The sequence below is a fragment of the Hymenobacter perfusus genome (assembly GCF_003944765.1).
Lineage (GTDB): Bacteria > Bacteroidota > Bacteroidia > Cytophagales > Hymenobacteraceae > Hymenobacter > Hymenobacter perfusus.
Window position 1 is genome coordinate 626,648 of sequence record NZ_RWIU01000002.1, and the last position, 113,492, is coordinate 740,139.

General features: G+C 61.7%; 106 protein-coding genes and 2 tRNA genes (2 of these 108 running past the window's edge). 61 read left to right on the top strand and 47 right to left on the bottom strand.

Going from position 1 to position 113,492, the window contains the following annotated elements; genetic code table 11:
• The 8 genes from EI293_RS08825 to EI293_RS08860 all read left to right on the top strand — a co-directional run.
• On the top strand, positions 1–320 hold the final stretch of the coding sequence (locus tag EI293_RS08825; RefSeq protein WP_125436761.1) for a UDP-2,3-diacylglucosamine diphosphatase. The gene continues 556 nt to the left of window position 1, outside the view; only the last 320 of its 876 coding nucleotides appear in the window; its start codon lies off the left edge, out of view; it ends in the stop codon at positions 318–320.
• A gap of 64 nt (positions 321–384) precedes the next feature.
• Entirely contained in the window at positions 385–1,428 is a 1,044-nt protein-coding gene (locus tag EI293_RS08830; RefSeq protein ID WP_125436762.1) for a glycosyltransferase family protein, read from the top strand.
• A gap of 97 nt (positions 1,429–1,525) precedes the next feature.
• On the top strand, positions 1,526–2,929 hold the full coding sequence (locus EI293_RS08835; protein ID WP_125436763.1) for a GH1 family beta-glucosidase: 1,404 nt from the start codon (positions 1,526–1,528) through the stop codon (positions 2,927–2,929).
• Between the two features lie 109 nt (positions 2,930–3,038).
• The gene (locus tag EI293_RS08840) at positions 3,039–5,789 is read left to right on the top strand and encodes a choice-of-anchor I family protein (RefSeq protein ID WP_125436764.1); all 2,751 of its coding nucleotides are present in this window, start codon (positions 3,039–3,041) and stop codon (positions 5,787–5,789) included.
• A 272-nt stretch (positions 5,790–6,061) separates the two neighbouring features.
• Positions 6,062–7,543 carry a PhoX family protein gene (locus tag EI293_RS08845; RefSeq protein WP_125436765.1) on the top strand — a complete coding sequence of 494 codons (1,482 nt, stop codon included), beginning with the start codon at positions 6,062–6,064 and terminating at the stop codon, positions 7,541–7,543.
• 320 nt (positions 7,544–7,863) lie between these two features.
• A complete protein-coding gene (locus EI293_RS08850; protein ID WP_125436766.1) occupies positions 7,864–9,738 on the top strand; it encodes a cytochrome-c peroxidase in 1,875 nt (624 codons plus the stop codon).
• An 80-nt stretch (positions 9,739–9,818) separates the two neighbouring features.
• Positions 9,819–11,228 carry a 3' terminal RNA ribose 2'-O-methyltransferase Hen1 gene (locus EI293_RS08855; protein ID WP_125436767.1) on the top strand — a complete coding sequence of 470 codons (1,410 nt, stop codon included), beginning with the start codon at positions 9,819–9,821 and terminating at the stop codon, positions 11,226–11,228.
• Between the two features lie 194 nt (positions 11,229–11,422).
• Positions 11,423–13,441: an OmpA family protein gene (locus tag EI293_RS08860; protein WP_125436768.1), complete on the top strand. Its 2,019-nt coding sequence runs from the start codon at positions 11,423–11,425 to the stop codon at positions 13,439–13,441.
• Between the two features lie 54 nt (positions 13,442–13,495).
• Here the strand turns inward: EI293_RS08860 and EI293_RS08865 are convergent, their stop codons facing one another.
• Entirely contained in the window at positions 13,496–13,936 is a 441-nt protein-coding gene (locus EI293_RS08865; RefSeq protein WP_125436769.1) for an SMI1/KNR4 family protein, read from the bottom strand.
• 51 nt (positions 13,937–13,987) lie between these two features.
• On the bottom strand, positions 13,988–14,476 hold the full coding sequence (locus EI293_RS08870) for a hypothetical protein (protein WP_170170316.1): 489 nt from the start codon (positions 14,474–14,476) through the stop codon (positions 13,988–13,990).
• A gap of 90 nt (positions 14,477–14,566) precedes the next feature.
• On the opposite strand from EI293_RS08870, the gene EI293_RS08875 reads away from it, so the two are divergent.
• Positions 14,567–17,335, top strand: a complete 2,769-nt coding sequence (locus tag EI293_RS08875) for a polynucleotide kinase-phosphatase (protein ID WP_170170317.1) — start codon at positions 14,567–14,569, stop codon at positions 17,333–17,335.
• 200 nt (positions 17,336–17,535) lie between these two features.
• On the opposite strand, the gene EI293_RS08880 is transcribed toward EI293_RS08875, so the two are convergent.
• The 4 genes from EI293_RS08880 to EI293_RS08895 all read right to left on the bottom strand — a co-directional run bounded on the left by EI293_RS08880 (position 17,536) and on the right by EI293_RS08895 (position 22,226).
• A complete protein-coding gene (locus tag EI293_RS08880) occupies positions 17,536–18,576 on the bottom strand; it encodes a S41 family peptidase (protein WP_125436772.1) in 1,041 nt (346 codons plus the stop codon).
• A gap of 189 nt (positions 18,577–18,765) precedes the next feature.
• Positions 18,766–19,620, bottom strand: coding sequence for a hypothetical protein (locus EI293_RS08885; protein ID WP_125436773.1), 855 nt, complete (start codon positions 19,618–19,620; stop codon positions 18,766–18,768).
• A 27-nt stretch (positions 19,621–19,647) separates the two neighbouring features.
• Positions 19,648–21,342, bottom strand: a complete 1,695-nt coding sequence (locus tag EI293_RS08890) for a M28 family metallopeptidase (protein ID WP_125436774.1) — start codon at positions 21,340–21,342, stop codon at positions 19,648–19,650.
• A 119-nt stretch (positions 21,343–21,461) separates the two neighbouring features.
• On the bottom strand, positions 21,462–22,226 hold the full coding sequence (locus tag EI293_RS08895) for a hypothetical protein (RefSeq protein ID WP_125436775.1): 765 nt from the start codon (positions 22,224–22,226) through the stop codon (positions 21,462–21,464).
• Positions 22,227–22,510: 284 nt separating this feature from the next.
• On the opposite strand from EI293_RS08895, the gene EI293_RS08900 reads away from it, so the two are divergent.
• The 3 genes from EI293_RS08900 (at position 22,511) to EI293_RS08910 (ending at position 25,149) form a co-directional block, all read left to right on the top strand.
• On the top strand, positions 22,511–23,401 hold the full coding sequence (locus EI293_RS08900) for a helix-turn-helix domain-containing protein (RefSeq protein ID WP_125436776.1): 891 nt from the start codon (positions 22,511–22,513) through the stop codon (positions 23,399–23,401).
• 77 nt (positions 23,402–23,478) lie between these two features.
• Positions 23,479–24,216, top strand: a complete 738-nt coding sequence (locus tag EI293_RS08905) for an SDR family oxidoreductase (RefSeq protein WP_125436777.1) — start codon at positions 23,479–23,481, stop codon at positions 24,214–24,216.
• 177 nt (positions 24,217–24,393) lie between these two features.
• Positions 24,394–25,149, top strand: a complete 756-nt coding sequence (locus EI293_RS08910) for a nucleotidyltransferase domain-containing protein (protein ID WP_170170318.1) — start codon at positions 24,394–24,396, stop codon at positions 25,147–25,149.
• Positions 25,150–25,271: 122 nt separating this feature from the next.
• Here EI293_RS08910 and EI293_RS08915 read toward each other — a convergent pair whose 3' ends face one another.
• Positions 25,272–25,751 carry a GNAT family N-acetyltransferase gene (locus tag EI293_RS08915; protein ID WP_125436779.1) on the bottom strand — a complete coding sequence of 160 codons (480 nt, stop codon included), beginning with the start codon at positions 25,749–25,751 and terminating at the stop codon, positions 25,272–25,274.
• Between the two features lie 225 nt (positions 25,752–25,976).
• On the opposite strand from EI293_RS08915, the gene EI293_RS08920 reads away from it, so the two are divergent.
• Positions 25,977–27,053, top strand: a complete 1,077-nt coding sequence (locus tag EI293_RS08920) for a DNA polymerase beta superfamily protein (protein WP_125436780.1) — start codon at positions 25,977–25,979, stop codon at positions 27,051–27,053.
• Positions 27,054–27,167: 114 nt separating this feature from the next.
• On the opposite strand, the gene EI293_RS08925 is transcribed toward EI293_RS08920, so the two are convergent.
• Positions 27,168–27,407: a hypothetical protein gene (locus tag EI293_RS08925; protein WP_125436781.1), complete on the bottom strand. Its 240-nt coding sequence runs from the start codon at positions 27,405–27,407 to the stop codon at positions 27,168–27,170.
• A gap of 152 nt (positions 27,408–27,559) precedes the next feature.
• Positions 27,560–27,838, bottom strand: coding sequence for a hypothetical protein (locus tag EI293_RS08930; RefSeq protein ID WP_125436782.1), 279 nt, complete (start codon positions 27,836–27,838; stop codon positions 27,560–27,562).
• Between the two features lie 158 nt (positions 27,839–27,996).
• Here EI293_RS08930 and EI293_RS08935 point away from each other — a divergent pair, with 158 nt between their 5' ends.
• Positions 27,997–34,152 carry a carboxypeptidase-like regulatory domain-containing protein gene (locus tag EI293_RS08935; protein WP_125436783.1) on the top strand — a complete coding sequence of 2,052 codons (6,156 nt, stop codon included), beginning with the start codon at positions 27,997–27,999 and terminating at the stop codon, positions 34,150–34,152.
• A gap of 87 nt (positions 34,153–34,239) precedes the next feature.
• Positions 34,240–35,190, top strand: coding sequence for an ADP-ribosylglycohydrolase family protein (locus EI293_RS08940; RefSeq protein WP_125436784.1), 951 nt, complete (start codon positions 34,240–34,242; stop codon positions 35,188–35,190).
• 85 nt (positions 35,191–35,275) lie between these two features.
• Here the strand turns inward: EI293_RS08940 and EI293_RS08945 are convergent, their stop codons facing one another.
• The 3 genes from EI293_RS08945 to EI293_RS08955 all read right to left on the bottom strand — a co-directional run bounded on the left by EI293_RS08945 (position 35,276) and on the right by EI293_RS08955 (position 37,203).
• Positions 35,276–36,595, bottom strand: coding sequence for a DASH family cryptochrome (locus tag EI293_RS08945; RefSeq protein WP_125436785.1), 1,320 nt, complete (start codon positions 36,593–36,595; stop codon positions 35,276–35,278).
• 142 nt (positions 36,596–36,737) lie between these two features.
• A tRNA-Asp gene (locus tag EI293_RS08950) sits at positions 36,738–36,811 on the bottom strand.
• Between the two features lie 318 nt (positions 36,812–37,129).
• Positions 37,130–37,203 (bottom strand) — tRNA-Asp (locus EI293_RS08955).
• Between the two features lie 261 nt (positions 37,204–37,464).
• Between EI293_RS08955 and EI293_RS08960 the strand changes: the two genes are divergently transcribed.
• The 5 genes from EI293_RS08960 to EI293_RS08980 all read left to right on the top strand — a co-directional run bounded on the left by EI293_RS08960 (position 37,465) and on the right by EI293_RS08980 (position 41,613).
• Positions 37,465–38,412: an acetyl-CoA carboxylase carboxyltransferase subunit alpha gene (locus tag EI293_RS08960; RefSeq protein WP_125436786.1), complete on the top strand. Its 948-nt coding sequence runs from the start codon at positions 37,465–37,467 to the stop codon at positions 38,410–38,412.
• Between the two features lie 150 nt (positions 38,413–38,562).
• Positions 38,563–39,405, top strand: a complete 843-nt coding sequence (locus tag EI293_RS08965; protein WP_125436787.1) for an MBL fold metallo-hydrolase — start codon at positions 38,563–38,565, stop codon at positions 39,403–39,405.
• Between the two features lie 69 nt (positions 39,406–39,474).
• Entirely contained in the window at positions 39,475–40,314 is an 840-nt protein-coding gene (locus EI293_RS08970; protein ID WP_125437157.1) for a patatin-like phospholipase family protein, read from the top strand.
• An 88-nt stretch (positions 40,315–40,402) separates the two neighbouring features.
• Positions 40,403–40,972 carry a 1-acyl-sn-glycerol-3-phosphate acyltransferase gene (locus EI293_RS08975; RefSeq protein WP_125436788.1) on the top strand — a complete coding sequence of 190 codons (570 nt, stop codon included), beginning with the start codon at positions 40,403–40,405 and terminating at the stop codon, positions 40,970–40,972.
• A 110-nt stretch (positions 40,973–41,082) separates the two neighbouring features.
• A complete protein-coding gene (locus tag EI293_RS08980; RefSeq protein WP_125436789.1) occupies positions 41,083–41,613 on the top strand; it encodes a hypothetical protein in 531 nt (176 codons plus the stop codon).
• 79 nt (positions 41,614–41,692) lie between these two features.
• On the opposite strand, the gene EI293_RS08985 is transcribed toward EI293_RS08980, so the two are convergent.
• Positions 41,693–42,163: a hypothetical protein gene (locus EI293_RS08985; RefSeq protein ID WP_125436790.1), complete on the bottom strand. Its 471-nt coding sequence runs from the start codon at positions 42,161–42,163 to the stop codon at positions 41,693–41,695.
• A 7-nt stretch (positions 42,164–42,170) separates the two neighbouring features.
• Positions 42,171–42,794 (bottom strand): DUF4159 domain-containing protein, encoded by a 624-nt coding sequence (locus tag EI293_RS08990; RefSeq protein ID WP_246010600.1) that lies wholly within the window; start codon positions 42,792–42,794, stop codon positions 42,171–42,173.
• A gap of 204 nt (positions 42,795–42,998) precedes the next feature.
• On the opposite strand from EI293_RS08990, the gene EI293_RS08995 reads away from it, so the two are divergent.
• Entirely contained in the window at positions 42,999–44,429 is a 1,431-nt protein-coding gene (locus EI293_RS08995) for an RtcB family protein (protein WP_125436792.1), read from the top strand.
• An 8-nt stretch (positions 44,430–44,437) separates the two neighbouring features.
• On the opposite strand, the gene EI293_RS09000 is transcribed toward EI293_RS08995, so the two are convergent.
• Entirely contained in the window at positions 44,438–45,157 is a 720-nt protein-coding gene (locus EI293_RS09000) for a 16S rRNA (uracil(1498)-N(3))-methyltransferase (RefSeq protein ID WP_125436793.1), read from the bottom strand.
• A 114-nt stretch (positions 45,158–45,271) separates the two neighbouring features.
• Between EI293_RS09000 and EI293_RS09005 the strand changes: the two genes are divergently transcribed.
• The gene (locus tag EI293_RS09005; RefSeq protein ID WP_125436794.1) at positions 45,272–46,291 is read left to right on the top strand and encodes an SDR family oxidoreductase; all 1,020 of its coding nucleotides are present in this window, start codon (positions 45,272–45,274) and stop codon (positions 46,289–46,291) included.
• Between the two features lie 80 nt (positions 46,292–46,371).
• Here EI293_RS09005 and EI293_RS09010 read toward each other — a convergent pair whose 3' ends face one another.
• Together EI293_RS09010 and pckA are read right to left on the bottom strand one after the other, a co-directional pair.
• On the bottom strand, positions 46,372–47,157 hold the full coding sequence (locus EI293_RS09010; protein ID WP_125436795.1) for a S1/P1 nuclease: 786 nt from the start codon (positions 47,155–47,157) through the stop codon (positions 46,372–46,374).
• A gap of 144 nt (positions 47,158–47,301) precedes the next feature.
• Entirely contained in the window at positions 47,302–48,918 is a 1,617-nt protein-coding gene (gene pckA, locus EI293_RS09015; RefSeq protein ID WP_125436796.1) for a phosphoenolpyruvate carboxykinase (ATP), read from the bottom strand.
• Positions 48,919–49,188: 270 nt separating this feature from the next.
• Here pckA and EI293_RS09020 point away from each other — a divergent pair, with 270 nt between their 5' ends.
• Together EI293_RS09020 and EI293_RS09025 are read left to right on the top strand one after the other, a co-directional pair.
• Positions 49,189–50,610, top strand: coding sequence for a peptide MFS transporter (locus EI293_RS09020; protein WP_170170319.1), 1,422 nt, complete (start codon positions 49,189–49,191; stop codon positions 50,608–50,610).
• A gap of 98 nt (positions 50,611–50,708) precedes the next feature.
• The gene (locus EI293_RS09025) at positions 50,709–50,936 is read left to right on the top strand and encodes a hypothetical protein (protein WP_125436797.1); all 228 of its coding nucleotides are present in this window, start codon (positions 50,709–50,711) and stop codon (positions 50,934–50,936) included.
• A 30-nt stretch (positions 50,937–50,966) separates the two neighbouring features.
• Here the strand turns inward: EI293_RS09025 and groL are convergent, their stop codons facing one another.
• From groL to EI293_RS09090, 13 genes are all read right to left on the bottom strand, one after another.
• Complete coding sequence (gene groL / locus EI293_RS09030) at positions 50,967–52,607, bottom strand: chaperonin GroEL (protein WP_125436798.1); 1,641 nt, start codon at positions 52,605–52,607, stop codon at positions 50,967–50,969.
• A gap of 53 nt (positions 52,608–52,660) precedes the next feature.
• Positions 52,661–52,951 (bottom strand): co-chaperone GroES, encoded by a 291-nt coding sequence (groES, locus tag EI293_RS09035; RefSeq protein ID WP_044002289.1) that lies wholly within the window; start codon positions 52,949–52,951, stop codon positions 52,661–52,663.
• Between the two features lie 317 nt (positions 52,952–53,268).
• Complete coding sequence (gene secG, locus EI293_RS09040) at positions 53,269–53,667, bottom strand: preprotein translocase subunit SecG (protein WP_125436799.1); 399 nt, start codon at positions 53,665–53,667, stop codon at positions 53,269–53,271.
• Positions 53,668–55,131 (bottom strand): hypothetical protein, encoded by a 1,464-nt coding sequence (locus EI293_RS09045; RefSeq protein ID WP_125436800.1) that lies wholly within the window; start codon positions 55,129–55,131, stop codon positions 53,668–53,670. It lies immediately after the preceding gene.
• 165 nt (positions 55,132–55,296) lie between these two features.
• The gene (locus tag EI293_RS09050) at positions 55,297–55,794 is read right to left on the bottom strand and encodes an LptE family protein (RefSeq protein ID WP_246010586.1); all 498 of its coding nucleotides are present in this window, start codon (positions 55,792–55,794) and stop codon (positions 55,297–55,299) included.
• Positions 55,795–55,867: 73 nt separating this feature from the next.
• On the bottom strand, positions 55,868–57,196 hold the full coding sequence (locus tag EI293_RS09055) for a sigma-54 interaction domain-containing protein (protein ID WP_125436802.1): 1,329 nt from the start codon (positions 57,194–57,196) through the stop codon (positions 55,868–55,870).
• 67 nt (positions 57,197–57,263) lie between these two features.
• Positions 57,264–57,635 carry a hypothetical protein gene (locus tag EI293_RS09060; protein ID WP_125436803.1) on the bottom strand — a complete coding sequence of 124 codons (372 nt, stop codon included), beginning with the start codon at positions 57,633–57,635 and terminating at the stop codon, positions 57,264–57,266.
• A gap of 10 nt (positions 57,636–57,645) precedes the next feature.
• Positions 57,646–59,106, bottom strand: a complete 1,461-nt coding sequence (miaB, locus tag EI293_RS09065; protein ID WP_125436804.1) for a tRNA (N6-isopentenyl adenosine(37)-C2)-methylthiotransferase MiaB — start codon at positions 59,104–59,106, stop codon at positions 57,646–57,648.
• A 286-nt stretch (positions 59,107–59,392) separates the two neighbouring features.
• On the bottom strand, positions 59,393–60,676 hold the full coding sequence (gene pabB / locus EI293_RS09070; protein WP_246010587.1) for an aminodeoxychorismate synthase component I: 1,284 nt from the start codon (positions 60,674–60,676) through the stop codon (positions 59,393–59,395).
• Positions 60,677–60,732: 56 nt separating this feature from the next.
• Entirely contained in the window at positions 60,733–62,184 is a 1,452-nt protein-coding gene (locus EI293_RS09075) for a tetratricopeptide repeat protein (protein WP_125436805.1), read from the bottom strand.
• 99 nt (positions 62,185–62,283) lie between these two features.
• Entirely contained in the window at positions 62,284–63,036 is a 753-nt protein-coding gene (locus EI293_RS09080) for a zinc ribbon domain-containing protein (protein ID WP_125436806.1), read from the bottom strand.
• On the bottom strand, positions 63,026–64,126 hold the full coding sequence (locus tag EI293_RS09085) for a Nif3-like dinuclear metal center hexameric protein (RefSeq protein ID WP_170170320.1): 1,101 nt from the start codon (positions 64,124–64,126) through the stop codon (positions 63,026–63,028). The genes EI293_RS09080 and EI293_RS09085 overlap by 11 nt, the downstream gene beginning before the upstream one ends.
• 235 nt (positions 64,127–64,361) lie before the next feature.
• Positions 64,362–65,228: a protein phosphatase 2C domain-containing protein gene (locus EI293_RS09090; protein ID WP_125436807.1), complete on the bottom strand. Its 867-nt coding sequence runs from the start codon at positions 65,226–65,228 to the stop codon at positions 64,362–64,364.
• 75 nt (positions 65,229–65,303) lie between these two features.
• Here EI293_RS09090 and lpxK point away from each other — a divergent pair, with 75 nt between their 5' ends.
• The 4 genes from lpxK (at position 65,304) to EI293_RS09110 (ending at position 69,713) form a co-directional block, all read left to right on the top strand.
• Entirely contained in the window at positions 65,304–66,359 is a 1,056-nt protein-coding gene (gene lpxK / locus EI293_RS09095) for a tetraacyldisaccharide 4'-kinase (protein ID WP_246010588.1), read from the top strand.
• Positions 66,352–68,415, top strand: a complete 2,064-nt coding sequence (locus tag EI293_RS09100; protein ID WP_125436808.1) for a putative porin — start codon at positions 66,352–66,354, stop codon at positions 68,413–68,415. The genes lpxK and EI293_RS09100 overlap by 8 nt, the downstream gene beginning before the upstream one ends.
• Positions 68,416–68,530: 115 nt before the next feature.
• Complete coding sequence (gene miaE, locus EI293_RS09105; RefSeq protein WP_125436809.1) at positions 68,531–69,127, top strand: tRNA-(ms[2]io[6]A)-hydroxylase; 597 nt, start codon at positions 68,531–68,533, stop codon at positions 69,125–69,127.
• 103 nt (positions 69,128–69,230) lie between these two features.
• Entirely contained in the window at positions 69,231–69,713 is a 483-nt protein-coding gene (locus EI293_RS09110; RefSeq protein WP_125436810.1) for a hypothetical protein, read from the top strand.
• A 6-nt stretch (positions 69,714–69,719) separates the two neighbouring features.
• Here the strand turns inward: EI293_RS09110 and EI293_RS09115 are convergent, their stop codons facing one another.
• Both EI293_RS09115 and EI293_RS09120 read right to left on the bottom strand, forming a co-directional pair.
• The gene (locus EI293_RS09115) at positions 69,720–71,573 is read right to left on the bottom strand and encodes a glycoside hydrolase family 2 protein (RefSeq protein WP_125436811.1); all 1,854 of its coding nucleotides are present in this window, start codon (positions 71,571–71,573) and stop codon (positions 69,720–69,722) included.
• A 158-nt stretch (positions 71,574–71,731) separates the two neighbouring features.
• Positions 71,732–73,009 (bottom strand): asparagine synthetase B, encoded by a 1,278-nt coding sequence (locus EI293_RS09120; RefSeq protein ID WP_125436812.1) that lies wholly within the window; start codon positions 73,007–73,009, stop codon positions 71,732–71,734.
• Positions 73,010–73,252: 243 nt separating this feature from the next.
• Between EI293_RS09120 and EI293_RS09125 the strand changes: the two genes are divergently transcribed.
• The 3 genes from EI293_RS09125 to EI293_RS09135 all read left to right on the top strand — a co-directional run bounded on the left by EI293_RS09125 (position 73,253) and on the right by EI293_RS09135 (position 76,307).
• Entirely contained in the window at positions 73,253–74,494 is a 1,242-nt protein-coding gene (locus tag EI293_RS09125) for an ABC transporter permease (RefSeq protein WP_125436813.1), read from the top strand.
• A gap of 79 nt (positions 74,495–74,573) precedes the next feature.
• On the top strand, positions 74,574–75,017 hold the full coding sequence (locus EI293_RS09130) for a hypothetical protein (RefSeq protein WP_125436814.1): 444 nt from the start codon (positions 74,574–74,576) through the stop codon (positions 75,015–75,017).
• Between the two features lie 579 nt (positions 75,018–75,596).
• Complete coding sequence (locus tag EI293_RS09135) at positions 75,597–76,307, top strand: helix-turn-helix transcriptional regulator (protein ID WP_125436815.1); 711 nt, start codon at positions 75,597–75,599, stop codon at positions 76,305–76,307.
• A 102-nt stretch (positions 76,308–76,409) separates the two neighbouring features.
• Here the strand turns inward: EI293_RS09135 and mtaB are convergent, their stop codons facing one another.
• The 3 genes from mtaB to EI293_RS09150 form a co-directional block, all read right to left on the bottom strand.
• A complete protein-coding gene (gene mtaB, locus EI293_RS09140) occupies positions 76,410–77,756 on the bottom strand; it encodes a tRNA (N(6)-L-threonylcarbamoyladenosine(37)-C(2))-methylthiotransferase MtaB (protein ID WP_125436816.1) in 1,347 nt (448 codons plus the stop codon).
• Positions 77,757–77,811: 55 nt separating this feature from the next.
• A complete protein-coding gene (locus tag EI293_RS09145; RefSeq protein WP_125436817.1) occupies positions 77,812–78,210 on the bottom strand; it encodes a hypothetical protein in 399 nt (132 codons plus the stop codon).
• A 176-nt stretch (positions 78,211–78,386) separates the two neighbouring features.
• Complete coding sequence (locus EI293_RS09150) at positions 78,387–80,246, bottom strand: LTA synthase family protein (RefSeq protein WP_125436818.1); 1,860 nt, start codon at positions 80,244–80,246, stop codon at positions 78,387–78,389.
• A 276-nt stretch (positions 80,247–80,522) separates the two neighbouring features.
• Here EI293_RS09150 and EI293_RS09155 point away from each other — a divergent pair, with 276 nt between their 5' ends.
• Positions 80,523–82,712: a glutamine synthetase III family protein gene (locus EI293_RS09155; RefSeq protein WP_125436819.1), complete on the top strand. Its 2,190-nt coding sequence runs from the start codon at positions 80,523–80,525 to the stop codon at positions 82,710–82,712.
• 228 nt (positions 82,713–82,940) lie between these two features.
• Here the strand turns inward: EI293_RS09155 and EI293_RS09160 are convergent, their stop codons facing one another.
• Complete coding sequence (locus tag EI293_RS09160) at positions 82,941–84,290, bottom strand: phage integrase SAM-like domain-containing protein (RefSeq protein ID WP_125436820.1); 1,350 nt, start codon at positions 84,288–84,290, stop codon at positions 82,941–82,943.
• A 641-nt stretch (positions 84,291–84,931) separates the two neighbouring features.
• Between EI293_RS09160 and EI293_RS09165 the strand changes: the two genes are divergently transcribed.
• The 3 genes from EI293_RS09165 to EI293_RS09175 all read left to right on the top strand — a co-directional run bounded on the left by EI293_RS09165 (position 84,932) and on the right by EI293_RS09175 (position 86,437).
• Positions 84,932–85,471: a carboxypeptidase-like regulatory domain-containing protein gene (locus EI293_RS09165; protein WP_170170321.1), complete on the top strand. Its 540-nt coding sequence runs from the start codon at positions 84,932–84,934 to the stop codon at positions 85,469–85,471.
• Between the two features lie 143 nt (positions 85,472–85,614).
• Entirely contained in the window at positions 85,615–86,037 is a 423-nt protein-coding gene (locus tag EI293_RS09170; RefSeq protein ID WP_125436822.1) for a hypothetical protein, read from the top strand.
• Positions 86,038–86,068: 31 nt separating this feature from the next.
• The gene (locus tag EI293_RS09175; protein WP_125436823.1) at positions 86,069–86,437 is read left to right on the top strand and encodes a hypothetical protein; all 369 of its coding nucleotides are present in this window, start codon (positions 86,069–86,071) and stop codon (positions 86,435–86,437) included.
• Between the two features lie 116 nt (positions 86,438–86,553).
• On the opposite strand, the gene EI293_RS09180 is transcribed toward EI293_RS09175, so the two are convergent.
• The 9 genes from EI293_RS09180 to EI293_RS09220 all read right to left on the bottom strand — a co-directional run bounded on the left by EI293_RS09180 (position 86,554) and on the right by EI293_RS09220 (position 93,198).
• Complete coding sequence (locus EI293_RS09180; RefSeq protein WP_125436824.1) at positions 86,554–86,895, bottom strand: hypothetical protein; 342 nt, start codon at positions 86,893–86,895, stop codon at positions 86,554–86,556.
• A 199-nt stretch (positions 86,896–87,094) separates the two neighbouring features.
• Positions 87,095–87,508, bottom strand: coding sequence for a hypothetical protein (locus tag EI293_RS09185; RefSeq protein ID WP_125436825.1), 414 nt, complete (start codon positions 87,506–87,508; stop codon positions 87,095–87,097).
• A 111-nt stretch (positions 87,509–87,619) separates the two neighbouring features.
• The gene (locus EI293_RS09190) at positions 87,620–88,039 is read right to left on the bottom strand and encodes an STAS/SEC14 domain-containing protein (protein WP_125436826.1); all 420 of its coding nucleotides are present in this window, start codon (positions 88,037–88,039) and stop codon (positions 87,620–87,622) included.
• Between the two features lie 309 nt (positions 88,040–88,348).
• Complete coding sequence (locus EI293_RS09195) at positions 88,349–88,792, bottom strand: hypothetical protein (RefSeq protein ID WP_125436827.1); 444 nt, start codon at positions 88,790–88,792, stop codon at positions 88,349–88,351.
• Between the two features lie 246 nt (positions 88,793–89,038).
• The gene (locus EI293_RS09200) at positions 89,039–89,572 is read right to left on the bottom strand and encodes a hypothetical protein (protein WP_125436828.1); all 534 of its coding nucleotides are present in this window, start codon (positions 89,570–89,572) and stop codon (positions 89,039–89,041) included.
• Between the two features lie 18 nt (positions 89,573–89,590).
• A complete protein-coding gene (locus tag EI293_RS09205; protein ID WP_125436829.1) occupies positions 89,591–91,651 on the bottom strand; it encodes a hypothetical protein in 2,061 nt (686 codons plus the stop codon).
• A 331-nt stretch (positions 91,652–91,982) separates the two neighbouring features.
• The gene (locus EI293_RS09210; RefSeq protein WP_125436830.1) at positions 91,983–92,474 is read right to left on the bottom strand and encodes a hypothetical protein; all 492 of its coding nucleotides are present in this window, start codon (positions 92,472–92,474) and stop codon (positions 91,983–91,985) included.
• A 24-nt stretch (positions 92,475–92,498) separates the two neighbouring features.
• On the bottom strand, positions 92,499–92,822 hold the full coding sequence (locus tag EI293_RS09215) for a hypothetical protein (RefSeq protein WP_125436831.1): 324 nt from the start codon (positions 92,820–92,822) through the stop codon (positions 92,499–92,501).
• A 103-nt stretch (positions 92,823–92,925) separates the two neighbouring features.
• Positions 92,926–93,198 carry a hypothetical protein gene (locus EI293_RS09220; RefSeq protein ID WP_125436832.1) on the bottom strand — a complete coding sequence of 91 codons (273 nt, stop codon included), beginning with the start codon at positions 93,196–93,198 and terminating at the stop codon, positions 92,926–92,928.
• Between the two features lie 51 nt (positions 93,199–93,249).
• On the opposite strand from EI293_RS09220, the gene EI293_RS09225 reads away from it, so the two are divergent.
• From EI293_RS09225 to EI293_RS09235, 3 genes are read left to right on the top strand one after another with little or no spacing between them, the layout of a single operon-like run.
• Positions 93,250–93,507, top strand: a complete 258-nt coding sequence (locus EI293_RS09225; protein WP_125436833.1) for a hypothetical protein — start codon at positions 93,250–93,252, stop codon at positions 93,505–93,507.
• A gap of 31 nt (positions 93,508–93,538) precedes the next feature.
• Positions 93,539–93,826 carry a hypothetical protein gene (locus EI293_RS09230; protein ID WP_125436834.1) on the top strand — a complete coding sequence of 96 codons (288 nt, stop codon included), beginning with the start codon at positions 93,539–93,541 and terminating at the stop codon, positions 93,824–93,826.
• Between the two features lie 11 nt (positions 93,827–93,837).
• The gene (locus EI293_RS09235; protein WP_125436835.1) at positions 93,838–94,152 is read left to right on the top strand and encodes a hypothetical protein; all 315 of its coding nucleotides are present in this window, start codon (positions 93,838–93,840) and stop codon (positions 94,150–94,152) included.
• A gap of 38 nt (positions 94,153–94,190) precedes the next feature.
• On the opposite strand, the gene EI293_RS09240 is transcribed toward EI293_RS09235, so the two are convergent.
• Positions 94,191–94,469 (bottom strand): hypothetical protein, encoded by a 279-nt coding sequence (locus tag EI293_RS09240; RefSeq protein ID WP_125436836.1) that lies wholly within the window; start codon positions 94,467–94,469, stop codon positions 94,191–94,193.
• A 9-nt stretch (positions 94,470–94,478) separates the two neighbouring features.
• Positions 94,479–94,832 (bottom strand): hypothetical protein, encoded by a 354-nt coding sequence (locus tag EI293_RS09245; protein ID WP_125436837.1) that lies wholly within the window; start codon positions 94,830–94,832, stop codon positions 94,479–94,481.
• Positions 94,833–95,088: 256 nt separating this feature from the next.
• Here EI293_RS09245 and EI293_RS09250 point away from each other — a divergent pair, with 256 nt between their 5' ends.
• The 23 genes from EI293_RS09250 to EI293_RS09360 form a co-directional block, all read left to right on the top strand.
• Entirely contained in the window at positions 95,089–95,445 is a 357-nt protein-coding gene (locus EI293_RS09250; RefSeq protein WP_125436838.1) for a helix-turn-helix domain-containing protein, read from the top strand.
• A 66-nt stretch (positions 95,446–95,511) separates the two neighbouring features.
• Positions 95,512–95,847 carry a hypothetical protein gene (locus EI293_RS09255; protein WP_125436839.1) on the top strand — a complete coding sequence of 112 codons (336 nt, stop codon included), beginning with the start codon at positions 95,512–95,514 and terminating at the stop codon, positions 95,845–95,847.
• Positions 95,840–96,046, top strand: a complete 207-nt coding sequence (locus EI293_RS09260; RefSeq protein ID WP_125436840.1) for a hypothetical protein — start codon at positions 95,840–95,842, stop codon at positions 96,044–96,046. Before EI293_RS09255 ends, EI293_RS09260 begins: the two co-directional genes overlap by 8 nt.
• A gap of 242 nt (positions 96,047–96,288) precedes the next feature.
• Positions 96,289–97,641 (top strand): hypothetical protein, encoded by a 1,353-nt coding sequence (locus EI293_RS09265; protein ID WP_125436841.1) that lies wholly within the window; start codon positions 96,289–96,291, stop codon positions 97,639–97,641.
• A gap of 33 nt (positions 97,642–97,674) precedes the next feature.
• Positions 97,675–97,953, top strand: coding sequence for a hypothetical protein (locus EI293_RS09270; RefSeq protein WP_125436842.1), 279 nt, complete (start codon positions 97,675–97,677; stop codon positions 97,951–97,953).
• Positions 97,953–98,357, top strand: coding sequence for a hypothetical protein (locus tag EI293_RS09275; protein WP_125436843.1), 405 nt, complete (start codon positions 97,953–97,955; stop codon positions 98,355–98,357). The genes EI293_RS09270 and EI293_RS09275 overlap by 1 nt, the downstream gene beginning before the upstream one ends.
• A gap of 276 nt (positions 98,358–98,633) precedes the next feature.
• The gene (locus EI293_RS09280; RefSeq protein ID WP_125436844.1) at positions 98,634–99,281 is read left to right on the top strand and encodes a hypothetical protein; all 648 of its coding nucleotides are present in this window, start codon (positions 98,634–98,636) and stop codon (positions 99,279–99,281) included.
• Positions 99,262–100,554: a hypothetical protein gene (locus EI293_RS09285; protein ID WP_125436845.1), complete on the top strand. Its 1,293-nt coding sequence runs from the start codon at positions 99,262–99,264 to the stop codon at positions 100,552–100,554. Before EI293_RS09280 ends, EI293_RS09285 begins: the two co-directional genes overlap by 20 nt.
• Positions 100,555–100,556: 2 nt before the next feature.
• The gene (locus EI293_RS09290) at positions 100,557–101,837 is read left to right on the top strand and encodes a hypothetical protein (RefSeq protein WP_125436846.1); all 1,281 of its coding nucleotides are present in this window, start codon (positions 100,557–100,559) and stop codon (positions 101,835–101,837) included.
• Entirely contained in the window at positions 101,838–102,662 is an 825-nt protein-coding gene (locus tag EI293_RS09295; RefSeq protein WP_125436847.1) for a hypothetical protein, read from the top strand.
• Between the two features lie 3 nt (positions 102,663–102,665).
• Positions 102,666–104,033 carry a hypothetical protein gene (locus EI293_RS09300; protein WP_125436848.1) on the top strand — a complete coding sequence of 456 codons (1,368 nt, stop codon included), beginning with the start codon at positions 102,666–102,668 and terminating at the stop codon, positions 104,031–104,033.
• A gap of 2 nt (positions 104,034–104,035) precedes the next feature.
• Complete coding sequence (locus tag EI293_RS09305; RefSeq protein ID WP_125436849.1) at positions 104,036–104,593, top strand: hypothetical protein; 558 nt, start codon at positions 104,036–104,038, stop codon at positions 104,591–104,593.
• 3 nt (positions 104,594–104,596) lie between these two features.
• The gene (locus tag EI293_RS09310) at positions 104,597–104,809 is read left to right on the top strand and encodes a hypothetical protein (RefSeq protein ID WP_125436850.1); all 213 of its coding nucleotides are present in this window, start codon (positions 104,597–104,599) and stop codon (positions 104,807–104,809) included.
• Positions 104,810–104,903: 94 nt separating this feature from the next.
• Positions 104,904–106,289 carry a S49 family peptidase gene (locus EI293_RS09315; protein WP_125436851.1) on the top strand — a complete coding sequence of 462 codons (1,386 nt, stop codon included), beginning with the start codon at positions 104,904–104,906 and terminating at the stop codon, positions 106,287–106,289.
• 43 nt (positions 106,290–106,332) lie between these two features.
• The gene (locus tag EI293_RS09320) at positions 106,333–107,292 is read left to right on the top strand and encodes a hypothetical protein (RefSeq protein WP_125436852.1); all 960 of its coding nucleotides are present in this window, start codon (positions 106,333–106,335) and stop codon (positions 107,290–107,292) included.
• A gap of 88 nt (positions 107,293–107,380) precedes the next feature.
• A complete protein-coding gene (locus EI293_RS09325) occupies positions 107,381–107,704 on the top strand; it encodes a hypothetical protein (protein WP_125436853.1) in 324 nt (107 codons plus the stop codon).
• A gap of 45 nt (positions 107,705–107,749) precedes the next feature.
• Positions 107,750–108,328, top strand: a complete 579-nt coding sequence (locus EI293_RS09330) for a hypothetical protein (protein ID WP_125436854.1) — start codon at positions 107,750–107,752, stop codon at positions 108,326–108,328.
• 2 nt (positions 108,329–108,330) lie between these two features.
• A complete protein-coding gene (locus tag EI293_RS09335) occupies positions 108,331–108,558 on the top strand; it encodes a hypothetical protein (protein WP_125436855.1) in 228 nt (75 codons plus the stop codon).
• Positions 108,559–108,665: 107 nt separating this feature from the next.
• Positions 108,666–109,256, top strand: a complete 591-nt coding sequence (locus EI293_RS09340) for a hypothetical protein (RefSeq protein WP_125436856.1) — start codon at positions 108,666–108,668, stop codon at positions 109,254–109,256.
• Positions 109,257–109,267: 11 nt separating this feature from the next.
• Positions 109,268–109,957 carry a hypothetical protein gene (locus EI293_RS09345; RefSeq protein ID WP_125436857.1) on the top strand — a complete coding sequence of 230 codons (690 nt, stop codon included), beginning with the start codon at positions 109,268–109,270 and terminating at the stop codon, positions 109,955–109,957.
• Positions 109,944–111,602: a hypothetical protein gene (locus tag EI293_RS09350; protein ID WP_125436858.1), complete on the top strand. Its 1,659-nt coding sequence runs from the start codon at positions 109,944–109,946 to the stop codon at positions 111,600–111,602. The genes EI293_RS09345 and EI293_RS09350 overlap by 14 nt, the downstream gene beginning before the upstream one ends.
• Before the next feature lie 318 nt (positions 111,603–111,920).
• On the top strand, positions 111,921–112,256 hold the full coding sequence (locus EI293_RS09355; protein ID WP_125436859.1) for a hypothetical protein: 336 nt from the start codon (positions 111,921–111,923) through the stop codon (positions 112,254–112,256).
• A protein-coding gene (locus EI293_RS09360; protein ID WP_125436860.1) for a hypothetical protein crosses the window boundary here: on the top strand, positions 112,257–113,492 show its 5' portion. 159 nt of this gene lie beyond the right edge of the window; 1,236 of the gene's 1,395 nt are visible here — the first part of the coding sequence; it begins with the start codon at positions 112,257–112,259; its stop codon lies off the right edge, out of view. It begins immediately after the preceding gene.

Consider the following 113,492-nt stretch of genomic DNA (forward strand, 5'->3'; position numbering starts at 1 on the left):
AGCAGACGGCCGCTGCCATTGCGGCCGACCGGGGCTACCGCTACGTGGCCTGCGGCCACATTCACTGCCCCGAAATCAAGGAGCTGCACACACCGCAGGGCCCGGTGACCTACCTGAACTCCGGCGACTGGGTGGAAAACCTGACGGCCCTGGAGTACACGGCCGCGGCCGGCTGGCAGCTCTACCGCTACCACGACGACCCCCGCATGCAGCAGCCCCAGCCCCCGGAACCTACCGAACCCGACGCGGAGGATGCCGCCGCCGATGCCCCGGCCGCCGCGCTGCTGGCCGATTTGCTGCGCGAAATCGGGATGAGCTAAGCGCGCGGTTCAGACGGGCCGGTCGGGGCACTATCCAACAAGAACAACTGCCAATCTTCACTTCATGCGCATACTATATGCCATTCAGGGTACCGGCAACGGGCATCTGAGCCGGGCCCTGGATATTGTACCACTGCTGCAGCAGCGGGCCGAACGGGTAGATGTGCTGGTGAGCGGCCCGCCGGCCGATATTGAACTGCCCTTTTCCGTCCGCTACCGGTGCCACGGGCTGGGCTTTGTTTTTGGGAAGAAGGGGGGCATCAACTTCGTAAAAACTTTCTGGCAGCTCAACTCCAAGGCGTTTCTGTGCGAGTTGCGCGACTTGCCGGTGGAGATGTACGACTTGGTGATAAGTGACTTCGAGCCGGTTTCGGCGTGGGCGTGCCGGCGGCGCGGCGTGCCCTGCGTGGCCCTGAGCCATCAGGCCGCGGTGCTGAGCGAATATGCCCCCGAGCCCCGTGTGCCCGACCCGGTGGGCCGGGCCGTGCTGCGTCACTACGCGCCGGCTACCCGGCACTACGGCTTTCATTTTCAGCCCTACGAGCCGCACATCCACACGCCCGTTATCCGGCGGCAGGTGCGCGAGCTTACGGCCCGCCACGAAAGCCATTACACCGTGTATCTGCCCGCTTTTGATGAAGCTACCCTGGTCAGCCGGCTGCGCTACCTCAGCCGCACGGTGCGCTGGGAAGTGTTCAGCAAGCACAGCCGGCAGGAGTCGGAGCACGGCAACGTGCGGGTGCGCCCGGTCAGCGGAGCCGCCTTCACCGATAGCTTGGCCCGGAGCGCGGGCGTCCTGTGCGGAGCCGGCTTCGAAACCCCGGCGGAGGCATTGTACCTCGGGAAAAAGCTGCTGGTAGTGCCCATGAAACAGCAATACGAACAGGCCTGCAACGCGGCGGCCCTGGCCCACATGGGGGTGCCGGTAGTGCGTAATCTCAAAGACAAGTCGCTGGCCGTCCTCGACCACTGGCTGCAATACGGCCGCCCCGTTGCCGTGGAGTACCCCGATGAGACGGTCAGCATCCTGAACAAACTGCTGCTGGAGTCAGGCCGGGTAGCGGGAGGGGAAGTGGTGAAAGGGGCCGGGGCGGATTTCTGGGGGTGATGGGCCGGCCATCTGAACTGCCGGGGCTGCGTATGCCAGTAGCCGCCCGCCCCGGCCATGTGCTGCCGGCTATCTGTTCTCTACCTCACCAGTGCTCATGCTTCCTCCGGCTTTTTATCCTGCTTCCACACCAGTTGCTTTTTCTCGTTCCGACTTTGGGGCAGACTTCCGGTGGGGCGTATCGGCGGCGGCTTACCAGACGGAGGGCGCCTGGAACACTGACGGCAAAGGTCCCAGTATCTGGGATGCGTTTGTGCGCCGTCGGGGTAGGATTAAGCGAGGTGAAACGGCTGAAATTTCGGCCGACTTTTACCACCGCTGGCCGCAGGATCTAGACCTATTAAACCAAATGGGTATAAGCGATTTTCGCTTTTCAGTGGCCTGGACGCGGGTTTTGCCGGCTGGGAAAGGAGGGATTAACCAAAAGGGAATAGATTTTTATGACCGGTTGGTAGACGGCTGCCTCGGGCGCGGCATTACCCCCTGGCTCACGGCCTACCACTGGGACCTGCCCCTGGCACTGCAACAGCTGGGCGGGTGGACCAACCGCAGCATAGTGGGCTGGTTTACGGATTACGTGGAACTGCTGGCCGCTCGGCTCGGTGACCGGGTGCAGCACTGGATGGTCCTCAACGAGCCAATGGTGTTTACCGGGGCCGGCCACCTGCTGGGCGTGCACGCGCCGGGCCGGCGGAGTCTGGGCGGGTTTCTGGCGGCCACCCACCACGCCACGCTGGCCCAGGCGGAAGGGGGCCGGGCTCTGCGCGCGTCCCTGCCCGCCACGGCCCGCATCGGTACCACGTTTTCCTGTTCCTACCTCACACCCGCCCGGCCTGGGCTGGCCCGGGACGAGCGCGCCACCCGCCGCGCCGATGCCTTGTTGAACCGCCTCTTCGTGGAGCCGGCCCTGGGCCTGGGCTACCCCGTGGCCGATCTGCCCCTGCTCAGCTGGCTGGACCGCTACCACCAGCCCGGCGACGAAGACCGGCTGCCCTTCGCTTTCGACTTTCTAGGCGTGCAGAACTATACCCGCGAAGTAGTGCAGCATGCTCCCTACGTGCCGCTGCTGTGGGCGCGACTGGTGGGCGCCGCCGCCCGGGGCGTGCCGTTCACGGACATGGGCTGGGAGGTGTATCCCGAAAGCCTCTACCATATGCTGCGGCAGTTTGCCGCCTACCCCAACGCACCCCGCCTGCTGGTCACCGAAAACGGCGCGGCCTTCCCCGACCAGCCCAACCTGTCAGGCCAAGTGCCCGACGTGGCCCGGCAGGCCTACCTGCAGGCCTGCATCGGGCAGGTGCTGCGGGCCCGGCAGGAGGGAGTTCCCGTCGAGGGCTACTTCGCCTGGTCGTTCACCGATAATTTCGAGTGGGCCGAGGGCTACGCGCCCCGCTTTGGCCTGGTACATGTCGATTATGAAACCCAGCGGCGCACGATCAAGGACTCCGGCCACTGGTACGGGCGGTTTCTGACGGGGGAGCAGGTTCGGCTGCCGCGCTGAGAAGCCGAGGCGGAGCAAACCGGCCTTCACGATTCGGTAACTGTCTCGTAACCCCGGCCTAACAGTGTCCCGGTAGCTTTGGCGCATTCCTTCACTAACCTTTCTCTGGATGCGCCCACTATTACTTTCCGGCCCGAAAATCGGTCTGTTTCTGCTGACGGCCTGCACCGCGCCGGCGGCCGCGCAAAGTCTGCGGCAGGGCTTTGAAAGCTCCGCCACCGATACGTGGGGCTTTATTGCCACGCCGGCCACTTACAACTTCCCCAGCCTCACCGATATCTGGGCGCCGGTAGCCACTGTGGGCACCACCGGCAGCAGCAGCGTGCAGGCCGCGCCGTCCGCCGGGGCGCTGCTCTGGGGTATGCAGGATTTGCAGAACCCCGTCACCAACGACCTGGCCGTGTGGCACTACCTGGATTTCACGCCGGTGGCCATCCAGACCGGCGCTACGGCCGCCAATCAGGTGTCGTTTAAATTCTTCAGCAATGGCTTCGATGCTTCCGACTCCCTGGCCTACGCCGTGGCCTTCGACAACGGCACCAGCTGGCCCGCTCCCAAAACCTACACCCAGCTCAGCAAAGACACCCGTGCCTATCAGACGGTAACCGTGGCCATGCCCGCCACCGCCACCCACGTCCGGCTGCGCCTGGCCGCCAAGCAGAACGGCAACGACGACTGGGCTGCCTGGGACGAGGTGGAGCTGGGCCGCTCCACTGGCACGCCTCCCGTGGTGGTGCCCACGCTCAGCCTGGCCTCAGCTACGGTCGTGGTAAATGAAAACGCGGGTACCGTGAGCATTCCGGTGAGCATCACCAACCCTTCGGCTACCACGGCTACCACCGTGGAGCTGGCCCTGGTGCCCGGCCTGGGTACTGCCACCGCCGGCCAGGATTTCGCCTACGCCGCCACGCAGACCCTCACGTTCCCGGCCATTGCCAACGGGACGCAGACGCTGACTATCCCGATTACGGATGATGCCCTGACCGAAGGCGCGGAGTACTTCACGCTGCGCCTGCAGAACCCCACTAACGCTACGCTCACGGCCGGCGCGACGGAGGTGCTGGTGTATATCAAGGACAACGAAAGCGCCGCGCCTACCCAAACGCGTAACCTCACGCTCAACCGCCTGGGCTCGTACCAGAACGGCGCGGCCGGTACCAACTCGGCCGAAATTGTAGCCCATGACCCCAGCACCCAGCGCCTATACGTGGCCAACTCCATCGGGGGGAAGCTCGATATTCTGGGCCTGGGTGCGGCCGGTGGGCTGACGGCCGTGGCTTCCATTGACATCAAGCCTTATGGCGGCATCAACTCGGTGGCGGTGCGAGGCGGCGTGGTAGCCTGCGCCATCGAAAATACCGACCCCCAGCAGAACGGCTCGGTGGTGTTTTTTGATCAGAACGGAGCGTTTCTCAAGCAGGTGACGGTAGGGGCCCTGCCCGATATGATTACCTTCTCGCCTAACGGCCAGCTCATTCTCACCGCCAACGAGGGTGAGCCGAAGTCGGACTACTCCGTGGACCCCGAGGGCTCGGTGTCGGTGATTGACTACAGCGGCGGCGTGGCGGGCGTAACGCAGGCCAGCGTGACCACCGTGGGCTTTACGGGCTACAATGGGCAGGCCGCCGCGCTGCGCCAGCAGGGCATCCGCATTTATGGTGGCACGGCTGCCGCACCCAGCACCGTGGCCCAGGATTTCGAGCCCGAGTACGTGGCCGTGGCGGCCAACTCCCAGACGGCCTACATCACGCTGCAGGAAAACAACACCATTGCTACCCTGGACCTGACGACCAAACCATATACGTTCACGGCCCTGCGGCCGGTGGGCTACCAGGATCATGCGCAGGCAGGTTTCGCGCTGGATGCTTCCGACCAGACGTCGGACGTGCTGCTGGCTAACTGGCCCATTAAGGGCATGCGCCTGCCCGATGCCCTGGCCACGTTTGAAGTAGCCGGCCAGCGCTACCTGATTACGGCCAATGAGGGCGACGCCCGCGAGTACTCGGCCCTGACCGAAGCCGTGCGCCTCAGCGACGCCGGGTACGTGCTCGACGCCACGCGCTTCCCGCAGGCGGCGCTGCTCAAGAACGCCCAGGCCCTGGGCCGCCTCAACGTCACCAACAAGCTGGGCGACACCGACGGCGACGGGGACTTCGATGAAATCTACGCCTTCGGGGGCCGCTCGTTCAGCATTTTCAACGCTGCCTCCGGGGCCCTGGTCCACGACAGCGGCGACCTGCTGGAGCGCCTGACCAGCACCGATGCCACGTACGGGGCCATCTTCAACGCCAGCAACACCACCGGCACCCCCGCCCGCAAGAACCGCTCCGACGACAAAGGCCCCGAGCCTGAGGGCGTAACGACCGGCCTGATTCGGGACACGACGTACGCGTTTGTGTCGCTGGAGCGCATTGGGGGCGTGGCCGTGTTCAACGTGAACGACCCCGCCAGCCCCAAGCTGGTGCAGTACGTGAACAACCGCAGCCTCACGGCCGGCACCGGCGACCAGGGCCCCGAGGGCCTCGTGTTTATTTCGGCCCCGAACAGCCCCACCGGTCAGCCGCTGCTGCTGCTTGCCAACGAGGTAAGCAGCACGGTATCGGTGTACGGCATCCAGACGCGCGGCACCGTAACGGCCACGGCCGCCGCCCGCCACGCCGCGCCGCTGCAGCTGTACCCGAACCCCACGCAGGGCCGGGTGCAGCTGAGCCGCCCCGTATCGGGCACGCTGCACGATGCGCTGGGCCGACCGGTACGCACTTTGCGCCAGGCCACCCGGCTGGAAACCGCCGGTCTCGCGCCGGGCGTGTACGTGCTGCGCGCCGAGGATGGGGCCAGCTCCAAACTGGTAGTGCGGTAGGTGAAGGAGAGACGCTAATAGGCGTTTCTACAAATGGACAAACGCCCTGGCTGGTTGCAGTCGGGGCGTTTTTGATTGTGAAGTCGTTTGGAATGAGCTGCGGAATAGCTCCGACAGCCGAGCGGTTGGGCGAGGGGTAGCACGTTGCGTAAATATTATCAGAACCAGATGTTGCCAGCGGGAAAGTAGCAGTTCGATAACGACGGCGTAACGCTGGAATAACGCCCCGCCAAGTCCTTTGCGGCATCATTTCACCAACCTCTTTCCTGCCGATGTATCCTAACCGCTACGCCTTTGTGCCCAAGCTGCCAGCCCTGCTGCTACTGGCCCTGCTGGGGGCCTGCAACGACTCCGAAACCGAATCGAACCCTACTTCTGAGGTAGAGCTGAAGGCCCACTCCGTAAACCCGGCCCTGGTAAAGGCCCTGCCCGGTTTCGAGAGCCTGGAAATCCTGCCCCTCATCAGCTCCGACGATGTACTGCCGGAGTCGCCTAACTTCATCTTCGGGGCCCAGCCCGATGGCTCGGGGCTGCTAAAGAACCCGAACGGGGAGGGCTACATCCTCATCAACAACCACGAAATCATGTTCTCGGTGTCGCGGGTATACCTCGACAAAACCTTCAAACCCACGAAGGGCGAATATATTCTGGATGGCGACGGGGGCAACTTCCGGCTGTGCTCGGCCACGCTGGCCACGCCCGAGGAACACGGTTTCGGCCCGATGTTCCTGACCGCCGGCGAAACCGACGGCGAAAGCATGGTGCACGCCCTCGACCCGCTGGGGGCCGTGAACAAGAAGGACCGCACCCGCATGAAGCCGGCCCTGGGCAAGGGCTCGATGGAAAACGCGGTACCACTGCCCAAAGATGCCTTCCCCGGCAAAACCGTCATCCTCATTGGCGAGGACGAAAGCAGCCGGGTAGGGGCTGGCCAGCTGATTGCCTACGTGAGCAATACCGTGGGCGACCTGGACAACGGCAAGCTCTACGTGCTCAAGCGCACCAGCGCCGACCCAATTGAAACGAGCATGGTTGCCGGCCAGCAGTACGACGTGGAATTCGTGGAAATCGAAAACGCCAAAACCCTGACCGGGGCCCAGATTGCCGCGCAAACCGTAGCCAAGAGCGCCATTCAGTTTGCCCGCGTGGAGGACGTGGACTACCGCAAGGGCGGCAACGGCGCGGGCCGGGAGGTGTATTTCACCGCCACCGGCGTCAGCCAGTCGGACAAGGTGACGCCCGTGACCGGCTTCACTATGTGGGGCCGCGTGTACAAGCTGACCATGCAGGCGGATAACGTGCTGAAAGGCAAGCTGGAAATTGCCGTGGACGGTGCCACCGACCCCGGCAACAGCATCGTGAACCCCGACAACCTGTGCGTGACCCGGGACTTTGTGTACGTGCAGGAAGACGGCGACTCGTATTACACCAACAACAAGCACGATGGCCGGGTGTGGCAGTACGGGATGAGCAGCAAGCAGCTGAAACCCATGCTGGAAATGAACCACCGCCGCACCGATGCCACCTTCAACGCCAAGTACAACAAGAGCAACGACCAGCGCCTCAGTTCCTGGGAGTATGGCGCCATGCAGGACATTTCCGACCTGGTGGGCGTGCCCAATACGTTCCTGCTGAACCTGCACCCCCATACCTGGCAGGACGATAAATTCCTGAACGCCGACGGCTCTGCCGAAACCCGCAACAAGAACAAGGAAGGCGGCCAGGTGGTCATCGTGCGCGGCGTGCAGCGGTAAAATAAGTTCGGGAACGTCAGGCCGAGCACCAGAACGCCATTCCGGGCATGTGGCGCATCAAGCCAGGGTCCGGAGGTGAAGTCGGGGAACCGCGCGGCCTGACATTGCCCGGCTATACCAACGGCAGCCGCTCCGTAGCCCAGGGTTTAAACCCTGGGCCAATGAACAGGATAAAGCGGCCGTAAGGCTTCGGCCGGCAGTTTATCGGCTACTTATCTATTGCTACGCGTGTATTGCTTAGTCCGCACACAGCCCTTCGCCGGTTATCGGTGGAGGGTTATTGCTGTCCGAACCCTGGCCCTGATTTTCGCTTTTTACGCATGTTTCAACCGCTTCTCCTTGTTCTCCGTGCCTGCGCGCCGCTGCTGCTGGCGGCCCTGCTGGCATTGGCCGGGGCCTGTTCCCGCTCGGGTGCCCCGGCTTCCGGGGCCGCTGACCGCGCCGCGCCGCGTGTGCATCAGCACGTTGCGCGGGAGCTGGCGCGGCTGCAGCGGCACGTGCAGCATCAGCTGCTGCCCCTGGCCCGGCGCGGCACCGCCCCCGATTCGTTGCGACGCAGCTTTCGGACGGCCCGGCTGCTGTATAAGCGCGTAGAGCCGTTTGCCGAGTACTACATGCCCGGCACGGCCCGCCTGTTGAATGGTCCTCCTATCGGGGAAGTGGAAGTGGCCGAAAACAAGGACTTTGAGCCCGGCGGCTTTCAGGTGCTGGAAACGATGCTCTACCCCGCGTACGACCCCACCAACCATGCCGAGCTGGAGCGGGAAGTGCGGGCCGTGCAGCGCGAAATCAGCAATGCCCGCACCCGCTGGCAGGTGCAGGAACTCACCGATGCCCACGTATTCGACGTGCTGCGGCTCCAGGTTTTCCGGGTGGTGTCGTTGGGCATCACCGGGTTCGATACGCCTTTGAGCCCCGCCGCCACCCTGCCCGAAATAGGCGCCGCGCTGGCGGCCCTGCGCCCCGTCCTGAGCTATTACGCCCCTGGCCCCGCCGCCCCCGCTTCGACGGCTTACGAAAAGGCCCAGCAGCAACTGGCCCAGGCGGAGCACTACGTACGCCTGCACCCGGATTTCAATGAATTTGATCGGTTGGCTTTCATCACTGACCATGCCAACCCGCTGGGCCGGGCTTTGCTGACCTGCCAGCAGCAGCTGGGCATCCGGCCTTTCGAGGAAGTGCGGGCGTTGCGCTCCGATGCCGCCACGCTCTTCGACTCGGCCGCCTTCAACCCCGATTTCTACGCCCCCACGCCCCAGCACTACCGCACCGAAGCCCGGGTGGCCCTGGGCCGCCAGCTGTTTCAGGACCCGGTGCTGTCGGGTAGCCAGGGCCGCTCCTGCGCCAGCTGCCACCAACCTGATAAGGCCTTCACGGACGGCCTCGCTAAAAACGCCACCCTCACGCCGGGCGGCCTTATTCACCGCAACACGCCCACCATTCTCAATGCCGCGCTGCAGGCCGGACAGTTTTACGACCTGCGCTCCGCCACCCTCGAAAACCAGGCCGTGGATGTGGTCGGCAACCCCGACGAAATGCACGGCTCCCTGGAAACGGCCGCCCGTCAGCTGCAGCGTAGCCCCGCCTACGTGCGGCAGTTCCGGGCGGCGTTTCCGGGCAGTGAGGTAGGCGCGGAGCCGGCCATTACGCCCGTCCGGATTCAGACGGCTCTGGCGGCCTACGAGCGGAGTCTGGTTCGGCTGAACTCCCGCTTCGACCAGCACCTGCGGGGGCAGCGGGAAGTAATAAGCCGGGAGGAAATCCGGGGCTTCAACGTGTTTATGGGCGCCGGCAAGTGCGGCACCTGCCACTTCGCGCCCCTGTTCAACGGCACGGTGCCGCCCGGCTTCACCGAGGCCGAATCGGAAGTGCTGGGGGTGGAGGCCGCCCCCAAGGCCCGCCGCCTCGATGCCGACCAGGGCCGCTACGCCCAGGTGCCGCTGCCGCAGCTGCGCCGCTCCTTCAAGATTCCGACGGTGCGCAACGTGGCCCTTACCGCGCCCTACATGCACAACGGCGCCTACCGTACCCTGGAGCAGGTAATTGAGTTCTACAACGAAGGCGGTGGCCAGGGCCGAGGCCTGTCCGTGCCCAATCAAACCCTGCCCCCCGACAAGCTCCACCTCTCCGCCGCCGATCAGCGCGCCCTCAAAGCCTTCCTGCTGGCCCTCACCGATACGGCTGGTACCCGGTAGCGCGGCCGGCGCGGGCGGCGCTTGGTGCCGGCCGGTGGGTGCGTATCTTGCTGCCTCGCGTATTATATCTGTTAGCGGCCATGCTCCTTACCATCACTACCACCCACCAGCCCGCCACCGATTTAGGCTACCTGCTGCACAAGAACCCCGCCCGCCTCCAGACGCTGGAGCTCACCGCCGGGCAGGCCCACATCTTCTACCCCGAAGCCACGGCGGAGCGCTGCACAGTGGCCCTGCTGCTCGAAATCGACCCCGTAGGGCTGGTGCGCAGCCAGAAAGGCGCGGCCGAGAACTTCGCCCTGGCCCAGTACGTGAACGACCGGCCCTACGTGGCCTCCTCGTTTCTGAGCACGGCCCTGGCCAAAGCCTTCAACACGGCCATGAACGGCACCTGCCAGGACCGCCCCGGCCTGCCCGACGTGCTGCTGCCCCTGGAAGCCACCGTGGCCGTGGTGCCGGCTGCCAGCCCCGCGCAGCTGTACCGCCTGTTTGCGCCGCTAGGCTACGAAATCGAAACCGAAGCCCACCCGCTCGACCCGACCCGGCCGGAGTGGGGCGAGAGCCCCTACTACACGCTGCGTCTGCGCCACCCAGCCCTGCGCCTGCGCGATTTGCTGACGCACCTCTACGTGCTCGTGCCGGTGCTCGACAACAACAAGCACTACTACATCGGGCCGGCTGAGGCCGAAAAGCTGCTGCTGCGCGGCGGCGAGTGGCTGCCGCGTCACCCCGAGCGGGAGTTCATCACGCGCCGCTACCTGCGCTTTGCCGAGTACGTGAACCCCACGCTGGCGCGGCTGCTGGCCGTGGAGAAGGACGCCGAGGACGATGAGCCCGCTACTGCCACGGCGGAGCTACCCACCGCCAACGAAGTACCCGCAACCCCCAGCCAAAAACTCCACGACCAGCGCCTGGACCGGGTGGCCGAAGTAATCCGGGCATTAGGGGCGAAGCGGGTGATGGATCTGGGCTGCGGCGAGGGCAAGCTGGTGCGCCGGCTGCTGCAAAATCCGCAGGTGGAGCACGTATTGGCTCTGGACGTGAGCTGGCGGGAGCTGGAGCGCGCCGCCCAGCGCCTGCACCTCCCGGAAATGCCCCCGCGCCAGCGCGAGCGGCTGACGCTGGCTCAGGGCTCGGTGCTCTACCACGATGCCCGCCTAGCTGGCTACGACGCGGCGGCCGTGGTCGAAGTCATTGAGCACCTTGACGAAAACCGGCTGGCCGCCTTCGAGCAGGTGGTTTTCGCCCGGGCCCGGCCGGCCGCCGTGCTCGTTACCACCCCCAACGCCGACTATAACCAGCGCTACGAAACCCTGGCCGCCGGCGACTTCCGCCACCACGACCACCGCTTCGAGTGGACGCGGGCCGAGTTTGCGGCCTGGGCCGACGGCGTGGCCGTGCGCCACGGCTACCGGGTGCGCCTGGAACCGCTGGGGCCGGAAGCGGCCGAAGTGGGCGCGCCCTCGCAACTGGCCGTTTTTGAGCGGTAGCGGCGGGACGGGTGCGGCCGGCCTGCGAACCTGGTACTCCGCACTGCCTTCACGCGAGGGTACGGCGTATGGGTCGGGGGCGGAATAGCACTTTGGCTGGATACAGTAGGCGGCTATGGGGGAACCGCGTGGCATGAAAATGCGTCGCAGGTGGTGCCCGCTGAAGTTGCGGCCCGGCTCCGTATTTTTGCCGAATGGTATTGCGTGCCGAACGGCTGAAGTGGCTCTGTTTCCTGTGGTTGCTGCTGGCGGGGTGGGGCATGGCCGGCCCGGTCGGGGCGCAGGTGCCAGCCGAAGTGCCTGCCGACTGGCAGCGGTTCACCGATGCCGCTACCGGTTACCAGCTGGTCTATCCGCACGGCTGGCTGGTGCATGAGGAGAAGGAAGCCCCTAACGTCAGCTTCTACGTGGGTCCCGATTGGGCCGCCGCCCCGGCCGTCGTGCAGCTCAGCAGCCAGCCGCTGCCGGCGAGCCGCGTAAACCAGCCCCCGCTCGCCGCCGATCCGCTCGATTCGGTGTGGCAGGCGTTGCTGGCGCTGCCCCGGGCGCAGGTGCTTCAGCTCAGCCAGCACGACGCCGGGAGCTACCAGGAGCTGCGCTACGAGTACACCTACGCCGATTCGGCCGCGGCCCGGACCCGCGTGCTGGGCCGGCTGCTGTGGCGGGGCGGCTACGAGTTCCGGCTGGAATACCGGGCCGCAACCGCCCGGGATGCGCAGTATCTGGCCCCGGGCCGGCAGTTGCTCAACTCCTTCGCCTTTGTGGGGCCGGGCCGCCCCAGCCGCCGCTACGCCGAGCAGCTGTGCGACGATAAGCTCTACGGTATTGCCGCGCTGCGTGCACATGACGGCATCTGGGAAGATGATTGCCGGACCATTCACGAGTGGACCGGCAACGCTCTGACGGCCGCGCCCAAAATACACCGGCGGGTGCTGCCGTTTCAGTCGTACGCGCTGGCCAAGGGCTTTGATAACTGCCTGTATTCCGTCACCAAATCGCCCACCAACCAGCCCGAGCGGGTGTACCGCTACAACCCCGCCACGCGCCAGGGCGGCTACACCGGCTGGGAGCTGCCGGCCCAGGGCTCGGGCAACGTCTGGATTTCGGCCGCCACCGACCGGCGCGGCGACCTTCTTTTCATCACCAACGACGCCAACCTGCTGGTGCGCGTGAGCCCCGTAACCGATTCGGTGACGGTGGTTTGGACTCGCGACCCGCTCCGGGCTATGCCGTATTACCCGACCGTAGGCTTTGCCGGGGCCGGCACCCACGCCAACTTCTGCCTCGACGAAACCGACACGCTCTACGCGGTGTACAGCACCAACGGGACGCTGCTCAAAATTGACGTGCCCACCCGACAGCCGGCCCCGCTGCCGCTACCCCTGACCGGGCTGCCGGCCCAGGGCGGCTACAGCGACCTACTAATGCAGCAGGACACCAGCGGCCGGCGGCGGCTGTACGTGGCCGGCCCCAAATCAGTCTACGAAATAGATCTGGCCCGCCAGCAGGCTACCTACGTGCGCCGGGGCGTGTACACCGATCTGGCCGGCTGCAACCTGTTTCGCCGCAATCAGGCGGCCAGCCTCCCCGCCCCGCCGTCGCCGCCGACAGCCACCTGGCAGGGGCGGGTGCTGGATGCGGAAAGCCAGGCGCCGCTGCCGCAGGCGCGGCTGTCGGTGGCCGAGCCGGGAACTGCGGCGGCCGGGCGCACGCTCACGGCGGCGGGGGAGTTTCTGGTAGCCGGCGTGCCCGCCCAGCCCTACCAGGTGCGGGTGCAGCTCTCGGGCTATCTGCCCCTGGATACCGTGTATCAGCTGACGGCCGGTCCTTCCTTTCAGGATATCGTGCTGCGGCCGCTGCGCCCCGGCACCGTGCTGCGCCTCGATAACGTGGAGTTTGAGCAGGGCAAAGCCGTGCTGCTACCTTCATCGGCGCCCGACCTCAACCGCCTGCTGGACCTGCTGACCACCAGCCCGGAGCTGACCATCGAGCTGCGCGGCCACACCGATAACCAGGGCGACCCGCAGCTGAACGTGCAGCTCAGTGAGCAGCGCGTGGCCGTGGTGAAAGCCTACCTGGTCAGCCAGGGCATTGCCGCCGGGCGCATTACCGGCCTCGGCCTCGGCGGCACCGAGCCCCGGGCCAGTAACGCCCAGGAAGCTACCCGCCGCCTCAACCGCCGCGTGGAGTTTCGCATCACGGGCGGGCGGTAGGAGGCGGTGGGCGAGCAAGTGTTATTAGCTTGATGATCAGTCTCTAACCAGGGGTCAGTCGGTAAGCTCAGACGCCCAGTCAATCAACCTAAAAACGCCGCCCTGTAAGAATCGGTGGATAAATAAGGCCAGGGAATCGGTAAGAAAGACCATTTCTCCATCTGGACCTTGGCTCAGAATCCGGTAGCCACTGCTCTCCGGTAGTATGTCCACCATCCAAAAATCAACGCAAGCTCCATACTCGGCAAAGAGGAATTGATGAGGCCGGTAGTCTTTGAAATGGATAATCTCCTCAATTGGAGTAATATGGAACAGAAATTCAGCTGATTTGAACCCATTGCAAAAGGCATAAAATCCCCGAAAGTCAGCAGGAAGGGTTACCCCCAACGCTGCCTCTAATTGCTGCATCAGTTGTGCGCTGGCGGACGGGTACAGCGTTATATCCGTCTGCGACAGGTCTGCTTTGAGGGTTGCTATGAGTTGCTGAATAGTCATGGAGGACTGGAGCTAACGGCCTGTTTGAAGGGCTTCAATGACAAATACCAGTCAATCCAGGCGTTCTGTGACATTTCGGGCACCCTCTGGGTTGAGAATGACAACTTTGCAAAGCAGGTGCGTGCCATTCGGCTTCGGTATATCATAGAAGAAAAACAGGGCACGGCCCTCCACCAGCAGCAGGGGTTCCTTCTGCGAGCCGGAATACGCTGTAAAATGCCAGCCTACCCTTTCAAGGTTGCGCAACACCTTCTCGTAGGTTAGGTTGCTGTGGAGCCAGGTAACGTCGAAGAAGCGTTTTTTTGCTTTCGGCTTAATGCGCCACACCTGGATAATTAGTTGATAAAGCTCCTGATAAAAATCCTCCCTGAAGTGTAACTCAACGCCATTCAGGTCCAGGAAGGGATAATTGCCTTGGCGATGCTTCCGGATAAGTTGATGGGAATGGGGCAGCTTGTGGGCAATGTCTTCACCACTCATGCCCCATTTCAGCGGGCTGACGTCTCCCTCTTTGATAATTCGTTCTATAGAAATCTGCATCTGAATAAGTCGTCGGTTGAGAGAGTTTACGCATTTTTGCCGGGCGTTATTCCTATCGAAAGCAACTCAATATACGCTCCCACACCTCATATGCCCCAACCCACTACCTCCCTCAAACTACCCGAACTTTCCCTCGTCCTGCTCATCGGTACGTCCGGGGCGGGCAAATCCACGTTTGCGCGGCGGCTGTTTTCGGCCACCGAAATTGTGTCGTCGGACCAGTGCCGGGCGCTGGTGGCGGATGATGAAAACGACCAGTCGGCCACGCCCGAGGCGTTTGCGCTGCTGCACTATCTGGTGGGGCTGCGCCTCAAGCGCGGTCTGCTGACGGTGGTGGACGCTACCAACGTGCAGCCCGAAGCCCGCAAAACTCTCGTGCAGCTGGCCCGCGACTACCACGTGCTGCCCACGGCCGTCGTCCTCGACGTGCCCGACCGTCTGGCCGAGGACCGCAACCGCCAGCGCGCCGAGCGGCAGCACTTGGGCCGCCACGTCATCCCGAACCAGCGCCAGCAGCTGCGCCGCAGCCTCAAGTCGCTCAAGCAGGAGGGGTTTCGCCACGTCTACCATTTGCGCGGGCCCGAGGAGATTGATGTGGTGCAGGCCGTGCAGCGCGACCCGCTCTACAGCAACCGCAAGCAGGACACCGGCCCCTTCGATATCATCGGCGACGTGCACGGCTGCTACCTGGAGCTGGTGCAGCTGCTTGCGCAGCTGGGCTATGACGTGGAGGAAACTCCTGTGCTGGATGCGCGAGATTTGGGCGTGCGGGTGACGCGCCGTAGAGACGCAATATCTTGCGTCTCATCGTTGAACGATGCGAAAACGGACGGCATTTCAAACAACCTCAGCAACGACGAGACGCAAGATATTGCGCCTCTACAGCCACCGCGCCGCGTGCTGTTCCTCGGCGACCTGGTGGACCGCGGCCCGGCCTCCCCGCAGGTGCTGCGGCTGGTGATGAGCATGGTGCAAAGCGGGCTGGCGCTGTGCGTGCCCGGCAACCACGATATCAAGCTGCTGCGCTTCCTCAATGGCAAGCAGGTCAACGAAAAGCATGGTTTTGCCGAAACGGTGCAGCAGTTGGCCGCGGAATCCGACACGTTCAAGAGCCAGGTGCGACAGTTTCTGGATGGGCTGGTGAGCCACTACGTGCTCGATGGCGGCAAGCTGGTGGTGGCCCACGCGGGCATGCGCGAGGAAATGCAGGGCCGCGGCTCGGGCGCCGTGCGGGCCTTCGCGCTATTCGGCGAAACCACCGGCGAAATCGACGAGTTCGGGCTGCCGGTGCGCTATAACTGGGCCTCGGAGTACCGCGGCCGGGCCACGGTGGTGTACGGCCACACCCCCGTGCCCGACCCCGAGTGGCTCAACAACACCATCGATATTGACACCGGCTGCGTGTTCGGCGGCCGCCTCACCGCTTTGCGCTACCCCGAGCGGGAGCTGGTTTCGGTTCCCGCCCAGCAGGTGTATTGCGAGCCGGTGCGGCCATTGTCAGTTGTCAGAAATCAGTTGTCAGTTGCTGGTTGTCAGTTGTCAGGCAGTGAAAATGAACTAACAATTGACAACCAACAACTGACAACTCAACTCTCCGCCCAGCAAGTCCACGACGAGCTACTTGATATCCAGGATGTGCTGGGCAAGCAGATCATCAAGACGCGCCTGCTGCCATCCGTGACGGTGCGGGAGGAAAACGCGGCGGCGGCGCTGGAGGTGATGAGCCGGTTTGCCCTGAATCCGAAGTGGCTGCTGTACCTGCCGCCCACCATGAGCCCGTCGGAAACCTCGGCGCTGCCGGATCTGCTGGAGCACCCCGCCGAAGCCTTCGACTACTTCCGCCGGCAGGGGCTGGAGCGGGTGGTGTGCGAGGAAAAGCACATGGGCAGCCGCGTGGTGGTGGTTTTGGCCAAGGATGAGGACGCCGCGCGCCGCCGTTTCGGGGTGGTGGGCGAGGGGCCGGGCAAGGTGTACACCCGCACCGGCCGCAACTTCTTCACCGACTCCAATCTGGAAGCCGCTTTCCTGGCCCGCTTGCAGGACGCCCTCACGGCCAGCAGCTTCTGGGAGCGGTTCAGCACCGATTGGGTGTGCCTGGATGCCGAGCTGCTGCCGTGGTCGGCCAAGGCCCAGGAGCTGATCCGCAACCAGTACGCCGCCGTTGCGGCGGCTGCCACTGCGGCCTTACCCGAAGCCGCCGCCATCCTCACCCAGGCCGCCGCCCGGGGCCTCGATGGGGTGGAGGCGCTGCTGGCGCGCACCACCGCCCGCCAGCAAGCCGCCCGGCACTACGCCGAGGCCTACCGCCGCTACTGCTGGCCCGTGGAAAGCCTCGCCGATTTGCGCCTGGCCCCGTTCCACCTGCTCGCCACCGAGGGCCGCACCTACTTCGATAAGGACCACGCCTGGCACATGGAAACCCTGCGCGCCCTCTGCCTTGCCGATGAAGGCCTGCTCCGCGCCACGCCCTACCGCGTGGTGCATCTCCAGGATATTGCCGACGTGGAAGCCGCCACCCAGTGGTGGCTGGACCTCACCGCGGCCGGCGGCGAAGGTATGGTGGTGAAGCCCTACGACTTCATCCCCACGGGCCAGAAACAGCTGGTGCAGCCGGCCCTCAAGTGCCGGGGCCGCGAGTACCTGCGCATCATCTACGGCCCCGATTACCTGCTGCCCGGCAACCTGGAGCGCCTGCGCGAGCGAAACGTGAAGGCCAAGCGCAACCTCGCCCTGCGCGAATTCACCCTCGGCGTGGAAGGCCTGGAACGGTTCGTGGCCGGTGCCCCGCTGCGCGAGGTCCATCAGTGCGTGTTCGGCGTGCTGGCCCTGGAAAGCGAAGCCGTGGACCCGCGGCTGTAGGCGCGTTTTGGGTTTGGTAAAACCTTGTTCCCCGTCATGCTGAGCGCAGCGGAGCGGAGTCGAAGCATCTCTACCGCAGTACTAATCAATTGGCATTGCAATGAAGCGGTAGAGATGCTTCGACTCCGCTCCGCTGCGCTCAGCATGACAATACCTGAATAAGTAAAGCAGGCCTCTGGGCTATCTGCTCTACGGCCAGACTACCGGCTTTTCTGCTTCTTCAGCCACTTCAGCGCCGCGGCTACTTTGGCGTCTTTGCTCAGGTCCGCGAAGTTGTCGCCGCCGGGGATGAGGACGTCGGGGGTGAGGCTGGTTTTGTAGACTACTTTATTGCGGTCGGTTTCCTGCATGCCGGCGATGGTGAGGTAGCTGGTGCCGCTGATGCGGTAGCTTTCGTTGGCGGTGGTGGCCCCGTAGGTGGGCTCCCCGAACGAGCGGGTGGCGGGCCGGCCCCGCAGGCTGATGGCCACGATTTCGCCCGAGCTGGCGGTCAGGCCGCTGAGCAGCACGGCCACGGGCTTGTCGGTGCGGCGCACGGGACAGCGGTTGGGCAGCGTCGTGACCTGCATGGAATCCATGTAGAAATTGCCCTGGCGGAGGTACCACTGCTGGTCGGGTTTGCCATCCTTGTCTACGAAGCCGCCCAAGTGGCCGTCGCCGATGATAGGGGCGAGGCCGGCCAGCATGGGGGCCATGGCGCCGCCGTCGTTCAGGCGCAGGTCAATAATCCAGGCCCGGGCCTGGTCGGGGTGGTGGCGGCAAAGGGAATCCTGCACCACCAGGGCCGCCGCCTGCATGGCTTCGAGGCTGCCCCCGGCGTTGATGCCCGGCAGCTGCACGTAACCGATGCGGCCGGGCAACATCCGGATAACCAGGCCGGGCTTCTGGGCCAGGGCCTGTTTTACGGCGGCGTTGGCGTAGGCAGGGCGGGCGGGGTTGCGCCACTTGTAGGTTTTGCCCTTGTAGGTCAGCCAGCCGTGGTCGTCCTTCAGCTGCTCGAATACATAGGGGTACACCGGCAGCAACTCCCTCACCGACTGCGCGCCTTGGGCTTTCTGCTGCACCGTCTGGCGCAGCTGGGGCCAGTTCACGGCGTTTCGCTCCAAAGAGTGCGTTTCCAGCAGCGTCAGGCTCTTATCGAGGAAGGCCTGCACGGAATCGGGGAGCGGGGCCGGGGTAGTCTGGGCGCGGGCCCCAGAAGTAGCCGCCGCGCATAAGGTCACGAGCAATAGGTGTTTCATGCCGGGAAGATGCGGATTCGGCCGGTAGGGTTGGTTGGGAGATTATTGACTAGAGGAGCTTCGCTATGAGAGATGTTGCAATGCACGGTTGATATACTGACGCAGAAAGCGGTATCGTGGTGCTGCATGAATAGCCAGGTTAAAGGACGTATTTTCATTCGCAAGCTCCATAGCAGCTAAAAAATGAGTTTAATAAGCAGTTGGATTTCTGACGTATTTAGGAAGAGTCACAGGCGGCGACTCGGCAATTTGCTTGTCTAGATCTACATCTATGTACTGCCAGCATTTAACTCTATGACTATTCAGTATAGCAGGTTGCCAGCTACCCATGCTGCGTATGATTTTTGTTATTTCTTTTTTGAAGTAGGACAGGTGTTTCTGATTACTCTTTTTCAGATTAGAAGCTGTATCAAAAGAAACCAATGAAACAGCGCCAGTGCTGTCAATCAGTACGTCCAGCATAATGAACTGACGCCAGTTTGTCATTGGTTTATTATCCCAATTAGCGGGCAGATTTAGCTTGTTTATGATATATTGCTCAGGCTGCGTCGCGCAATAATCCGGAGCAATATCGACGTCGAAAGATCTATATGTCTTAGTAGCCCATCTGGAGAGATATAATTGATCGGCTTTTACTCGCATACTATCTATAAAACGACTTCCATGTCGCTGAATAATGATGCTATCCATATAATGCCCATAGTATAGGTTATAACCTGTACAATTCATTCCAATGGGCTCGTAGACGATGTTATGCTCGCCAAGAACTTCCTTTAGTTCATCATCGTAGCGCTTAAACCCTCCATCAAAAGCAGAAACATAGACTAACTTGTTTTTTAGAAAATCTTGCTGCGCCTTTTGCAACTCAGCAAGACAAGCAGTATCAGTACGGTCAGCCTTGAAGAATTTGTAAGGATTTGGTTTAGGTGGAGGTAAAAAAGCAGAGAGTTCTTCAGGCTCACGTTCTGCGGGACGAGTAGTGTCTGCTGGAGAGGAACAGGCGTGTACGCAAAACACAAAGAGGATAATTTGTAGATATTTCAAAGCTGGTGTGCTAAAGCAATTCATGAACTACTTCCCACCCATACTCTTATCCCGCGCCCCCTTGAACTCCGAGCCTTCACGCCACTGCGGGAACGTGGTTTCACCCGCCAGGCGCTGGCCGACGCGGAAGTAGAGCTGGGCGTCCTGGGCAATGCCGGTCAGGTCCCAGCTGGGGTCGAACTGGTCGGCGGGCTTGTGGTACATGGTGGCGGTGTAGTTCTGGCGCTGTTGGGCAATGCTGGCCTTGCCGCCGCTGCGGCTCTCGAAACCGCCGCTGGCGTAGAGCGAGGGCACGCCCACGTGAGCGAAGCTGAAGTGGTCGGAGCGGTAGAACATGCCGGTTTCGGGCGTCTGGTCGGGCAGCAGGTAGCGGTTTTGCTCCTTAGCCGCCGCGCGGGCGTAGTCCTCTAACTCCGACTGCCCGTAGCCGATGACGGTGAGGTCCTTCATTGGGCCGTAGGGCCAGAGCATGTCCATGTTCAGGTCGGCCACGGTTTTGTTGAGCGGGAAGGGCGGGTGCTGGGCGTAGTAGGCCGAGCCGAGCAAACCCTGCTCTTCGCCGGTCACGGCCAGAAACACGAGGCTGCGCTGGGGCTTCTGCTTGGCTTTCTGGAAGGCTTCGGCAATGCTGAGCAGGGCGGCCAGGCCGGTGCCGTCGTCCACGGCCCCGTTGTAGATGGAGTCGCCGGCAATGGTTTTGCCCACACCGAAATGGTCCCAGTGGGCCGAGTAGAGGATGTACTCCTGGGGGCGGGTGGTGCCGGGCAGCACGGCCAGCACGTTGCGCGAGGTCTGGCGACGCAGCTTGTTTTGGATGCCGGCCGTGAGCGTGAGGCCGCCCAGCGGCCGGGGCCGGAAGCCCTTGGTATTGGCGGCGGTGTACAGTTGGTCGTAATTGAGGCCGGCGGTCTGGAACAGTTTTTTGGCCGCGTCCAGGGTCAGCCAGCCTTCCAGGGCGCACTTGTCAGCGCCTTTGTTTTGAGTTTGGGCGCGTAGCTTGGGGCTGGTGGCCCCACTTAGCACCACACTCCAGGGGTAGGCGGCGGGCTGGGTGTCGTGGATGATGAGCAGGCCGGCGGCGCCGTGGCGGGCGGCTTCCTCGTATTTGTAGGTCCAGCGGCCGTAGTAGGTCATGGCCCGGCCCTTGAACAAAGTGGAATCCTGGCTCGCGTTGCCGGGGTCATTGACGAGCACCACCACGGTTTTGCCCTTCACGTCAAGGCCCGCGTAGTCGTCCCAACCGTATTCGGGGGCCACCACGCCGTAGCCGGCAAACACCAGCGGCGAGTTGGTCACCTTCACTTCGGCCTGCTCACGCTGGGTGAAGGCCACGAAATCGGTCTTGTACTGCAAGTTCAGCGGCTGGCCGTTGCCCTTGATTTGCAGGGTGGGGCTCGGCGTGCCGGTGATTTCCACCAGTGGTACCGGCTGAAAGTACGTGCCGTTGGGGCCCGGCTGCAACCCGAGGCGCTTGAACTCATCGGCCAGATACTGCGTGCTGCGCTGCTCGCCCAGGGTAAACGGCTTGCGCCCCAGCATCTCATCCGAGGAAACCGCCTGCAGATACTTGCTGATGCTGGCCGCGCTGATGGCGGCAGCTGTGTCCGGCGCGGCGGCCTGGGCAGCGGTAGCGGCCGTTTCGGTGGCGGCGGGCTTCGACTGGCAGCCGGCCAGGGACAGGGCCAGCAGGATGGAGGCGGGAAGCAGACGAGACAGTGCCATAAGATGCAGAGCGTTGATTCAGGGGAGTAAGGTAACGGAAGTTGTGTGGTGCATTCCTGTCGGGTGCCGGCTAATCTCGCGTAGGCAGTCGGGGAGGAGGTAACCTGAGTAATGGCCAATCAATCCACATCCTCGCACTCCGACTGCACCTTTACGAATAGCTGCTCGTACTGCCGGTACATTTGCTCGGTTGGTTCGGCGCTTCGGATGGTTGCATTGACGCAGTTCCACCAGCCGAAGCCAATCAGGGCTACTTGCGCGTATTCGTGCCAGTTGGACGCGGTGGCTTCCTGCTCAAACCGCTCCTGCAGACTTTCCGGAATACTGTTATTTTTCTGCTGCTCCCGCACCAGCTGCTGCCAGCTGGCAATAATCATACTGTCGTTGTTGGCCGCCAGCCCCCTGACGTAGGTTTTGCACGCGGCCGGGTAGGTGGAGTTTACCAATAGGCTGGGGTTGGCATAGCCCAGAATGGTCAGCCTGGTAGTGCGGTACTGGTCGTTGAGCTCCTGGAGCTTGCGGCGTTTCAACTCCCGCCACGGAGCTCCCGGCACGGGCTGCAACCCCTTGACGTGGGCCAGCACCTTGGTGTACTCCGCTTCCAGCGTATCCACGCTCAGCTTCGCAATATCCTCGGGCCGGAAAACGGTAGCCGAGGTGGAAAGAAGGCCGCCTCGGAGCAGGTCGTGGGTATCGGTGAGCTGCCGGGCGGTGTATTTGCGGGTGTCGTAGCGCCCGGTGTAGGTGCACATTTCCGATTCCCAGTGCAAAGTGGCCAGCGTATCGGCCGGGGTGGGGGTGGGAGCCTGCGCGGCAGATCTGGGAGCCGGAGCCTGGATGGGCTGTTCGGCGGTGGGCGTATCGGGAGTACAGGCGCTGAGCAAACCCGGCAGAAGCCAGAAAAGGCGGCGGTAGTTCACAGGAAGGAGGCGTTACGGCCAGCGAAGCGGTGCGCGGCGGCCAAATATACTGGACAGAATGGCGTAGCCACGCGCATCGAAACAGTGACCTGGGAGTTTACCGTGGACTTTTAAAACGTATACTTCGATTGGCTACGGATACGCTTGGCACAGGAAGTAATCAGGCCGCATCAGGAAAAAATCGTACAGGGTGGCTGGGCCGATAAAACCAGCTGCGGCGCTCCTTGCAAAAGCCGTAGGTTTGGGACATGAACATGCTTCAGAGCCAGCAACCGGTTCCCGTCCATGCGTTTAAGCCCGATAAAGCAACCGGGAGCAATGCCTTTACCATTGCCCGGTCGGAAGGAGGGTTGGTGTACGAGTCGGACGTGCTGCTGCCCCATCGCAAGGCGTATTACCTGCTGGTGTTTGTCAGACACAACCGGGGCCGGCATTGGGTAGACACGATGCCCTACGAGCATCACGACAACACATTCTACTTCTCGACTCCCACCCAGGTGATGGTCAAAGAGGAGCCCACGCCCTCGTGGGGGACTTTCCTGACGTTCACCAACGAGTTTCTGGCCCTGCAGCAGAACGCTGCCATTCGCGGCCTGCCGCTCATTCAAAATCCCCACAATGGGCACGAATTGCAGCTGGCGGCGGCGGATGTGGCCTTTGTAGAGGAGGTGCTGGCGAAACTGGAAGCCGAGTACCAGGCTCCCGGCCCGTGGCAGCACCAGATGCTGAGTGCCTACCTGACGGTGCTGCTTACCTACCTGAGCCGCTTATATACCGAGCAGTTTACCGGTGCCGAGCCGTCGGCCGAAAAGCAGCTGCTGAAAACCTACCAGGCCAAAATTGAGGAGTGCTTCCGCGAATTGCACGAGGTAGGCGCGTACGCAGAGCTGCTCCATCTGTCGGCAGGACACTTGAGCGAAGTGGTGAAAGCCCAGAGTGGTAAGCCCGCCATTAAGCACATTCATGAGCGGCTGGTGCTGGAAGCCCGGCGGCAGCTTTTCTATAGCTATCAGTCGCTCAAGGAAATTGCTTTCGACCTGGGATTTTCGGATGCGTCCTACTTTGCCCGCTTCTTTAAGCGCGAAACCGGCATGACGCCGGCCGAGTATCGGGCCTCCACCCGTGAAATGTACCAGTAGTACCGCAAAATGGATATTATCCGCCCCCAAGGTGCCCGGTACCTTTGTGTTGTTCATCAGGTAACTAACCACTAACCATGAAGAAAGCACTCATTACTGGGGCCAACAAAAGCATTGGCTTCGAAGCGGCCCGGCAGCTGCTCCAGCGCGGCTACTACGTGTACCTGGGCAGCCGCGACGCGCAAAAAGGCCAGCAGGCCGTTGAGCAACTGCACGCCACCGGATACCCGCAGGTGGAACTACTCCAGCTTGATGTTGCCGACAAAGCCTCCGTAGCTGCCGCCCGCGAGGCGCTGGGCCGGAAAACCGACGTCCTGGACGTCCTCATCAACAACGCCGGCATCAGCGGGGGCATGCCGCAGCCCGCGCTAACTACCAGCGTCAGCGTAATCAAGGAGGTGTATGAAACCAACGTGTTTGGCGTAATTGAGGTGACGCAGGCCTTCATCGACCTGCTGCAGAAGTCACCGGAACCCCGGATTGTCAACGTAACGTCGGGCCTGGGTTCCCTCACGCTGCATACGGATCCTTCCTGGAAGTATTATCCGGTGAAGGGCGCAGCATACGCACCGTCTAAGGCGGCCTTGAACGCCTACACAATTATGCTGGCCTACGAGCTGCGCGACACGGCTTTCAAAGTAAACGCCGTGGACCCCGGCTACACCGCCACCGATTTCAACCACCACAGCGGCCCTGGTAGCGTGTCCGATGCCGCCGCCCGTCTGGTACGCGCAGCCACATTGGGCCCGGATGGCCCCACCAGCCAGTTTTTCAGCGACGACAACGCGCCTGAAACGGGTATCAGCCCGTGGTAGAAAATGCAGGTCTTATCGGACCAGGCAGGGCCTGCGTGTTGTACGGAGGTAATACGCAAATTCTAACGGCCGGCCGGCCCTGTAGAAGCGGAAAGGCTTCAGCAGGTCTGGCCGGCCGTTCAGTTTAGAATACTAAGTACCTTTCGGGTCGTATTGGCACCATCATTCTGCTTTCCCGTGCACGTCCGCATCCAAACCGCCCTTACCCAGCTCGAAGCCACGCACCACATTCGCATCCTGTACGCCTGCGAGTCGGGGAGCCGGGCCTGGGGCTTCCCCTCGCCGGATTCCGACTACGACGTGCGCTTCCTCTACAGCCACCCGGCCGACTGGTACCTGACCCTCGACGACGGCCCCGACACGCTCAACTTCCCCGTGGACGACGAGCTGGACTTGGCTGGCTGGGAGCTGCGCAAGACGCTGAAGCTGCTGCGCGGCTCTAATGCAGCCCTGTTCGAGTGGCTCCAGTCGCCGGTGGTGTACCGGGAAGCGGCCGGGTTTCGGGCGGCGCTGCAGCCGCTGCTGCCGGCCTGCTGGAACCCGCGCGCCGGCCTGCACCACTACCTGGGCCAGCTGCGGCGCGGGGTAGCGGAGGACCTGACCGGCGAGCAGGTGCGCCTCAAGCGGCTGTTCTACGCCCTGCGCTCGGCCCTGGCTGCCCGCTGGATTCAGCATCATCCTGACCAGGTGCCGCCCATGGAGTTTGCCCAGTTGCGCGCGCTGCTGCCGCCGGACCTGAACGGCGCGGTAGAGGAGCTACTGGCCCGCAAAGGCACCGCCGACGAGAAAACCACCGTGTCGCGCCCGGCCGCGCTGGTGGCGTATCTGCAGCAGGAGTACGACGCTGGCCAGGCCGCCCGCGTTACCCTGCCCGTACCGCGCCACCTCGAGCCCACGCCGGCGCTGGACGCCGTGTTTCGGGCGTGGGTGTAGCGCGAAGCCTTTGCTTCGCGCAGCGCTGAACGGCAACTGTGAGTGGGCTCCGCATGACGTGTAATGGCGCGGGGACGCGAACTACCAAGTTGGCGCTACCGTGGAGCAACTCCGCAACGGGGCTAGGGGAGTTGATAGATAAATTCCTCTATCTCGGCCTGGCGGGCACTGGCAAAGCCGTTGTCGGTGCCCACTTTGCGAAAGCCGCAGTGGGTGAGGACTTTCTGCGAGCCGAAATTGTCGAAGGCCACCCGGCCAAAGAGCGGGCGGGCGGGCTCTAGCTCCAGAAAGTGGCGCAGCGCGGCAGTAGCCACGCCCCGGCCCCAGCAGCGTCTGTCCAGCCAATACGTAATTTCGGCCTCGCCCTCAATTTCGAACTTGGCGATGCTACCGGCCAGCTCGCCGTCTACCAGAATGGTCTGCATGTGGATGGTCGGGTCGCGCAAAAACCGGCGGTATTTTTCCCGATATGCTTCCTTATTCGTGTGGTCTTTGGGCATGAAGGCCGCCAGATACGCCGCCTCTTCATTTAGTTGAAACTGAAACAAAGCATCCAGATCAGCTTCCTTCGTCAGTCGTAGCGTTATCTGCAGGTTTGCCATGCTGGCGTTGGTTGTGGCTGTGGTCAGACATAAAAAAATACTGATTAAAAGTAGAAAACACGCCTGACATTGAGCTGCTTGTTACGGATGCTGCTTACTTGAACAATTGTGGAAACACGATACTTCGCGTCTCCCGCCAGAACAACCGAAGCCACACAATTCCAACAACTTCAGCAACGCCGAGACGCGAAGTGTCGCGTCTCTACAACCGTTATACCCAGTTCCATGACCATCGACGACCTGCGCCGGCGCGGCCTCATCCTGTTTGAGGCCCTGAGCGGCAGCCGCGCCTACGGCACCGACCTGCCCCACTCCGACACGGACCTGAAAGGCGTGTTCATCCTGCCCGAAACCGAGTTCTACGGCCTCGACTATGTACCTCAGGTAGCGAATGAGACGAACGACGAGGTGTACTATGAGCTGCGCCGCTTCGTGGAGCTGCTGCTCAAAAGCAACCCCACGGCCCTGGAGCTGCTGGCCTCACCCGAGGACTGCGTGCGGCTGCGGCATCCGCTGTTCGAGGCGTTTCGGGTTGAGGATTTCCTGTCGCAGCTGTGCCGCCAGAGCTTCGCCGAGTACGCCGTGGCCCAGATCCGTAAAGCCTGGGGCCTCAACAAGAAAATCAACCACCCCGAACCGCCCGCCCGCAAGTCGGTGCTGGATTTCTGCTACGTGACGGTGGGCGCGGGCGCGCAGCCGGTGGCTACCTGGCTGGACCGGCGCGGCTACGCGGCCACCCAGTGCGGCCTGGCCAACGTCAACCACCTGACGGACCTCTATGCCCTGTTCGTGGATGAAACGCCCGACCGTCGCCACAGCTACCGGGGCCTTTTGCGCGACGCGGATACCTCCCAGGACGTGCTGCTTTCGGCCGTGCCGAAGGGGGAGGTGCCGGTGGCCTACCTGAGCTTCAACCGCAACGGCTACAGTACCTATTGCCGGGTGTTTCGGGAGTACCAGGAGTGGGAGCAGAAGCGCAACCCCGAGCGGTATCAGAACACCGTGCAGCACGGCAAAAACTACGACGCCAAGAACATGCTCCACGTGTTCCGGCTGCTGGGCATGGCCGAGGAAATTGCCACCACCGGCCGCCTGCACGTGCGCCGCCCCAACCGGGACTTCCTGCTGCAAATCCGCCGCGGCGAGTTCGGCTACGAGCAGCTGGTAGCCGAGGCCGAGGCCCTGGTACAGCAGGTGGAAGCCGCTTTTGCCACGTCTGACTTGCCCGAAACGCCCGACCGGGAAGCCGCTGAGCAGTTGCTGGTGCAGGTGCGGCGGGCGTGGTACGCGGCGCAGGAATAGGCACCACGAAAAAAAGCCTGTCATGCCGGGCGGCGAAAGAAATCCGGATTACATCATTGAGCTAAATGCTGCACTCCGCTGGGCATGACAGGTTATGGCGTAGCCGCCCGCCGACTACCGCGTGGAATGGCGGCCTACCCGGTACGAGGACTGACTGCGGGCTTTTTTGCGGAAGACGCCCAGCCGCTTATTGCTGATTTTGCGGCCTTTATAGTGCTTGTAGGAAGGCCGGTGGGTGTAAGATTTACCGCGCATCTTGGCCCGGGCGTAGCGGGTGGGCCGGGCCGCTTCGGCGGGCAAAAGTGGGCTGCCGAGCAGCAGCACTACGAAAAGCAGGAGCAGGAAGCGAGTCATGGACTATGCTGGTTGGCGTTCCGCGGAATAACTCTGTTTCGGTGGTTAAAATTGTGCTGGTCAGACAGGTGTCCTTGTCAAGCCACAAAAAAAACGCTCTTCCCAACCCCGAAGGATTGAGAAGAGCGGTAACAAAGCGGCCGGAACGCAGGCTATTGGCTGTTGCCAATCGTCTGGTTGCGGGAGCGGCGGGGCGTGGTGGATTTGGCCTTCTTGCGGCGCCAGAACTGGAACCACTTCTGCCGGTAGCGCACCGTGCGCTTGCGGCGAATTTTGTTGCTGCGGCCTTTGTAGGTGCGGTAATTGGGGCGGTGGACGTATACTTTGCCGCGCATTTTAGCGCGGGCCGCCGGGCCGCCCTGGGCCAGGGCCGGGCCTACATCAGCCAGTGCCATCAGCACCAGCCACAGAACAAGAAGAAGTCTAGGCATAAAAAGAAGGTAAGCCGCAAAACGGGAGGCGAAGTTAGGGCTCCAAACGGCAAGTATTCGGCCAGAATACGGAGAGTACGCAAAAAAAGTCGACGGTGGATTGTGGAAAGTGCCGAATAGTAGCATCTGACGGGTAGAAATCATATTCTTTCCGGCCTATGTCTACATGCTTACGCCCGTTTTTTTTGTGCTTGATTCTGCTGGCCGGGGCCTTCTCCGCCCCGGCCCAGCGGCTGGCCGCCGCCCGTCAGCAGAGCTACCTGACCAAAATATTCCGTCTTACCGACCCGCAGACCCGCCACCTCTACGAGCGGGGGCTGTCGACGGCCCGCCCGGAGTTCTTCACCCAGCCCGTTGATTCGTTTCCAACGGCGGCGGCTGATAGCCTGGGCCGGGCGCAACTCAGCCGCCTGCCCGCGGGCTACTACCTGGTGGCCCACACCGAAGGCCCGCAGCTGGTGTTCTGGCTGCATGCTCGCACCGGCCGCCAGCTCACGGTGCTGGATAATCAGGTAGACCTCACGCTGCTGCTGCGCGATTCGCTGGGCCAGCTGCTGCCCGATGCCCGCCTGGTGCTGCCCCGGGGCCGGGTAGTGCCCTTTGATGCCGCCACCCAAACCTACCGTCTGCCTGGCCGCGCCGGTCGGCCCGGGTTGCTGGCCGTGGAGCAGGGTGGGCGCACCACCTACCACGCCCTGGCCCAGACGTTTCCGGGGCGGCGCGCGCGCGGGCAGCAGGTTCTGACCTGGCGGCGGGTGTACCAGCGGGTGGTGTTCGGGTTTCCGCTGGGCTACCTTACCCGGCCGGTCCGCACGCTGGCCGGGCAGCTGCGCTATGCTTCCAACGTGTACACCGGCCCCATCGGACTGCTGCGCTCCGCCTTCAGCGAGGACGTGCGCGAGCAGCGCCGGGACACCCGCGCCAGCCGACGCGGCGCGAAATGGCAGTCCTACCTGGTGCTGAGCAAGCCGCGCTACCGCCCCCAGAGCGACACCCTGCAACTGAAAGCCCGCGTGCTGCACCGCCACGGCCGGCCCTGCCGTCGCCCCCTGGAGCTGCGCCTCACCGCCGACCAGGACCGTAAATCCCGCCTCGTGGCGGTGCTGCGGTCCGGCCCGTCGGGGGCCTACGAATACACGCTGCCGTTGCTGGATACTATGGGCCTGCGCACCGATCAGACGGTGCGGGTGGCCCTCACGCCGCCGGGTCGCTCCGGCCGGCCGCTGGCTTCGGGCAGTTTTCGGCTGGAAGATTACGAGCTGAAGAACACCCGCTACACCCTGCGAACCGCCGAAACCACGCACCGCGCCGGTACCACGCAGGCCCTGTTTCTGCGCGGGCAGGATGCCAATGAGTTGAATCTGCTGGATGCGCGGGTGCGCCTGAGCGTGACGCCCGCCGGGGTGGGCCGCTTCCCCGGCCGCCAGGTGTTCGTGCCCGATACTCTCTGGACCCGGGCCCAGCCCCTGGACGCCACCGGGGAAACCCGCCTCAACCTGCCCGCCACGGCCTTGCCTGCCGCCAACCTCAATTACCAGGTGCAGGCCGTATTCCTGAACGGCGACAACGAGCGCCTCACCCAGGCGGCCACGGTGGCGTATGCCCTGGAAGAGGGCGAGCTGCAGCTGACCCTGCAGCAGGATTCCGTGGTGGCCCGCTACGTGGCCAGCGGCCAGTCGCGGCTCGCTTCGGCCACCATCGAAACCACCACCGTCACCCCCGAGAAAGGCGAAGTAACCACCCGCGAAACGGTGCAGCTGCCGTTGCGGCGGCTGGTGGATGCGGGCGTGACCCGCTACCGCCTTACTGATGGGCAGCGGCCCGCCGCCGAGCTGCTGCTCACCGCCGATAACGCCGGGCTGCTGCTGCGCTCCGACCGCACCCCGGACTCCATCCGGCTGCGGGTGGAAAACCCGCGCCGGCTCCGGTTCTGGTACTACCTCTACCGGGGCAATACGCTGGTGCAGCGGGGCTATGCTACTGATCTGGCCCTGCAGCTGCCCGCGCCCGGCCCCGATACCTGGTACGCCTCGGTACACTACTACTGGGCCGGGGAACTGCGCACGGCTGAGTACAACGTGCCGCTGCCTCAGCATCAGTTAGTCATTGAAGCCGACCAGCCCGAGGTGGTATATCCGGGCCAGAAAGTGCAGCTGCGCTACACCGTGCGCGACGGCGCAGGCCGCCCCGTCCCCCGCGCCGACCTCACGGCCTACGCCCATACCAGCAAATTTGAAACGCCAATGGCTCCGGCGCTGCCCGATTTCGAGCCGGCCGTGCTGGGGCGCGTTTCCGTGCGCCGGTTCGGGCTGGGCGCGGGGTTCGAGAACCAGGCCGACGAGCCCGCGCGGCAGCCTTTGCCCTGGGGCGCGTGGCGGCAAAGCCTGGGCCTCGACTCACTGCGGTTCTACCAGTTTCTGTACCCTGATTTCGGCGCGTTCTATGACTATCAGCCGGCTCCCGGCGGTATCACGCAGCTGGCACCTTTCGTGGTCGATTCGGGTCGGGTGCAGCCCACGGTGGCCGTGTACGTGGCGGGCCGGCCGGTGTACGTGGCGGCCGTCAACGGCGACGAGCCCTTTGCCTTGGTGGCCGACAGCGGCCGGCACACGGTGGCCATCCGCACGCCCGACCGCCTTATCACCCTGCGCGACGTGTACCTGCGGCACCTGCACAAGCTCACTCTCAGTATCGACCCAAACCGGCCCTGCCGGGAGCTGACGGTGGAAAAGCGCGGCCCCGTAACGCCCGCCGAGCAGGCTGAGCTGGCGCGCTTCCTGCTGCTGCTGGACCGCAGCAGCTACCAGGAGCGAGTGTTGCTGCGGCAGGGCAACCGACTCCAGGCCCTGGGCGCGGGGGTGCCGCAGCTGCCCAACCGTCCGGCCCGGCCGTACCGCCACACGTACGGTAAGGAAGGCCTCACGCTCATTGGCGGCCCCTTCCGACCCGATTCGGTGCTGCTGCGCCGCTCCGATGGCGTGCGGCAGAAGTTTCTGCGGGAGCCGGGCTACCGCTACACCTTTGCGGCTGGTCTGCTGAAAATGCGCTGCGTATCGGGTACGGATGAGTTCGGTGACCTGCGGGCTTCGGTGGTGTTTCCGGTACTACCGTTTGCTGACTTCGCCCTCACCGAAGCCGACCTGCAGCCCCGCCCCGCTACCAGCTACTACCAGCCGCCGCGTCGGGAGCCGCTGCTGCCCGTTCCCACCGGCACACCCATCGGGCAGGGGCGGGTGGAGGTGCGCCTGCCCGTGTCGGGTGCTACGGGCCGCGCTATCCTGCCACCGGTGGCCTACACGCTGCTCACCCAGCCTGGCAACCGGCAGTTCAGCCGCCTGCTGCGCTACCTGCCCACGCCGCTGCACGCGCTGCCGCCCGGTCGCTACCGCCTGGCCCTGCTGCTGGCCGATAGCTCCGTACTGGCCCCCGACGCCGACCTGCGGGTGCAGGCCAACGGCACCACCTACGTGCAGCTCGATTCGCTGGACTGGCTTACGCGCGGCCCGGTGCGGCAAGCGTACTACCGCCGTTTCCAGGCTGAAATCCGGGCGCGGCTGCTGGCTGAACGGCCGGCTACGGTAGAACAGCTGGAGGCCCGCCGTGAAATTCCGGTTGCCAATCCCGTCATTCCCCAGCCCGGCTGGCGGGTAGTGCGTGGCCAGGTAACGGACCGCGCCAGCGGGGAGGGGCTGCCCGGCGTGACGGTGTTGCTGAAAGGCACCGCCCACGGCGTAAGCACTAATTCGGATGGTAGCTTTTCCATCTCCGCGCCACCGGCCGGCGGAGTGCTGATTTTTTCTTCCATTGGTTATGTGAGTATGGAGCGGCTGGTAGGAAGCCAGGTGCTGGATGTGGCTTTAGCAGCTGATGCCAAACAGCTCAGTGAGGTAGTGGTAACCGGCTACGGCACCCAGAAGCGGCGGCAGGAGTTGGCGGCTTCGGTGGCTTCGGTTGGTATAGACCAGGGATTGGCCGGCAAAGTGGCAGGAGTTTCTATCGTGACTGCACCCGGTGGCGGGACTGCCATCCGGATACGTGGCACCAGTACGGCCAACGGGGCGGGGGAGGCCCTGCTGATTGTGGACGGGCTGCCTTACAGCGGCTCAATGACTGAATTAGACCCCGAAAATATTGCCAAAGTCGAGGTCCTGAAATCGGCCTCGGCGGTGGCTATGTACGGTTCCCGGGCTGTTAATGGCGTGCTGATTATCACCACTAAAAACGGTGTGGCCGGCCGCCCGGCTCCCGGCCTCAACGGCCGGCCCGAGGCCCTGGGTCCCGATGGATTGCCGCTGGCTGCCGGCCGCGACCCGCGCCTGGCGCTGCGCCGTCGCTTCTCCGACGTAGGCTGGTGGCGACCCACGCTCGTGACAGATCAGCGGGGTGAGGCGCGCACCGATGTTATCATTCCCGACGACATCACCGGCTGGGATACCTTTGTGCTGGCCTCCGACGACCATGCCCGCACCGGTACCTTCACCCAGAAGCTCCGTTCCTTTAAAGCCCTGATGGGAGAGCTGGCCGCCCCACGCTTCCTGATTCAGGGCGACCGGCCCCAGGTGATTGGCAAAACGCTGAATTACCTGCCCGATACCGCCCAGGTACTCACCAGCTTCCAGGTGGGTGCGGGCCCGGCCACCACGCGCCAGCACCGGGTAGTGACGGCCGTGCTCGATACGCTCACCTTCACGGCCCCCACCGATGCGGACTCGGTGGCGGTGAGCTTCAGCCTGACCCAGCCCAACGGCTACCAGGATGGGGAGCTGCGCCAGTTGCCGGTGCTGCCCGCCGGTACCCGCGAGCGGGTGGGCACCTTCGCCATCCTCACCGCCGCCGATACTACCCTGACGCTGCCCGTGCGCCCCGACCTGGGGCCCGTGACGGTGCGGCTGGAGAGCGACCCGCTGCCGGTGCTGCTCGATGAAATCCGTCACCTGCAGGGCTATGCGTACCTCTGCAACGAGCAGGCGGCCTCCAAACTCACGGGGCTACTGCTGGAGCAGCGCATCCGGGCCGGAATGCAGCAGCCTTTCAAAGGCGCCCGTGATATCGACCGGCTCATCCGGCACCTGCTGCGCGGCCGTCATCAGCCCGGGCAATTGTGGGGGACCTGGCCAACTTCGCCGGTGAGTGCCTGGGCAACGGTGCATGTGGTGGAGGCGCTGCTGCAGGCCGAAGCGCAGGGCTACAAGGTGGCCCTCGACAAGGCCCCGCTGCGCCTGTACCTGCTCGGGCAGCTGGACGAGGCCTTTGCCGATGCCGCCGTGCGCCAGGCTCTGGGCCGCGCTGCCACCGGGTATTTCCGCACCGAAGACGACCGGATCCGGCTGCTGCACCTGCTGCACCAGCTCGGGGCCAACCCCGATTTCCCGACCCTCGTGCGCCGTTTCGAACAGGAGCGGCGCGGCCGCCAGCCCCTCGACCGGTACCTGGCCCTCACCCAGCTCCGGCAGCAGCTGGGCCTGCCGTATCAGCTTGATACGCTGCGCCGCTACCGCTTGCGCACGGAGCTGGGTGGCGTGTTCTTCGCCGATACGCTGCGGCCCGGTACCTTCTTTCGGTACCTGTTGCCTGACCGCCTGGGTAGCACGCTGCTGGCCTACCAGCTCCTGCGCGCCCAGGGTGGGCAGGAGCTGGAACTGCTTCGTATCCGCACGTACCTGCTCCAGCAGCGCCGTTTTGGTGGCCACTGGGCCAGCACCTACGAAACCGCCCGGATTCTGGCCACCATCGGCCCCGACCTGGTGGTGCCGGCCAGTGGGGGCCTCGTAGCCCGGGTACAGTTCAGTGGCAGCCTGAGCCGGGAAGTCAGCCGGTTTCCGTTCGACACCACATTTGCCGCTGCCGGTTCGCTCACGCTCCGCAAACAGGGCGGGCTGCCGGTGTACGCTACGGCGTATCAATCATTCTGGAACCCCGCGCCGGCCGCCGTGGCCGCGCCGTTCGTGGTGCGTACCCGGCTGGCGGGGCAGGAGGGTGGCCGCGTCGAACTGAAAGCCGGTCAGCCCGCCGAGCTGGAAGTGACCGTAGACGTGAAAGCGGAGGCCCGCTACGTGCTGCTGGAAGTACCCATTCCGGCCGGCTGCTCCTACGGGGATAAAGTCAGCGGAAACTCCTTTGAGGTCCACCGGGAATACCTGCGCCACCAAGTGGGCATCTTTATGGATGTGCTGCCGGTGGGCCGCCACACGTTTCGGGTGACGCTGCAGCCTCGTTACCGGGGGCGCTACACCCTCAACCCTGCCAAAGCTGAGCTGATGTACTTCCCCACCCGTTTCGGCCGCTCGGCCAGCAAGCAGGCGGTAGTGAAGTAATCCGGAATGACGTTCTTTTCTTCGGTACCAATTCCCTTCCCCGCACGGCTCCGTATTATTGGCCCAGATTTCCTTTTCTATCCCGTTATGACCTTTTCTTCTCCCGAAGCCCAACTCCGCGCGGCCCTGCTGGGCCTGGCCGTGGGCGACGCTCTGGGCGTGCCTGTGGAGTTCCAGAGCCGCCCCGCCCGCCGCCTCGAACCCGTAGTACACATGCGTGAATATGGCACGCACCACCAGCCCGCCGGCACCTGGTCCGATGACGCTTCGCTCACGTTCTGCCTGGCCGAAGCCATTGCCGATGGCTTTAGCGTAGCCAAAGTGGCCGACTATAGCCGCCGCTGGTACTACGAAAACTTCTGGACGCCCCACGGCCGCGTGTTCGACATCGGTATTACCACCCGTGAAGCCCTGAGCCGCCTGCAGTCCAACCCCGACCTGATTCTGGCCGGCGGTACCGATGAGTACAGCAACGGCAACGGCGCCCTGATGCGGATTCTGCCGCTGGCTTTCTACCGGGAAGATGCCCCGCTGGTTGAGCGTTTTGAACTGGTCCGGCAGGTGTCGGCCATCACGCACGGCCACATTCGCTCGGCCGTGGCGTGCTTTCTGTATCTGGAAATGGCCCGGCATCTGCGCGCCGGTCTGGCTCCGGCCGCCGCCTACGTCGCCATGTGCCAACAGGCCCCGGCCCAGCTCCTGGAGATGAAGATTCCGGCCCACGAAGCCGACAAGTTTGAGCGTATCCTCAGTGGCCGTCTGCCAATTATATCAGACAAGGCAATTGACAGCGGCGGTTACGTAATGGCCACGCTGGAAGCCAGCCTCTGGTGCCTGCTCCGCCACGAAACCTTTGCCGAAACCGTGCTGGCCGCCGTCAACCTCGGCGACGATACCGACACCACCGGGGCCGTAACCGGCGGCCTGGCCGGCCTGTACTACGGCGAGGCCGCCATTCCGCCCGAGTGGCTGCAAGTGCTGGCCCGCCGCCCCGATATTGAGGATCTGGCGCATCGTATGGCCCGGCAGGGAAGCTAAAAAAAGGTCCATTCAGAGTACTGAAGGGACCTTTTGAATTTCATAGCCCGGCAGTGTACCCACACTAAAGTAACCGACGAATGGGCTACGGCTGCTGCCAGGTGCGCACGTAGCGGCCCTGGCGGTCGTAGCGCTGAGCCTGTTGGTCCACGTCGAAGGCGGTGTCGCGCACGTCGGTGCCGGTGCCGGCAATGTATTTCCAGTTGCCCCAGTTCGAGGCCGGGTCGTAGTCGATGAGTTGGTGCTCAAACCAGGCCGCTCCCCAGCGCCAGTCCTGGTGCAGATCATGAATGAGGTAGCTGGCTACGTTCTGGCGGCCGCGGTTACTCATGAAGCCGGTAGCAACCAGCTCGCGCATGTTGGCATCCACGAAGGCGTTGCCGGTGCGGCCCTGGGTCCAGCGCTCAAACACGGCGCGGTCGGGGCTGGTGGGTTTGGGCAACTGGTCGCGCAGGCCGCGCCAGCGGAAGAAGTCGGCTCCGGCGCGCAGGGCCAGCAGCCGGAAGTAGTCGCGCCACAGCAGCTCCAGGCGCAGCTGCATGGCCCCTTTGCTACGGGCGCCGTAGGTGGCGTCGTAGTCGTCGATGGCGGCCCAGATCTGACGGGCCGAGAGGCTGCCGTTGGCCAGCCAGGGCGAAAACTTGGTGCTGAAGGCCTCGCCCAGCATTTGGTTGCGGGTGTCGTCGTAGCGGCCGATGAGGTGGCGTTCCACGGCGTAATCGTGGAGGCGGGCCAGGGCGGCGGTTTCGCCCCCGCCCAGCGCGGGCAGGGCTGAGCGCCGGTCGTGGGGCCGGGTGGCGGGGGCCGGCTGCCCCAGCGTGGCCGCCAGCGCGGCGGCGGTAGGCAGCGCGGCCGGCGCGAAGCTGGCGGGCAGCGGCGGCAGCTGGCCGGGGGCAGGCTCCGCAGGCCGCACCCTCATTTTGGAAAAGACGTCGAACCGGAACTTGCTGAACGAATAGGGCAGGTTGCGCACCGGAATGGGCAGATCCTGGGGGCGCAGCAGCGTCAGGGTTTCGAAGAAGTGCAGGGGTGTTTTGGGGCTCAGGGCCGCTTCCAGGGCATCTTCGGTTTCCCATTCCTCGGTGGTATGCTCGGCACTGGCCCAGATAGCTTCGGCCCCCACCTGCCGGGCCAGGGCTGGCAGCTCGTCTTCGGGACGGCCCACCACAAAATGAATGCCGGTGCCTAAAGCGGCGTAGCGCTGCTGCAAATCGGCCAGGGTTTCGAGCAGGAAGGGCAGCCGGTGCGGGCCGACGCGCGGTAGCTCCAGGTACGGGTCGGGGCCGAGGGCTACGGGGTCGAAGCAGAACACGGGCAGCAGGGCCGTGGCGTGGGGCGGCAAGGCCGTCAGCACGGCATTGTCGTGCAGGCGCAGGTCGTTGCGCAGCCAGTAAAGAACGGTCATCGGGAGAACAGCAGCTTGGTTGAGGGGCTAACAGGTTTCCCAGCAAATCTTCCCGCTTCTGGTTCTCTGCATGACGTTCTGGTTGCCGCGCAGGTAGCCGGAAAAAGCAAAAGGCCCTTCAGATTTCTCTGAAGGGCCTTTGCGGTCCGGACGGGACTCGAACCCGCGACCTCCGCCGTGACAGGGCGGCATTCTAACCAACTGAACTACCGAACCGTTTTATCTAGTGGAGCAAACCGTGCGTTTGTCCGTTTTGATGATGCAAATATAGAAGGCTGATTTTGACTGTGCAAACAAAAAACTGCCTTGGTTGCCTATGGCAAGGGTTTTTGCGGAGGTATTGTTCTGTTCCTAAATAGGATAGAGGTTAAAAAAAACTTTCAAATAATTTCCTGGCCTGTTCTGCTGGTCTTATTAAGATGCAGTTGTCCAGCTACAGGAGTACATATCAATGCGTATCTGCCAGCCCGAGGATTGGTTTGGCCCTGAGCTAAAAAAGCAAAAGGCCCTTCAGATTTCTCTGAAGGGCCTTTGCGGTCCGGACGGGACTCGAACCCGCGACCTCCGCCGTGACAGGGCGGCATTCTAACCAACTGAACTACCGAACCGTTTTATCTAGTGGAGCAAACCGTGTGTTTGTCCGTTTTGATGATGCAAAAGTAGAGGGCCGGATTGGACTGTGCAACTCCACAGCAAAAAAAGACAGAAAAAAGAAGTCGTTGGAATTGTTTTAAGCTGGCAGTCAGGTAGAAAAATTTTCAAAAAAAACCGGAGCGGCAGGCTGTGCGCCAAATCCGGCCCGTCGCTTACCTTTGCTTTCATCTCAATAGCTACCCCTCGCACCTTCTCAACCACCTCCTGCCGTGGCAATGCTCCTCGATTTCGAACAACCGATTGCCGCTCTCGAAGGCAAGCTCCGTGAAATGCAACAACTGGCCCTTGATAGCCAGGTGGACGTCTCGGAGGCGGTAACGGCCCTCGAAGCCAAAATAAAAGCGCTTAAAAAGGAAACGTACGCCAACCTGACCCGCTGGCAGCGCGTGCAACTCTCGCGCCATCCTGACCGCCCTTACACCCTCGATTACATTGCGGGCATGAGCGAGAAGTTCATTGAGCTGCACGGCGACCGGACCGTGGGCGACGATAAGGCCATGGTGGGCGGATTCGGTGAAATTGACGGTCGCTCGGTGATGTTCATCGGCCAGCAGAAGGGCCGCAACACCAAACAGCGGCAGTTCCGCAACTTCGGCATGCCCAACCCCGAGGGCTACCGCAAGGCGTTGCGCCTGATGAAGCTGGCTGAAAAGTTCAACCGTCCCATCGTCACGCTCATTGATACGCCGGGTGCGTTTCCCGGCCTTGAGGCCGAAGAGCGGGGGCAGGGTGAGGCCATTGCCCGCAACCTCAAGGAAATGTTTCTGCTGAAGGTGCCCGTTATCTGCATCATCATTGGCGAGGGAGCCTCCGGCGGGGCTTTGGGTATTGCCATCGGCGACCGGGTGCTGATGCTGGAAAACACTTGGTACTCTGTTATTTCGCCCGAGTCGTGCAGCAGCATCCTGTGGCGCAGCTGGGACTACAAGGAGCAGGCCGCTGAGGCCCTCAAGCTCACGGCCACCGATATGCTGGGCAATAAGCTCGTGGATGGCATCGTGAAGGAGCCCCTGGGTGGCGCCCACACCGACGCGGCTACTATGATTAAAACCCTCAAAAAGACTATCCTCAAAACCCTCGACGAACTGGAAGCCCTGCCGGCCGAGGAGCGCATCAGCCAGCGCATCGATAAGTTCTCGAACATGGGCGTGGTGCTGGAGTAAGCGCAAACGGCTAAATACCTCCTGGTCATCCTGAGCGGAGCGAAGAACTTTATCACAACTGAACGCATCGTTGCAACGTGATAAGGTCCTTCGCTCCGCTCAGGATGACATTTTTTTATTCCTTTACCGTTTCAATCCCACCCCCTTGTTATGACCGTTCACACCCTCGATACCGGCCTGTTTAAACTGGATGGCGGCGCCATGTTTGGCGTGGTGCCCAAAAGCATGTGGCAGAAGCTGGTGCCCGCCGATGACCACAATATGTGCACTTGGGCATTACGCTGCCTGCTGGTGGAAGATGGGAACCGCCTCACGCTGGTGGATACGGGCATCGGGAGCAAACAGGACGGGAAGTTTCGGGGACACTTTTACCTGCACGGCGACGATACGCTGGAAAACTCCCTGCGGCAGCGCGGCTTCACGTCTTCCGACATCACCGACGTATTCCTGACCCACCTGCATTTCGACCACGTGGGCGGGGCCGTGGTGCGCACCCCCGACGACAAGCTGCAACTGGCCTTCCCCAACGCCACCTACTGGAGCAACCAAGCCCATTGGGACTGGGCCCTGACGCCCAATCCACGCGAAAAGGCTAGTTTTCTGCAGGAAAATATCCGGCCCATCCAGGAAAGCGGTCACCTGCAGTTTGTGCAGGAGGGCGTACCGGCCGGGCTGCCAATGTTCCAGGAAATTGTATTTGTGGATGGGCACACTGAGAAGATGATGCTGCCGGTGCTGCCGTACAAAGGCCGCACGCTGGCTTTCGTGGCCGACCTGATTCCAAGTGCCGCCCACGTGCCGCTGCCCTACGTGATGGGTTACGACATGCGCCCCCTGCAAACGATGCAGGAAAAAGACACGCTGCTGCAGCGGGCCGCACAGGAAAACTGGGTGCTGGTGCTGGAACACGATGCCCAGACCGAGTGCATCACCGTGCAGCACACTGAAAAAGGCATCCGGGTAGCGGAACGGTTCCGTTTGAGCGAGCTGTAAGGCGTTGCTGTTGCTGGTTTTTTTGTTGGTTTTTGGTTTTTCGTCACTTCCAGCCTCGTCAGTCCCGTGATGCAGACCTCACCGCCAACTCCCGCAAATGAACCGTTAGCCACCAGCAGCCAACAACCAACAACAAAAAAACAACTGGGGCTGGCGCTGTCCGGCGGGGGAGCCCGGGGCATTGCCCATTTGGGCGTATTGGCGGCGCTGGAGGAGTTGCAGCTGCCCGTAGCGTGCCTGGCGGGCGTTTCGTCGGGGGGGATTGTGGGAGCGTTGTATGCGGCTGGCTTGCCGCCGCGGGAGGTGCTGCGGCTGCTGCGGGCGTTGTCCCTCATCCGGATTACCCGCGTGGCCCTGAGCAGCTACGGCCTGCTGCGCATGGATGCCGTGGGGACGCTGCTGGAGCAATACCTGGGCATCGGGTGCACCTTCGAGCAGCTGCGGCTGCCCCTGACGCTGGTGGCTACCGACTTGCTGGCGGGTACGTCCGTGCGGTTTTCGAGCGGCCCTTTGATTCCGCCGCTGCTGGCCTCGGCAGCCGTACCCATCCTGTACCGGCCGGTAGAGTACCAGGGCCGGCAGCTGGTGGATGGCGGGCTGCTGAACAATCTGCCGGTAGAGGCGCTGGCGGAAAATGCTTCGCCGGAGTTGCGGCTGGTGGGCGTGCATTGCAATCCGCCCAACCCGGCCGCGCAGGTTGCCAACTTCCGGGCCTTGGTGGAGCGTACCTTTAACCTGGCCATTGGCAGCAACACGGTGCAGAGCCGGCAACTATGCCATCTGCTGCTGGAGCCACCGGCGCTGCGGCAGTATCGGACCATGAGCTTCCGACGGGCTCCGGAACTATTCGACATCGGCTACCAGTACACGCTGGAGCAGGCCGGGGCGCTGGAAAACCTGCTGCGTTGAGGTAGCGCTGGGTGCTTACGAGGCAATTTTCTAGCTTTGGGATACGGTAGCCTTCCCGAATCCATCCGGCTACTGCTTTTACCTGTTTATGGCGCGCAAGACTTCTACCTTCTGGTACTACATTTCAAAGGCTATTTTTGCCGTGGCCGGCTGGCGCCTGGGGCCGCAGGTGCCGCCTGAAATCAAGAAAAGCATGATGATTGCCGCGCCCCACACCAGCAACTGGGACTTCATCTTCTCCCGCGCTGCTTTTTTTCTGATGGATGTTGACGTGAAGCTCACCATCAAAAAGGAGTGGACCACTATTCCGGTGCTGGGCGCGCTGGTGCGCAGCCTCGGCGGGCTGGCCGTAGACCGCAGCCGCAACAACAGCCTCGTGGATGCTATGGTGCAACTCTTTCAGGAGCGGGAGGAACTGGTGATTCTCATCACGCCCGAAGGCACCCGCAAGTACCAGCCCAAGTGGCGCAAGGGCTTCTACCACGCGGCGCTGGGGGCCGGCGTACCCATTTTGCTTGGCTACCTCGATTACAAGAACAAGGAAGCTGGCGTTGGTCCTGCTTTCTGGCCCACCGGCGACTACGAAAAAGACCTGGAAGAAATCAAGGCCTTCTACCGCACTAAGCAGGGCCGCTTCCCGGAGAAGGGCGTGCGCTAAGTAATTGGTAGCAGAAGCGGCGGAAACCAAGCGGCGGCTAAGCTGCCTGGATTTCCGCCGCTTCCGCTATCTTGCCGGCCGCACGTTGTACTTCCGCCTGCGCCTGCCTCATGGAAAAACTACAAACGCTGGTCTGGCTGCTGATTGGGCTGGGCGTGTTCATCTGGCGCATGGTGCAGAAGGCGCGGGCCACCACCCAGCAGGAGCAGCGCGAGCGGCCCCGCGCCACTGGCAAAGTGCCGCCCCTGCCCAGCGGAAGCTTTGAGGAGCTGCTGAAGCAGATGCAGGCGCAGAACCGTCCGGCGGCAGCTCCCACAGCCACTCCGGTCACGCCGGCCGGCCGGCCGCTGCCCCGGGAAACCCCGGTACCCGCCCGCAGCCTGGAGCGCACCGAAACAGCCGCCCGCTCTCTGGAACAGTCTGCCACAGCCCGTTCGCTGGAAGCACCGCGCCGCGAAGCCCGCCTGGCATCCTCGCTGCCCCGTACCAATACTCAGCATGGCCAGGAGGACTACTGGAGCCGGCAGCCGCGCTCCGGGCAGGGCAATGATACCCGCCGCACCGTCAAGGGTATGCTGCAAAACCCTGCCGATGTGCGCGCCGCCTTTGTGCTGGGCGAGATTTTGCAGCGGCGGTTTTAGGTAGCACAAAAAGTGCCTGGTTCGTCATACCATATGAGGCGTGACGGAAGCCCTTTTCTCCCTGATTCTCACGGAGAAATTAAGGAGAAAAGGCTGTTCCCAGCAGCGAGTATAGGTCATTCTGCTCTTCGGCTTGCTGCATCTGCGTGAGTTGTTGCTGAAGTTGCTCTTGCGTGCAGCCGGGATGTATCCAGAGATGATGCAGAATGTATTCCAGTACCGTCCGGATATGGTAGCGGTTGGAAGAACGAAAGGTGGGTCGTTGTTCGGGCCAGCCTTCGGTGTCATTTGCAAGTCGGAAAATAACCAGGCTGAAAGCGCCGCTGGGGTCACCGTCCGGGTACCAGCCCAGGTCAACGAGCCAGCCGGTGGGATTCGCTTCCTGCTGTCCGGCCGCAGAAAGCCGCATGAATTCCAGCCAAAGCAGGTCTTCTTTGTAGTAGTGAAAGTTGGTAATCCAATCCTCTTTCACCACCATGTCCTCATCGCCGAAGGAGTTGTAGCAAACGGCCCAGCCGGCGGGCAGGCGCAAACGCATTAGTTCTGCCATCGGATTGCTACTCCTGGGTCAGGGCGTAGGTGACCAGGTTGGCGCCCATTTTCAGGGCCGCGTCGTGGGTGGCGGGGGTGTCTTCGGGGTAGGTGCCCAAGTCTTCCCAGCCGTTGCCCAGGTCGCACTCGAAGCTGTAGAAGCATACCAGCCGGCCCTTGTAGAGCAGCCCGAAGCCCTGGGGCCGCTTGCCGTCGTGCTCGTGCACCTTAGGCAGGCCGCGCGGAAACTGGAATTTCTGGTGGTACACGGGGTGCGTGAAAGGCAACTCCACGAATTCCAGCTCAGGAAATACCTTCTTCATCTCGGGCCGGATGAATTTGTCGAGGCCGTAGTTGTCATCAATGTGCAGAAACCCGCCCCCAATGAGGTAGCGGCGCAGGTTGCGGGCCTCGGCGTCGGTGAACGTGACGTTGCCGTGGCCGGTCATGTGTACGAAGGGGTAGGTGAGCAGCTCCGGCGAATCAAGCTCCACGGTAGCCTCCTCGGGGTCGATGTTGGTGCGCAGGGCCTGGTTGCAGAAGCGGATGAGGTTGGGCAGGCTGGTTTTGTTGGCGTACCAGTCGCCGCCGCCGCCGTAGTGCAGCTTGGCTAGGCGGAAGCTGGGGGCTGCGGGCGGTCCGGCGGCCATAATCAGGAACACCAGCAGGAAAGACAAACAAAAGGATTTGAGCATAGAGCAGGGGTAGAATAGATCCACCGGTAAACAAAGTAACGGATAGCCTGGATAAGTTCAACGGAAGACACTTGCTACAAGCCATCTGCTCGACAAGATTGGGCTGATTTGTGATTTAATTCATTTCTTGCCGAACAACTATATAAGTTATAGACACTGATGGTAACCGGAAAGGATTTAGTAGACCTGGGATTGAAGCCCGGGAAGTGGTTTAAAGAAGTGCTGGAGCACATCAACACGCACGGGCTGGCCGGCGAAGCCCTGCACGCCTACCTCGATACGGTGAAGCCCGCCCCGGAGCTGCCGCTGCTGGCGGAGCCCGTGCCGTTTCATGAAAATATCCGCGCGGATACGCCCGTGGAGCAGGCCAACATTGAGTACGTACGCAAGTCGATGCAGCAGCTGATGCGCACGCCTACCGTAGTGGCGGGTGCCATCATGCCCGATGCCTGCCCCGCCGGCCCGGTGGGCACCATTCCGGTGGGCGGCATTGTGGTTACCCGCAACGCCATTCATCCCGGCATGCACAGCGCGGATATCTGCTGCTCGGTGATGCTGACCAACCTGGGCAAAGTAGCGCCCAAAAGCGTGCTGGATGTTGCGCAGCAAATCACGCATTTCGGTCCCGGCGGCCGCCTGCCGGAACAGCAATTTGAGCTGCCCGAGGAAATCGAGGCGGAATTCCGGGCCAATCCGTTTCTGAACTCATTGCGCAGCCTTAAATCGGCGCGGGAACACCTGGGTACGCAGGGCGACGGCAACCATTTTCTCTACGTGGGCGTGTCGCGCGCTACCGGCGACACCGTGCTGGTGACCCACCACGGCTCGCGGGGGCCGGGCGCGGCTTTATACACGCAGGGTATGAAGGTGGCCGAACGGTTCCGGCAGGCCCTTTCGCCCGCCACCGACCCGCACAACGCCTGGATTCCCAGCCAGTCGCCGGAAGGCGAGGACTACTGGGCGGCGCTCCAGACCATCCGCAAGTGGACCAAGCAAAACCATTTGTGTTTGCACGAAGCCATTGTGGGGCAGCTGGGCGCTACGGTGCAGCAGCGGTTCTGGAACGAGCACAACTTCGTGTTTCGCGACGGGGAGCTGTTTTATCACGCCAAAGGTGCCACGCCGCTGGATCCGAAATTCATGCCCGACATCACCGGCCCGCGCATTATTCCGCTGAATATGGCCCAGCCCATCCTCATTGTGGAGGGTGTCACCACGGCGAATAATCTGGGTTTCGCGCCCCACGGCGCTGGCCGCAACCTGAGCCGTACCGGCCACAAGCGCAGCAAAATCGGCCAGACAAAAGAGGATTTATTCGCGGAGGAAACCCAGGGTATCGACGCCCGGTTTTTCTTTAACCGAATCGATATTTCCGAACTGCCCAGCGCCTACAAAGACGCCCACGAAGTAAAGCGGCAGATTACGGAGTTCGACCTGGCCACCACCATCGACGAAATCCTGCCCTACGGCTGCATTATGGCCGGCGACTGGGAGCAGGACGCACCCTGGCGCAAGAAAAAGCTGGCCAAGGAAGCCGCCCGGTTGGCTGCTGAAGATACCCAGGCCGACAGTTCGGCGGTGGCGGAATAGCCACTCAACTACGCTCCCGCCGCTAGCTCCCGCACTACGTGCGCCGTGTGCACGGCCGCCAAGGCGGCCGTTTCGGTGCGCAGGCGGGAAGCACCCAGCGTAACGGGCCGGATGCCCCGGGCAAAGGCGGCTTCGATTTCCTGGGGCGTAAAGTCGCCTTCCGGCCCGATGAGGATGCAGCAGGCGTCGCCGCGGGCCGCCACGCGGGCCAGTGGGGTTCGTTCCCCGTCTTCAAGATGGGCAATGAAGGTGGTTTCCGGCGCTACGGTAGGCAGGAAGCGGCCGAAATCCGTCAGCTCCGTGAGTTGCGGCAGCCACGCCTGGCCCGACTGCTTGAGGGCGCTGATAGCTATTTTCTCCAGGCGGTCCAGCTTCAGTTCGCGGCGCTCGGAGCGGGCGCAGCGCAGAAACGTGATGGTGTCTACGCCCATTTCGGTAGCTTTTTCCACCAGCCACTCCATCCGGTCGAGGTTTTTGGTGGGGGCTACGGCCAGGTGTACCTGATAGGGGCGGCGCGGCACTTGCTGGGCTTGTACCACGCGCAATAGGCAGCGTTTGGGGTTGGCCTCGGCTACGGCCGCTTCGTATACGCCGCCTTGGCCGTTCACCAGTACCACCGGGTCGCCCTCGCTGAGGCGCAGCACGCGCACGGCATGCTTGCTCTCATCTTCGGGGAGCTGGTAGGTGGGGGCGGTGCTGAGGTCGGGGGCGAAAAAGGTGTGCGGCATAGAGCAAAGGTAGGGCGAATCGGGAAGCTCGGGCATAACGCGGGCTACCCCGGCGCCGTACCCCTGAGGGTGCTGCCATCCGGCAGTTCCTTTCCACGCACCCATTCCATCCATATGGCTACCAAACTCAAAAAACTACAGGATCAGGTTATCGTCATTACCGGCGCTTCGTCGGGCATTGGGTTGGTAACGGCCCGCATGGCCGCGGCCAAAGGCGCCAAGCTGGTGCTGGCTGCCCGCAGCGAAGACGCCCTGCGTCAGCTGACCGAAGAAATCAACCAGGCCGGTGGCACGGCCACGTACGTCATCACCGACGTGAGTAAGCCCGAGGAAGTACAGCGGCTGGCCCGTGAAGCCATCAGCAAGTTCGGTGGCTTTGATACCTGGATCAACAATGCGGGCGTATCCATCTACGGCAAGCTGGAGCAAGTGCCCGTGGAGGATATGCGGCAGTTGTTCGAAGTGAATTTCTGGGGCCTCGTCAATGGCTCGCTGGAAGCGGCCAAACACCTGAAGTCGAAGGGCGGAGCCATCATCAACGTCGGGAGCATCCTGTCTGACATTACGGCTATTCTGCAGTCCATCTACTCGGCCAGCAAGCACGCCGTAAAGGGCTTTACCGACGGTTTGCGCATGGAACTGGAAATGGATGGGGCACCCGTTTCGGTAACGCTCATCCAGCCTTCGGCCATTGATACGCCCTACCCGGTGCACGCCAAAAACTACATGGAGCGCGAAGCCAAGCACGCGCCGCCCGCCTACGCCCCCGAAACGGTGGCCCGTGCCATTCTGCACTGCGCTGCTACGCCGGAGCGGGCCGTGGTAGTAGGTGGCGGCGGCAAAGCCTTCATTGGCATGGAGCACTGGACCCCTTCGCTGCTGGATAAGTTCATGGAGAAATCCTTCGCCCAACAGGAAAAAGCCGACTACGCCCCGCGGCCGCTCCACCAAAATGGCCTCGACAAGCCCGTGGGCGCTTTGCAGGAGCGAGGCAACTACCCCGGCAGTACCCGGGAAACCAGTTACTACACCGAGGCCGTTACGGCAGGCAGCCCCGCCTTGCGCACGGCTTTGTTCGTTGGAGCCGGCGTAGCCCTGGCCGCGTGGCTGGGAGCCGGGAAGCGAGAGAACTAAGCCACACCAACTTTTTCAGAAGCAAGAAGGCCCCGCTGTACTGTACAGCGGGGCCTTCTTGCTTCTGAAAAAGTTGGTGTTTAGCCTAACACGTCGTTCAGCAGACCGGCTAAACGCACACCGGCTTCCACGATGCGCTGCTTCATCAGGTCGGCGTGGGCCGGGTAGTATTTGTAATCCACGTCGGTATCCGCGGGGGTTTCCTGGTAAAGTTTTTCGCTGGCGCTGTACGACTCCCACAGCCACTGCTCCGGGGCGCTTTTCTGCAGCGCGCGTAACTGGCGGTGCGGCAGGTGCTGGTCGTACTGCTGGGCCATTTCGGTGTAGGTCAGGCCCTGGTAGTCGATGAGGCCACTATCCCAGAGGCTGTGCAGGTTGGTGTCTTTACCACGGTATTTGAGTTTGATGTCGTTACCGCCCTTGTCTTCGGCGTGGCCCGTGTGCATGGGCTGGTGAATATCGCCCACCAGATGCACCACAAACTTGAGGGCCGATGCCCGTTCCGCAGCCGGCTTACTCTCGTCGCCGAGGATGCGCAGGTTGGTTTCCAGGGCCGAGTAGGCGTTGGCGGTCATCTGAGTTTTAACGGCCTGAATGTAGGCATCGTGGGCCAGGCCGGAGGGCGTGTTCACGTAGTGCCAGGGAGCCGTGTCTTTGAACTCCGGATAGAAACGAATTTCATCGGGCCAAGTGCTTACGAGGGTGAGGGTTTCGGTACCCAGCAATTCCTTCACAGCACGCCGGGCGGAGCGGGAAAGGTGGTTTTCGGCAATTTTTCCCACGGCCCGATGTCCATCAGCCCCCCACGCCCACAGGCTTAGCGGCGACAACAGACAAAGGAGCAGAGGCAACAGACGCTTACGCATACAATCAGCAGGAAAGTGAGGTGAAATCAGGCAGCAAATTAGCTGGTTTGGGCGGAAAGGCACTGCTTTGAAGCGGAGGTTGCATAAAAAAGCTTCGCCAATATTACTTGGCGAAGCTCCTTTGAATAGATAGAAAGAATGACGCTACGCGCCAGCCGTCACGGCTACTTTGGGCGCACCAGCCAGGATTTCGTCGTTGGCGAAGTCGGCAAACTTCTGGAAGTTGTACACGAACTTCCCGGCCAGGTCAGCGGCTGTGCGGTCGTAGGCTTCCTGGTCGGCCCAGGTGTTGCGCGGGTCCAGAATGTCGGTGGGCACGCCGGGCACCGCGGCCGGCACCTGCACGCCGAAGACGGGGTGCTCGGTGAAGGCCACGTCGGTGAGCTGCCCGTTAAGGGCGGCCGTAATCATGGCCCGGGTGTAGGCCAGCTTCATGCGCGAACCGGTGCCGTAGGAGCCGCCGCTCCAGCCGGTGTTGATGAGCCAGACCTGCGTATCGGGGTGCTCGTCCATCTTCTGGCCCAGCATCTCGGCGTACTTGGTGGGGTGTAGCGGCAGGAACACGGCCCCGAAGCAGGCGGAAAAGGTGGTCTGGGGATCAGTAATGCCCATTTCCGTGCCGGCCACTTTGGCGGTGTAGCCGCTCATGAAGTGGTACATGGCGTGGCTTTTATCGAGCTTGCTGATGGGGGGCAGCACGCCAAACGCGTCGGCCGTCAGGAAGAAGATGTTCTTCGGGGCCTGCGCCACCGAAGGCTCAATGGCATTCGGAATGTAGTGGATGGGATACGCCGTGCGGGTGTTTTCCGTCACCGACTTGTTGGCGTAATCCACCGTGTGGGTGCCGGGTACGAAGCGCGTATTCTCTACGATAGAGCCGAACTTGATGGCGTCCCAGATCTGGGGCTCCTTCTCCTGGCTCAGGTCAATGACCTTGGCGTAGCAGCCGCCCTCGAAGTTGAAGATGCCCGCGTCGGGCGTCCAGCCGTGCTCGTCGTCGCCGATGAGGCCGCGGTTGGGGTCGGCCGAGAGGGTGGTTTTGCCCGTGCCCGAGAGGCCGAAGAAGATGGCCGTGTCGCCGTCCTGACCCACGTTGGCCGAACAGTGCATGCTGAGCGTGTTGTGCTGGTGGGGCAGCAGGAAGTTGAGGACCCCGAAGATGCCCTTTTTCATCTCCCCGGCGTAGCCCGTACCCCCAATGAGAATCATCTTCTTGGTGAAGTTGAGGATGGCGAAGTTCTTCTGGCGGGTACCGTCCACGGCCGGGTCGGCCTCGAAGCCGGGGGCACAGATGATGCTGAAATCAGGCGTCCAGCTGGTATCCGCGCCTTCTTCGGGGCGCAGGAACATGTTGTAGCAGAACAGGTTGTGCCAGGCCAGCTCGTTTACCACGCGCAGCTTCAGCTCGTAAGCGGGGTTGGCCCCGGCGTACGCCTCGCGCACGTATACCTCCTTGTCGGCCAGGTACTGGACCATTTTCTGGTGCAGTTGGTCGAATTTGTCGGCGTCGAAGGGGATATTGATGTCGCCCCACCATACCGATTCGGCCGTGGTGGCATCCTTCACCACAAACCGGTCCTTAGGCGAGCGGCCGGTAAACTGGCCGGTGTCGGCCATGAGGGCCCCGGTATCGGTGAGGGTGCCTTCGCCCCGGCGCAGGGCCTGCTCCACCAGCTCGGCGGGGGTGAGATTGAGATGCACTTGAGCAGCGTGGGAAATGCCCAGGGGAGCAAGGCGAACGTTGGCGGCGGAATCCATCATAGTAAAAGAGCCGAAAACGGGTTAGGAGTGGGTGGGAGAATGGGGGAATTCAAAAACAAAAATAGGCAAAAAGCTGAGCCCTCTACGGTGAATACGGAAAAACAGCGAATTTTCGCTTGTATTTTTTCCTGCCAACGAACGTTTGTCAGTTGGCCTGGGGCGAAGCTGGAGCCTTTCGGTTGGGTTGATAATCTTTTGTAGCTTTACAAACCTGCCCTGCGGTTGCAGCCGTGGGCTTTTTCTTTCCATCCTCTCACTTTTCCCTTTTTCATGCAAACGACCTCCGCTGTGCAGGAGCAGCCCACTATGCGGCAGAGCCATCCCCCCGGACTCTACCTCCTTTTCTTCACTGAAATGTGGGAACGGTTCAGCTACTACGGTATGCGGGGCCTGCTGGTGCTCTATCTGACCAAAACAGCTCTTGAGGGCGGCCTGGGTATTCCTGAGGCCAGTGCAACGCTCATTTACGGCTATTTTACCGGTTTCGTATACTTCACACCCATTATCGGGGGCTGGCTGGCCGATAAGTTCATCGGGCAGCGGCGGGCCATTCTCATCGGGGGCCTTACCATGGCCGTCGGGCAGTTTTTCCTGTTCATGCAGCCTTCCCTGTCAACGGAAGCCGCTGCGTTTGGCATGCCCTGGCCTACGCTGGTAGGTCTGCTGATGCTGATTCTGGGTAACGGTTTCTTCAAGCCTAATATCTCGACCATCGTAGGTAAGCTCTACGAGCAGGGCGACCCGCTACGCGACGCGGCTTTTACCATTTTCTACATGGGCATCAACACCGGGGCGTTCATTGCACCGCTGGTGTGCGGCTTTCTGGCCGAAAACCTGTTTGCCACCAAGAATGCCGCCGGCGAAATCATGAGCTACGGCTTCCGTTACGGCTTTATGGCGGCTGGTATCGGCATGCTGATCGGGCAGCTGGCCTTCAATCTGCTGGGGAAAAAGTACCTGGGCGACGTGGGGCTGTATCCCGAAGGCCAGGGTGCCGACAAAACCAAGGTGGCCGTGAAAGAGCCGCTCACCAAGGAAGAAACCGACCGGATGGCCGTTATCTTCATTATTACGCTGTTCGTGGTGTTCTTCTGGGCTGGTTTTGAGCAGGCGGGTTCCTCGCTCACGCTCTATACCGATAAGTTCATCGACCGGAACGTGGGTGGCTTCCTGATTCCGACCTCGTGGTTCCAGTCAGTAAACGCCGGCTTCATTGTGCTGCTGGGCGCGCCGGTGGCGGCTCTGTGGGTGATGTTGGGCCGCAAGGGCAAGGATCTGAGCATTCCCGTGAAAATGGGTCTGGGGATGATTCTGCTGGGTGTAGGCTTCCTGTTCATGGTAGGAGCCGTGATGGAGCGCGGCGGCGACGTGGCCGACCAGAGCATTAAAGCCAGCATCTGGTGGCTGATTGCCACTTACTTCTTCCACACCGTAGGCGAACTGTGCCTCTCGCCGGTAGGCCTTTCTATGGTGTCGCGCCTTTCGCCGCCGGCCCTCACCTCCATGCTGATGGGCGTATGGTTCCTGGCGCCCTTCGTGGCTCAGATTGCTGGTGGCTACATTGCCAAGTATGTAGAAGAGTTGGGAGCCCTCACGGTGTTCGGCCTGATTGCCGGCTTCGTGATTTTCGCCGGCCTCGTGCTGGTGCTGCTGGCCCGCAAGCTCTTTCACATGATGCATGGCCGCGGCTAAACCACGGATTTAAACGGATTCATCGGATTTCACGGATTTCGTTTCTGAATAAAAAGAACCCCGTCGGCATTGTCGGCGGGGTTCTTTTTTGTGTAATCATGGACCAAGAGACACAGCATGCCCCATGCTTTTTGGTGGTCACGCACCGCAACCTGTGCGCCGACTACCAACTTGCCAAATGGGCCACTGCCGGCCTAGGAGTGCTGCTGCTAGCCGTTATCGGATTCAGCAACCAACTCATCCGCAAAAAAATAAGCATCTATCCACTCAACGAAAGCAAAAAGCCCCGCTGGACTTTAGTCCAGCGGGGCTTTTTAGTAAGCTAACAGCTAAAAGCCAGCAGCTAACAGCTGATATTACATCATGCCGCCCATGCCGCCCATACCGGGGGCACCACCAGCGTGAGCACCGCCTTTGTCATCCTCGGGCTCATCCGAAATAACGCACTCGGTGGTCAGGAGCAGGCCGGCAATCGAAGCGGCATTTTCCAGAGCCAGACGCGTTACTTTGGTGGGGTCGAGGATACCAGCGGCCATCAGGTTCTCGTAACGGTCCTCGCGGGCGTTGTAGCCGTAGTCGCCTTTACCTTCGCGCACCTTCTGTACTACTACCGAGCCTTCGCCACCGGCGTTGCTTACGATGGTACGCAGGGGAGCTTCCAGAGCGGTGCGGATGATGTTGACACCGGTCCGCTCGTCGCCGTTGAGGGTATCAACTGCTTCCAGCGCATCGAGGGCGCGCACCAGGGCCACGCCACCGCCGGGTACCACGCCTTCCTCAACGGCGGCGCGGGTGGCGTGCAGAGCATCGTCTACCCGGTCTTTCTTCTCTTTCATTTCTACCTCGGTGCTGGCACCGATGTAGAGGATAGCTACACCGCCCGACAGCTTGGCCAGACGCTCCTGCAGTTTCTCCTTGTCGTAATCAGAAGTGGTCTTCTCGATCTGCGACTTGATTTCGTTTACGCGGCTGGTGATACCGTCTTTCTCGCCCCGGCCATTCACGATGGTCGTGTTGTCTTTGTCGATAATCACTTTCTCGGCCTGGCCCAGGTACTCCAGCGTAGCGCTGTCGAGCTTGTAGCCACGCTCTTCGCTGATAACCGTACCGCCCGTCAGAACGGCAATGTCTTCCAGCATAGCTTTGCGACGGTCGCCGAAGCCAGGAGCTTTCACGGCGGCAATTTTCAGCGAGCCGCGCAGCTTGTTTACTACCAGGGTAGCGAGGGCTTCGCCGTCCACGTCTTCGGAGATGATAACCAGCGGCTTACCGCTCTGTACCACCTGCTCCAGCACGGGCAGCAACTCCTTCATGGTGCTCACCTTCTTGTCGTAGATGAGGATGTAAGGGTTGTCGAACTCGGCCTCCATCTTCTCCGGGTTGGTCACGAAGTAGGGGGAGAGGTAACCCCGGTCGAACTGCATACCTTCCACCGTTTTTACTTCGGTTTCGGTGCCGCGGGCTTCTTCCACGGTAATCACGCCTTCCTTGCCTACTTTGTCCATGGCGTCGGCAATCATTTTGCCGATTTCCATATCGTTGTTGGCCGAAATAGCGCCTACCTGGGCAATTTCCGAAGAGTTTTCAATCTTCTTCGACTGGGCCTTCAGGTTGGCAACTACGGCAATTACCGCCTTGTCGATACCACGCTTGAGGTCCATTGGGTTAGCCCCGGCGGCTACGTTCTTCGAGCCAGCTGCGTAGATGGCCTGGGCCAGTACGGTAGCCGTAGTGGTGCCATCACCGGCCTGGTCGGCGGTTTTGCTGGCTACCTCCTTCACCAGTTGGGCACCCATGTTTTCTACCGGGTCGCTCAGCTCAATCTCCTTGGCCACGGTCACGCCGTCCTTGGTGATGCTGGGCGCCCCGAATTTCTTGTCGATAACCACGTTACGGCCTTTGGGGCCGAGGGTCACCTTTACGGCATTTGCCAGTTTGTCAACGCCGCGCTTCAGTTTGTCGCGGCCTTCGGTATCGAATTGGATGTTCTTAGCCATCGGGTAGTTACGGTTTGGAAATCAGAGAGAGGGGAAAGGCAAGCCGGATTGGCTTACAGCACGGCAAAAATATCCGACTCCTTCATAATGAGGTAGTCTTTGCCATCGATAGTGATTTCGGTGCCGGCATACTTGCCGTAGAGCACTTGGTCGCCCACGCTTACCTGGGGCTTGAGGGTGGTGCCGTTGTCGGCCACTTTGCCTTCACCTACGGCTACTACTTCGCCACGCTGGGGCTTCTCCTTGGCCGTGTCGGGGATGATGATACCCGATTTGGTTTTTTCCTCGGCGGCGGCAGGCGCGATGATTACGCGGTCAGCCAGCGGTTTGATGCTAAGCGACATATTGTACGTTTTGGTTGAAAGGTTTACCTGAAACAAGGTGGTGAACCCGGGGCTACACTTCCTGTGCCAGCCTGCCGAAACCTGACAGAATGGACACCACAGGCCGCTTTTTGGCCCTAATTATATCTATGGACTGTCAGCTTTGGCAGAAAAAATGGCGCGTCCGGCTGGTGGCTACGTCACCGGCTGGCCTCCGCGCTGCGAACAGGCCGACGGTCTGGCCTACCGTAGGTTGCTACCCCAACCGGCCAACAGCAAAAAGCCGGTGGCTCCTTGTAAGAGGAACCACCGGCTTGCAGGCCTGGAAAAGGCAAAAACTAGTTGGCGGGAGCCGGAGCAGGCTGGGCGGCCGGAGCGGTAGCGGGGGCCGCCGTTGGAGCCGAGGCACCGGGAGCAGTTGGCGCTGGAGCGGCTGGAACCGGCGCGGCCGGGCCACGGCTTTCCAGGGCTTTCTGCTGGTTGATGCTGCGCACCGGACCGGTGGCCGAGGAGCCGCCGATTACGTGGGTGCCTAAGCTCAATACCATCAGGCCGATGGCGAAACCCCAGGTGAGTTTTTCCAGCAGGTCGCCGGTACGCTTCACGCCCATGAGCTGGGCCGCGCCACCCGCGCCAAACTGGCTGGAAATCCCGCCGCCTTTGGGGTTTTGGGCCAGCACCACGACGCCTAGCAGAAAGCAAATGAGAAGAATCAGGGCAATAAGGGCGTAATACATCTACTCCGAAGGTTGTTGCAGTTGTTGGATTTGGTCGGCAAAATACGCCTTTTTTTCGGGCTGGCGCTCCATCAAGCGCTCATATATTTCAATGGCTTTGTCCTTTTTGCCCTGCCGCACCATAATTTTGGCCAGACTTTCGGAGGCCAGGGCCGGGGCGGCCGTGAGGCTGCGCACCGATAAATCGGCCTGCTCGGCGGCTGGCAGCGGTACTCCAACGGGGGACTTGATGCGGGGCTTGGTTTTGAGGAACTGGTTGATCAGGTCCAGCGAGGAAGCGGTGGGTTTGGGCTGGTGGGCGCGCATGTGGGCCAGCAGCAGTGCGTCGGGCTCGAAGAAGGCATCCAAGGGTAAATCCAGCGTGTAGCCGTCGTGGGGCTGCAGGTCGTAACCCAGGCGGCTGCCGGCTCCCAGGCTGTAACCCAGGTCTTTATCGGTGCGGAACGGCGCCGTGACGGAAGGGGCGGGCGTGGAGGGTAGGTTACTGAGCGTAGGTAGCTCATCCTCTTCTTCGTCTAAGTCCGGCAGCTGGTAGCCCGAGGGTACCGGCAGCTCCGGCTCACTCAGCCCAAACTCAAAGCGGGAAATTCCCGCTTCCGCCGGCGGCCGGATAGGCGGGGCCACGGCCGGCAACAAGTGGGTGTCAGCTGGTACAGGAACGTCAACTGTCGGTTCTTCTAATGAGGTATCGGGTTGTTCCTTAGATTCTGCCTCACTGTGCGTATACAGCGTTACCTCTTTCGTAGGAGAAGCACCGGAGTCTTCCTGTGCGGCAGCTGATTCGTCAGCAGCAGGTTGTTCAGGCGTGGCCTCTTTATTTAGTGCAGCTTCCCCGGGAGCCTCGTCGGCTGGTGCAGTAGAAATAGCTGGTGCTTCATCCGAAGCGGCCGGTTCTGACGGAATGTTCTCAGTAACGGCTGCATCGTCGGCAACGGCTGCGTCGGTTGTTGCCGGGGTTTCTGGCTGCTCTTCCGGCTCGATGGTAACTGGTCCTTCCGCCACCTTCTGGGTCACCTCATCTGTCGGCGGCTCAGCTTCCGAAACTTCCGCAGTCGAATAAACTGGTGGCAGGAGTTCCGGTGGCGTATCGGTGGCTGCTGGTGTTACGGAGGGCTCCGTTATGGTCGTTTCCCGCTCGTAAAAAGCCGGAATAGCAGCGGTAACGGCTGCCGCTGCCGCCGGAGCAGGAACCACCGGGGCTTCAGCGGCTGCCAGCATGGCGGCAGGGGCCGCAGGCTGCTCCAGCAGCTGCCGCAGCAACTCCCGGTCGGCGGCATAGGTGGCGGCGCGGCGCAGGCGCTGGCCGGCCAGCATGCTGCCCCGGTCGTGGGCGGCTTTGGCCAGCAGCAGATGAGCCGTCTGACAGTACGGAAACGCGGCCGCCAATTGTTCCAGCTCCCGGACTTCGGTATCCGAAATGCCGTTTACGTGGTCCAGAATATGCAGTAACGACGCGCGGGTCATGCGGTAGGAAATAGGTATCGGCCTGTAGTCCTCAAGGAGCGAGGTACCGGGCGGGGCCGCGTAGGGTGCAAAAACGGGAACAGAAGCAGGAAAGGGACCTTGCCGAAACCGGCGCGGGGCGCAACAATACGCCAATTTAGGCAGTAAACCGCGTCGTCGGGTCACTTACCAGTTAGCTACTGACTTATTAAAGGCGTCCGTGATAATGTTGCGAAACAGCTCGCGCACGGCCGTGGGGTCGTTGTTGATGCTGGTAATGTCACGGGTAGCGGGGAAGGGCCGGGTGGTTTGCAGGGTCTGCTCGAAGTCCTGCTTGGGGTCCTTGGTATTGGTGAATTTCACCCGCACCTGAATGGTGAGCTGGTTGGCCCCGGCCTGGTCCTGGCCGTTGGTCTGCTGAATGGCGGCCGGCGCAAAGTCGTAGGCAATAATCTGGCCCTCAAACTGTAAGTCGCCGTCGCGAGGCACCAGTTTCAGGGACGTATTGCGCTGAAAGTAGTCCTTGAAATCCTCCGTAAACCGTGGGCCGAGAAAGGAGGGGCCGTTGTTGGCATTGTTGGCGAATGTGGAAATGGAAATGGTCTTGACGTTCGGGTCGATGTTGGTACCGCTGAACGAGTAGATGCCGCAACCACTTAAAAAGCTGCAAGTTGCAAGCCACAAGCAGCAAGCTAGAATTCTCAGGAAAGCGGTATTCGCAGCTTGTGGCTTATAGCTTACAGCTTGTAGCTCACCACTATGCTTGTTCCAGGTCATATTGCTTGAGTTTCCGATAGAGGGTGCGTTCTGAAATACCCAGATCATGCGCCGCGTACTTGCGCTTGTTATTGTGCTTCTTCAACGCCTTGATAATCATTTCCTTTTCCTTGGCTTCCAGGCTCAGGGTTTCCTCCTCCGTTTCGTGCGGAATGTCCTCCACGCGCTGCACTTCCTCCTCGTAGTCGGTGGAGTCGTCCACGTCCAGGTCGCGGTGGTGCAGGATGTACTCGGCGGGGCTGGTCTCGGGGCCGGCCGGGCGCAAAGGGCGGGCACCGTTACTTTCGTAGGGCGATACGCTCACGTTGCTGAACAGGTGGCTGTTCTGGCGTAGCAGCTCCTGGGTTTCGGAGGGGCGCTGACCGCCGGCCAGGTCCAGGACCAGCTTCTTGAGGTCGGTCATGTCGCGGCGCATATCGAAGAGAACCTTGTAGAGCAGGTCGCGCTCCGAGTAGGCGTTGCCGGCCCCGTCGGTGGCGGTGCCGGCGGCGTGTACCAGCATGGGCAGGCGGCTGCTCTGGTCGGCGGGCAGGTAGCCCCGCAGGCGGCGCGCATCCACCTCCCGCTCCGTTTCCAGCACCGACATCTGCTCGGCCACGTTCTTGAGCTGGCGGATGTTGCCGGGGAAGCGGAACCGCTGCAGCTCCTGCACCGCTTCGGCCGACAGACTGATAGGCTTCACCCGATACCGGTCGGCAAAATCGGTGGCGAACTTTCTGAACAGTAAATAGATATCATCGCCCCGTTCACGCAATGGTGGAACCGTGATGGGCACCGTGTTGAGGCGGTAGTACAGGTCCTCGCGGAAGCGGCCTTCGCGCACGGCATCCAGCAGATTCACGTTGGTAGCGGCCACCACGCGCACGTCGGTCTTCTGCACCTTGCTGGAGCCCACGCGGATAAACTCGCCGTTTTCCAGCACCCGCAGCAGGCGGGCCTGGGTGCCAAGCGGCATCTCCCCAATTTCGTCGAGGAAGATGGTGCCGCCGTTGGTTACCTCGAAGTAGCCCTTGCGGGCTTCCTGGGCTCCCGTAAACGAGCCTTTCTCGTGGCCAAACAGCTCCGAATCGATGGTGCCCTCGGGAATAGCGCCACAGTTGATGGCAATAAACTGCCCGTGCTTGCGGGGCGAGAGGGCGTGGATGATCTTGGAAAACGACTCCTTGCCGGAGCCGCTTTCGCCGGAAATCAGCACCGTCATATCGGTCGGGGCCACCTGCGCCGCCACCTGAATGGCGTAGTTCAGCGTCGGCGCGTTGCCGATAATGCCGAAGCGCTGTTTGATGCTTTGTATTTCAGAAGGTGTCAAGTCGGGAGGGTTTTCGTAGGGTAGACGAAAAGCTAGGATAGTTTATTTTGATATAGAAGCTTATAAATTATTGAGCAGCCTCATTGTACTCTGGTCGGCTGGTAGCATATCTGATTTTGAGTGTATCCCCCACGTTGTAAGCAGGGTCTTTAGTGTCACCGATATATGTCTTGCCATTTACTCTAAAAGAGTATGAGTAAGAAAATGAATGTGATACCGGGCTGTTTCCGAAAAAATTCTTTTTGCTGATAACAACTGCAGAAGTAGTTTCCCGTTTTGCCGACAGCATCTGCTGCCTCTTTGCTCCCTTAATGAGAGTATATCCAAAGTGGCCAAATATGGAGAGCATTAACGCCAAGGCCAGCGCACTAGATAAGGATGGCCATTGTCTCTTTTTTGGCTGATGCTTCGTCTTCTTGCTGGATTTTGCAGAAGCCATGAGTGTTCTCCTAAACGGCTTCGCCTAAGAGCGTGCTGGCGGAGCCGCTGTGTACCAGTACATCCACGTAGTCGCCCTTTTTGTAGTGCTTTTTGGGGAAGATGACGACTTGGTTCTGGCTGTTGCGGCCGCTCAGGTGCTCGTCGCTACGCTTGGAGAAGTTCTCGGCCAGTACGCGGTGTATCCGGCCCACGCCGCGCAGGTTGCGCAGGCGGCTGTGCTGCTGCTGCAGGGCAATGACTTCGGCCAGACGGCGCTTTTTTACCTCCAGCGGCACGTCGTCCTCCAACTTGCGGGCGGCCAGCGTGCCGGGGCGCTCCGAGTAGAAGAACATGTACGCCATATCGTAGTGCACGTATTCCATCAGGCTCAGCGTATCCTGATGCTCCTCCTCGGTTTCGGAGCAGAAACCCGAAATCATATCGGTGCTGATGGCACAGTCCTCGCCCAGAATGCGGCGGATAGCCTGCACGCGCTCCTCGTACCAGGGCCGGTCGTAGGTGCGGTTCATCAGGGCCAGTACGCGGGAGTTGCCGCTCTGGGCCGGCAAATGGATGTACTTGCAGATGTTGTCGTAGCGCGCCATCGTGTGGAGCACCTCGTCGGTGATGTCCTTGGGGTGGGAGGTGGAGAAGCGCACCCGCAGCTCAGGGCTGATGAGGGCTACGCGCTCCAACAGCTGGGCGAAGTTCACGTGCTCGGAGCCGTCCTCGGCGGCCCACTTGTAAGAATCCACGTTCTGGCCCAGCAGGGTCACTTCCTTGTAGCCCTGGGCCACCAGGTCGCGGGCTTCCTGCACGATGCTGTGCGCGTCGCGGCTCCGCTCGCGGCCCCGGGTGAAGGGCACCACGCAGAAGGAGCACATGTTGTCGCAGCCGCGCATGATGCTGATGAAGGCCGTAATGCCGTTCGAGTTCAGGCGCACCGGCGTGATGTCGGCGTAGGTTTCCTCGCGGCTCAGCAGTACGTTCACGGCTTTCTGGCCGCCGTCTACCTGCTGAATAAGCTGGGGCAGGTCGCGGTAGGCATCGGGGCCTACTACCAGGTCCACCAGCTTTTCTTCTTCCAGAAACTTGCTTTTCAGGCGCTCGGCCATGCAGCCCAGCACGCCTACCAGCAGGCCGGGGTTGCGCTTTTTGTGGCCGTTGATCTGCGAAAGGCGCATGCGCACAGTCTGCTCGGCCTTCTCGCGGATGGAGCAGGTGTTGAGCAGCACCAGGTCGGCGCCTTCCAGCGTGTCGGTGGTATCGAAGCCTTCATTGAAGAGGATGCTCGACACGATTTCCGAGTCGGAGAAGTTCATCTGGCAGCCGTAGCTCTCAATGTAGAGCTTGCGGCTTTTGCCCGTGCGGGTAGCCGGGTTCACGCGCACCTCGCCCGAGGGCTCGTGGGCGTGGGTGGCAGCATCCACGGCGGGCGTGGGCAGGGCGGGGGTATCGAGAAAATCGAGGGTAATCAGCGGTTGGGACATGGGAAAAGGCCTTTGGCAGGCAGCACCTTCACAGTTCAGAGAACGGCAAAGGTAGCCTTTTTAGGCTGAAAAATGACAGAATGGCAGGAGAGGTGAGGTGGTGATGTAGTGATTCAGCGCGTGGGGTGTCATTGCGAGCATGTGGCGCATCAAGCCAGTGTCGAAGCAATCCTTCCTTTTCAGAGAGCTGCCCCTCAAGTAGCGCAAAGCCAGGGCAAACGTTCATGGCTTTCGAGTAGATCAGGGTTTGTCTTCTTGTCGAGGAAGGATTGCTTCGCTCACCACCTCACCGGATTTCCGCGCCCAGCACTTCCAGGATGGCGCGGGCTTTCAGGAGGCACTCGTCGTACTCGCGCTCCGGCACCGAGTCGTAGGTGATGGCCGAGCCGACCTGGAAGCTGAGGTAGCCGGTATCGGGGCGGTACTGCAGGCTGCGGATGACCACGTTGAAATCGAAGCTGCCGTCGGGCAGCACGTAGCCGATGCTGCCGCTGTAGAGGCCGCGGCGGGTGCGCTCGTAGTGCTCAATGAGCTGCATGGCCCGGATTTTTGGTGCGCCCGTCATGGAGCCCATCGGGAAGGCCGCCCGCAGAATGGTGGGCAGGCTGGTGGCGGGCTGCAGCTCGGCCGTCACGGTGGATATCATCTGCCAGACGTGGCGGAAAGGGTAGAGGCCGAACAGTTCGGGCACCTGCACGGTGCCGGTGCGGGCCACGCGGGCCAGGTCGTTGCGCACCAGGTCCACAATCATCAGGTTCTCGGCCCGCTCCTTTTCGTCGTGCAGCAGCTGGTGGCGCTGCTGATCGTCCTCGGCCGAGGTGAGGCCGCGCCGGATGGTGCCCTTGATGGGCTGGGATACCAGCGTGGTGCCGTGGCGCGACAAAAACCGCTCGGGCGAGGCGCACAGCAGGTAATGTTGCTGGTGCCGTACGAAGCCCGCAAACGGGGCCGGCGAGGCCGCGTTCAGGCGCAGAAATACGTCCGTGGGGTCGAGCTGCACGCCCTCGGCGTAGAATTCCTGGCAGAGGTTGAGCTCGTACACTTCGCCGTTGAGGATATCCTCGCGCACGGCTTCCACGGCCGCCAGGTAGTCGGCTTTGGGCATGCGGGGCGTCAGGGGGGGCACGGCGGGGGCGGCCGTTGGCGGTACTTCGGTGGCCAGAATAGCGGCCAGCACCCCGGCCGTGCGGCCGTGCAGAGTCACCGTGTCGGTTTCCCAGGTCAGCCAGGTCTGGGCCTCGAAGAAATGCAGCGCCGGCCACGCCAGCCCCGAGGCGTTGTGGCTGTGCAGGGCCTCAATTTCGTTTTTGACCTCGTACGTCAGGAACCCGAACCGGGGCACAGTCGAACTACTGCCGACCAACTCCGTCTGCAGTTCGGCCAGGGTATGGGGGGCAGTGGGCGCTTCGGCGGCCACGCCCAGCAGCCGCCGGAACGGGCCTTCGGGGTACGTCAGGTCGTTGGGCTCGAAGTAGGCACAGTACGAAAACTGCGCGGCCCAGCGCAGGGCCCGGGCCCGGAAATCGGCCGGCAGCCGGGTAAGCGGAACAGTAAGGGAAGTGGCAGACACGGAAGCAAAGGTATAGTCAGCGGCGACTCGTCGGCAGGCGGTCATGGCGAGCAGCGTCATTCTAACTCTTTCAGGGCCAGTTTGGCTTTGGTGTCGGTGCTGTTTTTGTACTCGTGCCTGGGGTAGCTCAGGGCCTGCCGGAAATACTGGCGGGCCAGGGCCGGTTGCCCGGCCACCTGGGCCAGGTAGCCCAGCTGCAGTGCCGACTGCGGGGCAAAGTAGTACGGGGCGGTGCCGCCCAGGGCAATGGTGCGGGCGTAGAACGGGCGGGCCGAATCGGGGCGGCCGAGCAGGTGCAGGGCCCGGGCGCGGCGGTAAGGCTCCTCCAGCCGGTCGCGCAGGGGCGTGGCGGCCGTGGTCCGGAAGCCGTCGAGGGTCGCCAGGGCCTCGCGGTAGTAGCCGCCGTCAATCTGGAGGCGGGCCCGGGTGAGGCGGGCGTTGAGGGGCTGCTTATCGTCGAAGAAGCGTTGGGCGTAGGTGTCCTCCTCCAGCACCGTGCGCCCGCCGCTGCCGATGCGGCGGCGGTACTGAGCGGCGGCCGGGGCATCGGCGTTCAGCCAGGCGGCCAGATACAGCTTGAAGTAGGCGTCTTTACGGTAGTGCTGGCCCCGGTACTCCTGCAGAAACTGCTCGTTGGCTTGCTGGGAAGCCGCGTATTGGCCCTGGTAGAGCAGCAAATCGGCGGCCATGTGGTGCAGGTAGGGCAGCGGCAGGTAGCCGGGGCCGGTGGGCCGGGCGCGGTAGGCGGCCAACGCGGCCTCGGTGCGGTGCTGCTTTTTCAGCTGACTGATAAGCAGGTAGCTGACCAGTAGATTATCAGGCTGCTGGCGGCGCAGGGTTTCCATCAGGGCCAGGGCCGCCTCGGGCTTCTTGTAGTAGGTTTCTTCCAGCAGCGCCAGAATCAGCCGGCTTTCCAGCTGGAAGTCGTTGGGCTCGGTGGCGGCCCGGCGCAGGTTGTGCAGGCCCGCCTCCACGGAGCCCGGCAGCCCCAGCAGCTTCAGAAACCAGCGGTACGACTCCGGCAACGACCCGATAAAAAACTGCAGCATCCCCAGCGTTTTGCGGGCCGGCAGGTACTGCGGGTAGCGGCGCACCACCTGCTGCATGGCCAGATAACTCTGGCGCAGACTCCAGGCCCCCTGCACCTCGTGCCCGAACACCACCTGGGCGGCGGCCTGGTGCAGCCGGATTTCGGCGGCGGCGTAGGCCTGCAAGGGGCCGGCCGGCTGTTTGTCCAGCAGCTTAAGTCGCGCCTCCTGGGCCGCCACGGTGGCCGCGTAGCGGGTGGCATCCTGGCTCACCAGCAGCTCCGTAATACCGAGGCAGTCCTGCACCAGCACCGTGCCGGCCTCGGAGCCCGCCAACTGGGGCCGGCGCATTTTTAACACCTCGGCGTAGGCGCGGGCTTGGGCGGGGGTAAGTTCTGATAGCGGTTCCCGCAGAGGAGCGCAGAGGGCTTCGCGGAGGAACGCAGAGGAAAACAGCAGCAGCCAGAACAGCCACGGCATACCACTGCAAAATCCACGGCGAATCACTGCGCGAAAAATCATGGGCAAAAAAAGAACGGCCCCGATAAAGGCCGTTCCTCTTTAAACTATCAGCAAAACCTAAGCTACCACGCGGGCCTCCACGTCGGCCAGTACGCGGCCGCAGTGCTCACACACGATGATTTTCTTGTGCGAGATGATGTCGGCCTGGCGCTGGGGCGGTACCGTGTTGAAGCAGCCGCCGCAGGCGTCGCGCTTCACCGTTACCACGGCCAAGCCGTTGCGTACGTTGCCGCGGATGCGGGTGTAGGCCGTCAGCAGGCGGTCTTCGATGGGCTTTACGGCCTCAGCGCGCTCGTCCATGAGCTTCTGCTCATCGGCTTCGCTCTCGCCCACGATGGTTTCCAGCTCCGACTTCTTGTTGGTCAGATCCTTCTTCCGCTCGTCGAGGCGCTGTTTGGTACCGCTGATTTCGTTGTTTTTCAGCTCAATCTGGTACTGCGCTTCTTTGATTTTTTTCTCCGAAATCTGGATTTCCAGCTTCTGGAGCTCAATTTCCTTGGCAATAGCCTCGTACTCGCGGTTGTTGCGCACGTTGGTCTGCTGCTCTTCGTAGCGCTTGATCAGGCCATCGGCATCCTTGGTGTTCTGCTTGCGCTGCTTGATCTGGTCGTTGAGGCCGGAAATTTCCTCGTCGAACTTGCTCACGCGCACCTCGTAGCCCGCAATTTCGTCCTCCAGGTCCTGCACTTCTTCGGGCAGGTCGCCGCGCACGCGCCGAATTTCGTCGAGCTGCGAGTCAATGCGCTGCAGGTTCAGGAGGGCTTCCAGCTTACTAGCAACGGTGGTTTCCGCGGAGGGATTAGAAATCATAACGGACGGGGTTGGTGAGGGTCTCTGCAATGAAGAGCGCAAAAGTACTTCCAAAGTTGTCGGCAAGCAAATCCCGGAAGATTTCGCCCGTGAACTGCTCGCTCTCAAAATGGCCTACGTCGCAGAGCATCAGGCGGCCTTCGGCGCCAAAATATTCGTGGTATTTCAGGTCGCCGGTCACGTAGGCCTGGGCCCCGGCGGCGCGGGCCTTGCCAATGAGGAAGCTGCCCGCGCCGCCGCACAGGGCCACGGTAGAAATAAGCGGCTCAAACTCGGTATGCTTCACCACGGGCACGCCCAGCGCCGCCCGCAGCCGCTGCCGGAACTCGGCGGGGGGCAGGGGTTCGGGCAATTCGCCCACCATGCCGGAGCCCACCTCCTGATGCACGTTTTCCAGCTTGATGAGCTCGTAGGCCACTTCCTCGTAGGGGTGGGCCTGGCGTAGCGCCCGGAGCGCAGCCCCCTGCAGGTGCAGGGGCAGTAGTACTTCCACGCGGTCCTCGGGGCCGGTGTGGGGCTGCCCCGGCTGGCCGCTGAAGGGGGTGGTATCCGCGCCGGGCGTGAAAGTAAAGGTGCCCTCAGAGCGGAAACTGCACTGCGCGTAGTCGCCGATGTGGCCGGCCCCGGCGGTATACAGGGCTTGCAATACGGCTTCGGTGTGGGTGGGGGGCACGTAGGTGATGAGCTTGCCCAGCAAGCCGGGCTTGGGGTCGAGGATGCGCAGGTTCAGCAGGCCCAGCTTCTCGGCCAGCTTGCGGTTCACGCCGTGGCGCACGTTATCCAGGTTGGTGTGGGCGGCGTAGAGCGCCACGTCGTGGCGGATGGCTTTGAGTAGGGTCTGCTCCACCTCGTTGGCCCCGGTGAGGCGTTTGAGGGGCTTAAAGATGAGTGGGTGGTGGGCCACCACCACGTTGCAACCCCGCCGGATGGCCTCGTCTACCACGGCTGGGGTGCAGTCGAGGGCGATGAGCACGCCGCGCACCTCCACCTGAGGGTCGCCGTACTGCAGGCCGGCGTTGTCGTAGCTTTCCTGGTAGGCCAGGGGGGCGGCCGCTTCCAGCACGCGCATGAGGTCGAGTAGCTTGGACATTCTATTCAATTAAAAATTAAAGCCGTTCCGAAAGTCCACAGAACGTCATACTTCGACAAGCGTAGCATGACGTTCTTTAAAATTTCAAATACTTCCCAAAACAGCTTCATGAAGAATCAAACCTGTTTCTTGGTTGCTGGCCGGATACTGACCGGAAAACCGCCGTAAAAATGAGCCCTGGCAGCCGGAGTGCGCAAAGAATTTATTACCCGGCGGATAGGATGGGGGGCATGTTTTACGCGAGCCGCACCCGCAGGATGGCTACGTCATCGGTGGGAACCAGGCCGAACGTGCTTTCCAGCCGCCGCACCTTCATGGTCAGCATTTCCTCGCGCTCCGCCAGTTCCTGGTTCAGCAGCAGATAGGCGGGTACGTCTGGCAGGTCAACCTCAGCCGCCACGTCCGTGGGCGCAAAGCTGTCGATGCCGTCGGTGGCCAGGGCCAGGTCGGTACAGTTGGGGGCGTGGAGGATCTGCCGCTGCTGGTCGTACCACTCGGCGAAAGGGCGGCTGAGGTGGTAGGCCAGGTAATCGGGCCGGTTGTCCTGCTCGAAGCGGGTGAGCCGGCCGTTGAGGGCCACGGTGGCGTCGCCCAGGGCCAGCACCACTACCTGCCGCGAGTCGGTATCGAGCAGGGCCACCACCAGCGTCGTGAGCAGTTCGTTGGTTTCAAGATATAATTGATTTTTCAGCTGCCGCATTTCCGCAAACACGGCTGCTATAATTTCGCGCAGCTCGGCTTCGAGGGAAGCAGCCACCAACTCGCCGTAGAATTCCCGGTACGCGTGTTCCTTCAGCACTTTCCGGAGCACCTTGGCTACCAGCGTTGAGGCGAAGTGGCTTTCCCGGCCCATCGTGCAGCCGTCCATGACGGCCAGAACCAGCTTGTGCGCGCCCAGCGGCTGCGCTACGCTGAAATCCTCGCAGAAATCGGCGTGGTAGGCCCCGCGTTTCAGGAGCTGATATAGTTGCATGTCAAATAAAGGCCCGGCCGCCGGGGCTACTGCCGTAGCAACGAACTCGGGATACAGGCGGCCCCGGGCCAGGCAAAGATAGACGGGTCGGGGCTGATCTGAAACCCGGATAGTTACGTCTTCCGCCACGGAAAACCGACCTGATTGCACAGCGCCCGGCCGCAACCCGCTACTTTTGCGCCTCCCGTTGCCGCGCCGTCGCTTATGTCCATGTTACTTACCTACCTGTTGCTGCCCCTGAGCTGGCTGTACGCCGCCGTTATGGCCGGCCGCAACTGGCTCTATGATACCGGCCGCCGGTCCGTGGGTCGCGTCTGGCCGGGACCGGTGCTGAGCGTGGGCAACCTGCGGGTGGGCGGCACCGGCAAAACGCCCCACGTGGCCTGGCTGGTGCGCGAGCTGCTGCGCCACGGCCAGCAACCGGCCATTCTGAGCCGGGGCTACGGCCGCCGCAGCCGGGGCTTTCGCCTCGGCAACCCGCAGGAAACCGCCGCCACCTTCGGCGACGAGCCGTCGCAGCACTATCAGGACTTTGCCGGCGCGGTGCCCGTGGCCGTGTGCGAAGACCGGCAGGCCGGCCTCAACCAGCTGTTTGCTCAACCCGAGGTAGGGACAGTGGTCCTCGACGATGCCTACCAGCACCGCCGCGTACAGCCTCACTTCAGCGTGCTGCTTACGGAGCAGCAGCGGCCTTTTTACCAGGATTTTGTGCTGCCCGCCGGCCGGCTGCGGGAGAGCCGGAGCGGGGCGGGGCGGGCCGATGTGATTATCGTCACGAAGTGTGACCCGCAGCTGAGCTCCGCTGACCAGCAGGAAATTACGCGCCGCATCCGGCGCTACGCCCGCCCGGCGGTGCCGGTGCTGTTTTCCACCTATGTCTACGGCGCGCCGGTGCCGGTGTCCGGGCTGGGGGCCGGACCCGGGGCCGACATCGTGCTGCTGACAGGCATTGCCCAGCCCGGGCCGTTACGGGAGCACCTGGAAGGGGCGGGCTACCGCATCGTGCACCACGCCCGCTTTGCCGACCACCACGCCTTCCAGCCAGAGGAAATAACCCGCCTGGCGGCGCAATTACAGCCTGGCCAGGTCGTTCTGACCACCCAGAAAGACGCTGTGCGGCTGCTGGAACCGGCACTGGCGGCAAGTGTGGCCAATTTGCCCGTATTTTACATTCCTATTGACGTCTGCTTTCTGGCCGACGGGGCCGACCGGCTCCGGGCGCTGCTGACCCCGTACTTTCCGCCCCACGCTGTTGTCTGATTCGTTGCTGATTCCGCTGCCCTTTTCTGTTCTGGCGTCTTCCTCTGGTTCCGTACCCGCGCAGTGCCGGGTACGGCGGGGCGTGGTGCCTGCGGCCCTGCTGCTGGCGGCCGGGCTGGCACCTGCCCTCGGCCACGCCCAGATTCTGGACGACTCCACGAAGGTGCGCTACGGCGCGCACACCACCTTCGTGCTTAAGGAGCGGGATTTGCTGCGCGAGGATACCCTGGGCCGGATGGTTGATACCACCCTCACGCGCCTGCCCCAGCAGCGTTACTGGGCCCACGATACCACGTTTCAGCAGGACCTGGGCAACTTCGGGACGGCCTCGCGCCGCCTGCTCTGGGAGCCCAACCTGAAGCTGGGGGCCCGCCCCGGCCGGACTGTGTTCGACAAGTATGCCCGCAACGCGGCCGATGTGCCGTACTACGATACCCGCTCGCCCTACACGTTTTTTCGCTTCCACCAGGGCAACCCCTACGAGCAGATTTTTGAGCTTTCCTACGCCCGCAGCCTCAAAAAGCACTTTAACGCGGGGTTTGCCTTCGAGCGGTTCGGGGCCAACAAGGCGGTGGCCGTCACCAACACCAAAACCGGCCAGGTGGAGCACAACAACTTCCTGTTCTTTGTTCGCTACGATTCGCCCGAGGGCCGCTATCACGCCATGGCCAACTTCAGCACGGCCCGGCACCGGGCGGCGGAGCAGGGCGGCATTATTCCCCGTCGGCTCACGCCGGACCCGGAAAATCAGGACGATTACGACGAAAACGGGAATATTATCCTCTCGCAGCTGTTCGATTATCAGCGCGAAACGGTTCGGCTGGTGGGCGCTATCAACCGCGACGACCGGGACGAGGTGCGGCTGGCCCACACGTATCGTTTGCTGGGGCGCGGGCTCACGGCCTTTCACATCATCGACTGGAGTCGGCAGCAGAACAAGTACACCGACGATAAGCTGACCTTCGACGACGGGACTTCCCGCTACGACAAACGGCTGCAAAATCTCGCCATTACCGATGACCGGGCCGAGTTCCGGCAGCTGGAGAATACGCTGGGCGTCATGGGTAATTCGCGCAGCGTGGCTTACCGCCTCTATGGCCGGCAGCGCACCTATTCCTGGCGCAACCAGTACCGCACGGGCGTCGTGCCCCTGACCGAGGAGGTTGATGCCTTTCCCCGCGAAACCGGTACCCAGCTGTTTGTGGGCGGCACGGCGGCCTTCCGCTATAAGCAGTTTGCTATTGAAACCGTCGGCGAAATCAAACCTACCGCCGACCTCACCAACCTGGCCAATACCGAATACTTGCTGCGCGGCAATGCCCGGCTGGGTCCGCTGAGCGGCGAAATCCTGTTCAGCAGCTACGCGCCCACGCTCACGGAGCAGCGGTTTTCGGGCAACCACTACATCTGGGACCATACCGCGGGCAGCGCCGCTCCATTCGAGAATACCAACGTGCAGCAGGTGCGGGTGCGGGCCGCCCAGCAGCTGGGCAAGCACTACCTGGAAGCCGTAGGCACGGTGGCCAATATTCAGAACCTGATCTACTATTCGGCCCGGCCCGATGCGTTTCAGGTGGCGGGGCCTCAGCAGCTGGGCACTTCCCGGCAGCTGACCACTCTTATGGCCCGCTACCGGCTTACCTGGGGCAAGTTCGTGGCCGATAACCAGGCTACGTACACTCTTGGAGCCGGCGACGACAACCCCGGCCTGCGGATTCCGACCCTCGTGGGTGAGTCGCGGGTGTACTATCAGGGCTATCTGTTCAAGAAGGCCCTGCTGGGCCAGGCCGGGGTGCAGGCCTACTTCCATTCGCGCTGGAAAGCCTATGACTACAGCCCCAGCATCCAGCAGTTTTTGGTGCAGGACCGCTTCACGGTGCGCAATACGCCGGTGGCCGACGTATTCGTAAGCGGCGACATTGGCTCACTGGGAGTATTCCTCAAAATGGCCTATATCAACCAGTTCCTGCCGCAGTCGGGCTACTTTGCCACGCCTTATTACGCTGCCCTGCCGCGCCGCTTCGAGTTCGGTATCCGCTGGCAGTTCTTCAATTAATCAGTGAACTGGTGAGATAGTGAGATGGTGAGTTGGCTGTTCGAGTCGCGCAAGTGGCGCAAGCCCAACAGCCAACTCACCATTTCACTATCTCACCAGTTCACCTCTGCTCCCCATGAAAGAAAAAACCATTCTGAAGCTGAAGCTGAACTCCGACCCGCGCTGGGTGGATATTGCCAGCAAAAATATCGAGGACATCTTGGTGGATCATGCCTACTGTGAGCAGAAGGCGGCCAGTACTGGGATTTCGCTGATTGTAAAGTACCCTGAGAAAACCCGGCTGGTGGAAGAGCTGACGGCCCTAGTGGCCGAGGAGTGGGAGCATTTTGCCCGTGTGCTGCAGGAGCTGCGCAAGCGCGGCCACGAGCTGGGCCGGCCCCGCCGCGACGAGTACGTGGTGCAGCTGATGACTCACATTCGCAAGGGTGGGGCCCGCGAGCGGCAGCTTATGGATCAGCTGCTGGTAAGTGCTCTGATAGAAGCCCGTAGTTGCGAAAGGTTCAAGCTGTTGTGGAAGCATATTCCCGACCCCGAGCTCAGCCAGTTCTACTACGAGTTGATGGCTTCCGAAGCGGGGCACTTCGTGAGCTACGTGGATCTGGCCAAGGAATACTGCGACGCGCAGGAGGTAGATGCCCGCCTGCAGGAGCTGCTCAAAATCGAGGGCGAAATCGTGACCAACCTGCCCGTCCGCGACGACCGGATGCACTAGCAGGTTTGGCTGACGGAGTATTCTGCGGTGGAATTGTTGCCGCGTTGCTTGTGATATGTCAAACCCTTAGTAGTTTAGGCACCCCTGCCTTTTGCATAACGCTATGAAAAACCTGCTGAAACTTCTGCTTTTACTTCTGTGTGGGCTTCCGATCCAGGGCTGGGCGCAGGCTCCGGCCGAAACGGCTGCGGCTACACTTAACTTCTGTGGCGTCGAGCTACCCGTAAACAGCGGCTGCACGCCCGCCAGCAAGTCCCAGCTGACCTGCTCAACGTATGATCTAAGCTGGATGTACCTGGATTTCAGTGTAATGAAAACCTACCCGGCGCAGTATATCCGGCAGGCGGAAAAGAAGCACAAAGGCACCGAGAAACTGCCGTTCGAGTGTACTATCCTGGACGGCCCGCCAGCGCAGGGTGTGCGCCTGAGCTACCCAACTGAAACCGGCGGGATGGCCTACCAGCTGATTGTGTCCGGCGTAGCGAAAGGCCAGCCGGTACTGATTGATCTGATAATGCCCATCGACCCCGAAAAAACGTCCGATCTGCCCGCCGTAGCGCAACAAATCCTGCGGCTGCCGAAGTAACAGCTACTAGTGGGGCAGGGTAGTGTCCGGCAGTGGAGTAACCGGCTTGTGGGAGGCCAGCAGCCCGGCCGGTACGGATAATTCGCCGGTGTGCGGATCGAGCAGACCGTTGCGTTCCTCCTCAATATTGGTGGCCTGCGTGTAAACGTCGCCCGCCAGAGGACGCTGCCGTAGCTCCTGCTTGAACTGCCGGATACGGTCAGTGCGCTCTTCCGCGCTTTGTGGGCCGCCGTAGTCGGCAAAGCCAAAGCCGCCCCACTCACTGATAATCAAGGGTTTTTGGCGGCCGTAGAAAAATGGGTCGCCGATAACCAGCGGCAGCACGGCTACATTGTTCAGGTCGCCTCGCACCATATGGTCCAGTAGTTCGGCCCAGCGGTTCACATCGGGCGTGTACACATGGGCCGTCAGCAGGTCCGATTTCAGCCGGCCGGCCTGGGAAATGTGCTGCCACCCGTCGTTATCCACCACCAGAAACTGCGGATGGTTGATGTGCAGGTAATGGTACATATCCACGATGTATTGCCGGGTTTCGGGGTTGGTGGCAATATCCTGGGCTCCCCAGTCCTCATTATACAGGCTCCAGATGACTACGGAAGGGTGCGACTCCATCAGGGCCAGCATCCGGAGCAGCTCGGCCCGGTGGTTTTCCCGGCTGCGGGGCGTGGAGGCGTGGGGGCTGGGTACTTCCACCCACAGCAGCAGCCCCAGTTCGTCGGCCAGGTTATAGATGCGCGGGTCGACGCCGGCAATATGCACGCGCACCAGGTTGCAGCCCAAGGCCTGCATGGCGTGCATGTGGCGCTGCATTTGCTCGTAGGTGGCCGTGCCGGGCTGGTACAGGATGCCATCCAGATACGTTGGTTCGTTGTTGAGGTACACATACGTTCCGCGCGACTCAATTTTGCGGAGGCCGAAGTGGGTTTCAATCTGCGCTACGTAGCCTTCGCTGTCGAGCAGCTGGGCAACCAAGTGGTAGAGGGTGGGCGTGCCGGGAGCCCAGAGGCGGGCAGTAGGCAACTCCATTACCACCCGCTGCCGCCGCTGGCCGGCCTCCAGGCGCAACGGAAAATCGGCAGTGGCCAACGGCTGCGGCGCGGTAGCGGTACGGTCAAACACTTGCAGCCGCAGCGTATACAGGCCGGGGTCGTGGATGCGGGTAGTCAGGTCGAAGCGCACCATTTTATCCTCGATGACGCTGTCGACGCCCACGCGGGAGCGGAGTCGGTTGCGCTCCACCAGCTCCAGCCACACGCTGCGCACCGCGCCGGTATAAGTCTGGTACCAAATGCCCCCGCGCTTGTACACGTGCGACTCCTGCTTGCCGCGCGGGGTTTCGGCGTCCATCGTGTCCACAATCCGGACGGTCAGGCGGTTGACCGGGCGCAAATGCTCTTCGCGCAGCTCAAACGAGAAGGAGGTATACTCGCCGTAATGCACGTCCTCGCCCTCGATGGTCGAAAGCAGAAAGCCGTTGAGCCACACCCGGGTTTCGTAGCCGCAGGCCCCGAATGTGAGTTGAAACAAAGAATGCGCGCTGTCGTTGCCCCGCTCCGGCAAGGCAAATTCCCGCTCGTACCACACCACCACCTTATCGCGCCAGCCGGGGCCATCGGGCTGCTCCTGGGCCAGGTGCTCCTCCACCGACCCCGGCCAGCTGGCCGTGCGCGGGTACGGGTGGGCCACGTACCACTGCTCCCGCAGCCCGGCGTCGTCGGGGTCCAGGGCGAAGTTCCACTCGCCGTCCAGCAGCAGGTAGTTGTTTGTGCGTAGGACGGCACGCGGCAGCGGATTGTCCGTGCGGATATCACCCTGGCTGGTGGAAAAGCCGTAGTTGGCGGGGGGAATGGGCGTAGCCATGGCAGCAGAATAGGGGATGAAAATATCCCAACGTGTTTGCTCTCCCGACGGGTACTGCGGCCCGCCAAAAAAAAAAGCCCTGACGTGCAGACGCAACGTCAGGGCTGTTACCAGCGACTCGGCGGTTTTCCGAAATCCGGTAGCGGGGCCGAAATGGCTCAGGTCTTCTGCTTCTTTTTCTTGGCCGCCGGGAAGAGAATGTTGTTGAGAATAAGGCGGTAGCCTGGGGAGTTGGGGTGCAGGCTCAGGTCGGTGGGCTCTTCCTCCACCAGGTGCTGGTAGTCCTCGGGGTCGTGGCCGCCGTAGAACGTCCAGGTGCCTTTGCCCAGCGTGCCGTGCATGTAGCGCACCTCGCCAGAGGCCTTGTTTTCGCCCATTGTTACCACGTCGGGCTTTATCAGCTGCTTGCGGAACGCGGTGGTCTGGCCCATAAAGCCGTGCACCGTGCGCTCGTGGTTCTGGGTGAGCATGGTGGGTACGGGGTCGTACTTGGCCGAGAAGTTGAACAGCTGGAAGTAGTCGTTGTCCTCGTACACGCCCCGCTCGCGCGGGTCCATGTCGATGTTGCTGTACTCGTACTCGTAGGGGTTCATGCGCAGCTGGAAGTTCTGAAAGGCCAGCGTGCGGTTGAAGTTGAGCTTGGACTGCGCGGCCGGGTCGGCGGCGTCGCCGTCGTACATCGTCTCCACCATATCCACGCCCAGGCCTGCCAGGGCAATATCGTAGGAGTCGGTGGCCGAGCACATGGCAAACAGAAAGCCGCCGCCGGCAATGAATTCCTGCATTTTCACCGTCACGGCTCCTTTCATCTGGCTTACTTTGGTAAAGCCGTTGCGTTTGGCGGCCGCCTCAGCGTCGCGCTGCTGCTGCTGATACCAGGGGCGGGAGCGGTAATTGGCGTAGAACTTACCGTACTGGCCCGTGAAGTCCTCGTGGTGCAGGTGCAGCCAGTCGTACTTGGGCAGGTCGCCGCGCAGCACTTCGTCGTCGTAGATTTGGGTGTAGGGAATTTCGGCGTAGGCCAGCACCATCGTCACGGCGTCGTCCCAGGGCTGCTTGCCTTTGGGCGTGTACACCGCAATTTTGGGCACTTTCTCCAGCTTCATCACGTCCATGTTGGCGTTGGGGTCGGCTATTTCCGACAGGATGCTGGTGTACTGGGCTTCGGAAATCACCTGGTAGCTCACGCCGCGCACGGCCAGCTCGTTCTCGGCCCCGGCCACCACGTCGCAGGCGAAGGCCCCGCCCCGGTAGTTGAGCAGCCAGTCCACTTCTACTTGCTTACCCAGCAGCCAGTAGGCCGCGCCGTAGGCTTTCAGATGCTCCTTCTGGGTGTTATCCATCGGGATGAAAATGTGGTTGGCCCAACCGGCCAGGGGTCGGGCCAGACCGGCCACCAGCACCAGCAGCAAAGCAAAAAGGCGGGGAAAATTCATAGCGCGGAAGTAAAATCGGGTGGCAAACCGGTGAACCGGGCCAGGGTAAAGCAGCGTCAATGGTCGGAATCCGGGCAATGCACCAAATCCGCCGAAATCCGTGATTCAAGGTACGGAATCCGGGTGGGAGTTTCGCCCAAAAGCCGTTACCTTGCGCGACCGGCGGTGGCGGTTTTGAGGTCCTCAAGGCCACTTCCGCCGCTTCCTTTTGTTCTGGTCCGTTCTTCGTTTGTCGCCGTCGTTATGCACTTGCTGGAAAACATCAAAGAGGCGTTTCGTTCCATTCACAGCAATCTGCTGCGCACCGTGCTTACGGCCCTGATTGTGAGCATCGGCATTATGTCGCTGGTGGGCATCCTCACGGCCATTGACGCCATCAAAGCCTCGCTCAACTCCACGTTTGCCAGCCTGGGGGCCAACTCCTTCGAAATCAAGGCTAAAGGCTACAGTAACCGCATGCGGCGCGGGGGGGTGCAGGACAAAACCTACCCGGCACTGACGTATCTGCAGGCCCGCCAGTACAAGGCTCAGATCGGGGAGGAGGCCAAAGTGGGGGTATCAGCCTTTATTGCGGGAGCCGTGGAGGTGAAGGCCAACGGGGAGAAAACCAACCCCAACATGCAGGTAATGGCCGGCGACGAAAATTACCTGCTGATTCAAAGCTACAACCTGAAAGCGGGGCGCTCCTTCTCCCAGACCGAGCTGGATAACGGCACCAACGTGGCCATCGTCGGCTCCGAAATCAAGGAGAAGCTCTTCCCCAACCAAAGTCTGCTTGATAAGTACGTCTACCTGCTGGGCCGCCGCTTTCTGGTGATTGGAGAGCTGGAGAAAAGCGGCAGCAGCATGGGCGGCGGCGGCGGCGCCGACCGGCTGATTCTTATTCCGCTGGAAACCGGCAACCAGATGCCGCGCCAGCGTGCCCTGACTTACGACATCAAAACCGCCACCACCGACGCCAACCAGCTCAACTACCTCACCGGTGAGGCCACCGGCATCATGCGCGCCGTGCGCCACGACGTGCTCGGCCAGCCCGACAGCTTCGAGGTGGAGCGTTCCGACTCGTTGGCCGGCAAGCTTGATTCGCTGTCCGGTAACCTGCGGATGGGAGGGGGGCTGGTGGGCTTTATCACGCTGCTTGGGGCCAGTATTGCCCTCATGAACATCATGATGGTATCGGTAACGGAGCGGACCCGGGAAATTGGGATTCGGAAGGCCCTGGGGGCAACGGCCGTGCAAATCCGCCAACAATTCCTGATTGAGGCCATTGTAATTTGCGTGATGGGTGGTACGCTGGGCATTCTGCTGGGCGTGGGTATGGGCAACGGCGTCTCGTTGCTGGTGGGCAGCGGGGGCTTTATTGTACCCTGGCTCTGGATGATAGTGGGCCTGGTAATTTGCGTAACCGTGGGGCTGGCCTCGGGCTACTACCCCGCCAGCAAAGCCGCCGGCCTCGACCCCATTGAGTCGTTGCGGTTCGAGTAGCAGCCACGGGCAGAAGTCCATTGGTCAGGCCGGCAGCGGCACTAGCTACGGGTAGTTTCCGAAGCCGAGTAGTTGCCCTATGATTCCTGGATTAGGATTGTTATTGGCACTGGTTTCACGCCGGCAGCGCAACCAGGCCGCCGAAAACCAGTTGCGCCGGGAACTGTTGGCACATCAGCGCCGGGAGCTGCTGCACGCCCAAATTCCCGATCTGGCCACGGCCCGTCACGCCTTCGGAATCCACTTCGATTCGTTGCACCAACTACTGGTGCACCACGACCCCGCCGGGCTGGGGCCGGATGCCGCGGCTTCGCCTTTGTATCCTGAGTTGGCCCGTACGCTGCTTTACCAGCTGCCCAAAGCGGCCACGCCTGAGCAGCGGCTCGGCCTGCTTCAGCAGGAAATATACCTGTGGTTTGGCCGGGACGTACGCCCACTCGAACCGGATCATGCCCTGACCCAGGCGTTCGAAGCGTGGCAGCAGTCGGAATATGGGCAGGCAAATCAGGTGGCTTGGTCATAGCTCTTCTGACGGAGCGACCCTGTTCAGCCACTAAGTGGGCAGGAGGGAGGCCAGCAACAAACCAGATGGCCGTATGGCGGGGCCACGAAAGTTGTACGAAAGCGTATGGACAGCAGGCTAACTGAACGCCCCGCGCTGGCTCGCTCCGGTTAATCTGCCAGACTACGCCAGAAGCTCCGGGCACCCGCAGAATTCTTCCGGCTGGCAGCTGCGGGCGCAATGGCTTGGTCAGCAGGCAGTGACACTGTGCGGAGAGTAGCGTACAGCGAAACGGCAAACGGCATACATGGGAAATGCGGAGGTGCTATTCCGCGCAACTTGCTGTCTACACCACCCCTGCCAATTATCATTTGATGAGGAGAATACTAGGCGATACACCCTAACTGAAACCGCTGCACCAGCCTCGCTAATGCGTCCGCCTTTGCTCGAGCCGGTAACGTTGTCGTAACTGACACAAGAAATTGGCAACGGTTTCGAACTGCCACCAGGTAGCTTCCCGGACAAAATTCCCGCCTGGTTTCCTGCCAGGGGCGTGTAAAAGAGCAAGCGGATATAAGATACATTCGGCATATTATTCATATGTTTGTATTTGATAAACAAATGAACAATATGGAAGACACCTCGGTAGGGCAGCGCTTTGTACAGTTGATAAACCATTTGGGTATATCCAAGAACGCATTTGCCATGTCGCTGGACAAGACAGCCACGGTTATCCAGCACCTGGTGGAAGAGCGTAACAAGCCAGGATTTGATCTTATCTGCAAGGTTTTTGAAGTTTACCCAAATGTTTCCAAGGATTGGTTGCTGCAAGGCTCCGGCCCGATGCTGACCACTCCCGGCGAAACCCCAAAGCAGGTAAAACTGGCAGAAAAGCCAGAGCACACAGTTGCGGAAGTTCCGGCCGCGGCCGTCGTACCCGCAACAGTTTCATCCGTGGAAGAGGCGGCAATGCCGGTTGCGGTACCTGCTTCCGTTCCGGTGGCTCCAGCTCCGGCTGAATCCCCGACTCCCCGGCCTATACCCCCCGAGCCTGCAACTTCCACGGCTGAGTCCGTTGCTCCCGTTGCTCCGGGCCTAGTTGTGGCGCCGCCGCCCGCAGCGCCGGTAGTAGCTGCCCCAACCGTTGCCGCCACCGCAACTGTTCCGGATGCGGGCGCTTGGCAAACGGCCCTGTACACCCAGCAGATGGCTCACCAGTTGGCCATGGCGGAAATGCGCAATCAGCACCTGCAAGACCAGCAACGCCTGATGCAGCAGATGATGGATCTGATGCAACGGAAGTTGGCGTAGTACCGGTAACTCGGTGAATTCTGATTTACCCAAAAGAAAAACTCCTGACGCTAAGTAGCGTCAGGAGTTTTTCTTTTGGGTAATTAAGTGCCTGCGCCAGCACTAGTGCTGAAAGACCTCAATGCCCATTTCCTCCGCTTCCATCAGGTTCTGCGGATTCACGGTGGTGAGGCGCAGGCGCTTTAATTCGCCCACCAGCAGCGGGTCGTATTTGGCTGCCACCCTAATATAGTTGGGCGTGAAGCCTTCCATCTGGCCATTGGTCACATCGTCCTCGAAGAGTACGGCCGTTTCCAGGCCCGTGTGCTGCTCGTAGAAATGACGCTTCTTCTTTTCGGACAGGCTCCGGAGTTGGGTGGTGCGCTCGTGGCGGTGGCGGTCCTGCACGCGGCCGGGCAGCGTAGGGGCTAGCGTGTTTTCGCGCTCCGAGTACGGAAATACGTGCAGGTAGCTTACGTCCAGCTCGTTCAGAAACTGGTAGGTTTCCAAGAAATCAGCCTCCGTTTCGCCGGGAAAGCCCACGATGACGTCTACGCCGATGCAGGCGTGCGGCATCACCTCCTTGATAAGGCGTACCCGTTCCACGTACAGCTCCCGGCGGTAGCGGCGGCGCATCAGGCCCAGAATCTTGTTGGAGCCCGACTGCAGCGGGATGTGGAAGTGGGGCATAAACCGTTTCGACTGCGCCACGAAGCGGATAATCTCGTCGGACAGCAGATTCGGCTCGCAGCTGCTGATGCGGAACCGCTCGATGCCTTCCACCTCATCCAAAGCCCGCACCAGGTCGAAGAAGTTCTCCTGCCGTTCCCGCTCGGGGCCCTGCAAGCCAAAGTCACCGAGGTTGACGCCCGTCAGCACGATTTCCTTGACGCCGGTTGCGGCCAGCTTTTGCACCCGCTCCACCACGCTCTGCACCGAGCCCGAGCGGCTGGCCCCGCGCGCCAGCGGAATGGTGCAGAACGAGCAGGAGTAGTCGCAGCCGTCCTGTACCTTCAGGAAGGTGCGGGTCCGGTCACCGTAGCTGTGGGCCGCGTGAAACTCGGTGGCCTCGGAAATAGGTGAGGCGAAGACCCGGCCGGGCTGGCCCGCGGCGGGCTTCTGGAAGCCCGCCAGCGTTTCTACCAGCTGAAACTTCTCGGCCGCGCCCAGTACAGCGTGCACGCCGGGTATTTCGGCAATTTCCTGGGGCTTGAGTTGAGCGTAGCAGCCCACAATGGCCACAAAAGCCTCGGGATTGTGCTTGAGGGCCTCTTTCACCACCTTCCGGCACTTGCGGTCGGCGTGGTCCGTGACCGAGCAGGTGTTGATGACGTAGATATCGGCCGCATCCTCGAAGGCAGCCTTCACGAAGCCGTGCTCCTCGAACTGCCGGCCGATAGCCGAGGTTTCGGAGAAGTTGAGCTTGCAGCCCAACGTGTAAAAGGCGACTTTTCTGGTTTCCATTTCCATAAACAAGGCGGCAAAGATACGGCGGAAGTTGCGGGTTTCCGGCAGCAGCGGCGGCCTACAACCCGGCGGCCGGCTGGTTGGTTTCCAGCAGCCGGGTTTCCACGGCCCGCATCAGTCCCGCCAGATCCAGCAGCCGCAGCTCCGGGGCCGACAAAAATATGTGCCAGGGCTCCGTGGCAGCGTCGCGCCGGAACACGGCCGGCAGGGCCGTTTCACGCAGCACCGGGTACTGCCGGGCCAGCTCGTCGCGGTGCAGGAACTGGGTGCGAGCCGGCAGCCGCTCCAGAAACACCCGCCACTTCGGATACATCGTGCGCGCGCCGTACGTGACGGCGCACAGCGAGCAGGGGTAGGTGGCCGGCGCAAAGGTTTTGTGCAGCGTATCCAGCACCCCGTTCAGCCAGCCGGCGTTGGCGTTGTACACGAAAAGCAGCTCGGGTTGGGGGACGTTCATGGGAGTGGAGAAGAGGTTGTTGCCGCAAGAAGTCGGCCGGAGCCGGAAGTTGCAGGTTTCTGGTATGCGCGAGAGTGGACTTGGAGGACAGGTGGCGGAATGTATAGCTTTATAAGGTAAGCCGACCTCAAACAAAGTTTAGGGTATTAGCAATCAAGCTTGGGCCTAGCCCTTTCTTACTTCTTCAGAAAATCTGAAAACGACACCTGCTCATACGCCTGCCCGAACCGCAGCTGGGTATCCGACACGCCCGCATCACGCTCAATTACCTGCCGGGCCACGTTATCGTAAGTCACGGTGCCGGCCGGCGTCACCACCCCGAAGCCATCGGTGAAGCAGTAGAAGGCCGCGCCGCCTGGCCAGGCGGCCGGGGCAGGGGCCAGCAGGTCGCGGCTCCATCGGAAGTCGGTGGCGGACAGCTGCAACTGGTGCAACAGGGTGGCGGCTACGTCGGTCTGGCTGCCGAAGGTGCTGATCTGGCGGCCCCGGGCCGCCGGGCGCAGCGCCCCGCCCGTGAGCAGCAGCGGCACCCGGAACTTCTCGGGGGCGTGGTTGGGCGAGTCGCCGGGCTGGGGGTGGCCGTGGTCGGCTACCAGCACCACCAGCGTGTTGGCCCACCAGGGCTGCCGGCGGGCCTCGGCCAGAAACCGGCCCAGCACGTGGTCGGTGTAGTACACCGAGTTGCGAAAGCGGCTGGCCTCATCGGTGCCCGGGAAGCGGGTAGGCATGGGCACGTCGAAGGGCTCGTGGGAGCTGAGGGTAAAGGCCGTTATGAAGAAAGGTTGCTGCTGCTGGGGCAGCTCGCGCAGCATGCGGGCAAACAGCACATGGTCGTGGGCACCCCATTTGGAGTTTTGGTCCGGGCGGGCGAAGTCGGCACGCTCCGTGAACCGCTCGTAGCCGGCCGTCACGAGGTAGCTTTTCATGTTGGCAAACGCCAGCTCGCCGCCGTGGTAGTAGGCCGAGGAGTAACCCTGTCCGCGCAGCACCCGGGCCAGGTGGGGCAGGCGCTCCGTCTTGCGCGGGTACTTAATAATGGAGGTAGCCGGCTGGTTGGGGTAGCCCGAAAGCAGGGCCACGAGGCCCTTCTGGCTCCGGTCGCCGGCCGCGTAGATGTTCCGGAACGAAACCCCGGTGCGGCTTAGGCTGTCCAGCGTGGGCGTCACGCCCGCCTCGCCGCCCAGATGGCCCACCAGCTTGCCGGTGAAGCTTTCCAGGATAATGAACAGCACGTTGGGCCGGCCCGGGCGCAGCAGCCGGACGGTATCCGGCGCGGTGGGGGCGTATAGTTGCTGCGTCAGGCGGGCAGCGGTGGAATCGGGCAGGAAGGCGTAGCTGCCCGGGCCGGCATTCTGCAGGAAAATCGAGTTAACCACGTTCCAGGGCACGTTCACGGCCGCGTGGTTGGCGAAGGGCACGCTGGAAAAGTACACGTCGCTCTGGTTCACCGGAATCTGCTGCAGGCCCCCGCGCAGCGGCACCACCAGCAGCGCCAGGTACAGCAGTGCCGCCAGTGCCGCCCGGCCCCGCCCGAAGCCAGCCGGCAGCTCGGGCAGGCGGCCCACTACTCCTTTATAAAGAAAACAGCCCAGTACCAGCAACCCCGCAAATAACCCCAGCAGCAACGCCACCGGCGCGCTGCCCGCCGAGGCCGCCGCTTCCTGCGGCGTACTCAGGTATTGCAGCGGCGTGGCATCGAGCCGGAAACCCCAGGCCCGGTACAGCTCCAGGTCGGCGGTAGTAAGGGCCGCCAGTACCACGACCGCCACGGCCGTGAAAAACCGCAGCAGCCGCTCCAGCGGAAACCGCTTCCCCAGCAGGCTGCCCAGCAGAAACACCGCAAACGGTACCACGCATAGGTACGCCGCCGCCGAAGCATCGAGCCGCAGGCCGTAGCCGAAAACGCGGGGCACGGTGCCCGTCGGCAACGCCACCGTGCGAGCCCAGTGGTACAGCAAAAAGACAGCCTTGGCCGCCACGAAATACACCAGCCAGAACAAAAAATAGCGGGGCTGGAACGCAAAGCGGTTTTTCACCCCGCAAAGGTAGAAGCCCGGGCGGTATCAGCGGTACGGGGTGCCGCTTGGAGCACGATATGAATGCAGCGCGCGTTTGGGAGACAAGAAGGGGGGAGTTCGGCTAGTTACTGGCATAACTTTGAGATAACACGGTGTATTTCGAGGGGGTGATAGGTAGATAGAAGGTGTTTATCGAAAAACAAGGTGAAAAATTATGGGGTGCTTTGTAAAATGTGGAATGTTGCCCCTACCTTTGACCTACTAACCCTGATTATTCTCACGCTTAATTCTGGCATGGCAATTCTTCGCTTTAAAGCTCTCGAACTCGTTGACCAGCGCCAGCCGCTGGCCGTCACTATTTCGGGTGAGCGCCGCTCCGAAACGTTCGGCAAGAACGTGTTCAACCTCGACGCCATGCGGGCTACGATGCCCGGCGAATACTTCAAGAAGCTCCAGGCTGCCATCAAGCAAGCCTCGCCGGTAGAGCGCAGTGTGGCCGACGCCGTGGCTTCGGCCATGAAAACCTGGGCCATGGCCAAGGGTGCTACCCACTACACGCACTGGTTTCAGCCCCTCACCGGTGCTACCGCCGAAAAGCACGACTCCTTCTTCGACCTGAGCCCCGACGGCCGGCCGATTGAGAATTTCAAAGGCTCGGCGCTGGTGCAGCAGGAGCCCGATGCCTCGTCGTTCCCCAACGGCGGCATCCGCAACACCTTCGAGGCCCGCGGCTACACGGCCTGGGACCCCACTTCGCCCGCCTTCATCATTGAAACCGCCGGGGCCAAAACCCTGTGCATCCCCACCATCTTCGTCGCCTACACCGGCGAGGCGCTCGACTACAAAGCCCCGCTGCTGAAGTCGCTGGCCACTCTGGAAAAGGCCGCCGTGGATGTGTGCCAGTATTTCGATAAGGACGTGCAGCGCGTGCATACCACGCTGGGCATCGAGCAGGAGTACTTTCTGGTCGATAAGGCCCTGTACAGCGCCCGTCCCGACCTGGTGATGACCGGCCGCACCCTGTTCGGCCACGCGCCGGCCAAGGGTCAGCAGCTCGACGACCACTACTTCGGCTCGATTCCGGCCCGCGTGCACGCCTACATGCTGGAATACGAGGAGGAAGCCAACAAGCTGGGCATCCCGCTGCGCACCCGCCACAACGAGGTGGCCCCGCACCAATTCGAGTGCGCCCCTACCTTCGAGGACGCCAACCTGGCCGTCGACCACAACCAGCTGCTCATGGATATCATGGAGCGCGTGGCCGATAAGCACAACTTCAAGGTGCTGTTGCACGAGAAGCCTTTCGCGGGCGTTAACGGCTCGGGCAAGCATAACAACTGGGCCATGAGCACCGATACCGGCGTGAACCTGCTGGCTCCCGGTCGTCGCCCGAAGGAGAACCTACAGTTCCTGGCGTTCTTCATCACCACCATCAAGGCCGTTCACCGCTACGCCGATTTGCTGCGTTCCAGCATCGCCTCGGCCAGCAACGACCACCGTTTAGGCGCCAACGAAGCCCCGCCGGCCATCATGTCGGTCTTCGTGGGCTCGATGCTCGACTCGGTACTGGATGAGCTGGAGCGCACCGCCAAAGTGCCCCTCGACAAAGGCGACAACATCTACCTCAAGCTCGGCATTGATAAGATTCCCGCCATCCTGCTCGACAACACCGACCGGAACCGCACCTCGCCCTTCGCCTTCACTGGCAACAAGTTCGAGTTCCGGGCGGTCGGTTCCTCGGCCAACTGCTCCTCGGCCATGACCACGCTCAACGCCATTGTGGCTGAGCAGCTCATCGATTTCAAAACCTCCGTTGACAAGCTCATTGCGGAAGGCAAGAAGAAGGAAGTAGCCATTGTGGAAGTGCTGCGCGAGTACGTTATCAGCTCGAAAGCCATCCGGTTTGAAGGTAACGGCTACTCCGACGAGTGGAAGGAGGAAGCCGCGGCCCGGGGCCTGAGCAACGTTCCGACCACGCCTCAGTCGCTGGACGCCATGGTGGCGGAGGATGCGGCTTCGCTGTTCCAGCGCCACAACATTTTCTCGCATGTGGAGCTGCACGCCCGCCACGAGATTCTGCTGGAAGATTACATGAAGAAAATCCAGATTGAAAGCCGCGTAATGGGTGATCTGGCTATCAACCACATCATTCCCACGGCGGTAGCCTACCAGACCAAGCTCGTGACCAACGTGCGCGGCCTGCGGGAGCTGGGCCTCGATGACGAGAATACCACCGTCACGCTGGATACTATCAAAGCCATTTCGCGGCACATTACCATCATCAAGACCCAGGTGGATGAGATGGTGAAAGCCCGCAAGGTGGCCAACAAGATTGACGATATGCGCGAGCGGGCGGTAGCCTACTGCGACGAAGTCAAAACGCATTTCGACACCATTCGCCGCTCCGTGGACAAGCTGGAGCTGATGGTGGCCGATGAGGACTGGCCCCTGGTAAAGTACCGCGAACTGTTGTTCCGGCACTAAGTCCAGAGTCAGAATCGGGCCGGAGTTGGGTGGGAATTTTCTCCGCGCCACGATTTCAGAAAAGCCGTTTCCGGGTGGGGACGGCTTTTTTTTGTGCCTGCATCTCGCTGCCTACTTAAAACGCCCTGCCGGCAGCATGCAGGGCGTTTTGCTTTTTGTCTGTAGGCATCGGTAAGCAGCATTATGCAGCGACCCGCCCCCAATCCGCCCCCAAATCAGCCCCCATTTTCAGGCGCCCTTCCGGGCCGTGCGGCGGTAGCTTTCGAGCAGCTCCTTCTCGTCCGTGCCCAGGTAGCGGATGAAGCTCTTCTCGGTCTGGTGGCCGGTGGCCAGCATCACTTCCGTGCGCGACATGCCCTGGTAGATTTTCAGCGTGACGAAGGTTTTGCGGCCCACGCGGCTGGTTACGTTAATGCGGGAGATGCCGGCCAGGCGCGCAAGGTGCGGCAGGTAGTCGTCGAGCGTAGGCACATCGGGCAGGCACGTGGGCAGGCCCCAGCTGGCGTACTGCTCCACCAGGGCCACGGGCTTGAACACGTCGTCGTCCAGGAAAGGAATGATGCAGACAATGCCGGTTTTGCCGGTCGCTAGTTTGATCAGCTCCCCGTGGATGTGCTGCGGCCCCATGCGGTCAGCATCGGAAATGCGCAGGCCGGTGTAGCAGCACTGCAAAAACTTGTCGCGCGCGTACGCGATGCGCTCCTGGTGGTCGGCCACCTGGAGTGGTGGCCGGCCCCGGCCCGGGGTGACTGGTACCGGCGGGAAGTGCTCGGTTAGGTACGCCGTTACGGCCGACGTGCTTAGGTCCAGCTGCGCCCATTGGCGCAGCTCAGCGGCCGTCAGGAAGTCGGCCCCGACGTACTGCTCGGGCGTGGCCCAGCGGTGGAATTTGCTGGTAGTGGGCAAATCCCGCTCCTCGCACCAGTAGAGGAAGTTTTTAATGTTTTTGATGTAGCCGCTGAAGGTGTTGACCTTGTTGCCGAGCACCGTGAGCTGGTAATCCTGGAACTTGTCGTAGAAGTGCATATCCATGCGCTGGAAGGTGAGCGGATATTTCTTCACTTTACTGAACTCCTCCAATTCCTCGCTCAGGTGGCGCAGCCGGCGGCGGTACGTACTGCTGAGGCCGGCCCCGCTCCGGAGCGACACCTTGGATTCCATGTAGTCGCACCAGTCGCTCATGTATTCCAGCAGGGTGCGGGGCCTGGTGGCCACCGTGGGCAGCGCCGGCAGCTCCGCCACCGGCGTGCCCTTGGCCTCGGCGGCCAGACGCTGGTACCGCACCCGAATTTCTGCCTCCATGCGTTCTACGTCCCACCGCTCGCCGTTGCGCCGGGCGTCCTGGTGGGCGTCGACGGCCGCCCGGGTCCAGCGGTCCAGGATGGTGTTGGTGACATCGGCGAAGGTGCCGGGCTTATCCTTGACCCGGCCCTGCTTCTCGTTCCAGTCGCCGGGCCGGCAGGATTCAGAGGAGTTGAGGCGTAGGCGCAGGTTGTCCCAACGAAAAATCAGGCGAATCGGGGCGGTGCCCTTCTTCTTGGACAGGCGCTCCAGCCGCAGCTCCCGCGTTACTTCCATGGCACAAAGAGAGGGGGTAGGTTGATGGGATATAATGACAGTGGCCTGCGCAGCACGAAGCTACGCAGGCCACAACACAACCAGTAGAACAGCGGGTTCAGTTACCGGGCTTGGCGCTTGAGCAAGTAGTGGGTGCGATTCTTCGTGCCGTAGGGTAGCACTTCCCAGCCCTGGGCCACCAGAAAATGGCCATTCCCCTCGTAGTTTTTGGGTCGAGTAGTAGGGCGTGCCCCCAGGAAAGGAAGGGAACTGCCTACGGTTTAGCTTATACCGAGACAAACTGGCAAGTATAGCAAATAACGTATTTAATATGAATGATTTTCCTAAAATGGGATAATTTGTTTGTCTTGTAAAAGCTGCGTTTCAACTGGTAGAAATACATGATCAACGAAATTATACAAGCGTACAAACGCCACTGCTGTGTATAGGAAGCAACTTTGTGCCTGATTGTTACTTATTACCCTACTCACGACTTCCCTTACATAGCACACCTCTACAATCTCAAAATGAAACTAAGTGCGACTCCATTTCACCCGGTGACGGGGGAATTGCTGCCGGCTTATAGGGACGCGTATCTACGCGGTGACCTATCCAGCCAGAATACGGAACTCGTTGACGCGTTCCTCAAAGCAGATAAACAAGTGGCCGATGAAACGATCAGCCGCTTTTACGAACTCAAACAAAAAGGACACCAGGTAAAGCCCGTGGGCTGGGTGCAACGGCAGTTCGAGCTGATGCGCACCGAGCCAGAGCGGTTTCGCCGTCGGGCGGCTTCCCTTATCGTAGGCAGCGCCTTGGTAAGCGGGGCCGTATTCGCCGGGGCCAACTTGCCCAACACGCCTACGGAAGCCATGCCCGCTTCGAGCGAGCTAGTCGAGTCGGCTGCCGAGGCTAACGCGTTACGCGTTTCCACGGTAGCGGGCCGCATTCTGAATGAAAACGGTAAGCCCTTGGTGGGCGCTACCGTATGGGTGAAAGGCACCCGTACGGGCGTTAGCACGGATGCTGACGGCCAGTACACGCTGCGCATGGCAGCCGGGCAGCCTGCCACGCTGCAGTACGCATACGCGGGCTACAAGGAAGAGGAAGTGATTCGCTCCAAAGGCGGTACGGCCAACGTCACGCTGTTGCCCCGCACTGGAAAGGTCGCCCCGGCTAAAAAGCGCTGGCTGTTTTTCTAACCCGATAATCCAGCGCGCCCCCGGCCCCGGTAGTTCGTGGGAAGTCCACCGGAGCCGGCGGCGCGCTGTGAGCCCGGCCCCAGCGCGCCTGGGGTACCCTGTTTTCATCAACGCCTACACTCACCGCTAACTCAAGCAGCTGCATGCGCATCCCTTTTTTAAACCAGCTGGTGGTGAAAAAAATCACGGGAGATGCCGTGGGCGCTACGCGCTCCAGTGCGGAAACGCTCATTCAGCACCTATTGCGGGAACTGCCCGAACTGGTAGCCGTCGCGGTGGTAGATGCTGCCTCCAGCAAAATGGTGGCCGCCTACACGGCGACGCCCAAATTCGACCCTTACAAGCTCACGGCGCGCAGCACCGACCTGTTCCGGGGGCTGCAACGGATGCTCTCCGCCCCGTGGCTACAGGGCCAGCAGGTAACCGACCTGGTGGTGGTGCTCGATGAGCAGCTGCATTGCCTGCGCCCCGTTGGCCAGGGCCGGCAGATCGCCTACCTGGTAGTTCAGCTAGCCGATTCCAACATGTCGCTGGTGCGGGATATTCTGCGCCGGCACGCTTTCTAACGTTTTTTATACACCTTCTTTTTTCGCGTTCATGTCCACGTTGACCCCCAACCAAGTAATTCAAAACATCCTGAAAGAACTGCCCTCGCTGATAGCCGTAGCCGTGGTGGAAACGGAAACGGGTATGCCCTTGGCGCACCATTCGAACCTGGCCTCGTTTGATGCCGAAACCGCCGCCGCCTACAACACGGAGGTAGTAAAGCAGAAGCTGAAAGCCATTCAGGCCTTGAAGTTGAACCAGACTATCCAGGACATCCTGCTGACGCTGACCGACCAGCTGCACCTGCTCAAGCTCTCAACCGACGGTGGTAAGTTCATCTACCTGGCCGTGAACTCGGCGGATACAAACCTGGCCATGGCGCGTCAGATTGTAAAAAGCCAGGCCGCCGTCCTCAACTAGGCCGCCCCGCGCTTCCAGTAACCGAAAAGGGCCCGCCGACCAGCTGTTACCAGCTGCCGGTGGGCCCTTTCTGTAGGTGGTGCAGTACGCAACCCGCTGCGCCGCCCAGTGAGTGACTACCGGGCCCGGCGCTTGAGCAGGTAGTGGTTACTGTCCTCAGCGCCGTAGGGCAGTACTTCCCAGCCCTGGGCCGCCAGAAAGTTCAGGGCGGCCGCCTCATCGACAAATACCTTGTCATGGCCGTTCTCCTCATAGCGTTTAAGCCTGGGGTTAGGCGTTACGCCATCCTGGAAGGCCAGCTCATATCCGCCGCCCAGCAGGGTATAGATGTAGGCAATGCCATACTGGGCGGGAGCCGCCGCAGCGGGTGTTGCGCTGGGCGGTGTGGAAGATTGGGCCAGGGCGGCCGGGGCCGCTGCCGATGTGAGCAGCAGCAGTAGTAGTGGACGGCGGAACATAGATAGAGGGAGTAAAGGAAGGAATGTGATGAGAAGACAGGCGCAATAATTACGCCACATGGGGGAGTGGGACGATGGATAAAACAGCAGTGGCCTGCGTCGCACGAAACGACGCAGGCCACACACAGCCAGTAGAACAGCGGGTTTAGTTACCGGGGCCCGGCGCTTGGGAAAAGGAAAAGAAGCGGTGGCTGAATACCTAATTGGGGGCCTGCAGGTCACAGGCCCAGGTGCGGGCGGCGTGCAGGTCAGAGAAGTAGCGCAGTTCGATGGGCAGGCTTTCAACCGGATAGGTGTATTCCTCTTGAATCAAGGAGCGGTTGAGCCAATCCTCCGACTCCAGCATGGCCAGGCGGCGCAGGCCCCCGGCGGCCAGGGCCGGCAAAATATGCGTGCCTACCCAGGCCAGGTCTTCGCGCTCCATTGGGCCGAGCTGCCGGTCGTCGGCGACCCACCCGGTGGCTTGGTACTGCTGCACGTAGGTGACGGCCTGCAGCACAGCCTCCCGGAAGAAGGAGCTGCTCACGTAGTCTCCCCACACCGCTTCCAGCGCGTTGCAGCCAATGTTGTGCAGGTAAAAGGTAACGAAGGGAAAGGAGGCCAGGTGCACCATCGAGTAGCGGTGTGAGAGGGCAGGTCGTCTGTTCGAAGGGCAGAAAGTAGCACCGGAAGGGACACCATCCTACGGCGCGCTAGTCCCGGGCGGAGATAAAGGACGGCTATCCTACCGGGCCTGCTGCTGGGCGGCCTGGAGCCAGCGTTGCGCGTCCTCGATATTATCGAACATGTGCATCTGCAGCTGGCCCTCGAAGCCCAGCAGCATGGACGTGGCCGACTGGGCCGCCAGCGACTCGGAGCTGACGATGTGGGCGAAGTGGGTCAGGCCGCTGGCAATGGCGCGCGGGGCCCAGTTGGTGACAATCCACTCCACGGCATGGTCCCAGGGGCCGAGCACCTGGCGGTTGTCGTTGAGCAGGTAGGCGCAGGCGTGTTCCTCCAGCGTGGGCAGGCAGGCATCGGCCCCGGCGATAATGCCAGTGTAGGTCTGGTAGCCGATCCAGTTGTTGTACACCCACTTGTTGGCCGGGTCGTAGGCAATGGTCAGGTAGACCTTGCCAAAGCCGTTAATCAGTTCAGTAGGCATTGGGGGAAGCTAGGAGGGGGTAGGCATAGAAAAAAAGTGCTACCGCAAAAATAGCTCCGTTAGAGTTGGTAGGTGCTCCCGTTCCCGAAGAAACTACCAGACCGGGCCGCCCGCCGCTCAGGCGTTACCCAGGCACCGCTGATTCTCCCGCCACGGGCCGGCGCAGCAGGTCGCGGGCTGAGGAGGCTGCAGCCCACAGGCAAAGTGCTGAGCCGATCAACACCAGTTGCGTAGCAGACGCGTTACTTTATGCACGACTTGCCGGTAGTACTTGTTAGCTATTCGGTAAAAAGTAGAACAGGTACGTAATTAGATTTTCTTTAGATGGGTATAACTCAGCCAATAGCCATCAGCTAGTGGGGAGGGCGTGTTGAATTTCAGAATAAGCTCTTCTGCCGTTTCTTGCTCAACGAAGATTTGAGTCGGCTTCCACGTTCCCGGATCTATGCGGAGTACATTTAGGGTATTTCCGTCTCGAGTATAGCTGAAATTGTAGCTATTGGGGTAAAAATGCATGGCAAGCGTGTTGTCGGTAAATCGATACAATTCATAATACTGGGGAGGTACAGAGCCTGTGCGCGAACGTTCAGTACCGTCAGGAGCATATGACACCGTATTGTGGTAAAGAACCTCCCAGTCGCCTTTCAGAAAGGCAATAGAGCCAGGCTGTGGCTTTTGCTCTTCTTCTTTAGAGCAAGCAGCAGCTATAATAACCAGGCATAAACTCAGTAGCAGCGTATAGAAGCGGGCCATGTGAAGGGTAGAAATGTACACTATCGATGTTTCGGCAAAGATATACCGCTACATCGTTCAGAAAAAAAAGGAGATGTCGGAGGTGCTGGAATTCAGCGTCACTCAGCCGTTACCTAAGCACCGCTGCCCCCGTCGCACCAGTGCCTCCTCGGCCGGCTTCTCGTGACAAGCCGCCACCAGCAGCGGCAGGCTCAACAGCAGTAGGGGGCGTAGGGGTATGGAGTTGCGGACTACCATCTAAGTAGCCTACCGCTTGATAGGATTAGTCGTCAGCCTTAAGCTCAACCCAGAATTAGAGCCAGCAGGCATCCCGTTGCCCCGCTGGCTTCCATCCAGACTGTTCTTGAGCAGAAGTAGGACGCGGTGTGGATCCTCTAGATTTCCTTCAATTAGCTTGGAGGCCGTGCGGGGTGCAACAGCCTCCTTGGCCCGGTATACTTCCACCATGTGGCCTTCACCAATGGCCCGGTGGCAGATGCCACGCATGTAGAAGGCATTAAACTCTCCCTCTGCAAAGGTCAGATGCGCGTTTTCTGGCACCTTGCGCGTAACGGCTCCCTGCTTCTCATGCGTGAGAAAACAGTTGTGCTGCTGGAGAGCTGCCGCGAGTGTTTGCTCGTTGCCGTTAGCTACGGCCTCACGCAGCAACTTTGGATACTCTGCACGACCAGTGTCGTTGAATCGCTTGCTAGAATGGAGTTGACTTGTCTTGGTGGCTTGTTCAACCTCTATCAGCATATATTGACGAGTTTTTTCGTCTAGATTTTGAAAATGGAACATGTGAAATTATTTTAATGATTAGGCACGTCCAATGCCCAATTTGTCAAATAGAATTTGGTTGCGCTGTTTAGCGTCCTTAATTAGTTTGTCGAATGAAATAACCTCAAAATATGCCTTTGTATTTGGGTTGTACCAAAAATATCCTTCTCCATCTGCAGTTTCAGTAAATCCTCTGTCGCTGGCATAGTCTCTTACTGGTTGAATTAGGTCGCATATGACGTAGCAGTAAAACTTAGCGCCTTTGGGATTTATTGGACGACCATCATCTGTTTTCGCTTTGCCAGAATGAACGTAATTTACATAGCGTTGTACTTGCGCTATTGGGTCGTCATCCTGACCGGAATAATAATCTCGCATTGGTCTTTTAAACTCAATTATAGTAAAAGTATCAAAAGGTGCAGATTGACTATCTGTATAAAGTAGATTTTTATTAATCTTTGTAGTTGGTGTTAATATTATATCTGGTTTAGGAGAATCTTTATCGCCTTCATCCAATGGTTTGTCAGAACGTAAATATCTGTGATAAGAAAGTCTTTCATCAATTAACCACAAATTGTGTTCTGAATAATCAACCTCATCTGAAGTTTTTCGCATAGGAAAGACTATATTATGAATTCTCGATTCTTTCTCATATGTATTGTCGTCAGTCAACTTTAGAGCTTTTTCAAATAGCATAAGAATCATCTTCCTTTGAACGACATAATCAGCTAAATCTGATTTTGTCATATCATTGATCATTCCCATGATTTTTTGTAGATCCTTCGTGAAATCCTCTGTATTTGGATGATTTGCTTGACTTTGATTTAAAATTCTACCAACTCCTATACGAGTTTCTATAACAAGATCATTGCGAAGTTTGTGTAATTCGATATCTAATTTATCATAGCTAAGGCCAAGCTTGATCTTGTCAATTCTTTCTGTGTATTTAAGAAGCGATTTGTATTGGGGGGCTTCAGACTCCACAAATTCTCTAATATAGTCCTGCTTTTCCTCCCGTATGGCAACTAGGAATTCATCCAAATGCTCATGAATACTTGTTAGAACACCAGCTTGTATTTCCTCAAGTGAAAGGAGAGGGCGCCCAAGAGTCTTTTTGCTTGGCGCTTTTTCAGGTATGTTAAGCTCAGTACGTTCTCTATTCACGTGTTGGTCTAAGTAAATACTACTTACAAGTACGAACACGTCAAATAGCTGGCCATTGCCATCTTGCAATGGACGCTGGAGATTTGGAATTAGGCTGGCTAATGATTTAGAAACTACTACGCGTTTGTTGCCACTATATAATATAGAGTGCCTCGCTTTGCCATCTTCATTTTTTATATATAGGAATGCAATATGAAATGTATAGGAAGATATTTCTACTGAATCAGCGTCTTTGTCTAGTAAAAATTCTTGTTGAAATCTGTTTTTGAGATTGAACTGTGTAGAACTATTATGGCTAATGTTTTCGCGTAAAATGATATCGGGGCAGCTATTGTCAACTAAATAATCAATATGGTGTTCGATAATAGAATCAGCAAGTTCTTCTAATGGAATAGAATATGGTTCTACATATTCAGGTTTTATATTCCGAAGAAATAATTTCGTTCCACTTGATTTATTGCTATCTTCTAGTAATGGCGCTGATTGAGGGTCAACAATAGGGTCTTTGTCATTCAAGATAAATGAAAAAGAACGTTTGTGTAATTTTTGGTCGGATAAATCCTTGTACACGGATCTTATTTCGGCGTGGTCAAATACTTTTAACCATAAAAATCTGCCAATACCTTTACATCCTCTGTTTAACTTATATGTAGACTCAGCAGTTTGAAAAGACACATAATTGTTTTTAGTAAATCCAACGCCATTATCCTCGATTACAATGTCTTTTACAGGTTGTAATCCATCAATAGGAGAGCCATTGGGGTCACGCCGAACTTCAATTTCAATTTTTCCTTCTAGGGTAGGGCGATTACGCTGAGCATCATCAATAGACTGAAGGGAGTTAACAATAGCCTCATGTAAAGCCATTAGGCTTTTTTCAGCAGGAAGTTGAATATTATTCACTTTCCCAACTACATTGGTTTTTATGCGTGGCATGTTGTTCTAATATCAGAAAAGGGCTGTGGTTAGGGCAGCCTGTGGCTTGTTTGTTTACCTGCATTTCCAGCAGATGAATGCTGTGTTCCTCAAATAACCTCTGCGTTGTGCTTCACAGAGATACAAAGATCAATTAGCCCGGTTATGCCCCCCACGGAGCAACGACGGCATCTCTGGTTGCTGCCAGAGCTTTGAGAAAGTACAGGCTACATTTTGCCCATTTCTCTGTCAATATCAGCGCTGGAGTCAATGTCAGGAATGAGTTGGTAGACAAGGAGAAGTAGCCCGAGTAAGACCAATACTCCAATTAGTATCTTCTTCAGCAGTCGCATCAATTAGCCCGGTTATGCCCCCCACGGAGCAACGACAGCACTTCCTCCTTGGCGGCGATAAGCGCGTCTTTCGATTCAATCAATGCGTCTCGGCTGGCTACAAGCGTCCAGAGCATCTCAACCTCTTTCTGGGCAGACGCTAGGTCGCGGCGGCATTCCTCCAGCGTGACGTTGTTGGTGATGGTGTTGTGGTTGCCCGAGTTGGTCTGGACGTGTCCCTTGTTCTTGGGCGCGGAAACGCTTGTATCCTGCGACGTCGAGCCGTCAGTGAGAAACATCTCACCTCGGCCGAGTAGCAGCCACATTGGATTTAGGTTCTCAATTGTAGCAACCAAAGCACCGATATAATCGGCGCTAGGAACTGAGCCACGATCAATGTAGCCTCTTGTCGTGCTTTCATTGACGCCATACTTCTGACTAAAGCTCCTGGTATTTAAGCCAAGTGATTTGATCAAAATTTTAAGCCTTTGACTTACAGTCTCTTGAGACATATATAACCCGATTGTGTATTTATTTTAAGCCCAATTGTATACTTGTATCTCAATCGGGCGTATGTTTGTACGTACTCGCTGCCCAAGTAAAGCATCCGGCAGCCAAAGCGTCCAAACACGATGGAAGAGCCCGCCGCTTATCAAGTCCTTGAGAACACCCTCCACCTGAGCGAGCCGATTGCTGCGCTGCTGCGGGAGAATGGCTTTTTTACCACCCGCCTCGTGGATGCCGGCGAGGAGCAGGCGGTACTCGGTGGCTGGAATGGCCCGGGTGGGCAGCATTTCCAGGCCACCTACCAGCTCAACACCCGCACCGGCCGCCAAACCTTCGAGCTGAAGGCCCGGCATGGCGCGTACCGTGCCGAACTGGGCCAGCTGCTGGTGCGCGGCCCCGAGGACGTGCAGTTTCTGCTCGATGGCTGGCTGGTGCTGGCCGAAGCCCGCGCCGCCGCTACCGCTGCCAGAGCTGCTGAAGTAGCCGCAGCCCCTCCAGTAGCAGCTCCCGCTCCCCGGCCCACGAGTGATGCACGTGGGGAGAAGGGGCCAGCAGCTCCAGCAGATCATCGGCCCGGTACGGCACCGAGGGCTCCTGCGGCAGGTAGTTGAACAGAAACCGCCGCGCCTGGGCCAGCGGGCCGTTGCCATCCGTCTCCTGGCCCTCGGTGGCCCCTTCCAGTTGCTGGCCGAGGAGTTGAAGCTGGGAGAGAGGGGAGAGTTCGGCCATTAAGCAAAGACATACATACGCGTTCCAAATCTACTCTTTTTCCCCATTCTCATGACGGAGAAGCAGAAATACTATGCCCTGCAAGCCCTCGTGTGCGAGCAGCTGCCCCACTTCGCCGTGGATCGGGCCATTCGCGCCGGCTACGGCCAGCAGTACGCCTCGGCCTCCACGCGCCTGGCGCACGTCAAGCAGGGCAAAGTGGCCAGCCTGCCCGATCTGCTGGCCCTGGTGGAGCATTCGCTGCCCGAGTTCCCGATTCCCGCGCACCTGCGCCCCGAGGGCACCAGCGCGCCCCTGTTCGAGAAGTAGTCCACTTTTCCCTCTCTATACCCGCTTTGCTATGCACCTCAACACCGACCCCCAGGCCCCGGCCCGCCGCCCGTGCCTGCGCGATTTGGCGCGCCTGACGACCACGCTGCTGCCGCCCGCCCTGGTAATGCTCACGCCCCTGGAAGAGCTGGAGCGCCGCTGCCAGGAAATCGATTTGACCCACCCCGAGTACCGGGAGGAAACGCCGCTGGTGCGCGCCTACGAGCGGCGGCGGCGCACCCAGCTGAGCGGGGCGCTGCGCCTGGTGCGCACCGGCACGGCCGCGCCCGCCTTCTCGGAATCCGCCACGCGTGCCTAACTGCCCCGGCCATGCCCAAACAGCTGTTTTTCCCGCCGATTTCGCTCACCGATGCCCGCACCGGCAAGCGCGTGCGGGTGCAGGAGTTGCCCCAGGGAGCCGCCCTGGTGCCCACGCCCGAGCCCATCCTGGGCTACACCTACCAACGCGGCCACCTCACGGTGTACGTGAGCGGCCCGATGGCCCCCGAGCTGCGCACGGCCCAGCAGGAGGGAAGCCTGGCCCAGGAAGTGCTGCTGGTGGCCCAGTTGCCCGCCGGCATCCGCGAAATCGACCTCACCGACTGCCGGCGCGAGTTTCGCCTGCTGCTGCCCCAGGCCGCCTGATGGACGCGCACCCTGTGCTTCCGCGCCCGGTACCGGGCTTACGCTACCAGGCGGGCCACGGCCAGCAGCCGCTCCTGCACCTGCGTCCAGGGCAGGCCGTGGGCCAGCCGGCCCAGGGCCTCCAGCTCCGTGAGGCCCTGGGCCACGCGGGGCTGCTGGTGGCGGGAGAGTGGCAACAGCCGGGCTTCGCGCAGCAGGCTGGTCCACTCGCGCACGTACATGCCCAGCTGCAGCTGCTCCAGGTGCGTGCCCGCCTCAATACTGGCCACCAGTTGGGCCTGCCGGTGAATGACCACCAGCTGATACAGTCCCGACATGGCCACGGCTCAGGAACGCTGCCCGCGCGGCGTGGTAGCCGTGGTGGGCGCCGCCGCCGCCAGGGGCGGGGTGCGCTTATCGAACTCCGTGAGTACGTCCAGGGCCTGCCGGGCCTCGCTGAGCTGCCGCTCGCGGCTGCTGGCCGGAAAGGTCGCCGCCGCCTGCAGGTTTCTAATTACGCTTTCAAAGCGGCGCAGCAGCGCCGTTGGGCCCGCCTGCAGGGTTGGGTAGGGCACCTGCAAGAGGTGGCGCAGCAGCTCGCGGCGAATAGCAAAGAGAACGGTCGGGCCGAAGCCGGCCGACGATTCACTGGTTTCCAGCTCAGCGCGCAGCTGCTGGAGGCGAAGGTAAAGGGCAGTCATAGGGGGGGGATGTGTCCGCCTGTACGGCCCGGTTTAGGCCCGGGTTGCCATTTTAAGGCCGTTTTAAGGTGGGCGGGCCGTCTGCTGGTGCCGCTATTCCCCCGGTGGCCATGCGGGAACAAATGAGCGCCACCTTACCCGGCCCCCGCAACCTAAGCCTCCGTGACATAGGCCCCCGCGACCTAAGCTCACTCGTGGCCCGCCGGCCCCTGTCCGCCGCCCCGGCCTTTTCTTCCACCCCTTCGCCTTCGCTGCCATGACCCGCGACGACCTTGCCACCGCCGGCTTCATCTCGGAACACTTCCAGGCCATTCTCTCCCAGCTGCAGGTGGTGCAGCAGGCCCTGCCCGCCGCCGGTGGGCTGCCCCGCCTGCTGAGCATCGAGCAGGTGATGGAGCACTGCGGCGTGAGCCGGGCCACCGTGCAGCGCTGGCTGCACAAGGGCAAGCCCGGCCGCCACGGCGGCACCATCCGGCTGCAGGCCTACTGGTTCAGCGCGGCCCAGCCCAGCATTCCCTGGCCCGCGCTGGCCGCCTTCGGCCAGGGCCTCGACTTCGACCTGGCCCGCCTCGATGGGGGCGACCAGGAGCCGGGTGCCCGCCGCGCCGCCTAGCCGCTTCGTCGCCGCTTGGTTGCCGCTTTGTCTTTTCTCTCACCGTCTTTCTCGCCTTTACTGCCCATGAGCACCGCCCGCCTCTATACCGGCCCGGCCGGCCGCCTGCTGGCCGATACGCTGGCCTCCAACCTGACCCCGCCGGCCCGGGTGTACCCCACCCAGGAGCTGCCAGCCCCCGACCCGCACCGCACCCAGCGCCTGCGCACCGAGCGCGCTGAGCTGGCGCGCGCTTTGGCGCAGGACCGGCGGCTGCTGGCCCTGGCCGCCGGGCAGGCCGGGCGCTTTCCCCAGGAAGTGGCCGACATCCGCGCCGACGTGCGCCGCTACGAGCAGCGCCTGGCCGAAATCGAACTGGCCCTGGCATCGGCCGGGCAGAAGGGAGGGCCGGCCGATGCCTAAGCTCCCGCCTTTCCTGTACCGCGTGCTGGGCCTGCTGCTGCTGCTCGCCCTGGTGCTGTTCGTGCTCAAGGCCGCTGGCCACCTGGCCCTGAGCTGGTGGTGGGCCACGGCCCCGCTCTGGGCCCCCTGGCTGCTGGCCCTGGCCGCGGCCGTGCTGCTGCTGAGCGTGAGCCTGCTGCTGCGCACGGTGCGCCGCTAGGCCCCGCCCGTTTTCCATCCCGCACACCTATGCACACCGCCCCCGTCGGCGCTTGAAGAAGCCGACCGTTCCCACGGATGGGAATGAACTAGGGACCGGGCCAGCGCGCGCTGGCCGGGGGCACGGAGGCCCAGCAACCCTGGCGCCGGCCACGAGCCCACCGGACGGGAATACCCGCCCCCCGGCCCCGCTCTGGCCACCTTTTACCCCGCTCTCACTCACCGTTCGCTCGCTCTTTCTTCATGTCCGCTCACCCCATTCAGCTTCTCCCGCTTAGCCAGTGCCTGCTGCAGTGGCACCTGAAAGTAGACGATTTGTGGCACCGTACGCCCCCCATTGAGGTGACCCGCACCATCACCCGGGGCACGCGGGCCGGCGTCACCGAGACGCTGCTGCGGCGCGGCAGCCGCGCCGTGTGCGACGGGGCCAAGGCCACGGGCGAGGAGCTGCTCAAGCAGTACCGGCGCAAGGTGGAGAAGATGCTCCTGCAGCCCTTTCTCTTTGGCCTGCTCGTGACTGACACGGGCGAGCTGACGCTGCCCAGCATCCTGGTGGACGCGCGCCAGCTCATGCAGAAGCGCAGCCTCACCGAGCGCACCATGCGCAACCACCTCGCCCAGCTGCTGGCCGTGGGCTTTATCAGCCGCAAAAAGTGGCACGGCCGCCAGCGCAGCTTCGAGCTGTGGATACACCCCAGCTACGTGTGCAAAGCCCCCCAGAACGCCCCGCAAATGCCCGTAGCGCCCCTTTCTGAATTCACCACGGTAGCCGCTCAGTTATCCACAGACGGTACAAAATTTCCGGTTATTAAGCTTCTGGAAGATCATAAAGAGCAGAAATTAGAAATCGGGCAATGTGGAGAAAATGCCTCCAGCGGTATTTCAAAAAGACCCTCTCAGGAAGCGGAGGCCAGCAACCAGGGGGGACGCGCCGTCCTGACGGCGAAACAGGGGCAGGGGGGCGGCGCGGCGGCCCCGGCGGCCCAAACCCCGCCGCCGGCCGGGCGGCCCGCCCCGCCCGAAATTCCGGCCAACTACCAGGCCTACGTCATCGAAGCGTGGCTGCTGGCCAAGGCCCTGCTTTACGCCGAGCAGCGGTTCTCGCCTGTGCAGGAGCAGCTGGCCCAACAGGCCATTCTGCGCGGGGTGTACCGCGGCTTCACCGATCAGTACTTCGATTTTGCGAAGTACCACAAGGGCGTGCTGCGCCGCATGGAGCTGGTAGAGAAGCACTTCACCCGCCACGCCGGCCGCTATTACGCCCCCATGCCCTGGGCCGAGATGGTAACGGGCCGCGGCTACTTCGACTGGGAAAACGAGCGGGGCTTCAAGGGCACCCTCAAGTGGCTGGTGGCCGACCAGCGCGCCGAGCAGCTGGCCCGCGTGAACCGGGCGGTCAGTAAGCTCATCGGCGAGCTGAAGCTGCGCCGCAAGATCGAGCTGGGAGAGAAAGTGCCGCTGCGCGTGCCCCGCCGCCTCGTGGAGCTGGATAACCGCCGCACCCTCTACCACCAGCACATTGCCGCTCTGGAGCAGCTGGGCGGCACGCTGGCCACCGACAAATACCACAAGCTGGCAGAACCCCTGCTGCGCTAACTACTTCACTTCCACTTTTCCAATTCCCCCCCCATGGCCCAGTTCACCGAAGAGTACAAGCGGAATGCCCCCTTTAAGATGCGCGTCTACTTTACCCACGTCAAGCCGGGCTCCGCCGGCCAGTTTGATATGTACGGATTCTACACCTCCGGCCGCTACCAGGTAGCGGACCCCACTGGCTATGCCCTGAAGCAGCTCAAGCGGGAGGCCGAGGAAATGGGCGCTCGTATCGCCCGGGCCATTATTTACGACAACCAGGCCTCGGGCAAACCGGAGTACACCCGCCTGGAGAAAGGCGTCTGGACCCGCTGATGCTCGACCTCACCCACCTCTCCCAGCAAGTGCCCCTGTGGCCCGAGGAAGCCCGCGTGCTGCGGGCGGCGCTGGAGCACCACCTGGAGCACCTGAACGGCCGCAGTGCCCAGGGCCAGCTCACCCTGCTCGATGCGCTGGCGCTCCGGCCCCTCAGCCGCGTGCACCAGCAGCTCACCCGCATGCTCTGCGGCCTCTGGCCCCGCCACGAGCGTCGGCCCGGCCGGCCGCACAGGCAGCGCCGCTGGCGCCTGAGCTTCGAGGAGCTGCTGCTGCTCAACCGGCTCTACTCCGATGGTACCCTGGCCGCTTGTCTCGAGGGCCCGCCCCGCGTGGAGTTGCTGCGCATTGGGGGGGAGATGCACCGGGCGGCCCAGAACCTGAGCTACTACTTCCGGCTGTGAAACCGGCTGGAAAACGCGCCGCTGACGGGGTGCTGAAACAGGTAAATACGTGGTGTAGATCAGGTGGGATAGAAGATGAAAAATCAGGTAGTTATCTAGTGGTTGAACCTTTGCTTGAGGATTGGATATTAGGTATATTGTTCCCCTGCTAACACCCCCCGATTCCTGCTCCATGCTGCCCGCTTTCCTCCCCTCCGCGCCAGGCCTGGCGCGGGGGCTGAAGTCCTTTATCCTGCTGCCAGCGGTCGGTAGTTTTGATCTATTCTAAGCCCCTGTATGCCGCAACTCCTCGCTTTTCCGGTTAAGCCTCACGTGCTGAAGTATCTGAACACGCACCTGGGGCATGACACCTACGTGCTCAGCAACGCCGACCGCTTCGGCAAGATGCTCTACCACCTGCTGCGCCGCCAGGTGAAGGGCAAGCTCCACCACGCCGGCAGCCGCGAGGACTGCACCCGGGTGCTGCAGCTGGACATGCGCAACTTTCCGGTGCACCAGTACGGGCTGAAGGAGTTCACCGACTACACCATCTTCCAGTTCAACGACTTCGTGGATGAGATTCTGCGCGAGGAGCTGTATTTGTGGGTGCGCCAGTTCGTGAACCGCACCACGACTATCCGCGAGGTGATTCTGGATTTCATGGGGGCCTACGACCTGCGCGAGGAGGACGTGCAGTACGAGACCCTGCGCAAGGGCGTGCAGCGCAACTGCAACCTTAAGGAGCTGAAAAAAAGACGGCCCAAATCGGTAGTCAAAATGTCCCAAAAAACGGGCGGTTTGTCGCGTAAAACGGGTGAATTGTCCCAAAAAACGGATGATTTGTCCCGCGCCGGCCAGCACCGTGCTGTTCGTCAGGAACTTACGCAGCTGCCCGGCAGCCTCACCGACTTCATTCGGCAGCATCATGGAGCCGGGGTACAGTAACCTGCGGCCCGAGCCGGGCGAGGCCAACCTGGGCGGGCTGGAGCTGTTCTGGTACACCGATGCCCGCAACCTGCTGGGCTTCCCCGAGCGGGGCCAGCTCACGCTCGATATGCTCCCGCTCGTAGAAGGCGCCTGCTGGTACCGGCTGGTGCCCACCCGGGGCACGGCCGACTACGACCAGAAGCCCAAACCCAACGGCCGCCACGGCGACACGTTCACCCAGCTGCTCAAGGGTGTGCTGCCCCGCCACACGCCGGGCCTTTCGGAGGCCCTGGAGCGGCTGCAGGGCGGCCGGTTCGTGGTGCTCTACCGCGACCTGAACGAGCAGGTGCAGCTGGTGGGTACGCCCGCGTTTCCGCTGGAGTGGCAGGACAGCTACACCACCGGCTCGCAGAGCAGCCGCAACGGCTTCGCTTTCCAGTTCGCGGGCGAAACCCTGCGCCGGGCGCGGCCTTTCCTGGGCTCTTGGCTGGTAGCCGATGGGGAGCTGACCTACGAGGAGCCCGGCACCGGTGGCCCGCTGCCGGGCGGCGGCGGCGGCAGTGGCGGCGGGGGCGGCACCAACCGCCTGCTCACGTTCATGGCCAGCAACACGGTAGGCAATGTGCAGGCCGGCGAGCAGGTGACCGTCATGGACGATGAAACCGGCCAGACCACGCAGGAGATGCTGACCAAGGATTCCCCGGTTCAGGCCACCATGCAGGCCAGCAACCCGGTGCGCCAGTTCGGGGCCGCCGCCGGCGTCACGCTCAGCTACTCGGTGACGGAAGGCACGCACCCCATCACGTCGGTGCTCGTCAACGGCCAGGCCCAGACCTATTCCGATGGTAGCCCGCGCCTGGACGGCTCGGTGAGCACCGCCACGGCCCCGAATGCCGACGCCACCTTCGCGCTACTGGCCACCGATGCCTCGGGGGCCACCGCGCAGGCCTCGGCCTCGGTGCGCTACCAGCACCGGCGGTTCTGGGGCGGGATGGTGCAGGACCCTTTTGGGCTGGACGATGTGCAGCTGAGCGCCGTGCTGCGCACGCTGAGTCAGGAGTTCAGCGCCGGGCGGGGCCAGGATTTCAGCCTCGCGCTGTCCGACCAGTTCGTGGTGGTGGCCCGGCCGGCCGCCCAGGGCGCGGGCGCCTTCGTGGTGAACGGGCTGGCCAACAACGCCTTCCAGACCCGCACCTTCCTTTTCACGAATTCAGACGGCTTTACCGAGTCGTTCGTGGTGGAGCGCAGCGCTTCGCCCGACACCGGCAGCTTCAACATCAGCATCCGCTAATCATGCATCCACTCGGTACCACAGTACTGGACGCGGTAACCACCGCCTCCGACAACGGCAAAAACTCCACCTGGGCCCAGCAAAGCACCTGGGACAAACCGGTGCGCGACCTCTCGGAGCGCGACGCGCTGAAAGTGGCCCCCGACCGCGCCCTGAACGCCTACGGCAACGGCTCGGGCCTGCGCACGGTGAACATGACCGTCACGCTGCTCAGCGGCGTGCGCTACCAGCTGCGCATTCCAAACTTCGGCCTGCTGGTAACGGCCGCCGACAAAGTCAACGCCCTGGCCGACAACGCCAACTGGGTATTGGTGCAGGACGGCGACCCGGCCGCCGCCGTGGCCATCCTGCGCGACGGCGTGCCGGCCATCGGTGATACGCTCAAGAAGCTGCACCTGCGCCTAGCCACGGCCGAGGCCCTCATCGGCAACGAGGCCGGCGACGGCAATACGCTGGTCGATACCATCCGAGAGCTGCTGGCCGTGTTCGAGCAGTACCCCGAGGGCGTGAACATGCAGATGCTGCTCAACGACATCGAGGACCGGCTGGCGGCCCTGGAAGCTCAGCCGGCCGGCGACGGCGGGCCTTTCACGGTGGCCGGCATTACCGAGCAGATTGCCGGTTTTGCGGGCGTGAGCGACTTTACGGGCAACAATGAGCAGTTCTGGAATAAGCTGCTGGTCAAATCCTACGCGCCCACCACGAGCCTCTCGGCCGACAACCCGCTCCGCCAGAAAGGGGCCAGCACGGCCGTGACGCTCAACTACTCGGTGGGCCGGCGCACCAATACCGTGGCCTCGGTGGTGGTGGCCGGCCAGGCGCAGCTTAACCCCGACGGCTCGGCCAAGTTGGCCGGCACGGTAGGAGCCAACACGGCCCCCAACACCAACACCGACTTCTCCGTGACAGCCACCGACGCAGGCAACCTCAGCAGCAGCTCCACCACCTCTGTGCGCTACACCAGCAAGCGGTTCTGGGGTGGATTCGGCACTGACCCGGCCACCATGTCGAACATCGAGCTGTCGGCCGCGCTGCGGGCGCTGGCCGGCCAGGAGCTGGAGGCCTCGCGCCAGCAGACCCGGAGCACCACGCTGGGCAACCAGTACCCGGTATTTGCCTGGGTGGCCACCGCCGGCAACGGCAGCTACACCGTCAACGGCCTGCCCAACAATGCGTTTCAGGGCCGCACATTCCCGTTTACGAACTCCGATGGCTTCACCGAGGACTACCGGATTGAGTGGGGCAGCAAGGACACGGGCACCTTCACCATTGGCGTCAACTAGATGAACCAGCACGCCCACCCGGCCGGCACCCAGGTGCTCGACGCGCTGACCACCGGGGCGGCGAACGGCAGGAATACGCACTACGCGCAGCTGGGCAACTGGGGCCGGGGGGTGGATACGCTCTCTGAACTCTACGCCATCCTGGTGGCCCCGGACGCGCAGCTGAATGCCTACGGCGACGGCTCCGGCCAGCGCACCAACGGCATGACGGTGCTCGTGCGCGAGGGTGCGCCGGAGCAGTGGTACGAGATGCGCCTGCAGGTGGCCGGCTTCGAGCAGCTCAGCCCGGCCGCCCGGGTGGCCGCCCTGGCCGATAACAGCAACTGGCAGCGGCTGCCGGCCGCTGCCTCGGTGCCAGGAGGTAGCACCGGCAGTGCCGGCAAGGGCACGAAAATCACCTTTCCCGGCCGTTACTCGGTCCAGAACCGCGTGCATGAGCTGCCCGCCGGTACCCGTTCCCTCGATGTAAAGACGGCCGCCGGCCGGGAGCTGGAGCCTGAGGTAGACTTCGTCCTGGATCTGGTGGCCACGCCGCCCACCGTGACCATCACGGCTCCGCTGGCGCAACTGGAGGGCGTGCGGCTCTGGGGCTACACCTACCTCACCAGTACCCGCACCAAAGTGGTGCTGGGCCTCTACGACGCCGACCATACCACGTTCACGCTGGCCGTGGGCGTGCGCGACGTGGCGGTGTTTTTCGGCAGCGGCCTGGCCCTGGAGCCGGATGAGGATTACACCTACGATGCCGGCACCTGCCTGCTTACTATCACCGCCAGCCTGGCGCACTACTCTGGCCGCCGGGTGTGGCTCTGGGCTTACAATTAACCGATGGACGCACTGGAAATAAAGGAAATCAGCGGGTTACGCGCTGAACTGGATCAACGGGCCACCACGCAGTACGTGGACGGCTCCGACCGGGCGCTGCAGCTGCAACTCGACCAGGTGGAGAGTGACCTGGTGGATCTGGAAAATGAAGTCGTCGTACACGAAACCCGCCTGGATGTGCTGGAGGCCCGGCCGGTCGAGGACTCGGCCGCCGACCGAGCCCGCGCCAACCACACCGGCACCCAGCTGGTCGCTACTCTTTCTGACTTCACCCCGGCGACCACGGCCCTGATTGATACCGCCCTGGCCCCCATCCGCGCCCTCATCGGTGCGGAAGCAGGGGATGCCGATGCGTTTATCAATACCATCCGGGAGGTGCTGAGCGTGTTTGCCTCCTCTCCGGAGGGCTTCGATATCCTAACCGCGCTGGCCGGCAAGCAGGCGGTGCTGCCGGCCCATGTAGCGGCTGCGCTGGCCGCTTCCAATGCCCCCTCGGCGGCCAACCCGTTTGCCACCATTGCCGACACGAGCGAGGGGCGCTTTCGCGGCGTGTTCGATCCGGACCGCGTGTACCTCGTGAACGATTTGGTGCTGCACCGCAACGCGCTATGCTCGGCCTCATTCCGGCACGAGGCCGACCCGACGCCTGGCCACTACCCGGGCGAAGAAACTGACCTGAACAATCCGTATTGGTTTGTTCTCCTTGAAGGCTACGACCCGCAAGCAGGGCAGGCGGCTGACTGGCAGTTCGCGGTATCGCTGGACGGTACGTTCAACGGCCTCTACGACAGCCTCTACAGCACCGACAACCGTTACTTCGACCTGCGTTACGCGGCCGGCAGCGGGCTGATTGAAAACACCTCCCACAACCGCCAGCTGCCTGGCGCGCCGGAAGAACCCGTGCCGGCTGGCTACACCATCTACGTGCGGGTACCGGCCGGCTTTCGGCCCGTGTCGCTGGTGGCGCAGGACTACAGCGACACGGATTTCAGCAGCGGCATCGGCACCGAGGACGGAGAACTTCTGCTGGTGGCCGGCGATGTGGTGCAACTCATTCACCGGCAGGCCGGGTTCTGGGAAGTAGGCCTGTGTAGTGGGCCGTCGTTCAGCGGCTCGGGTGGGCCGGAATTCCCACCCCTCACGGCCGCTGAACTCGACGCCGACAAGCAGGACTGGGCCGGCCTGGGCCTGCGGGCTGCGGTGCTGCGGCTCATCAACGAAGGGGCCGGTGGGGGCGGTGGCACCGTGGACCCGCCAGCTGATCCGCCGGCCGCCGCACCGACCAACCTGGCCGTGGACCCGGGCCGCAATGCGTCCTTCACACCGGCCGCCGGGACCACGGCCACCGATTACGAATACCAATTCTCCTAAGCATGGCCTACCAGAATCTCCCGAGTCCGTCCGTCGTGAACGGCAAGATCAGTTTCGTGGTGCCCGGCACGACCGGCGGCGTGCTCTCCGTGCGCCGCCGGGCCGTGGGCACCGGTGTACCAGGCGAAGCGGCCGTGGTGGCCGTGGCCGCCGCCGCGCCGCAGCTGCTCATCGACCCGACTTTCCAGGTACCGTTCACGGGCAATGAAACCACCGGCTGGGTGTCTGATGCGGAAGTGCAGCGTCTCGGCGCGGGGCAGGTCCGCTTCAATGGCCCGGAAACGCGGTTTCTGTTCCAGCGCATTTCCATGCTGGCCGGCCGGCGCTACTACGTGCGGGTGGACATCAGCAGCTACACCAGTGGCGGTTTGGACGTGGGCATCGTGGGCTTCAACAACGACATGGATGGTCTGAACCCGGTGCGGCAGATGCAGAGCACCGGCACCTTCACCTCCATCATTACCACCAGCATCAACCGCGAAAACCGCTTTTACCTGGTCACGAATGCCAACACCAACCTGGTGGTTTCGCGCTTCAGCCTCCAACTCCTCGACGACTAACTCATGGACCGTTACTACTGCTCCCCCGTACTCAACGCCCGCAACCTGTGGGATGTGCCGGTCCGTGAAAACGACCAAAACGGCGCGCTGCTGGACACTGAGCCGGACTTTCCCACCAAAGACGCGGCCGTGGGCTGGGTGCTGACCCAGCGGTGGCCCGACACCTCCGGCGTGAGTCTGCGCGTCAGGCCCGCCCCGGCCAGCGAAGCCGCCTAGCCAAGCCCTCGACCTACCCGGTCGGGGGCTTTTTTGTGTCCTTTTTGCGCGCCCCGGGGGCCGGCAGCTTTGCATCACTTCAACCCTGAACCTGATGCGTGTCAACTCCCTTTTAATGGCCGTGCTGAATGGCTTCTTCCTGATGGAAGCCAGTGCCATTCAGAACTATCTGCCCCTGGCCGAGCAGATGCGCGAGGGCAAGTTTCGGGCCGCTGACTGGGTAGACGCCGGCATGGATAGTACGCTGCCGGCCAAATCCCACTTCGTGTTTACGCCCCACGCGGCCGAGCTGGGCATTATGGGCTACGACGCGCTAGCTGATGTGCCGGCCGGTTCGGTGGCCGTGCACACCATTGAGGGCGTGATGATGGAGGCCGATACGTGCTGGAGCCTGGGCACCGCTTCCATCGGCCAGCTGATCCAGCAGGCCGACGCGCACGAGAGCATCGTGGCCCACGTGGGCCGCTTCAACACGCCCGGCGGCTCCACCATGGGGCTGGAGAGTTTCGCCGGCATCATTGCCGGCACCCAGAAACCTTTCGTGAGCTGGGCCCAGCAGATGTGCTCGGCCGGCTACTGGAGCGGCTGCAGCGGCGACGCCATCGTGGTGGCCGGCCGCACGGCCATGGTCGGCAGCATCGGTACCATGGTGAGCTTTCGCGACTACTCCAAGGCCATGGCCAAGGCCGGCGTGGAAGACCACGTGATTAACGCCACCGAGTCCACGAACAAGAATGCGGCCTTCGCCGAGGCCGTGAAGGGTAATTATAAGCCCATCCGCCAGCAGCTGCTGGACCCGCTCAACAACGTGTTTCTGAGCACCGTGCGCGAAAACCGCGCCGGCAAGCTCGATGCCAAGCAGGAAAAGGAGCTGCTCTCGGGCATGGTCTACATCGGCGAGGCCAGCGTGAGCAACGGCCTGGCCGACCAGATGGGCTCCTTCGCGGATGCCGTGCGCCTGGCCCTGGAAATGGCCGGCAGCGCCGCCAAAAATGGGAGTAGTACCCCAAAACAAGCCACCAATTCAACTCAACATACCATGTTCGGAAAGAACAAATTCACGGCCCTGACCGCACTGGCGGGCCTGACCGGCGCGGCCGTGACCACGCCGCTCGTGGAAGCCGCCAACGACCAGCTGGAGGAAGCCGGCATTACCGGCGTGGCCCTCGTGAGCGAGGCGGCCTTCACGGAGTTGACGGCCAAGGCCGGCCGCACCGACACCGCTGAGGCCGCCGTAGCCGCCGCGCAGAAAGCTGCCACCGACGCCCAGGCCGCCGAGAAGCTGGCCACCGATGCCGTTACTGCCGCCGAGAAGCGCGCTGACGAGGCGGAGGCGGAGATGGAGCGCCTGGCCAAGCAGCCCGGTGCTCAGGTGACCCAGCCCCGCAAACCGGCCGGCACCAGCGAAGTGGAGGAGCCCACCTCGGAGTCGGACGCGCAGAAGCTGGTCGAGAAGCTCCACGCCGAAATGCTCGGCTAGACCCGGCCCCAAACCTGATTTTTCATCCTTTTAAGCCCGTATCATGGCTTTAGCAATTACCGCCGTAGTCGCGCAGTTTGGCGCTTACTACCTCAACCAGGGCCAGAACTTGCAGCGTCTGTACTCGCTGCTGCGCTCCCCCACCATCACGGAGAGCATGTTCACGCCCATCAACACCGACGACACGATGTGGCGTGCGGCCAAGACCATCTTCAGCCGTGTGGTGCAGCCCTTCCAGAAGACCTTCACGCCGCTGGCCGGCGTGGAATTCCAGCCTGTGGAAATCCGCCAGTTCCGCCTGAAAGTGGACGCCCAGGAGTACCCCGACGAGCTGGAAGATACCTGGCTGGCGTTCATGGACGGCCAGGAAATTGACCGCAAGGCCTGGCCCTTCGTGCGCTGGTACGTGGAAGTGTACCTGATTCCGCAGATCAAGCAGGACATCGAGTTCAACGAGATTTTCCAGGGTGTGTACCAGGCCCCGGTGGCCGGTACACCAGGTGCCGCCGGCACCTCCATCAACGGCCTGAAAATGATCATCAACGGCCACGTACAGGCCGGCCGCACCACGCCCATCGCAACGGGTGCGCTGGAACTGACCGACCCGCTGGCGCTGGTGGAGCAGTTCGAGGCCTTCGCCGATGGCATCCACAAGGATTACTGGAACATTCCCATGATGCTGGGCTGCTCGCCCACGGTGGCCCGCCAGTTCCTGCGCGGCCAGGAGCGCAAATACGGCAAGAACACCGGGGGCGGGGCGCTGGATCTGACCATCAACAAGACCAATATCAAGCTGCAGGAGCTGCCCTCGCACCGCAACACGGAGAAAATCTGGTGTACGCCGGTGGGCAACGCCATCATGCTGCGCCGCAAGGTCAAGAACCAGTCGGCCGTGCAGGTGGAGAACGTGGACCGTCTGCTCAAGTTCTTCACCGACTTCAGCATGGGTGTGGGCTTCATCCTGCCCGAAATCGTCTTCACCAACGACCAGGAGCTGGTGTAGCGGGCCGCGACAAGCGCCGGCTCCCGGATGGGGGCCGGCGCTTGTCGAAGGCATTTTTTCAATCAACTGATTTCAAGATTTCCAGATCATGGCAGAGGCCAACAAAGAAGAAACCCGTCAGCCCACCGTGGAGTCGCTGACGGCCGAGAACGTTCGCCTGCAGGGCGAGCTGGACGTGGCCCAGGCCGTCATTGCCGGCCAGGCCGAGCAGCTGGCCAACGTGGAAACCGCGCAGAAGCAGGGCGACGTGGTGGTGGTGAGCTACGAGAAGCAGCAGTATCGGGTGCTGGCCAAGAAATTCTCCATTAAAGGCGAGGAAATCAAGGCTGAGGAGCTGGGCAAGAACAAGGCGGCCCTCAAGTTCCTGGTGGAGTCGAAAAGCGGCCTGCTGGTGCCCATCGTGAAGGCTTGAGGCCGGCACGCTTCACCTATTTCATCACGACTAACGACTCAACCAATGGATCTGTCGAAATTACAAAGCCTGGGCGGCCTCAATGGCGAGGATAATACGCCCGGCCTGCTCAACTACGTGCTCTGGGCAGCTACGGACTGGTTTGCTACCATCGCCAAGGCCCCGAAGTACTCGGCCACTGCCGCTCCAGGCACCTCGGCTATTATCGCGGCCGACCATGCCTTTAAGGAAGGTTTCGGCTTCATTCGCATCTACCTGACCCTGGACAGCAGCGAACTGAAGGGTTCCGTGGTGGGGGAGCGGGACGGCCGGGGCCAGAAGATTGAACTGGACGGTTTCCACCCCGGTAACCGCGCCGCCGCCCTGGAATTCTTCAACATCGTGAAGAACATCGACGGTATCATGCTGGTGCCCGACGCCGATGGTACCTACATCCAAGTGGGCGCAGACGGCCTGCCGGTAGAGCTGGCCCCCGCCTACGGCTCGGGTAAAATCTCCGGTGGTCGTCGGGGCATTACGGTGAAAGCCGAGTGCTACGCGGCCGGTATCAAGATTTACGCCGGCGACGTGCTGATGAAGCCTGAAAATACGGTCAACGGTGCGCCCGCACCTGGAGGCGAATAAGTATGGCCCAGACATCCCTGAACCAGCGGCTGTTGCGGCCGGAAGTAGCCGATAAGTTCACAGCCACCATAACGCCCTGTGTTATCCATATCCAGCGACTTGACCGCACGATTGACTTGCGCCAGCTCACGCTGGAGCAGGCCGAGCAGCTGGTTCAGGACCCCAAGTTCACCTACCTGGTGCGCCGGAAGCTCAGGCGCGGGAAGGCCGCACCAGCGGTGAACAAGTAACCCCGAAGGTGAGAGAACGGGCAAGTGAGGGGAAAGGCCCCAGCCGCATGGCTGGGGCCTTTTTTTGCGTCCTTTTTCGCCGTGGTGCAGACCGGCAGTTTTGGGCTATGAAACATGCCGAACTCCTCGCGTGGCTGGCTGAGCCGGCCGACTTTGCCCAGGGCGCGGGCCTGTACGCGCAGCTGGGCGGCAGCGGGGTGTACCAGCAGCTCTTCGCCCTGGGCGAGACGGGGTACAGCCGCCAGGTGCTGGTAGCGCAGCTGCAGCTGCTGGCCGGCCCGGTGGAGGAGCCGGCGGAGGTGGTTCGTCCGCTAGTGGTACCAACCCCCGACGCCGGCGTGCTGGCCGGCCTCCGGACGCAGCTTAAGGCATGCCGCGACGAGCGGAGCCACCTGCACGCGCAGCTCACGGCCTCGGGAATTCGCGCCACGGTGCGCTGCAAGCTGGCCCACCGCATCTGTGCCCTCACCGACCAGGTGCAGCTGCTGCTGGCCCATGAGGCACACCTGGTGGCCCACGGCCGCCTGCCCGGCCCAGTGGCCACGCAGGACGTGACCGATGCCGGTGAGCTGCGCCGCCGCCTCGATAACCTCATCAGCCTGCGGGCCAAGGTGCGCAAGCGGCCCGAGCGGGCGGCCGAGCTACCGGGCCTGGAGGCCGACATCCAATTGATTCGTGAAAAACTTCCCCTTCGCTAACCTGCTATTTCATGTCGACGCAACTACAGCCTAAGGACCTGCCGGGAGCTACGGACGTCATTCTGCACAAGAGCACGGCCGTGGAGCGCATTTATGCCGCCAGCATTGCCGAGGCCAACGGCGAGGGCCCGGGGCTGGCGGCCCTCTCGCCGGCCGACCGGCTGGTGAACCAGCAAATTGAGTCGGCCTACGCGCTGCTGAGCAACTACCACACCTTCGACCAGGCTTGGCCGCTACTGGCCAAGCAGTTCGGTATCAGCCGGGCCACGTGCTACCGGCGCCTGGCCGACGCGCAGAACCTAATGGGGGACCTGAAGAAAGTGCGCAAGGAAGGTCGCAAGGCCATTCTGCTGGAGTTTGCGCGCAAAATTCTGCAGCTGGCCCTCACCCAGCGCCCCCCCGATATGCGGGCGGCCCTGGCGGCCATGAAGTTCGAGGCCACCGTGGCCGGCCTGCTGCGCGCCGACTCGGGCGCGGAGGAGGCTGCCGGGGCCGGGGGCGGCAATACCAGCTACGTGATTAACCTCACGGTGGAGGGCCGCAAGCCGCGCACCATTAACCTGATGGACCCGGAAAGCATCCAGGACGCCGATTACGAACTAATTCAGGACGCGGTGCAGCAGCAAGTATTTGGGGCGCAGCAGATGGAGCAACTGCTGCTGGAGCGGCGCGAGGAGGGCGGCTTGGATGGTCATCGTTGATCAGATAAAGCTCAGCTTCAATCAACCGCAGCTGCGCTACGTCACGGCCAAGGGCAAAAAGGAGGGCGTCAGCATCTGGGGGCGGGGGACGGGTAAGTCGACCATCATTGCCTGGGATATTCACGAAATCGTGCAGACGATGCCCCGCAGCTGTTGGGTTATCGTGGGCTCGACCTACAAGCAGGTGCTCACCCGCACCTTGCCCTCGACGATTGCCGGTCTGGAGGCCCTGGGCTACAAGCTGGACCGCGACTTCTACGTGGGCCGCCGGCCGGCGCCTTCGAAGCTATTCGACCGGCCCATCCAGGGCCCGCTGAGCTACGACCACTTCATTATTTTCCGCAACGGCACCGGGTTTCACCTGGTGTCGCTCGATGCGGGTGGTTCGGCCTCCCGGGGCCTGAACGTGGACGGCTTTATTGGCGACGAGGCTCTGCTCTTCAACAAGGAGAAGCTCGATGCCGACTTGTCGGCTACCAACCGGGGAAATGGCCAGTATTTCGGCAAAAATCCGAAGCACCACGGCGTTTTCCTCTTCAGCTCGATGCCCTGGGGCGACCAGGGCCGCTGGCTGCTGGACAAGGCCAAGTACTACGAAAACGACGGCATTGACCTCACGCAGCGGCAAAACGAGCTGATTGCGGCCCAGGTGCGCTTTATCGATGCCACGACCGACGAGGAGCGGCTGCACTTCTGGCGCGAGGAGGTAGTGAAGCTCATGATGGAGGTGCGCTACTTCCCGAATGCGGCCACCAAGGGCACATTCTATTCGGAGGCTAACGCCTTCGATAACATCCAGAACCTGGGCCTGCAGTACCTGCTGGATCAGCGCCGGTTTATGACCGACTTCACGTTCATGATTGAAATCATGAATCGGCGGCCGACGACGGTGGAGGGTGGTTTCTACCCCAAACTCAACCAGGCCCGCCACGTGGTGGATGCGGATAATGACGATTTCGTGCTGGGGCTGGAGTACAACCTCAAAAAGCTCAGCAGCCCGGATTCGCGCATGGATTCGGACTGCCGGAGCCATTTGCCGATTGTGGGGGCGGCCGACTGGGGCGGGAAGATCTCGGTGCTCACCCTGGGCCAGAAGCATGAGGATGTGCGCGAGTACCGCATCCTGAAGGGTATGTACGTGAAGCACCCGCTGCTGGTAAGTGACCTGGCAGGCACCTTCTGTGACTACTATCAGCACCACCTGCGCAAGGAGTTCATCTTCCTGGAGGATGCTGAATGGGGTAACAACCGCAACCCCAACAGCCCCTGGACCCTGAACGAGACGTTCATCAAGGTACTACAGTCGCGCGGGTGGCGCATCACCCGGGCCAACCTGGGGCGCGTTCCGGGGCACCCCACGCGCTACCTGGTAGGGCAGGAGGTGCTGGCGGAGCAGGACCCGCGCCGGTACCGCTTGCGCTTCAACAAGGTCAATACCCGCGACGTGGTGCAGGCCATGCTGCTGGCCCCGGTGGGTCAGGATACCAAGGGCAACATCAGCAAGATCAAGTCCAGTGAGCGGAAGGAGAGCTTCCCGCAGGAGCACGCCACCCACTTTACCGATACCGTGGATCTGCACATGCTTTACGTTGGCACCGACGTGGTCATGACCACGCCGGACTTCAGCGGCCTGATTATCGTCTGAGTTACCTAACCATCACATAAGGAAAGCCCCAAAACGCACTGTTTTGGTTTTTTTTTGTGTCCCGAGTTACATGACCATCACATAAGAATGCCCCACAGATATCACCGAGGCGGCCTCCGGCAGCTGCCGGGAGCCGACAGTGCAAGCCGGGGCATCGCGCTAGACTGGTGAGACTGTAAAACGTCTGAGTAGCCCGAAAACGCGGTTTACAGCGCGTGAGGGTAAAACCCTGTGAGATTGGCTTTTTGTGCGTTTTCGGGTTAGTGAGGGCGGTTTTGTGTCCTTTTTATGGGCTGGCCGGCGCGGCAGTTTTGCCCCATGGAAACACCCGCACCCATTCGGCTGAAGGACGCGCTGGCTTTGCTGGAAAGCGGCACGCCGGTAGCGGTGCGCTGGGTCACATGCGACCGGCGACGCAAGACCGGCGGCGAGTTCCGCGAGCTGGCCGCCGCCCGCATCGGCTCGGGTGAGCCGAAGGCGCCGCCGGCCCCGGCGGTGCTCACCGGCGAGCCGGCCACCGTGGCCCGCCTGACCCGCGACCCGGACCACACCGCCAACGCGACGCGCAACCTACTGGATACCGCCACCGGCAACCTGGTCAAAATCCACATCTACTTACTCGTGGCCGTGGCCGGCCGCAAAGTCATTCTGTAAATGAAACAGCTTCTATTCAGCGCCGCCGGCAACGTGGCGTACGCGCCCGGCAGCGGGTCCATGATCCGCCTGGGTGGGGCCCTGGCCGCTGCCGGCAGGGCCGGTGGCAGTGCCGTGGGCGAGGACGGGGATGCGCCCAGCTCGCCGGTTGAACAGGGCCAGTCCGGCGATGTGGCGCTCTGGGGGGAGGCCAACGACTTCCCGCAGCAGGTGCTCAAGTCGCTGGAATCGAACACGATCCTACCCAGCGTGCTGGAGTGGAAAACCCGGGCCGTGTACGGCGGGGGCGTGGTGTACGGCCGCGTGACGGACTACGATGCGGGCGGTAACGAGGTGTTCAAGCGGGAGCGGCTGCCGGACGTGGAGGCGTTTTTCCGGCGCAGCAACATTGCCCGTTACGCCTACGAAGGGTTGCAGAACCTGTTCACCTACGCCCAGAGCTATCCGGAGCTGATCCAGTCCCTGAATAAGCAGAAAATCACCACGCTCACCACCCAGGACACGGCCTTCTGCCGCTACTCGGTGCCGAAGGCCGGCCAGGCAGTGCCGGACCTGGTACACATTTCCGCCAACTGGCCCGACGCCAAACTTGGCGACGAGTTCACGACCAGCGTGCCGGTGCTCGACCCCTACTATGACCCCGTGGAGGCCCTGAAAGCCGATACCCGGGGCTTCAAGTACGTGTATCCGCTGGCGCTGCCCTCGCCCGGCAAGGCCCTCTACCAGCTGGCCTCGTGGAACAGCATCCGCCGCTCCGGGTGGCTCGACGTGGCGCAGTCGATTCCCGAGTTCAAGGCCGCCATGTTCAAGAACCAGCTGAGCATCAAATACCTCATTGAGGCGCACGAAGGCTATTGGAAGTGGAAATATCCGGATTGGGACACCAAGGTCACGGAGGAGCGCCGGCGCATTATCAGCGACGAGCTCAGCGAGTTCGAGAAGACCATGACCGGCGTGGCGGGCGCGGGCAAATCCATCCTGAGCCTGACCATCACCGACCCGCGCACCGGCGAGCCGATTTCGGCTTTCAAGGTGACGGCCATCGATGACAAGATCAAAAGCGGCCTGCACATCGAGGACTCGCAGGAGGCCAGCAGCCACATCTATACCGCCCTGAGCGTGGACCCGACGCTGGTCGGTATTTCGCCTGGGAAGGGAATGGGAGCCGGCAGCGGCTCTGATAAGCGCATCGCCTTCAACAACTTCATCAGCACCCACCGCTTCCACCAGGATTTG

Excerpts from the sequence above, each read along its gene's own strand:
- EI293_RS08835 (WP_125436763.1), top strand. The coding sequence starts at position 1,526 with ATGCTTCCTCCGGCTTTTTATCCTGCTTCCACACCAGTTGCTTTTTCT.
- EI293_RS09225 (WP_125436833.1), top strand. The coding sequence starts at position 93,250 with ATGACGGAGAAGCAGAAATACTATGCCCTGCAAGCCCTCGTGTGCGAG.
- EI293_RS08870 (WP_170170316.1), bottom strand. The coding sequence starts at position 14,476 with ATGCAGATTTCTATAGAACGAATTATCAAAGAGGGAGACGTCAGCCCG.
- EI293_RS08935 (WP_125436783.1), top strand. The coding sequence starts at position 27,997 with ATGTCTACATGCTTACGCCCGTTTTTTTTGTGCTTGATTCTGCTGGCC.
- EI293_RS09215 (WP_125436831.1), bottom strand. The coding sequence starts at position 92,822 with ATGCCGGGCCTTCAGCTCGAAGGTTTGGCGGCCGGTGCGGGTGTTGAG.
- EI293_RS09350 (WP_125436858.1), top strand. The coding sequence starts at position 109,944 with ATGGTCATCGTTGATCAGATAAAGCTCAGCTTCAATCAACCGCAGCTG.
- EI293_RS09155 (WP_125436819.1), top strand. The coding sequence starts at position 80,523 with ATGGCAATTCTTCGCTTTAAAGCTCTCGAACTCGTTGACCAGCGCCAG.
- EI293_RS08930 (WP_125436782.1), bottom strand. The coding sequence starts at position 27,838 with ATGCCTAGACTTCTTCTTGTTCTGTGGCTGGTGCTGATGGCACTGGCT.
- EI293_RS08995 (WP_125436792.1), top strand. The coding sequence starts at position 42,999 with ATGGTAACCGGAAAGGATTTAGTAGACCTGGGATTGAAGCCCGGGAAG.
- EI293_RS09190 (WP_125436826.1), bottom strand. The coding sequence starts at position 88,039 with ATGCCTACTGAACTGATTAACGGCTTTGGCAAGGTCTACCTGACCATT.
- EI293_RS08890 (WP_125436774.1), bottom strand. The coding sequence starts at position 21,342 with ATGGCACTGTCTCGTCTGCTTCCCGCCTCCATCCTGCTGGCCCTGTCC.
- EI293_RS09305 (WP_125436849.1), top strand. The coding sequence starts at position 104,036 with ATGGCCTACCAGAATCTCCCGAGTCCGTCCGTCGTGAACGGCAAGATC.
- EI293_RS08925 (WP_125436781.1), bottom strand. The coding sequence starts at position 27,407 with ATGACTCGCTTCCTGCTCCTGCTTTTCGTAGTGCTGCTGCTCGGCAGC.
- EI293_RS09230 (WP_125436834.1), top strand. The coding sequence starts at position 93,539 with ATGCACCTCAACACCGACCCCCAGGCCCCGGCCCGCCGCCCGTGCCTG.
- miaE (WP_125436809.1), top strand. The coding sequence starts at position 68,531 with ATGAAAGAAAAAACCATTCTGAAGCTGAAGCTGAACTCCGACCCGCGC.
- EI293_RS08845 (WP_125436765.1), top strand. The coding sequence starts at position 6,062 with ATGTATCCTAACCGCTACGCCTTTGTGCCCAAGCTGCCAGCCCTGCTG.
- EI293_RS09340 (WP_125436856.1), top strand. The coding sequence starts at position 108,666 with ATGAAACATGCCGAACTCCTCGCGTGGCTGGCTGAGCCGGCCGACTTT.
- EI293_RS09255 (WP_125436839.1), top strand. The coding sequence starts at position 95,512 with ATGAGCACCGCCCGCCTCTATACCGGCCCGGCCGGCCGCCTGCTGGCC.
- EI293_RS09220 (WP_125436832.1), bottom strand. The coding sequence starts at position 93,198 with ATGGCCGAACTCTCCCCTCTCTCCCAGCTTCAACTCCTCGGCCAGCAA.
- EI293_RS08830 (WP_125436762.1), top strand. The coding sequence starts at position 385 with ATGCGCATACTATATGCCATTCAGGGTACCGGCAACGGGCATCTGAGC.
- EI293_RS09315 (WP_125436851.1), top strand. The coding sequence starts at position 104,904 with ATGCGTGTCAACTCCCTTTTAATGGCCGTGCTGAATGGCTTCTTCCTG.
- EI293_RS09235 (WP_125436835.1), top strand. The coding sequence starts at position 93,838 with ATGCCCAAACAGCTGTTTTTCCCGCCGATTTCGCTCACCGATGCCCGC.
- EI293_RS09160 (WP_125436820.1), bottom strand. The coding sequence starts at position 84,290 with ATGGAAGTAACGCGGGAGCTGCGGCTGGAGCGCCTGTCCAAGAAGAAG.
- EI293_RS09010 (WP_125436795.1), bottom strand. The coding sequence starts at position 47,157 with ATGCGTAAGCGTCTGTTGCCTCTGCTCCTTTGTCTGTTGTCGCCGCTA.
- EI293_RS09125 (WP_125436813.1), top strand. The coding sequence starts at position 73,253 with ATGCACTTGCTGGAAAACATCAAAGAGGCGTTTCGTTCCATTCACAGC.
- EI293_RS08920 (WP_125436780.1), top strand. The coding sequence starts at position 25,977 with ATGACCATCGACGACCTGCGCCGGCGCGGCCTCATCCTGTTTGAGGCC.
- EI293_RS09300 (WP_125436848.1), top strand. The coding sequence starts at position 102,666 with ATGGACGCACTGGAAATAAAGGAAATCAGCGGGTTACGCGCTGAACTG.
- EI293_RS08980 (WP_125436789.1), top strand. The coding sequence starts at position 41,083 with ATGGAAAAACTACAAACGCTGGTCTGGCTGCTGATTGGGCTGGGCGTG.
- EI293_RS08960 (WP_125436786.1), top strand. The coding sequence starts at position 37,465 with ATGCTCCTCGATTTCGAACAACCGATTGCCGCTCTCGAAGGCAAGCTC.
- EI293_RS09175 (WP_125436823.1), top strand. The coding sequence starts at position 86,069 with ATGTCCACGTTGACCCCCAACCAAGTAATTCAAAACATCCTGAAAGAA.
- EI293_RS08985 (WP_125436790.1), bottom strand. The coding sequence starts at position 42,163 with ATGGCAGAACTAATGCGTTTGCGCCTGCCCGCCGGCTGGGCCGTTTGC.
- EI293_RS08855 (WP_125436767.1), top strand. The coding sequence starts at position 9,819 with ATGCTCCTTACCATCACTACCACCCACCAGCCCGCCACCGATTTAGGC.
- EI293_RS08850 (WP_125436766.1), top strand. The coding sequence starts at position 7,864 with ATGTTTCAACCGCTTCTCCTTGTTCTCCGTGCCTGCGCGCCGCTGCTG.
- EI293_RS09275 (WP_125436843.1), top strand. The coding sequence starts at position 97,953 with ATGCTCGACCTCACCCACCTCTCCCAGCAAGTGCCCCTGTGGCCCGAG.
- mtaB (WP_125436816.1), bottom strand. The coding sequence starts at position 77,756 with ATGGAAATGGAAACCAGAAAAGTCGCCTTTTACACGTTGGGCTGCAAG.
- EI293_RS09345 (WP_125436857.1), top strand. The coding sequence starts at position 109,268 with ATGTCGACGCAACTACAGCCTAAGGACCTGCCGGGAGCTACGGACGTC.
- EI293_RS09060 (WP_125436803.1), bottom strand. The coding sequence starts at position 57,635 with ATGGCTTCTGCAAAATCCAGCAAGAAGACGAAGCATCAGCCAAAAAAG.
- EI293_RS08940 (WP_125436784.1), top strand. The coding sequence starts at position 34,240 with ATGACCTTTTCTTCTCCCGAAGCCCAACTCCGCGCGGCCCTGCTGGGC.
- EI293_RS09310 (WP_125436850.1), top strand. The coding sequence starts at position 104,597 with ATGGACCGTTACTACTGCTCCCCCGTACTCAACGCCCGCAACCTGTGG.
- EI293_RS09110 (WP_125436810.1), top strand. The coding sequence starts at position 69,231 with ATGAAAAACCTGCTGAAACTTCTGCTTTTACTTCTGTGTGGGCTTCCG.
- EI293_RS09025 (WP_125436797.1), top strand. The coding sequence starts at position 50,709 with ATGGACCAAGAGACACAGCATGCCCCATGCTTTTTGGTGGTCACGCAC.
- EI293_RS08860 (WP_125436768.1), top strand. The coding sequence starts at position 11,423 with ATGGTATTGCGTGCCGAACGGCTGAAGTGGCTCTGTTTCCTGTGGTTG.
- EI293_RS09335 (WP_125436855.1), top strand. The coding sequence starts at position 108,331 with ATGGCCCAGACATCCCTGAACCAGCGGCTGTTGCGGCCGGAAGTAGCC.
- EI293_RS09325 (WP_125436853.1), top strand. The coding sequence starts at position 107,381 with ATGGCAGAGGCCAACAAAGAAGAAACCCGTCAGCCCACCGTGGAGTCG.
- EI293_RS09265 (WP_125436841.1), top strand. The coding sequence starts at position 96,289 with ATGTCCGCTCACCCCATTCAGCTTCTCCCGCTTAGCCAGTGCCTGCTG.
- EI293_RS09250 (WP_125436838.1), top strand. The coding sequence starts at position 95,089 with ATGACCCGCGACGACCTTGCCACCGCCGGCTTCATCTCGGAACACTTC.
- EI293_RS09120 (WP_125436812.1), bottom strand. The coding sequence starts at position 73,009 with ATGAATTTTCCCCGCCTTTTTGCTTTGCTGCTGGTGCTGGTGGCCGGT.
- EI293_RS09240 (WP_125436836.1), bottom strand. The coding sequence starts at position 94,469 with ATGTCGGGACTGTATCAGCTGGTGGTCATTCACCGGCAGGCCCAACTG.
- EI293_RS09270 (WP_125436842.1), top strand. The coding sequence starts at position 97,675 with ATGGCCCAGTTCACCGAAGAGTACAAGCGGAATGCCCCCTTTAAGATG.
- pckA (WP_125436796.1), bottom strand. The coding sequence starts at position 48,918 with ATGATGGATTCCGCCGCCAACGTTCGCCTTGCTCCCCTGGGCATTTCC.
- EI293_RS08990 (WP_246010600.1), bottom strand. The coding sequence starts at position 42,794 with ATGGCCGCCGGACCGCCCGCAGCCCCCAGCTTCCGCCTAGCCAAGCTG.
- groL (WP_125436798.1), bottom strand. The coding sequence starts at position 52,607 with ATGGCTAAGAACATCCAATTCGATACCGAAGGCCGCGACAAACTGAAG.
- EI293_RS09330 (WP_125436854.1), top strand. The coding sequence starts at position 107,750 with ATGGATCTGTCGAAATTACAAAGCCTGGGCGGCCTCAATGGCGAGGAT.
- EI293_RS09145 (WP_125436817.1), bottom strand. The coding sequence starts at position 78,210 with ATGAACGTCCCCCAACCCGAGCTGCTTTTCGTGTACAACGCCAACGCC.
- EI293_RS09000 (WP_125436793.1), bottom strand. The coding sequence starts at position 45,157 with ATGCCGCACACCTTTTTCGCCCCCGACCTCAGCACCGCCCCCACCTAC.
- EI293_RS08865 (WP_125436769.1), bottom strand. The coding sequence starts at position 13,936 with ATGACTATTCAGCAACTCATAGCAACCCTCAAAGCAGACCTGTCGCAG.
- EI293_RS08965 (WP_125436787.1), top strand. The coding sequence starts at position 38,563 with ATGACCGTTCACACCCTCGATACCGGCCTGTTTAAACTGGATGGCGGC.
- EI293_RS08875 (WP_170170317.1), top strand. The coding sequence starts at position 14,567 with ATGCCCCAACCCACTACCTCCCTCAAACTACCCGAACTTTCCCTCGTC.
- EI293_RS09285 (WP_125436845.1), top strand. The coding sequence starts at position 99,262 with ATGGAGCCGGGGTACAGTAACCTGCGGCCCGAGCCGGGCGAGGCCAAC.
- EI293_RS08975 (WP_125436788.1), top strand. The coding sequence starts at position 40,403 with ATGGCGCGCAAGACTTCTACCTTCTGGTACTACATTTCAAAGGCTATT.
- EI293_RS09210 (WP_125436830.1), bottom strand. The coding sequence starts at position 92,474 with ATGTCTCAAGAGACTGTAAGTCAAAGGCTTAAAATTTTGATCAAATCA.
- EI293_RS08840 (WP_125436764.1), top strand. The coding sequence starts at position 3,039 with ATGCGCCCACTATTACTTTCCGGCCCGAAAATCGGTCTGTTTCTGCTG.
- EI293_RS09170 (WP_125436822.1), top strand. The coding sequence starts at position 85,615 with ATGCGCATCCCTTTTTTAAACCAGCTGGTGGTGAAAAAAATCACGGGA.
- EI293_RS09245 (WP_125436837.1), bottom strand. The coding sequence starts at position 94,832 with ATGACTGCCCTTTACCTTCGCCTCCAGCAGCTGCGCGCTGAGCTGGAA.
- miaB (WP_125436804.1), bottom strand. The coding sequence starts at position 59,106 with ATGTCCCAACCGCTGATTACCCTCGATTTTCTCGATACCCCCGCCCTG.
- EI293_RS09075 (WP_125436805.1), bottom strand. The coding sequence starts at position 62,184 with ATGCCGTGGCTGTTCTGGCTGCTGCTGTTTTCCTCTGCGTTCCTCCGC.
- EI293_RS09020 (WP_170170319.1), top strand. The coding sequence starts at position 49,189 with ATGCAAACGACCTCCGCTGTGCAGGAGCAGCCCACTATGCGGCAGAGC.
- groES (WP_044002289.1), bottom strand. The coding sequence starts at position 52,951 with ATGTCGCTTAGCATCAAACCGCTGGCTGACCGCGTAATCATCGCGCCT.
- EI293_RS09045 (WP_125436800.1), bottom strand. The coding sequence starts at position 55,131 with ATGACCCGCGCGTCGTTACTGCATATTCTGGACCACGTAAACGGCATT.
- EI293_RS09320 (WP_125436852.1), top strand. The coding sequence starts at position 106,333 with ATGGCTTTAGCAATTACCGCCGTAGTCGCGCAGTTTGGCGCTTACTAC.
- lpxK (WP_246010588.1), top strand. The coding sequence starts at position 65,304 with ATGTCCATGTTACTTACCTACCTGTTGCTGCCCCTGAGCTGGCTGTAC.
- EI293_RS09080 (WP_125436806.1), bottom strand. The coding sequence starts at position 63,036 with ATGATTTCTAATCCCTCCGCGGAAACCACCGTTGCTAGTAAGCTGGAA.
- EI293_RS09185 (WP_125436825.1), bottom strand. The coding sequence starts at position 87,508 with ATGGTGCACCTGGCCTCCTTTCCCTTCGTTACCTTTTACCTGCACAAC.
- EI293_RS08945 (WP_125436785.1), bottom strand. The coding sequence starts at position 36,595 with ATGACCGTTCTTTACTGGCTGCGCAACGACCTGCGCCTGCACGACAAT.
- EI293_RS09135 (WP_125436815.1), top strand. The coding sequence starts at position 75,597 with ATGTTTGTATTTGATAAACAAATGAACAATATGGAAGACACCTCGGTA.
- EI293_RS08880 (WP_125436772.1), bottom strand. The coding sequence starts at position 18,576 with ATGAAACACCTATTGCTCGTGACCTTATGCGCGGCGGCTACTTCTGGG.
- EI293_RS09280 (WP_125436844.1), top strand. The coding sequence starts at position 98,634 with ATGCCGCAACTCCTCGCTTTTCCGGTTAAGCCTCACGTGCTGAAGTAT.
- EI293_RS09085 (WP_170170320.1), bottom strand. The coding sequence starts at position 64,126 with ATGTCCAAGCTACTCGACCTCATGCGCGTGCTGGAAGCGGCCGCCCCC.
- EI293_RS08900 (WP_125436776.1), top strand. The coding sequence starts at position 22,511 with ATGAACATGCTTCAGAGCCAGCAACCGGTTCCCGTCCATGCGTTTAAG.
- EI293_RS09130 (WP_125436814.1), top strand. The coding sequence starts at position 74,574 with ATGATTCCTGGATTAGGATTGTTATTGGCACTGGTTTCACGCCGGCAG.
- EI293_RS09295 (WP_125436847.1), top strand. The coding sequence starts at position 101,838 with ATGAACCAGCACGCCCACCCGGCCGGCACCCAGGTGCTCGACGCGCTG.
- EI293_RS09115 (WP_125436811.1), bottom strand. The coding sequence starts at position 71,573 with ATGGCTACGCCCATTCCCCCCGCCAACTACGGCTTTTCCACCAGCCAG.
- secG (WP_125436799.1), bottom strand. The coding sequence starts at position 53,667 with ATGTATTACGCCCTTATTGCCCTGATTCTTCTCATTTGCTTTCTGCTA.
- EI293_RS08915 (WP_125436779.1), bottom strand. The coding sequence starts at position 25,751 with ATGGCAAACCTGCAGATAACGCTACGACTGACGAAGGAAGCTGATCTG.
- EI293_RS09200 (WP_125436828.1), bottom strand. The coding sequence starts at position 89,572 with ATGTTCCATTTTCAAAATCTAGACGAAAAAACTCGTCAATATATGCTG.
- EI293_RS09290 (WP_125436846.1), top strand. The coding sequence starts at position 100,557 with ATGCATCCACTCGGTACCACAGTACTGGACGCGGTAACCACCGCCTCC.
- EI293_RS09005 (WP_125436794.1), top strand. The coding sequence starts at position 45,272 with ATGGCTACCAAACTCAAAAAACTACAGGATCAGGTTATCGTCATTACC.
- EI293_RS08970 (WP_125437157.1), top strand. The coding sequence starts at position 39,475 with ATGCAGACCTCACCGCCAACTCCCGCAAATGAACCGTTAGCCACCAGC.
- EI293_RS09260 (WP_125436840.1), top strand. The coding sequence starts at position 95,840 with ATGCCTAAGCTCCCGCCTTTCCTGTACCGCGTGCTGGGCCTGCTGCTG.
- EI293_RS09195 (WP_125436827.1), bottom strand. The coding sequence starts at position 88,792 with ATGGCCCGCTTCTATACGCTGCTACTGAGTTTATGCCTGGTTATTATA.
- EI293_RS08905 (WP_125436777.1), top strand. The coding sequence starts at position 23,479 with ATGAAGAAAGCACTCATTACTGGGGCCAACAAAAGCATTGGCTTCGAA.
- EI293_RS09355 (WP_125436859.1), top strand. The coding sequence starts at position 111,921 with ATGGAAACACCCGCACCCATTCGGCTGAAGGACGCGCTGGCTTTGCTG.
- EI293_RS09205 (WP_125436829.1), bottom strand. The coding sequence starts at position 91,651 with ATGCCACGCATAAAAACCAATGTAGTTGGGAAAGTGAATAATATTCAA.
- EI293_RS09180 (WP_125436824.1), bottom strand. The coding sequence starts at position 86,895 with ATGTTCCGCCGTCCACTACTACTGCTGCTGCTCACATCGGCAGCGGCC.